Source organism: Catellatospora vulcania, from assembly GCF_009720385.1.
In the GTDB taxonomy this organism is placed as follows: Bacteria; Actinomycetota; Actinomycetes; order Mycobacteriales; family Micromonosporaceae; genus Catellatospora; species Catellatospora vulcania.
Genome location: NZ_WARX01000007.1, coordinates 281163 through 396505, shown reverse-complemented (window position 1 = coordinate 396505; position 115343 = coordinate 281163). Strand labels below are relative to the sequence as shown.

Here is a 115343-nt window from a genome sequence, read left to right as displayed (position 1 = left end):
CGGCGGCGACGTGCCGATCCCCGGACCACCGGACCTCGGCCTCCAGTACATCGACGTGCGGGATCTCGCGGGCTGGCTGCTCGACGCCGCGCACGCGGGTCGCGGCGGGACCTACAACGTGGTGAGCCGCCCCGGTCACACCACGATGGGGGCACTGCTGACGGCCTGTGCCGAGGCAGCGGGTGCCAGCGCCCGGCTGCGCTGGGTGCCGCCCGAGGCCTTCACTGCGGCAGGGGTGCAGCCCTGGTCCGAGCTGCCGATCTGGATTCCGGAGGGCAGTGGCGTGCGCGGCCTGCACGAGACCGACGCGGAGCGCGCGCACGCGGCCGGCCTGCGCTGCCGCCCGATCGAGCAGACCGTCGCCGACACCTGGGCCTGGCTCACCACGACATCCGGCCCGCTGGCCGCCGAGGGCCTCGGCCGGCAACGCGAGTCGGCGCTGCTGCAAGCCGTCGACGAAGCCTGACCGCAGCGGAGCGATCCGCCTGCCGCAGCTCCTCGCGGGCCGGATCGACTGCGCCGTAGCGGCTCAGGCGAGCGCGGCTGCCCAGACGCCCGTGTGCCGGTCCAGGTAGGAGGCGGTGTCCCGCCAGTACGGGCCGTCCTCGGTGAAGATCCGCGCCCAGGGCTGCCGGTTCTCCCGGGCGCCCGTCTCCAGCAGGTCGTACATGGCCCGCGCCCGGCGGCCGAGCAGCGCGGCCAGTTCCGGACCCTCACTCGGGTCCAGTCCGTAGCCACCGGTGAAGGCACGCAGCCGGGCCGCGGACTCGGCCGGGTCGCGGCGCGGACTCATCCCGGCCATGCTCTGCGCCGCGTACGACAGGTCCCACAGCCGGGAGCTGGGGGCCACGTTGTCCCAGTCGATCAGCACCCAACCGCGCTCGGCGCGGACCAGGTTCCACGGCGAGACGTCGTTGTGGCAGATCAGCTCGGTGCGGTCCGGCGGGATCGGCGACTCCCACCGGGTCCCCGGCGCGGGTGCGAAGGAGGCCGCGGCGTCGTGCAGGCCGCGTTGCATCCGGCCGATCTCGGCGAGTTCCGCCAGGGTGTACGTCCCGGTCGCGTCGCCGATCTCGCCGGACACGAATTCCAGCACCTGGCGGCCCTGCTCGTCACGGCCGAGCGCGCGGGGCGCACCGGTGAACCCGGCCTCCTGCAGGTGCCGCAGAAAGGCGTCCACGCCCTCCGTCCACGGCCCGGCGGGCCGCCGCACCGTGTCCCCCACCCGCACCACACCCGCGGTCACATTCCCGACCAGCGCCTCTTCACCCTCCAACACCCCACGATCCTCAGCCCCCCGCACCCGGGTCGCAACTCTTTAAGAGTTGCGGCTTCAGGGCACCGGCGAAGGCGCGACTCTTAAAGAGTTGCGCCGGGGCGGGCGGGGGCGGCGCGGCGGTCAGCGGCGGCGGGTGAGGCGGGCCATGATGCGGCCCGGGGTCATCGGGACGACGGAGATCATGAGGCGGCCGGAGGGGTCCTTGGCCGGGGTGATCGCGTACATGCGCAGGCCGCGGCGCCAGATGAGCGGGCGGGGCAGGCGCAGGCCGGCGGCGCGCAGCGGGGCCGAGCCCTGCTGACCGCGGGCGTGCACGCGCACCCGTACCGACCGGCGCTGCCCGCTGGCGGCGCTGGCGTTGATGACGTCGGCGACCTTGAACTCGGCCTGCACGACGGTGGCGGGGCGGCTCTCGGTTACCTGGACCGCCGCGGTCAGGTCCTCGGCGTGCAGGCCGATCTCCCCGTGCGAGGCCAGGTCCGGCAGCGGGCTGCGGGCGGTGATCGCGAGCACGGTCGTGCCGTCGGCAGCGCGCCGCCACACCGCCTGGGTGGCGTCGAGCTTGGCGGCCCAGCCGGCCGCGTGCGCGGTGACCTCGAAGACCTCGTCCGGCAGCGACGAGCCGGGGGTACGGAAGCCGGGGTAGGCGGCGTACCAGCGGTCGCCCTCCACGACGATCGGGGCGATGCCCTGCTCCACGTCCTGGCGGATCACGGCGAGCAGGTCGTCGACGTCGCCGGCCTGCACGACGGCGATGCGCAGCCGGGTCTCGACCTCCAGCTCCGCGCCGGTCTCGGCGGTGAGGTGCCGGTCGGCGAGCTCGCGTACGCAGTCGTGCACGGCCTGCTGCACGGACGGGTCGACGGTGAGCAGGTCGTCGCGCAGCACGACGGCGACCTCGAGCGCGAACAGCCGGGACAGCACGGCCTCGCGGTCCTTGCCGGGCGGCATCAGCCCGACGGTGAACTCCATGAGGCGGCGCAGGCAGTAGAGCCGGTCCGCGGCGTTGCTGAGGTGGGTGACGTTCTGGGCGTTGAGCCGGCGCACCGCGTAGTAGCAGTCGTAGTCGGCGACGACCGAGACCCGCGAGGCGCGGTGGCAGGCCTCCAGGGTGAACGGGAAGTCGCTGCCGATCGGCATGTCCTCGGGGTAGCGCAGGTGGTGCCGCTCGACGAGGTCGCGGGAGAACAGCTTGATGTTGCCCAGCGACCAGGACAGCGCCGAGTCCGCGAAGGTGATCTCCGCCGCGTTGTGGGCGAAGACCTCCTGGTACACGAAGCGGCTGTTCACGCCGACGGTCTTGCCGAGCACGACCTCGGAGCCGTACCGGTCGGCCGCGTCGACCATGCGCTCCAGGGCCTCGGGGCCCATGTAGTCGTCGGCCCCGATGAAGAAGACGAACCGGCCGGTGGCCACGCCCAGGCCGTTGTTGCAGGGGCTGGCTGGGCCGCCGGAGTTGGGCTGCCGGATGACCTTGACGGACGGGTAACGCTCGGCGAACCGGGCCAGCTCGGCGGGGCTGCCGTCGGTGGAGCCGTCGTCGACCGCGATGATCTCCATGCGGTCGTGGCCGATGGTCTGGTTGACCAGGGAGTTCATGCAGCGGCGCAGGTCGGGCATCGTGTTGTACACCGGCACGATGACGCTGACGTCGACTGCGGTCACTGCTTGGCCTCCGGCGCTCGGTGGTGCGGGGGTCAGCGTGGAGACACCCGGGTGCGGCTTGCTGGCGACTACGGTAACAATAGGCCGGCAGCGCGGGTAGATCAGGAGCGGAGCCCTGGTCCGCGGGCGGAACCGACGAAGGGCGGACCATGGGAGTCGAACGTCGCGAGGGCGGCCGGGGACGTGTCGTCATGCTGGTCGACAACGCGGTCAACGGCGACTCACGGGTCCAGAAGACGGCCCGCTCGGCGGCCGACGCCGGCTGGGACGTGACCCTGCTCGGCCTGTCCCCCGATCACGAGCCCCAGGAGTGGATGATCGGCGGCGCGCGGGTGCGCCTGCTGCCCGGCGGCAACCGCGCCCGGGGCGCGGCGGGCGGCCTGCGGCGCCGCTGGCAGGAGCTGCCCCCCTCGGTGCGCCGGGTGCGCCGTCCTGCCGACTGGGTGATCACCCGGTACTGGATGCAGCGCATGGGCGACCACGCGTGGCGCAAGCTGGAGCCCGGCCTGATCGGGTTCGACAACAAGTACGGGCCGGTCATCGACGAGCTGCGGCCCGACATCATCCACGCCCACGACTTCCGCATGATCGGCGTCGGCGCGCGGGCCGCGGCCCGTGCCCGCCACCACGGCCGCGACGTCAAGCTGGTCTGGGACGCGCACGAGTACCTGCCGGGTGTGCGCCCCTGGCGGGACAACTACCGCTGGCAGCCCGCCCACATCGCGTACGAGCGCGAGTACGCCCCGTACGCCGACGCGGTGATCACGGTCTCCGACGAGCTGGCGCAGATGCTGCAGCGCGACCACCACCTGGCCGAGCTGCCCGCGATCGTGCTCAACGCGCCCGACATGTCGGAGGGCGGCGAGCAGCCCGAGGTGAGCCTGCGCGAGCGCTGCGGCATCGGCCCGGACGTGCCGCTGCTGGTGTACAGCGGCGCGGCGGCTCCGGCGCGCGGGCTGGCGGTCATGGTCGAGGCGCTGCCGCAGCTGCCCGGCGTGCACATGGCCATGGTGATCAACCTGCCGTCCGGCGAGTACGCGACCGGCCTGATCGCCCGTGCCACCGAGCTGGGCGTCGCCGACCGGCTGCACGTCACCGGCTACGTGCCCGCGGCCCAGGTGGCGAACTTCCTGGCCGGGGCGACGGCCGGGGTGATCCCGATCAGGCATTTCGTCAACCACGAGATCTCGCTGATCACGAAGTTCTTCGAGTACTCCCACGCCCGCCTGCCGATCATCGCCAGCGACGTGCGCACCATGGCGGCGACGATCCGCGGCACCGGGCAGGGCGAGGTGTTCCGCGCCGACGACGTGGCCGACTTCGTGCGGGCGGCGCAGCAGGTGCTCGCCGACCCGGAGCGCTACCGCGCCGCGTACGACAAGCCGGGTCTGCTCGACGGCTGGACGTGGGCCGCCCAGGCCGAGGTCCTCGACGGGGTCTACACGAGCCTGCTGCCGGTCGCTCCTCGCTGACCCGACCGCGGCGCGCACTCTCCGTCACCTCGCGGCGGAGGGGTATCCGTGTGGCGGCCACAACCCAGATGTTGTGACCACAACCCAGATGTTGTGGCCGCTGCACAGAGACATCTCTCCGGGCGGGCCGCCGGCGGTGCTGCCGAGCCGGCTCAGGACGGGTCGGCGCCGGTGTACCAGCGGGCGGCCGTGCCGTGCCACAGGTCGTCGAGTTCGTGCGGTGCGCAGCCCGCGAACACGTCGGTGTAGCAGTCGTAGAGGGCGGCGAAGCCGCTGCGCAGCCGCTCGATCGGCAGGTCCGAGCCGAGCATGCAGCGGTGCGGCCCGAAGGCGTCCAGCGCGGCCAGCAGCCACGGGCGCACCCGGTCGGTGGTCCAGTCGCCGAAGACGGTGCCCAGGGCGTCGATCCGGGTGGCCGTGTTCGGGACGGACGCCACGGCCTTGAGCCGCTCGGCGTGCTCGCGTCGACCGACCTCGCTCAGGTCGCCGGGCCAGCCGAAGTGGTCGAGCACGATGCTGACCTGCGGCAGCGCGCGGGCCAGCCGCAGCACCTGGTCGAGCTGGTCGCCGCCGGCCTCGACGGTGAGCGTGAGACCGTGCCCGGCCAGCAGGCCGAGGTGCCGCGTGACCTGCTCGTCGTCGGATCCGGAACCGCCGAGCGCGGCGACCGTCCGGATCCGCACCCCGGCGGCGCGGTCCAGCTCGGCGAAGCTGCGTACGAACGCGGGCCAGCCCGCTGACGCCGGGTCGGCGAGCGTGACCAGCCACAGCTCAAGGTCCTGGCCGTCGGCCTGGCGCTGCGCCCAGGCGGCGGCGTGCAGCGGGTCGGCCGCGCCCGCATCGGACCAGATGACGCCCCGCATGGGGTGGTCCGAGGTCTCGCGGCGGTAGTCGGCCAGCGTGTACACGTCGGGCAGCGAGCTGTAGTCGCCGATCATGTCGCGCACCATGGTGCGGTCGGCGAGCCAGAAGACCGGGTCGTCGCGCTGGTCCCAGAGGTGGACATTGCAGTCCAAAATCTCCCGCACCGGCCGAAGGTATCCGCCCCTAGCTCGCGAGCTGCGCGGACACGCGCGACGTCTCCAGGATTTCGACATGGCACGTGCAATTTTTGCGCTACGCGTTGACAGCATCAGCGTCATGGGTGCAAATTTGTGACTGCTTCGAAACATCGGTGCAATCCAAGCGCCGCAACGGTTCTGCCGCACCGCTCCCCTCCGGGGCCCGCTCACCCGCGCCAGGGGTTTCCGCCGTCCGTCCCCGACGAGGAGACTCTCCATGCCCCTCGCGTCATCGTCCCTGCATCCGCCCCTGACCAGGCTGCTGCGCCTGCTGGCCGTAGTCGTGCTGGCCGCGGCCGCCGGCCTGCTCGCCGTGCCGCAGCGCGCCGACGCGGCGCCGTTCTCGGTGCTGGTCTTCTCCAAGACCGCCGGGTTCCGCCACGACTCGATCCCGACCGGCGTCACCGCCATCCGCAACCTCGGCACCGCCAACGGGTTCACCGTCGACGCCACCGAGGACGCGACCGCGTTCAACGACACCAACCTGGCCAAATACGCCGCGGTGGTGTTCCTGTCGACCACCGGCGACGTGCTCGACGCCACCCAGCAGTCCTCCTTCGAGCGCTACATCCGGGCCGGCGGCGGCTACGCGGGCGTGCACGCGGCCTCCGACACCGAATACGGCTGGGCCTGGTACGGCAGCCTGGTCGGCGCGTACTTCTCCAGCCACCCGGCCGAGCAGACCGCCACGGTCAAGGTCGAGGATCCGGCGCACCCGTCCACGGCGGGCCTGCCGCCGCTGTGGTCGCGGTTCGACGAGTGGTACTCGTTCCAGACGAATCCTCGGACGAATGCGCACGTGCTGGCGAGCCTCGACGAGCGCAGCTACGCCCCCGGCTCCTCGGCGATGGGCGCGGACCACCCGGTCGCCTGGTGCAAGCCGTACGACGGCGGCCGGTCCTGGTACACCGCGCTCGGGCACACCGCGGCGGCGTACAGCGACACGAACTTCCTCAACCACCTGCTCGGCGGCATCCGCACGGCCGCGGGCCAGGTCGCGGGCGACTGCACCGCGACCAGCACGGCGAGCTTCCAGAAGGTCGCCCTGGACAGCAACACCAGCAATCCGATGGAACTCGACGTGGCCGCCGACGGCCGGGTGTTCTACATCGAGCGCGACGGCCGGGTGCAGATCATCAAGCCGAGCACCGGCACCACGGTGACCGCGCTGACCCTGCCGGTCTTCACCGGCAACGAGGACGGCCTGCTCGGCATGCGCCTGGACCCCGGGTTCGCGAGCAACGGCTTCATCTACCTGTACTACTCCCCCACCACCGGCTCGGCCCGCAACCAGCTGTCGCGGTTCACCGTCTCCGGCGACACGATCAACACGTCCACCGAGAAGGTGCTGGTCCAGGTCGCCACGCAGCGCAACACGTGCTGCCACGCGGGCGGCTCGATGACCTTCGACGCGGCCGGCAACCTGTACCTGGCGACCGGTGACAACACCAACCCGTTCGAGTCGAGCGGCTTCGCGCCGCTGGACGAGCAGCCGGGGCGGTCGGACTTCGACTCGCAGAAGAGCGCGGGCAACACCAACGACCTGCGCGGCAAGGTGCTGCGGATCAAGCCGCAGGCCGACGGGACCTTCACCATCCCGAGCGGCAACCTGTTCGCGCCGGGCACCGCGCTGACCCGCCCCGAGATCTACGCGATGGGCTTCCGCAACCCGTTCCGGATCGGCACCGACCCGGCGACCAACACGCTGTACGTCGCCGACTACGGCCCCGACGCGGGCGCGACCGACCCCAACCGCGGGCCCGAGGGCACCGTGGAGTGGAACATCGTCGGGCAGGCCGGCAACTACGGCTGGCCGTACTGCATCGGCGCGAACTACGCGTACAACGACTACACGTTCCCGTCCGGGCCGGCCGGGGCGAAGTACAACTGCTCGGCTCCGGTGAACAACTCGCCGAACAACACCGGTCTGACGAACCTGCCGCCCGCGCAGCCCGCCACGGTCGACTACGACTACGGCGGCAACCCGCTGTTCCCGGAGATCGGCGGCGGCGGCGCGCCGATGGGCGGGCCGGTCTACCGGTACAACGCCGCGTCGACGTCGGACCGCAAGTGGCCGCAGTACTTCGACGGCAAGGCGATCTTCGGCGAGTGGAACCAGAACAAGGTCTACACGATGCAGGTCACCGCGAACGGCAGGTCGCTGGTCGACATCAACCAGCTGTTCGGCTCGATGAGCTTCCTGCGGCCGATGGACCTGGAGTTCGGGCCCGACGGCGCGATGTACCTGATCGAGTGGGGCACCGGGTTCGGCGGCAACAACGCCGACTCGGGCGTCTACCGGATCGACTACATCGCCGGGGACCAGAACCCGATCGCGGTCGCCTCGGGCAACCCGACCTCGGGCGGGGTGCCCCTGACGGTGCAGTTCTCCAGCGCCGGCTCGCGCGACCCGGCCGGGCAGCCGATCACGTACGCATGGACGTTCGGCGACGGCAGCACCTCGACCGCGGCCAACCCGTCGCACACGTACACGACCGCGGGCAACTACAACGCCCAGCTCACGGTACGTGACCCGGGTGGGCGCACCGCGGTGGCCAACGTGCCGATCACGGTGGGCAACACCGCCCCGACGGTCACCCTGACCGCACCGGCCGACGGCGGCTTCTTCGCCTGGGGCGACCAGGTGCGCTTCACGGTGACGGTGACCGACCCCGAGGACGGCACGATCAACTGCTCGCGGGTCAACGTGCAGTACTACCTGGGTCACGACGCGCACGCGCACCCCTTGCAGGGGTACACCGGGTGCACCGGGGTGATCCAGACCTCGATGGGCACCGGCCACGGTGACGACGCGGACATCTTCGCCGTGATCGAGGCCAGCTACACCGACCTGGGCGGGGGCGGCGCCGCGCCGCAGACCGGCCGGGCCACCGTCAAGCTGCAGCCCAAGCACAAGCAGGCCGAGTTCTTCAACAGCACCGGCCGCGCGCCGGGCGCGATCGGCGGCGGGGACCCGGGCGTGCAGCGGGAGACGACCACCGACACCGCGGGCGGCTTCCAGAACATCGGCTTCATTGAGGACGGCGACTACTGGTCGTACACCCCGGTGAACCTTCGCAACATCACCTCGGCGCGCTTCCGGGTGGCCTCGCCCGGCTCCGGCGGCCGCATCGAGGTCCGCACCGGAGCGCCGAACGGCCCGCTGGTCGGCACCGCCACGTTCGGCGGCACCGGCGGCTGGCAGACCTTCGCCGACGTCACGGCGACCCTGTCGGCGAGCACCACCACCGGCCCGCTGTACCTGGTCGCGAAGAACCCGGTCGGCGACACCGGCCAGGGTTCGATCTTCAACGTGAACTGGGTCGACTTCATCGGCCAGGGCGTGGCCGACGGGTCGCAGCTCCAGGTCACCCCGGGCAGCCTGGCCTTCGGCTCGGCGAACCTCGGCACGACCACGGCGGCGCAGACCGTCACGGTCAGCAACCCGGGCACGGCGGCGGCGAGCATCAGCTCGATCACCGTCAGCGGCCAGTACACGCAGACGACCACCTGCGGCAGCTCGCTGGCCGCCGGGGCGTCCTGCACGGTGAGCGTGCGTTTCGCGCCCACCTCGGCCGGGGCGCAGAACGGCACGCTGTCGGTGGCGAACTCGACCACCGCGTCGCCGCTGACGGTCGCGCTGACCGGCACCGGCGTCAGCAGCACCACCAACCTCGCCATCGGCGCGGCGATGTCGGCCAGCACCAGCAACGGCGGCTTCCCCGCCTCGGCCGCCAACGACGACAACACCGGCAGCTACTGGGAGTCCAACAACAACGCGTTCCCGCAGTGGCTGCAGGCCGACCTGGGCAGCGCCAAGCAGGTCAGCTCGGTGACCCTGAAGCTGCCGCCGCCGTCGGCGTGGGGTGCCCGCACCCAGACGCTGTCGATCACCGGCAGCACCGACGGCACGAACTTCAGCACGCTGAAGGCGTCGGCCGGCTACCTGTTCGATCCGGCCACCGGCAACACCGCCACCGCGACGTTCACCGCGGCGTCGGTGCGCTACCTGCGGGTGACCATCACCGCGAACACCGGCTGGCCCGCCGGCCAGGTCTCCGAGCTGCAGATCTTCGGCGGCGGCGGCCAGCCCGGCCCGGCGACGCTGGCCGCGAACCCCACCTCGGTCGCCTTCGGCAACCAGAACGTGGGCACGACCAGCGGCGGCTCGGCGGTGACCATCACCAACACGGGCGGCACCGCGGCGGTCATCTCGTCGGTGTCGGCGTCGAGCCAGTTCGCCGCGAGCGGCTGCGTCGGCACCCTGAACCCCGGGGCGACCTGCGCGGTCACGGTCACCTTCAGCCCCACCTCGGCCGGGGCCAAGACCGGCACGCTGACCGTGGCCAGCAACGCGTCCAACCCGTCCCTGACCGTCAGCCTGACCGGCACCGGCACCACGGTGCAGACCCCGGCCACGCTGGCGGCAAACCCGACCAGCATCGCGTTCCCGAACACGAACGTCGGCAGCACGGTCACCCGTACGACGCAGATCAGCAACACCGGCGGCACCACCGCCTCGATCTCGTCGGTGACGGTCGCCGGCACCGGATTCAGCCTGTCGGCCAACGGCTGCGGGTCGGCCCTGGCGCCGGGGGCGAACTGCACGGTCACCGTCGCCTTCGCACCCACCTCGGCAGGCGGGAAGACCGGCACGCTGACCGTGGCCAGCAGCGCGTCCAACCCGACGCTGTCGGTCGCGCTGACCGGCACGGGCACCACCGCCACCAGCTCCAACCTGGCGCTGGGCAAGCCGGTGACCGCCGGGCACGTGCAGAACTACGTGCCCGGCAACACGGTCGACGGCGACGCCAACTCGTACTGGGAGAGCCCCAACAACGCCTTCCCGCAGTCGATCACGGTGGATCTGGGCGGTAACGCCTCGCTCAGCTCGATCGTGCTGAAGCTGCCCTCGGCGTGGGGCGCACGCACCCAGACGCTGTCCGTGCTCGGCAGCGCCAACGGGTCGACGTTCACCACGATCGTGGGTTCGGCGACATACCAGTTCAACCCGTCGGGCAACACGGTGACGATCACCCTGCCCGCGAACACGACCGCCCGCCACGTCCGGCTGACCTTCACCGCCAACACCGGTTGGCCCGCGGCGCAGCTGTCGGACTTCCAGGTGATCGGGGTGCTGAGCTAGCCCCCGGTCGTGGGGGGGGGGGGGGGGGGGGGGGGGGGGGGGCGCCCCCGCCCCCGCCCCGGGCGGGCCGGGGGCGGTGGGCGGGCCTGCCTGACGCCACCGGCACGACCGTCTATGTACGAGGGGTGGATTCCCTCGCGCCCCGGATGGTTCACGATGTGACGATGCGTATCCTGTGGCGTGCCGCCGTGGGCGGGCTGGCCGGTCTGGTCGGGGCCGTGACGTGGGCCATCAGCTCGGCGGTGTACCAGCCGCTCATGGAGCCCTCCGGGGTGTGGTTCGACGACCCCGGAGGCTGGCAGGCCGAGGTCGACGGGGTGGTGCAGCAGACCGCCTCGAACAACACCTACTGGCCCCGCGAGCTGCGCCAACTGGCCGTCCTGCTGGCAGTCGCCGGGATTCTCGTGCTCTGCCGCACGGCGTCGCGCGCCGTCGCCACGGCGGCCGTCGCCGCGGGCGGCTGGCTCATCGCCGACGTGCTGCTCGACCGGTTCGACGTGCACGGCACCTCCACCGCGGTGGTGCTCGCGGCCGCCGCCACGGGGTACGTCGCCGCCACCGCGTTCATCGCGATCCGCCTGTCCCGTGCGGACTCCGGCGGCCCGGCGGTCCGGCACGTGGTGGCCGGCACCCTGGCGCTGCTGGCCGTGATCTCGCTGCTCGTGATCACCCCGTGGGACGAGCCGGTCACGCCTGCGCTGATCCGGGTCGAAGCCGAGATGACGGCGCTCAAGATCGTGGTGTCGGTGCTGTTCGCCGTGCTCGCGGCCACCACGGTCGGCCGGCCCCCGGCGCGCGCCGGGGTCACCCTGGGCTTCTGCCTGGTCGCCGTCGCGGGCGCGGTGTTCATGGTGGTCGGCGACTACCGGTCCGTCTACGAGTACGGCCTGCCGGTCGCCGCCGTCGCCGCGCTGGTCGCGGTGCCCGCGCCACGCATCCGCAGCGTCGCGGGGCTGGTCGGGATGACGCTGCTCAGCGCTGTCTGCGCCGTCGCCTCGTTCGCGGTGCTGGTCATCGGCGGCATGGTCGTGGGGAGCCTGCTGACCAGGCTGGCCGACAATCCTCCGGTCAACGGCGCGGACACCGACATCTCGACACCGCTGCTGGTCACCCTGCTGGGCATCGCCGTGTCGCTGCTCACGCTCGCTGTGACCGCGCTGCCCGCGGCGCTGCGCGCCGTCCGGGCCGGACCGCCCGGGAGCCCCGCCGCAGCCGGGTGACCTGGCGGATCCCGGGGGCCGCCACGGCCTTACCATCGACGTGGATGCTCGTGCCGGACTCCGCCGCGTCGTACGGCTCCAGCAGCCCACCGCGCCTATACGCTCGGCAGATCGACACGGCGAGGAGACCAAGTGATCCGCTGGACGTACGCGTTCATCGACCGGCCCGCTGACGTGTTCACCGAGGCCGCGTCGTTCTGGTCCCGGGTGACCGGCACTCACCTGACCGCACGCCGCGGCGAGCACGGCGAGTTCGCGACGCTGCTGCCGATCGGCGCGGACGCCTGCGTCAAGCTGCAGGCCGTCGACGAGGGCGGCGGCGCGCACCTGGACCTGAGCGTCGACGACCCGGCCGCGCTGGCCGCGCGCGCGGTCGAGCTGGGCGCGACTCATGTCGCCGACCGGGGCTACCAGGTGCTGCGCTCGCCGGGCGGGATGCTGTTCTGCGCGGTGCCCTGGCACGACGAGTTCCGCCGCCCGATGGCGCACGCCACGCCGGACGGCGCGCTGAGCCGCCTCGACCAGGTCTGCATCGACGTCGGCCCGGCCGCCTACGACGCGGAGACCGCGTTCTGGGGCGAGCTGACCGGCTGGGAGTCCTCGTTCGGCTCGCGGCCCGAGTTCCATGTCGTCGCCCCGCCCGCCGAGCTGCCGGTGCGCATCCTGCTCCAGCGGCTCCAGCAGGAGCGGCCCACCTCGGCCCACCTGGACCTGGCCTGCTCGGATGTGGAGGGCGTGCGGGCCTGGCACGAGAAGTGCGGGGCGAGCCACGTCGCCGACGGCGCGCGCTGGGTCGTCATGCGCGACCCGGCCGGGGGCGTCTACTGCCTGACCGCGCGCGACCCGAAGACGGGCGGCCTGCCCGGAAAGTGATCACCCGGCTGCGCCGCGGAGCACCGGTGCGGTATCTTTGGCGATTCGAGCACAAAAAAGAACGGCACGCTTAAGCGTCCGTTCGGGCTTCAGTATAGACACGAAGGAGCCGGGTTTGTCAAGCGACGTCGCCGACGAGATTCACCGCGAGCAGGAGTACGTCTCCGACCTCTACCACCGGCTCGACGGCCTGCGCGAACAGGCCGAGCGACGGCTGTCGCAGGCGCTGCTGCAGACGGGCGGCACCCAGCAGGAGCGCTCGCAGCGCGAGTCGACGGTCGCCCTCTACACCGAGCAGCGGGCATCGCTGGGCGCGGTCGAGAGCGGGCTCTGCTTCGGCCGCCTCGACCTGGTCGAGGACGGGGCGCGCTACATCGGGCGCATCGGCATCTTCGACGAGTCCGCCGAGTACGAGCCGCTGCTGGTGGACTGGCGGGCGCCCGCGTCCCGGCCGTTCTACCTGGCCACCGCCGCCTCGCCGCAGGGCGTACGCCGCCGCCGGCACATCCGCACCGCCGAGCGCACCGTCACCGCGCTCGACGACGAGGTGCTCGACCTGGCCGACGCCGCCGCGGCCGCACCCCACCACGAGGGGCTGACCAGCGAGGCCGCGCTGTTCGCGGCGATGGACGCGGGCCGCACCGGCCGCATGCGCGACATCGTCGAGACCATCCAGGCCGAGCAGGACCACATCATCCGCGCCACCCTGGGCGGGGTCATGGTCGTGCAGGGCGGCCCCGGCACCGGCAAGACCGCGGTCGCGCTGCACCGCGCGGCCTACCTGCTATACACCTACCGCCAGGAGCTGTCGACCCGGGCGGTGCTGGTGGTCGGCCCGAACAACACGTTCCTGAAGTACATCTCCCAGGTGCTGCCGTCGCTGGCCGAGACCGGCGTGGTGCTGCGCACCGTGGGCGGCCTGTTCCCCGGCGTCACCGCCACCGGCGTGGAGCCCGACGAGACCGCCGAGGTCAAGGGCCGGGCGATGATGGCCGAGGTGCTGGCCGCGGCGGTACGCGACCGGCAGCGGCTGCCCGACGAGACCGTCGAGGTCGAGTTCGAGCGGGAGCCTCTCGTGCTGGACCGGGCCGCCGTCGAGGCCGCCCGGGAGACCGCCCGGCGCAGCGGCAAACCGCACAACCTGGCCCGGCCGCTGTTCGACACCGAGGTCATCCACGCGCTGTCGCAGCAGCTCGCCGACCGGATCGGCACCGACCCGTACGCCGACGACCCGCTCGGCGGCGGGGACGCGCCCGGCGATCCGCAGCTGCTCGACGAGGCCGATCTCGCCGAGCTGCGCCGGGAGCTGCGGGCCGACCCGAACGTGCAGACCGTGCTGGACTGGCTGTGGCCGGTGCTGACCCCGCAGCGGCTGCTCGCCGACCTGTACGCGAGCGAGGCCCGCATCGCCACGGCCGCGTACATGCTCACCGAGACCGAGCAGGCCCTGCTGCGCCGCAGCCGCGACGCCGGGTGGACCCCGGCCGACGCGCCGCTGCTCGACGAGGCCGCCGAGCTGCTGGGCGAGGACGACCGCGACGCCGAGGAGCTGGCCGAACGCCGCAGGCGGCAGCGGCTCGCCTACGCCGAGGGCGCGCTGGAGATCCTGCACGGCTCCCGCTCCATCGACCTCGAAGACGAGATCGACCCGGAGATCCTGACCGCTGCCGACGTGCTCGGTGCGCTGGAGCTGGGCGAACGCCAGGAGGACGAGCGGCGGCTGACCGCCGCGGAGCGGGCCGCCGCCGACCGCCGCTGGGCGTTCGGGCACGTCATCGTCGACGAGGCGCAGGAGCTGTCGCCGATGGCCTGGCGGCTGCTGATGCGCCGCTGCCCGAGCCGGTCCATGACGGTCGTCGGGGACGTCGCGCAGACCGGCGACCCGGCTGGCACCTCCTCCTGGGACCAGGTGCTGCACCCGTACGTGGCCGACCGGTGGCGGCTGACGCAGCTCTCCGTGAACTACCGCACACCCGCGGAGATCATGGACCTGGCCGGGCAGGTGCTCAAGCAGATCGACCCGGGGCTGGAGCCGCCGCGCTCGGTGCGCCACACCGGGCAGGCCCCGCAGCTGGCCGAGGTCGGCCCGGACGAGCTGGCCGCCCGGCTGGCCGCCGAGGTGCGCGCGGAGCTCGCCGCGCTCGGTGACGGCACGCTCGCCGTGCTGGTGCCCGCAGGCCGGATCGACGAGCTGGGCGCCGTGGTCACCACGGCGCTGCCGCAGGCGCGGGTGGGGCAGCAGACCGAGCTGACCGACCGGGTCGTGGTGCTGACCGTGCGCCAGGCCAAGGGCTTGGAATTCGACGCGGTCGTCATCGCCGACCCGGGCGGGATCGTGTCCGAGTCCCCGCGCGGGCACAGCGACCTGTACGTCGCGCTGACCCGCCCCACCCAGCGGCTGACCGTGCTGCACCACGGCGACCTGGACCTCTGACGAAGCACCAGCTCCGGGCCCGCCGCGCGTCGCGACGGGCCCGGAGCTGTGTTCAGGCAGGCCCGGCTCCCGCTCAGCGTGCGCGAATGAGTGAAACGGGTCGATGTGGACGGTCCCCGGGCCGTAGACTGCGCCGATGGGACCGCGCTGCGCCGCCCTCGTCGTCGCCGCCCTGCTGGCGCTGGCGGGATGTGGCACGCCCGCAGACCGGACCCCGGAGCCGCGCCCCGCGCCGCAGACGACCACGGTCCGGCTGGAGCTGGCCATGGACGCGACCGCGCCGCAGCGCACGGCCGTCGAGTCCTGGTTGAAGGCCCGGCCGGAGGTCGCCTCGTACACCTTCGAGAACCGTGAGCAGGCGCTGGCCAGGTTCCGGGAGGCCTACCGCGACTCGAACGAGCTGGTCGGCTCGCTCAGCGCCGCCGACCTGCCCGAATCCTTCGCGGTGACGCTGGCCGCCGGGGCCGACGTCGACGCCTTCGTGACGGCGGCCCAGCCACTGGAAGGCCTGGACCACGTCGCCTACGACACGGACGAGCCGCCCCCGAGCTGAGCGCCGGGTGGCCGATGTACACCGGTGCGGTGTTCTGCCACGCTGCCCGTACCCGCGGCACAGGTCCGCGGCCACCGCGGAGGTCACCATGGCGGACTCGCCGTCAGTCGCAGCCAAGGTCGTGCGGGTGCTCGGCATCCTCGCGCAGATCGTGCTGCTGCCCTACTACCTCGCCAGCGGCCTGCTCGCGCCGCTGTGGGCGGTGATCGTCCTGGTGGTGATCTGGGCCGCGCTGCTGGTGGTGGCGATCCGGCTGTGGCGGACCCGGCCGTTCCTGGTGCCGCTCGTGCCGGTCGTCGCGGTGGCCGTCTGGTTCGCCGCGATCAGCGCCGGTGAGGCCTGGCTCGGCTGGACGGCCTGACGGCGCAGCAGGAAGCTGCAGCGATCGGGTCTTACCCCCGGGCGGGGTGGCTGGCATGATCTCCGCCATGACCGAGGGAACCGACTCCGACCAGTACGGCCACGTCCGGCTCACCGCCTTCGAGCCCGACGGCCAGCTCATCACCGAGGTGCTGCCCGCGAAGGCGCTGGCGGGCGGGCTGGTGGAGCTGCTCGGCAGCCCCGGCCTGGTGACGGGCGCGGCCGCCGGTGACGTGCTGGTGCTGGCTGCGAGCGGCTTCCAGGTGGTGCGCCGCGGGCCGAACGACAGCGTGCAGGTGTACGCCGACCCGCCGCTCGACGAGCACGCCATGGCGTGGCTGGCCAAGGCCTTCGAGTCCGTCGGCGGCTACGTCGAGGCCCCGCCGCAGCGGCAGTTCGCCGTCGCCACCGTGCCCTCGTCGGCGGGCCGGGACAGCGTCGAGGCGATCATGACCGAGGCCGGTGCGCACATCGCCGGCATGGAATGGCAGTTCGGCACCGCGCACTGAAGAGCATCCCGGGCCCTGCAGTTTCGGGGAAACTGCAGGCATCAGGGCCGAGTTTCCTACAGTTTCCCCGAAACTGCAGCACCGGTGATCGTCAACCGAGCTCGGCGAGGTGTTTGAGGGCCGTGGCGGTGTTGTCGGGGTGGGCGTTGAGGAGTGGGAGGCGTACGCCGGGGGTGGGGATGCGGCCCTGGGCGTGTAGGGCGGACTTGACGACCGTCGGGTTGGGCTCGGCGAACAGGGCCTTGGACAGCGGTGCGAGCCGGTGGCCGAGGGCTCGGGCGCGGGTCGCGTCGCCGGCCTGCCACAGGCGGATCAGCTCGGCGAACTGCGCGGTGGCCAGGTGCGCCGAGGACAGGATGCCGCCGTGCGCGCCCAGTGCCAGCAGCGGCGAGATGAACGTGTCGTCGCCGCCGAGCACGGCGAACCGGGGGTCGGCCATCATCGCGACGGTGTCCTCGTTGATGCCGCCCCCGGCGTACTTGACCCCGGCCACGTTGCCGATCGCGGCCAGCCCGCGCAGCGCGCCCGCGGTCAGGTACTGCCCGGTGCGGTACGGGATGTCGTAGACGACGATCGGCACCGGGCTCGCCTCGGCCAGCCGGGCGAAGTGCGCGAGCACGCCCGCCTCGCCGGGGCGCACGAACGGCGGCACGACGGTCAGCGCGGCCACCGCTTCGGGGACGGCGGCCAGCGCGGCGAGGGCCTCGGCGGTGGCCGCGCCGACGATCAGCGGGGCCGACCGCTCGCGGGACACCCGGGCGACGGTCTCGATCACGGACTGCTTCTCGGGCTCGGTGAGCGAGCCGGGCTCGCCGGTGGTGCCGAGCGCGACGAGGCCGGTCGCCCCGTCGTCGAGCACCTGGTGGGCGAGCCGTTCCAGCGCGTCGAGGGCGACCGCGCCGTCCGCGCCGAACGGGGTGATCAGTGGGATGTACAGGCCATGCAGCGTCATGACCTCATGCTGCCGAAACCGTCCCGGAAGGACCAGTTCCGATTCCTGAGGCAACCCGTAAGCTGATCTGATGCTTGACGTGCGCCGCCTGCGGCTGCTTCGCGACCTCGCCCGGCTGGGCACGATCGCGGCGGTCGCCGAGGCCCACACCTACTCCCCGTCCGCGGTGTCGCAGCAGCTGGCCACTTTGCAGCGCGAGGCAGGCGTGCCGCTGATCGAGCGGACCGGGCGCGGCGTCACCCTCACCCCGGCGGGCACCGCACTGGTACGCCACGCCGAGACCGTACTCGCCGCGCTGGAGGCCGCCGCGGCGACGCTGGCCGCGGCCCGCACCGGCCTGCACGGCACGGTGCGCATCGGCGCGTTCCCGACCGCGGTGCGCACACTGCTGCCCGCCGCACTGGTCGCGCTCGCCCGCGACCATCCGGCACTCGACCTGACGGTCACCGAGCTGGACCCGGTCGCCATGCCCGACGCGCTGCGCGAACGCCGCCTCGACGTGGCGCTGCTGCACGACTACGACCTCGCGCCGGTCGTGCCCGACCCGACCGTCGACTCCCAGCCGCTGCTCGACGAGACCGTGTACCTCGCGGTGCCCGAGGCGTTCCCGGTCGGCGACGACCCGGTGCGCGCCGCCCGAGACGCCGACTGGATCGTGGGCACGCCGGGCACGCTGTGCCACACGGTCGCGATCCGGGTCTGCCAGGCCGCCGGGCACCCGCTGCGGGCCCGGCACCACGCCGACGACTTCACAGCCGTGCTCGCACTGGTCGCGGCAGGACAAGGGGTGGCCCTGGTGCCGCAGCTCGGCGCCGTCCAGCCACCGCCCGGGGTGCGGCTGGTCCCACTGGACTCACGCCGTCGCACGAGGATCGCCTACCGGCGCGGCTCCGGCGGCCACCCGGCCGTGGCCGCCTGCATCACCGCCATCCAAACCGCCACCGCCGCGTTCCTCGCGAACGTCAAGTGAAAGGAAGGGCACCTTCACAACGCTATGCGTTGTAGAAGGTGCCCTTCCAAACCGTTCACACGACGACGAGCGTGTGCGGGCCGCGCATGACCTCGATCGAGTAGTACGTCGGGCACAGCCGAGGCGTGCCGCCCTGCTGGACCACCTCGAAGAATCGCAGCTCGCCTCGCCGATGCACGAGATCGAGGTGGTCGAACACGGTCACCACGACGAACTTGCCGTCCACGTCGAAGGCGACGCCCTCGGGCCGCAGCCCGTCGAACAGCTCCTCACCCACCGTGTCCAGGCGGCCGGTCACCGGGTCGAAGGTGAGCAGGCTCAGCGAACTCTGCCGGTCCAGCCGCGGATCGCCCCAGGCGAGATCGCTCATCCGCAGGTTCGAGGTGACCACCAGGCGGCCGTCGCGGCTGACGGCCAGCCCGCCCGGATGCAGGCCCACGCCGGCTTCGCCGATCTTCTCCCCCGTGCCGGTGTCCGCGTCGATCCGCAGGACCGACAGGCGGCCCTCGTTCGGTTCGGCGTCCACGCCGCCGATGCCGCCGCCCCACAGCACGTCCGTGGTGAGGAAATGCCGCCCGTCCGGGGTGAAGCGCCCCGCGAACGGGAACCGGCCGGTCCTGATCGCCGGTCCGAGCGGCTCGATCCACAGCTCCGGCGTGCGGTGCGCGGCGAACAGGCGTACCTCGTCCCGCCAGGGGAAGCAGGCCGCGAACAGCTCGCCGCCCGGATGCCACTCCACGTAGGACGGCACGATCGGCTCACCGTTCTCGCCGCGCGGCACCAGCACCGTCCCGTCGCCGAACCCGTTCGGCCCGACCGGGACCAGCCGCAGCGACGGGTGGGGATCCGGGCCGAGGATCGCGAAGACGTCCCCGCACGCCAGCGCCAGCAGCCCGCCCCGGGGATGCAGCGACACGGCCTGCGGCATGTGCCCGGCCGGGTAGGCGAACAGCAGCTGTGGATGCTTCGCGTCCCTGATGTCGAAGGCGCGGACCGTGCTGCCCGCGTCCAGGTCGGTCAGCAGGTGCGCGTCGGGGCCGCGCTGGCCGAGGGTCTCCACCACGTACGCGTGGGCGCCCTCCGCGTCGACGGCGAGCACGCTCGGCGGCGGTGTCACCGAGTTCGACGCGGCGATCGTGCCGATCGTCGGCAGTGTCCCGTCGAAGGCCAGCGGCAGCTCGATGACGGTGAGCGTGTCCTCCTGCCCGGACTCGCGCGGACCGAGCCGCGCGTGCTGAGGTGCGGACGGGACCGCGTCGGCGTCGCTGACCACCACCAGGCGGCGTCCCTGGAACAGGCCCGCCGCGGGCGGACCCTGCAGCGCCCGGACACCCGCGGACGTACTCATGTGCGGCTCCTTCGGCAACGGCGACCTGCTGCGGGACAGCGTCCGCGCCGACGCTCGCCGCGTCCGGGCGGGTAGCCCGCGCTTTCACGAATCAGGCTATGCCTGGGCGCGGTGACCGACCGCGCGATCCGCGATCCGCGCGACCCGCCCGCCACTGTCTGCTCACCCGTCCCTCGGGTCCCACCTGCCGGCCGAGCCAGGTCGCCGACCGACCCGCCCCCGTACTCGTCTCGGGACGGCTCCACGAACGCCGCGGCGGTCGATAGGCTCACGCGATGTCGAAGCACCTTGGGACTCTCGACGTCTCGCTGGCGCGGGTCCTGTCGCACTGCGGTGGCAACCCGGCCCAGGCGGCGATGCACCTTGCGCGCGCCATCGCGTCGGCCCCGCAGGAACCCGAGCCGTACGAGGCGTTCGCCGAACTGCGGCGGTCCCGGCCTGCGGAGACTGCCGAGTTCCTGACCACTGCCGCGTCCACGGGGGCGTTGGCCGCCAACGCCTACGTCTCGTTCCTCGACGGCGACATGGACACGGCGGTGCTGTGGCTCGGGTCGGTGGTGGGACATGCGCCAGGTCGTGCATGGTCCGCCGCCCCGTGGTTCAGCGACCAGCGGTTCCTGGCGTCGGTGAACGCCGACGCGCTGGCCGAGGCGGCGTTGCGGACCACGGACGGCGGGCACGACCTGGCCGCAAACGGCATGCAGGCGCGGCTGGCGCCGTGGTTCCAGGCGATCGGGCTGGTGTCGGCACGTGATCCGCGGCCCGAGGCGATGGCGCGCATGGCGATCATGCTGCGGGCGTGCGGCCTGACCCGCGAGTCGTTGGCACTCTGCGATCAGGCGGACGCGGTCGAGCCGGTCATGTTCACCGAGGTCGTCCGGGCCGGCACCTGGCGCAGACTCGGCGATCCGCAGCAGGCCGTGGACGCCTTCGAGCGGGCGCTCGCGCTCGAACCGGCCAACTGGTCGCTGTACCTCGACGTCGCCGACCTGCGGGCCGAACTGGGCGACTTCGCCGCAGCTGTCGAGTCCGCAGAGAGGGGCCTGCGGCATGAGCCCGCCGAGGTGATGCTGCTCGCGGGTCGTGCGGCGTACCGGACCAGGCTCACCGGCACGGCCGCCGACCTGACCGAACTGATCGCCCTGGCTCGGCAGATGCCTGACTCGCCGTACCGGAGCCTGCTGATCGATCGGGCGTGTGGACATCCGCACCTGCCCGCCGACCTTGTCGCCACGGCGCGGGAGGTGGCGGGCGAGGCAGCCTAGCCTAGGGTGGGCAGGTGCGATTGGTGGTCATGGCGGACACGCATGTGCCCAAGCGGGCCCGGCAGCTGCCCGCGCCGCTGTGGGATGCGGTCGATGGGGCCGACGTCGTCGTGCACGCCGGTGACTGGGTCGACGTGGCGCTGCTCGACGAGCTGGAGCGGCGGGCCCAGCAGCTGATCGCGGTGTACGGCAACAACGACGGTCCGGCCCTGCGCGCCCGGCTGCCGGAGACGGCCCGCGCCGAGCTGGCCGGGCTGCGGCTCGCCGTGATCCACGAGACCGGGCCCGCGACCGGCCGCGAGCGGCGCTGCGCGGCCCTGTTCCCCGATTGCGACGTGCTGTTCTTCGGCCACTCGCACATCCCCTGGGACAGCACCGCCCCGACCGGGCTGCGGCTGATCAATCCGGGTTCGCCCACCGACCGCCGCCGCCAGCCGTACGCGACGTTCCTCACCGCGGAGGTCGCAGCAGGCCGGCTCACCGGTGTCGAACTGCACCGGCTCGGCCCCTAACCGGCGTTGGACCAGGTCCGGGTGCTCAGCACGAGCCGGTAACCGTCGGGGTCGGCGACGGTGACACCCCAGCGGTCCCAGTACGGCCCTTGCGACATCCGGCTGCCCCCGGCTTCCGTCAGGCGCGCCACCAGCGTGTCGTCGACCGGCCCGGCCAGGTAGAGCACGAGCAGATCCTCGGCGGTGGGCGCGGGCGGGGCCGCCAGGTTCTCCCCCGCGACCAGTTCCAGGTGCCAGGACGCGCCGGGCCAGCCGAGCATCAGCAGGTCGTGTTCACCGGGCCCGTCGGCGGACCCCCGGTAGAGGACGTGCAGGCCGAGCCCGTCGACGTAGAAGCGTTCGGCGGCCGCGAGGTCGCGGCAGGGGCGGGCCAGGCGCAGGTGCGCCCTCGGGTCGATGGTCATCGCGGCTCCCGTGCGGTCGGTGGTGCCGACCAGCCTGCCTGCTCAAGCGCGCTTGAGGTCAAGGGCGACGGTGACCGATCCCGGGTCCGGGGTGCGACGGACCCGGGATCGACCGGCGGGATCAGCGGACCAGGCCGATGCCGGTGACGGTGCGGTCGTACTCGGTGAAGGTCTGGTTGTTGTACGGCCCGTAGATCCACGTGTGCAGCGAGTTCGCGGCAGTGTCGATCTCGATCAGGCGCACCGGGTTGGTGGTGTTCGAGTGGAACGTCTGGAGGAACGTGTAGATCTTGTTGCCGTTGACGCCGGTGTCGACGCGGTTGCCCGCGACGCCGGTGTGGCCGGAGAACACGAACTTCACGTTGGCGTACTGCTTGACCAGGTTGTCGTACAGGTACTGCGGGCTGGTCTCGCCGTAGCCGGCGCTCTGCTCGATGTTGCCGTTGCCGTCGATGTAGTCGTGCGTGACGATCACGACGTTGTGCCGCGGGTTGGCCGCGACGACGCTCTTGGCCCAGTTCACGACACCGGTCCGGGGCCACAACTCCAGGACCATGACCAGCCACTGCACGCCGCCGGCCTGGTAGGTGTTGTACGAGTTGTCGACCTTGCCGGCCTCGTACTGGCCGCGCACCGCGCCGTACTGGCCGGCGGTGAAGTACTGGTTGAACACGGTCGTGTCGCGGACCAGCTCACGGGTGCGGGCGGGGTCGCGGGCCGAGCCGCCGACGCCGGTGGCCTGGGTGTCGTGGTTGCCGATGGCCAGGTTGTACGGGATGCCCGCCGTCTCCAGCGGCCGCATCGCGTCCCGGGCGATCACGTACTGGGAGTGGTCGGGGGTGTCCCAGTTGACCACGTCCCCGGAGTGGCTCACGAATCGCAGGTCGAGCGCGGCGCGGTTGTTCACCAGCCAGTTGGTGCGGTTGCGGAAACGGGTGTCGGAGGCGTTGAGCACCTCCTGCTGGGTGTCGGGCAGGACGGCGAAGGTGAACTTCGGGTCCGTGGTGGCGAACTCCATCCGGGCGTACCCGAGGTGCACGTTGCGGTCGCACGAGGACGAGCTGAAGTCGTTGACGAACTGGATCTTCACGCTGTGCGTGCCCGCCGCGAGGGCCGGGCCGACGCCGTAGGTGCCGTACTGGGTGGCGCTGACGATGGTGGTGCTGCCCGCGACGGTCCCGTCGACGGTCACCTGCACGGTGGGCCAGCCCTCGCAGTTGTCGCCGATCGCGCCGAGCTGCACCCGGCCGGAGCCGGTGATCGTGGTGGTGGCGTAGCTGGAGTTGCCCCACAGCGAGGCGTGGGTGCCCGAGGCGGGCACCGGGGTGCCGGTCGCGGTGCGGATCGCCCCGTTGACCACGGTGAACTGCGAGGGCTCGGCGGCCTGCGCCGAGCCGGTGAAGGCCACCGCGGCCAGCAGTGTCGCCGCGGCCACCCCCAGGCCCACGGTTCTTGCCCTGTTCCGAAGCATCGTCGGTCCTCCCTGCGCGAGACTGCCCTGGACGGACTCCGACGGTAGGAACGTCCGATGTGGCGCACGCGAACACCCCGAGTACGGCCGCGATACGGCGGCTGTACTCCGGGCACGGGTGGATCAGTGCGGGATCGGGCGGCGGGCCCGGGGACGGTCCAGGCCGCCGCGGTACTCCTCGATGGCGAGCGCGACCTCGGCCCGGGTCCGGGTGTGCTCCAGTCGCGGCAGGTAGTGCACGTGCCGGGCCAGCCCGTCGAGGTCGACGGTGAAGTACATCGCCATCAGCGGGTTGACGAACAGTTCCGTGCCCTCGGTGCGGGGCAGGGTGTGCACGTCGCCGAATTCGCCGCGCACCGCCGAGGCGATCTGCGTGTTGACGATGCTGGCGGTATGCGGCGTGACGGCGGCGGCGTGCGCGACCGCGGCGCAGTAGGCGGCGGCCTCCGCGCTGCCCGGCGGGATCGAGAACGCGCCCAGGTACGCCCCCTCCCGCTGCAGCGCGGCCAGGTTCTCCAGCACGTGCGCGTGGCAGATGCCGTGGTGGGAGTCGATGCCGAAGCCGAGGCTGACCACCAGCTTCTGCGGCACGGGCAGTCCCGCGACGGCGGCCAGGCTGGTCATGTCCTCCTCGGGCGTGCCGAGGCCGGCCTCGTCGCCGCGCATGAGGATGTCGGTGCCGCCGTCGGCGAGCACGACCGCGTCGATGCCGAGCCGTTCGATCAGCGCCCGGTACGCGGCGCGCAGCGGGCGCACCCCGGTGCGCTCGAAGGCGTACACGACGGGGTCGTGGCCCTGGGCGGCCAGCCAGCGGGCCAGGGTGCGTTCCGGGAAGTACCGGTCGTTGCCGGCGCTGTCGGGTCGCACCGCGGCCAGGCCGGTGCGCACCCAGGACGCCGGGCTCAGCGCGCCGAGTTCGCTGACCGCGTAGCTGGCCAGGGTGACCCGGGTGCCGGCGTTGCGCAGGGCGAGGGCGAGCGGGAGTCCGGCGTACACGTCGAAGCCGCCGCCTGCGCCCGCGATCAGCACATGTTTCGCGTGGCGCAGGCGCTGGGACAGCGGTGGCTCGAAGACGGCGGGCATGTCCGGCACGGTAGTGCGCGGTGTCGAAGCGGGCACCCGCTTATTCGCATACGCCCGGATGATCTGACACCCGTCTTCTAATATGAAAACGGATCAAACACACTAAGGCGGATCAGGTGGACGCGCTCCGGACAATCGGCTCCAAGGCGTGGGCGATCGTGGGGATCGCCCTGGCCGCCGCTGTCCTCGTGTTCCTGATCATCCTGCTCAAGCCGCTGGTGATCGCCCTGATCGGCGCGTTGATCGTCTCGCTGGCGCTGTCTCCGGCCATCGAGGCGCTGGCGCGGCGGGGCATGCGCCGCGGGCTGTGCGCCACCCTCGGGGTCCTGTTCCTGATCGCGCTCGGCGTCGGCGTGTTCTTCCTGGTGGTCAAGGGGCTGGCCAGCCAGTGGAGCGAGCTCACCCAGGCGCTGGGCAAGGCGGTGCAGCGGCTCCACGAGATCCTCACCTCGCTGGGCGTGGTGGGCTCCAACGCGGAATCGGCCCGGGACGACCTGAACGACCGCACCTCGACGCTGGTGTCCGGGATCCTGCCGGCGCTGGGCAACCTGGCCGGCACCACCGCCAGCATCTTCATCGGCACGTTCGTCTTCCTGTTCACCACGTTCTTCATGCTCAAGGACGGACCGTCCATGGCCCGCGCCGCCGAACCCTGGATGCCGCTGGGCCGACCGTGGATGGACCAGGTCGGGCGGATCATCCGCGGATACGTGGTCGGACTGACACTGCTCGGGGCGTTCAACGCGGCGGTGGTCGGGCTGGGCGCGCTGTTCCTGGGCGTGCCCCTGATCGCCACGCTCGTGATCATCACCCTGCTCGGCAACTACGTGCCCTACCTGGGCGCCTGGGTGGCCGGGGCGTACGCGGTGCTCATCGCGCTCGCGTCGGGCGGCGCGAAGACGGCCGTGATCATGATGATCGTGGTGTTCCTGGCCAACGGCACGCTGCAGACCATGCTCCAGCCGTTCGCGTACGGGGCCGCGCTGCGCATGCGTCCGCTGACGATCCTGCTGGCCACGGTCGTCGGCGGGCTGGTGGCCGGGATCCTCGGCGTCATGCTCGCCGCCCCCGCCGCCGCCATCATCCAGCACACCGTCGAACTGCTGCGGGCCCGCCGCGACGGCGGCGTTCCCGGCGGCGACGCGGGACCCGGCGACCTCCCACCGCTCGCGGTCGACACACCCGGCTAGGGCCTGCCGACCGCGAGCGGTGGGATCAGTAGCTGAGCCCGAATCCGTACGGGAACAGCGGTGTCTTCTCGTCGCCGGAGTTGACGGGTTCCTGGGCGGCGGTCGCGGGCCAGGACATGGGCAGCTTGCCGGTCGGCGCGTACGCGCCGAACAGCACGTCGGCGACGCCGGCCCCCTCGGTGCCGGGCAGCCACGCCGCCACCAGCGCCTGCACCTGCGGCAGCGGTGCGCTGACGTCCACCGGCCGGCCGGAGACCAGCACCACCACCACGGGCACGCCCGCCTTGCGCAGGGTGGCCAGCGTGTCCAGGTCGACCTTGTCGAGCTTGACCCCGTCGGGACGGTCGCCCTCGTACTCGGCGTACGGCGTCTCGCCGACCACGGCGATCGCCACGTCGTAGCCGCGGTCCACTCCGGAGCCGTCGGCGCTGTAGGTCACCGTGCCGCCCGGTTCGACGGCCTCCTTGATGCCCTGCAGGATCGTGGTGCCCTCGGTGATCGGGCCGGAGCTGCCCTGCCAGGTCAGCGTCCAGCCGCCGGACTGGTTGCCGATGTCGTCGGCGCTGCGGCCGGCCACGAACACCTTGCCGGTCTTCGGCTTGAGGGGGAGGATGCCGCCGTTGTTCTTCAGCAGCACCTGCGACTGCCGTACGGCCTGGCGGGCCAGCTCGCGGTGGGCCGCCGACCCGACCTTGTCGAACTGCGAGCGGTCGGCCATCGGGTGCTCGAACATGCCCAGCTCGAACTTCTTGGCCAGGATGCGCCGGTTCGCGTCGTCGATGCGCGCCATCGGCACGGTGCCCGCGTCGACCTCGTCGCGCAGCACCGTGATGAACTCCCGCCAGCGCTCGGGCACCATCACCATGTCGATGCCGGCGTTGATCGCCGCGCTGACCTCGGCCGGGGTGAAGCCGGTCGCGCCGTCGATCTGGTCGATGGCGTTCCAGTCGGAGACCACGAAGCCGGTGAAGCCCAGCTCCTCCTTGAGCACCTCGGTGACCAGGTACCGGTGGGCGTGCAGCTTCTCGCCGTTGAACGAGCTGAAGGAGACCATCACGGAGCCGACGCCGGCCTTCACGGCCGCCTGGAACGGCGGTAGGTGGATCTTGCGCAGCTCCTCCTCCGGGATGCGGGCGTCGCCCTGGTCCTTGCCGTCCAGGGTCGCGCCGTCGCCGACGTAGTGCTTGGCGGTGGCCAGCACGGAGTTGGGCCCGCCCAGTTTCTCCCCCTGCAGCCCGGTCACGATCGTGGTCATCGAGGAGGCGATCTCCGGGTCCTCGCCGAAGGACTCGTAGGTGCGCCCCCAGCGGGCGTCGCGGGCCACGCACAGGCACGGGGCGAAGTCCCAGTCCAGGCCGGTCGCGGCGACCTCTACGGCGACGGTCTCGCCGATCCGGCGCACCAGCTGCGGGTCGCGGGTGGCGCCCAGGCCGATGTTGTGCGGGAAGATCGTGGCCCCGCGCACGTTGTTGTGGCCGTGCACGGCGTCCACGCCGTAGATCATCGGGATGCGCAGGCGGGTGGCCAGGGCCTCGGTCTGGAAGCCGTCGTACATCTGCGCCCAGCCCTGCGGGCTGTTGTCGTCGGGCACCGAGCCGCCGCCGGACAGCAGCGAGCCAAGGGCGTACGTGGTGACGTCGCCCGTGGTCACCTCGCGGCGCTCGGCCTGCGTCATCTGGCCGATCTTCTCGTCGAGGGTCATCCGGCCCAGCAGGTCGTCGACCCGCTCGGCCACCGGCCGCGACGCGTCGAGATAGGGCGCGTCGGGATCGTATGCGCCGTCGTCGGTGTCGCGGGTCAGCCAGTAGACGGCGGCGGCAGCGGCCAGCAGGAGCACGAGGCCCGCGGCGAGCAGGCGGCCGCGGCGGCGGGACGGCGGTGGCAGGGGCGCGGCCGGCGGGGCGGTGACGGTCGTGGTCATGGTGCCTTCCCTGGGGCGTCGCGGCATGGTGTGGACGTGCTGCCGCGAGTGCCCTCATCGCCACGACGGCGTCCGCCAGCCAACACTTCCCGCGTTCGGGTGTCAACGGATTGGTGGAACATAATGCCGCGTTGATGAAACAAAAAATGTAACAGTACGCGGCCGAGGCTCGTCCTCATGGGAGTTACGTCACGGGATGCGCCCGCGGTGGCCTCCGCGGCCGAAAATTCATCGACAGGCTTGTGCGGTGGTCCTACCGTTCGGTCCATGAACTACCGACATCCACCGGCCTACGTCGAGACCCGGTTCGCCGAGATCCGGCAGCTGTTCGACGAGGCCGCACCCGAACTCGGCAACGGAGTCGAGACCGGACGGACGATCACCGGACGGCACGCGAAGTACCTGGCGGCGCGGAGGCACCAGGTCAGCGGCGTGCTCGACCAGCAATTCCGATGGCCCGCCAACCCCTGGGCCGGTGGCCCGCAGGTCGCGCAGTGGTGCCCCGACACCGCCGCGGCCGCTTGCCGGGCCATCCCGGCCGCCGCCATCCGGCTTTGCCCACGCCCCTGACGCGTTATGACCCCAACACCGGGAACACGGGGCACCCGGTGTGACCGCACCACCAGCGAACCGTCTTGCGCGAGCTGTCGGGGCACACCCGCAGCTCGCGCAAGATCGCATTTACCCCCGGGTTCAGAAGGCCCCCGCCTTGACGGAGATCGCCATGCGGTGGCCGGCGTGCTCGGAGACGGTCCAGAGCTCGTCGGTGTTGCTGCGGTAGGTGAAGTCCTCGGTGCCGATGGGCAGCGTGTCGTAGTGCATGACGACGCTGCCGCCCGGTGTCCAGGTGCCCAGGTCGCCGTCGTTGCTCGCGCCGTCGCTGGTGGACAGGAAGTACTTGCCGTTGAGGCTGAGCGCGCCCTGCATCGAGGTCACGTCCACGCGGTAGGCCCAGCTCGCGGTCGCGTCGGTGGTGGAGCCGCTGTCGTGGACCAGCTCACGGTCGGTGTAGTCGACGCCCCAGCGGACCAGGCGGGTGCCCGTGCCGGGGTTGGCGTACTCCCCCACCAGGAAGCTGTCCGGCGTGGTGGTGCGGTCCAGGGAGATGAACGAGAAGCGCAGGCCGCCCGTGCCGACCTGGTCGTAGGCCAGCGACTGCGGGAGCACGTACTTGTAGCCGAAAGCCTGGTAGCTGCCGTCGGACTGGCGACCGCACGCCGTCGACACCGAGCTGGACACCTGCCACAGGTGGTTCAGGTCGAAGATGCGCAGGCCGTTGCTGGTGTCGACGACGTAGAGGTGGTGTCCGTACCAGGCGATGCCGCCCGCGTGGATGTTGACGGGGCGGTAGCTGTGCACGCCGCCGGAGGTGTACGGCTCCACGAGCAGCACGTGCCGGTAGCGCGGGGCGGCCGGGTCGGTGCGGTTGACGAAGCTGACGCGTACGCCCTTCTGCCCGTCGACGCCGGTGGAGTACCAGGAGACGAGCACGGCCTTGCGCTCCTCGTACACCCCGGCGTCGAGCGCGTCGGAGCTGGTGGTGATGCCCTGCGGGATCCATTCGGCGGTGTTGTCGTCGCCGCTCTCGAAGCGGAAGCCGGCGGCGAAGTTGGTGACCAAGCCGGTGCCCTCGCTCCCGGCGATCCGCGTGGCGACGCGGTTGCCGTCGTCGAGGACGGCCTGGACGCTGACGTTGGGCAGGGCGGCGTCCAGCCCGGCGATCGCCGTGGCGTAGGAGCCGGCGCGGCGGCGCAGCTTGAACGCGGTCCGGTCGATCGAGGCGGGGGCTGCCGCGGCCGGGCTCGCGCCGATCAGGGCGCCGGTCGCGCCGACGGCGGGCAGGGCGATCAGTCCGGTCAGGAGGGATCTGCGGGGAATCGACATCGGGCCACCCTAAACGACCGTTCTGCTCCCCGCACGGCCTGAGCCGCGGACAACTCCTGCATCCGCGGGGTGAGGCGTTAAGAAGGGCACCTTCTACATCGCGGAGCGATGTGAAGGTGCCCTTCCTTCAGCTTGTCAGTGGCAGGTGCCGGTGCCGGTGTCGTTGTAGGTTTTGCCGGACTGGGGGACGAACTGCCAGTCGTAGGTGTTGGCGTGCAGGGTGAACTTCAGGACGCCCCAGGTGTCGCTGTTGCGGGCCTGGCTGTTGGGCGCGATGGTGCCGAAGCCGTAGAAGCCCGCGCCGCCCATGCCCGCCACGAACGAGCGCATGCCGCGGGAACTGTCCGCCGCGCCGCTCGGGTTCATCGGCGCGAAGCGCTCGTACTGGTGGTTGTGACCCCAGACGACGACGTCGGCGTTGTAGTCGTACAGCGCCTGGTACAGCGGGCGGGTCGAGGTGGACGGGGCGTGGTTGGCGCCCGAGGTGAACAGCGGGTGGTGCCAGTACGCGATCGTGCACGGCTTGCCGCTGGCGGCCAGGTCGTTGCGCAGCCAGGTCTCCTGGGCCGAGCCCGCCGACATGCTGATGTTCGAGTTCAGCGACACGACGTGCCAGTTGCCCAGGTCGTAGGAGTAGTACCCCTGACCCGACGGACCGGCGACCGAGCCGAAGTAGTTGTAGTAGCCGGTCGCGCCCGAGGTGTTGTAGTCGTGGTTGCCGGGCGCGGGCCGGGTGCGCGCCTTGTGGCGGCCCCAGGTCGGGTTGTAGTAGCTGCTGAACTCCGAGGCGGTGCCGTTGGTGTAGACGTTGTCGCCGGTGGTGAAGACCGTGCCGGAGATGCCGTCCAGCAGCGCCGCGGTCGCGGTGTCGCCCGAGCCGGAGTCCGCGATGTCACCCGCGCCGACCAGCACCGGGTCACCGGACGGCGGCGTCGACGGGCTCGGCGACGGCGTCGTGCCGGTGGTCACCACCAGCTGCGGCGAGTCCGCTCCGGACTCCCGGGTGTCGTAGTACGCGCCGTCGCTGTTGGTCGAGCTGGCGCCGATGCTGAACGAGCCGTTGCCGGTGACGTACGAGGTCACGTCGACCTCGTACCAGCCGTTGGCGACGACGGAGCCGAGGCTGCCCAGCGACACCCCGTCCAGGGCCGGCTTGTTGTTCCAGGTCGTGGAGGTCTCCGACCACGACGTGTTCGACATCGCGCGGAACGTGCCGCCGGCGACGCTGCCGTCGTTGCCGCTGATGTGCCGCAGCCGCAGCTTCGCGCTGGTCACCGTGCCGCTGACACCGCTGACCGTGAAGCGCAGGAACATCTGCCGCTGCGGCGAGCTGTCGACGGTGATCTGCACGGAGGTGCCGTAGTTGGTCGACGCAGTGTCGGCCTGCACGTAGGTGTCGGCCGCCGGGGTGAAGGTGGACGTCGCGGCGCTGGCGGTCTGCGCCGACACCGTCAGCACCGTGGCGACCGTGGCGGCGGTCAGCACGAGCGCCGTGCCCGCCGTCAAGGCCAGGCGGCCCTTGCGGATTCCCATGACTCGAGCCCTTCTGGGGGTGTACGGCTGCGCGATCGGCACAGCCGTGCGAGGAATGTAGGGAGGCCCGGAAACAGGCGGCACACGTTCGGGTGAACAGCATGGGTGAGTCGGATGAGCGTCCACAGCCGACCGGCTGCCGTGACACCGTCTGTTCATCGGAAGCACGCCCCGTGGTGGTGTGCGCGAGGGCCCTGCGTACCGCGGGCGGCTCAGGATGTGCCCGACGCGGGGTGCCCGCGGCGTGCCGCGACAGCGGTGGCCGACGGACGGTCCGGGTCGGCCACCTGCATCGCCGTCGCGGACGCCAGCCGCGGGAGGAGCGTCACCGCGTGTACCTGTCCACCGTCACCAGTCCGGCCGCCACACCCCCGGCGGACAGATCCGGACGACGCCGCTTCGCCAAGGTCGGCGCGAACGTCTTCGCGCTGGGCACGGTCAGCCTGATCACCGACGTCTCGTCCGAGATGGTCACCGCGATCCTGCCGCTGTACCTGTGCTGGGCCTGCAACTGAGCCCGCTCGCGTACGGCATGATCGACGGCGTCTACACCGGAGCGACCGCGCTGCTGAGGCTGGTCGGCGGCTACGTCGCCGACCGCACCCGCCGCCGCAAGAACGTGGCGGTCCTCGGCTACGGCCTGTCCGCCGTGGCGAAACTCGCGCTGCTGGCCGCGGGCCGCTCGGTGCCCGCGATCGGGCTGGTCATCGCCGCCGACCGCACCGGCAAGGGCCTGCGCGCCGCACCGCGCGACGCCATGATCACGCTGTCCACGCCGCCGGAGGCGCTGGGCCGCGCATTCGGCGTGCACCGGGCCATGGACAGTGTCGGGGCGTTCCTCGGGCCGCTGGTCGCGCTCGGTGTGCTGGCGCTGGCCGCGAACTCGTTCGACGCCGTGTTCGTGGTCAGCTTCTGCGTCGCGGCCCTGGGCGTGATGGTGCTGGTGCTGTTCGTCCGGGACCGCCGCGAGGCGGTGCCCGCCACCGCGAAGGTGTCCGTACGCGAAGCCGCGACGCTGCTGCGCGACGCCCCCGTGCGGCGGCTCGTGATCGCCGCCTGCCTGCTCGGCCTGGCCACCATCGGTGACGGCTTCGTGTACCTGCTGCTGCAGCGGCGCGAGGAGCTGAGCACCGTGTGGTTCCCGCTGCTGGCCGCCGGGACCAGCCTCGGCTACCTGCTGCTGGCCGCCCCGCTGGGCGTGCTCGCCGACAAGGTCGGCCGGCTGCCCGTGATGCTCGGCGGCTACGTCGCGCTGACCGCGGCGTACCTGCTGCTGTTCGGCCCGCTGGGCGGAACGCCGCTGCTGGTGGTGACCCTCGGCCTGTACGGCCTGTTCTACGCCGCGACCGACGGGATCCTGATGGCGCTGGCCGGGCCGGTGCTGCCGGACCGGCTGCGCACCACCGGCATCGCGCTGATCCAGACCGGCCAGGCGCTGGCCTACCTGGTCTCCTCGGTCCTGTTCGGCCTCGCCTGGCAGACCTGGGGACCGGCCACCGCGTCCCGCGTCGCGGCCGCCGCAGTCGTCGCCGCCGTGGCCGCGACCCTGCTCCTGCTGCGGCGGCGGCCCGGCAGTCCACGCCCCGCGGCCGCCGCACCGCCCGAACCCGGCGATCCGACCGACACCGACCCGACCGACCCGACCGATCCGACACCGCCTGCACGCTCCGGCGCGACCTCTCCGGCACACCCCGGCACGACGCCCGCGGCACCGGCCGGCACGGACCGGGCCGGACGCAATACGGGGGCCCGGCGATGACCGAACTCACCACGCGCGCCCGGGTCACGCTCGCCGCCGCCACCACGGTGCTGCTGGCCGCCGTCGCCATCGGGTACATACACCTCGCCAAGGACCGGGCCGACGGCCCGGACACCGTTCCGGCCGCGGCGGTCACCCTGGACCCCGGGCCGCGGCTGCTGGTCGTCACCGACCGCCGCGCGGCCACCGTCGCGCGCGGCGAACCGTCCGGTGCCCGGCAGGTGTCCGGCGTGGAGTGTGTACGCGTCTACGCCGCCGCCGGGACCGGAGTGTGCATCCAGCCGGAAACGGCCTGGTCGTACCAGCTGGTGGTGCTGGACCGCGAGCTGCGGCCGACCCGCTCGTTCGCGGTGCCCGGACTGCCCAACCGCGCCCGGGTGTCAGCCAGCGGCCGGATGGTCGCCTGGACCACCTTCGTCGGCGGCGACTCCTACAGCAGCGGCGGCTTCTCCACCCGCACCGGCATCCTGGACACCCGCACCGGCACGCTGGTCAGCACGCTGGAGGAGTTCGCCGTCACCCGGGAAGGGCGCGGCTACCGCAATGTCGACGTCAACTTCTGGGGCGTGACCTTCACCGCCGACGACAACGCGTTCTACGCGACCATGGCCACCGGCGGCAAGCGCTACCTGGTCCTCGGCGACTTCGCCGACCGCACGGTGCGCACGATCACCGACAACGTCGAATGCCCGTCGCTGTCGCCCGACGGCACCCGGATCGCGTTCAAGCAGGCGGTCGGCGGCGACCCGCAGCGCGGCTGGCGGCTGTCCGTGCTGGACCTGGCCACCATGGCGGTGACCAACCTGGCCGAGACGACCAGCGTCGACGACCAGGCGGCGTGGCTCGACGACCGCACGGTCGCATACACCCTGCGCGGCCCCGACGGCACCCCGTCGATCTGGTCCGTCCCCGCCGACGGCACCGGCCAACCGACCCTCCTCCTCAACCAGGCCGAATCCCCCGCCGCCCTCGGCTGATCGGCGCGGCCGGGGTCGGCACCGGGTCAAGATCGCCGTTTCGTGTCGAAATCTGTGGTCGGACCCCAGTTTTCGACACGAAACAGCGATCTTGGCGCGGGCAGCGCCGGCCTTGGCGCGGCGGCACCGGCCTTGGCGCGGGCAGCGGCGGCCTTGGCTCGGCGGCGCCAGCCTTGGCACGGGCAGCGGCCACCTCCGCGGGCGGCGGCGAATCGGCACCGGGCGGGCAGGCGGGTCAGCGCCACCAGGGGCGGCGGCGCTGGTCGGCCAGGGCGTGGGCCGGGGCGACCAGGTCGGCCAGGTGCAGTTCCAGGTGGCGCAGGTGCTCGCCGACCCAGCGGCGGCGCAGGCGGTGCAGGGGGGTGCCGTCGCCACCCGAGCCGAGCACCTCGTCGTCGGGCGGGCTCGGCGGCGCCAGCAGCGGTGGCATCGGCCCCGACGGCTTGCCGACCTGCTCGGCGAGCCCGGCGTAGAACGCGGCGAGCGCGTCGGCGTGCTGCAGCAGCGCGTCGCATTGCGGGTCCGGGGCGGCGTCGCGCGGCGTCAGGTCGTCGAGCGCGTTCGCGGTCTGCCGCAGCCGCACCCCGGAGATGACCAGCCGCCACAGGCCCTGCCGGTCCATCCGCTTCGAACCGGGTTCGGCGAGGTAGCCGCGCAACGCGTCCTCCAGCCGGAACGCCGACGCGGCGGCGCGCACCTCCAGGTCGGGCGGCTGCCGTCGGCGTCCCAGCGCCCACGCCACCGCCTCGGTCAGGTGCACCCCGCCCTCGCGGAACATCTCGGCGACGTCGTCGCGCACCAGGTCACCGGCCCCGCGCGGCCAGACCAGCAACCCGGCGACCAGGCTGACCAGGCAGCCGATCGCGACGTCCTGCAGCCGCACCAGGCCCAGCGTCCAGCCGGTCGGCGCGAGGATGTTGTAGAGCACCAGGATCACCACGGTGAACGCCGCCTGGCTCGCGATGTCCGGCAGCTTGCCCGGCCCGTACGCCACCACGAACACCGCGACCGCCAGCGCACCCCAGCTCGCCCACGGCGACGGCCCCAGCAGCGGCAGCAGTGCCGCGCCGGCCGCGACCCCGGCCGCCGTGCCGACGATCGCCTTGACCGCCTGCGTGCCCGTCGACGCGGCGCTGGTACGCAGCACCGACAGCGCCCCCAGCAGCACCCAGAACCCGCTGCGCACCCCGCTGAGCTGCACGATCACCACCGCCGCGGACAGCGCCAGGGCGCCGCGCAGCGCGTTGACGAACCACACCGAGCGCAGGCTCGCGTTGCGCAGCACGATGCCGGCCACCCCGGCGGGCGTGACCAGGCGGCGCAGCGGCGGCCGGTTCGGCCGGGCCAGGCCGTACCAGCGGCGCACGCTGCTGGCCGCGGTCAGCGGGTCGGCCCCGCGGGTGGCGATGAGCACGTCGGTGGCGAACGCGCGCACGCAGTTGGCGGTGGTCTGGCCGTAGAAGGCGACGACCAGCTCCATCGCGTCCGCGTCGGGCTGCCCCGGGCCGGTCAGCCGGGCCACGCTGTCGACCCGCGCCTGCTCCAGCCCCTTCAGGTCCGGATCGACCGGCGCGCCGAGCAGCACCGCGGCCGCCTCGCGCAGCACCTTCGCCGACGCCTCCAGCGGGGCCCGCTGCGCCAAGGGGGTGTCCCGCAGGTCGCCGCAGCGGTCGATGCCGTCGCTGACCAGGCCCTTGCACCACTCCAGCTGGTTGACCGCCCCGGCCATGGCCTGGTCGGCGATGACCAGCCCGCTCGGCCGGTACGGCGTCGACACGAACAGCGCCATCATCCGGTGCGTGGCGTCGGTGACGGCGGCCCGCAGCTCCGGCAGTGCGGCCCGGCGGGCCCCCGCCTCCAGCAGGTCGGCCAGCCCGACCGCCAGTGTGGCGGTGGCCTGGCGCAGCTCCGCGCCCGCCGAGCGCGGTGCCATCAGCACCACGGCGAGGCCGCCGACCCCGGTCGCGAGCAACCAGCCGGCGACCCGGTCGCCGATGACGCCGGGCGGGGCGGCCGCCGAGGCCGCCAGCATGTAGGGCAGCATCGCCGCGGCCGCGCCGGAGGCGTCATTGGGGCCGATGACGGCGGCGAAGTACGAGGTGAACGCGACCACCGCAGTGGCGATCGCGGCTGCCACGACGGAGTGGCTGACCAGGGTGCCGATCACGATCAGCACCGCGCCCACGGCGGTGAGCATGGTGTGCGCCACGGCCCGGTCCCGGCGGGTGCCGCCGAACGCGGCCAGCACCAGGCTCGCGAAGCCGCCGAACGCCGTGAACGTCGCCACCTGCGGCGACTTGATCACCAGCAGCGCGAACGCGAACAGCGCCGGGACCAGTACCGCCGCCCGGACCGCCCGGACCGCGGCAGTCGGCGACCACAGCGCACGCCACCGGCTCACCCGGCCGCCCCGCGTCCCGCGCGGTGGGCCCGCCGACCGGCCGGCCCGCTGTGCTCGCTCACGCCATCAGCGTCTCCCGGATCGGGCCGCGGCGCGGTCAGTTCCGCACGAGCGGGGCGACCTCCTGCGCGGCGAAGGCCATGAAACCCTCCGGGTCGGGATCGTCGGGCGTCGGTTGCAGCACCACCGTGTCCACGCCGGCCGCGGCCCAGGTGCGGACCGCCTCGGCCACCGCCTCCGCGCCCCCGGCGACGCCGTGGCCGTCCATGGTGTCGTAGCCCCACCGGACCCGCTCGGCCTCCAGCCGCGCCGCCGCGTCCGGGCCGGTCGCCGCGTGCAGGTAGATCACGACCGGGTGGTATCCGGTGCGCCCGCCCCTGGCCCGGCCCTCGTCGATCAGTCCCCGCGCCCGGCGCACCTGCTCGACGGTGGTGCCGCCGGTGAGGATGGTGCCGTCGGCGACCTCGCCGGACAGCCGCAGCGTACGGTCGCCGGTCGCCCCGGCCAGCAGCTCGGGTGGCTGCGGCGGCGGCCAGTCCAGCGCGACGCCGTCGAGCCGGACGTAGCGGCCCTCGGTCGTGACACGCTGCCCGGACAGCAGCGCCTGCAACGCGGTCAGGTACTCGCGCAGCAGCGCCATCGGCGATTCGGCGCGTGCGCCGACCTGGCCCATCCAGTCCTGCACGCCGTGCCCGACGCCGACCCGGGCCCGGCCGGGGAACAGCCGGTGCAGGGTCGCCAGCTCCATCGCGGTGATCGCGACATTGCGCAGCGGCACGGGCAGCAGGCCGACCCCGACGGTGAGCCGCTCGGTCCAGGCCAGCGCCGCCACGGTCGCGGTGATGCCGCTCTCCAGGAAGCAGTCCTCCCACAGCCACAGCTCGTCGAGCCCGGCCTGGTCGGCGGCCCGGGCCACCGACCGCAGCCGCTCCGGCGGCAACTGCGGCACGAACACCGCACCCACTCTGGTCTCAGGTCGCGCATTCGACTCGGTCACGCTGATCATGATGGCGCAGCGGAGGCGGTGAGGGGAATGGGCCTGACGTGACGCTGCGCAGCGGCTGCCAGACGCTGGCTGCCGTTGCCGTTTCCACATGATCAAGCGTGATCGGCCGGTAGCGTTGGCAAAGGGCCGCGGATCACCGGGCCACCCGCCGTCGCGCACAGCCCTCGGGCCGCGCGCCGCGAGCGTACGGCCACCTCGACGACTCAGCACCACGCGGTCCCATCGTGACTACGGGACGGGGGCAGCGCCATGGCCGGATCGACTCTCGAACAGCTGCGGGCCCGGGTGGCCGGACAGGTGATCACGCCCGGGGACGCGGACTACGACACGGCCCGCACCGTGCACAACGCCATGTTCGACCGGCGGCCCCAGGCGGTGGTGCGCTGCACGAGCACCGCCGACGTGCAGGCGGTCGTCGACTTCGCCCGCGAGAACGGCCTGGACCTGGCGGTACGCGGCGGCGGGCACAGCGTGCCCGGGTTCGGCACGGTCGACGACGGGATCGTGGCGGACCTGTCCGGCATGCGCGCCGTCACCGTCGACCCGCACGCCCGCACCGCCCACGCCGGCGGGGGCGCGACCTGGGGCGACTTCAACGCCGCGACGGGCGAGCACGGCCTGGCCGCGACCGGGGGCATCATCTCCACCACCGGCGTCGGCGGGCTGACCCTCGGCGGCGGCATCGGCTACCTCGCCCGCGCCCTGGGGTTCTCCTGCGACAACCTGCTGTCCGCCGAGGTCGTCACGGCCGACGGGCGGGCGGTGCTGGCCAGCGAGAAGGAGCACGACGACCTGTTCTGGGCGCTGCGCGGCGGCGGCGGCAACTTCGGCGCGGTGACCTCGTTCGAGTTCGCGCTGAGCCCGGTCGGCGAGATCTACGGCGGGCCGATGTTCTTCGAGCTGGCACACGTGGCCGACATCCTGAGCTTCTTCCGCGACTTCATCGCCGACGCGCCGGAACAGTACGGCGGCTTCCCCGCGTTCCAGATCGCGCCGCCGCTGCCGTTCATCCCCGCGGACCGCCACGGCGAGCCGTTCATCGCGATGGTGAACTGCTGGACCGGGTCGACGGCCGACGGCGAGCGCATCATCGACCGGATCCGGGCGGTCGCGCCGCCGGTCGCCGAGATGATCGGCCCGATGCCGTACGCGGCGCTGAACACCGCTTTCGACGGGCTGGTCCCGGCGGGGCTGCAGCACTACTGGAAGGCCAGCTTCGTCAAGGAGCTGACCGACGAGGCGATCACCGCCCACGTGGCGCACGGGCCGAAGGTGCCCGCGCTGAACTCGACGGTGCACATCTACCCGATCAACGGGGCGTGCCACCGGGTGGCGCCCGACGCGACCGCGTTCGCGTACCGGGACGCGAACTTCGCCGTGGTCATCGCCGGGATGTGGCCCGATCCGGCGGAGAACGATGCCAACACCGCCTGGGTGCGCGACTACTACGCCGACACGGCCCCGCTGTCCGAGGAGGGCGGGTACATCAACTTCATGGCCGGTGACGACCAGGACCGGATCCGGGCCAACTACCGCGGCAACTACGACCGGCTCGTCGAGGTCAAGCGCGCCTACGACCCGGACAACCTGTTCCACCTCAACCAGAACATCCGCCCGTGAACTGCGGGACTTGACAACATACAACCGATTGGTTGTATGTTTGGGAGGTGACCGAGCGCAGCGAGGACCAGGCGGACGCCTTCTTCCACGCCCTGGCCGACCGCACCCGGCGCGACATCATGCGCCGGGTGCTGGCCGGACAGCACTCGGTCTCCGCGCTCGCCGCGAAGTACGACATGAGCTTCGCCGCGGTGCAGAAACACGTCGCCGTGCTGGAGAAGGCCGGCCTGCTCACCAAGCTGCGCAGCGGACGCGAGCAGCTGGTCAGCGGCGACGTGCAGGCGGTGCGCTCGGTGGCGTCCCTGCTCGCCGAACTGGAGCAGGTCTGGCGCGGCCGCATCGCCCGCATCGACGAACTCATCGCATCCGATCCCGTCCGGGAGGACTGAACCATGCCCGTCATCGACGTACAGCACGACCTCGACAAGCTGACCCTGACCCTGGTCGCCGACTTCGCCGCGCCGGTGGAGCGGATCTGGCAGGTCTACGCCGACCCGCGCCAGCTGGAGAAGGTGTGGGGCCCGCCGACCTACCCCGCGACCGTGGTCGACCACGACCTGCGCCCCGGCGGACGGGTGAACTACTTCATGACCGGCCCCGAGGGCGACAAGCACGCCGGGTACTGGATCGTCACGGCCGTCGACGAGCCGACCAGTTTCGCCTTCGAGGACGGCTTCGCCGACCTGGACTTCACCCCGAACCGGCAACTGCCCGTCTCCCAGAACGTCTACACGTTCACCGCGCACGACGGCGGCACCCGCGCGACCTACGTGGGCGCCTACGAGTCCGCCGAGCAGCTGCAGCAGGTGCTCGACATGGGCGTAGTCGAGGGCGCCTCGCTGGCGATCAACCAGATCGACGCCCTGATCGCCGCCTAGGCAGGCGGCGGCTCCGGCATGACGGACATGTCGGAGCGCGTGGGCCGCTGCGCGGGAGCGTCACCGGCCTCGTCGACCAGCGCCACGCCGCCACCGCCGAGGCGCAGCTCGCGCCGCAGGTCGACCGGCTGCTCGCGTTCGGCCACCACGTGTTCGGCCTCCGGCGACGAGCAGCGCACCCGCAGCTCACCGCGTGCCGTGGCGTCGCCCGCGGTGAGCGCGGTGAGGCGGCCCGCCTCGACGACGGCCGCCAGCGCGGTGACGGTCAGCTGCAACGTCACCGCCGCGGTCAGCGTGGTGACGACGGAGCCGTTGACGGCCACGTCCACTTCGGCCTCGTACTCCCAGGGCATGGTGAAGCTGCGGATGCTCACCTCCCGACGCAGGCCGGGTGTCGCGTGCGTCTCCCGGGCCGCCGCTACCAGGGCCGACCTGGTCTTCCACGCGCCGACGAACACGTCGGAGATCTCGATGTCCAGCAGCTCGGCGACCTTCGTCAGCACCGCGCGCGCCAGCGCCGCCGCGGGCGCCTGCGGCCCGTCGGCGACGACCCCGGCCCCGGCCAGCCGAACGGCGGCGGCCTCGACCTCCCCGGCGGCCTGGCCGGGTCTGCCGGGGATGAACTCCCCGAAGACGATCTCCCGGACGGTCGTCACACGTCCTCCCGGTAGGCGTCGTCGCGGTAGCGGAAGCGGACCGTCCGGACCACGACCTCGATACCCGGCACCGGTGGCGGGCGGTGGCGGCGGGCCCGGCGCAGGGCCAGCACCACCAGCAGGATCAGCAGCAGTGACCCGAGCAGGCCGCCGCCGAGTGCCAGCGCCTTGTTCACCCGCGCACCGCTGTCCGGGAGCAGGTCGCTGGGCGGCTCGCTCGGCGCGGCGACGGCCCCGAGGCAGAGCGGCTCGACCCGCACCCGCACCGGGGTGTCCTGCGCCGTGGTCCCGCTCAGGCTGACGGTCCATACGCCCGCCGACGCCGGTCCGTCCACCAGCGCGGCCGGCCCGATGAGCGGACCTCCGGTCACGGCCCGGTAGCCGCCACCGGTCAGGACCGCGCCACCTGGGCAGCGGGCGGCGCCGGACCCGGAGCGCGGCACCACGCACAAGTTCGCGGCAGAGCCGACCACGCACAATGGCGAGGCTGACCGCAGGTCGAACTCCGTGGGCTCGGCCGCTACCGCGACCACCGGCCCGCTGTGGCACACCACGAGGGCGGTCACCGCGGAGCGGGCCGGCAGATTCGCGGGCGCGGTGAAATCAAGGGCCCAGCCCCGCGCGCCGGCGGGATGGCTGCCGCTGACCCTGGCCGCGCCGAGACGGGCATACCAGACCGCCCAGTAGCCCCCACCGGTGCGCACCGTGCCTTGCGGGCAGACCGCCTCGACGGACGGGTCGAACGGCGTGGACTGGGTGCCCGCGTACACCCCGGCGGTGCTGTCGCCGCCGGTCAGGCAGGTGGCGAAGACCCGCAGGGTGCGCACGGCCTGCCCGGTGTTGACCACGCCGATCGTCCACGCTCGCGGCGCGGCGCCGTCGGTGACCGGGGTGCCCTGGCCGTCGGAGGGGTGGCTCGAAACGATCCTCAGCTGTGGGTCACTGCCCGCGTAGCCGCCGCTGAGCAGCTGCTCCTCCGGCGCGCAGGGCACCGTGTACTGCTGCGGCGCAGCGCCGGGGCCGAACTCGGCGGTCCCGGCGCGCACCGAGATCCGGCCGACCTCGGCGCGGGCCGGTGACGCCACGACCACGGACGCCGCCGCGACCAGCAGCGGCAGCGCAACCCGGAGCAGCGCGGAGGTTCGCATCGCGACCAGGGTCCCATGCGGACGGTCGCCGCGCTGTCCTCCGACCGACAGCACGCCTCACCGCCATTCGCGCAGCGCGGGCAGTGCCGCCGTGGCGGCGAGCAGGCGTAGCAGTGCCGCGACGACCCACACCGCGGACAGGCCCCACCAGGTCGCGGTCAGCCCGCCGAGGTATGCCCCCAGCGGCTGCGCGCCCCACGTCACCATCAGGCCCGCGCTGCTCACCCGGCCGAGCAGTGCACCGGGGACGGTCCGCTGGCGCAGCGAGCCCGCGGCGACGTTCCACAGTGCGGCGCCGAACGACGTGACGAAGGCCAGCGCGGCAACCGTCACCACATCCCGGGCGAACAGGCCCACCGCCAGCATCGCAAGCGGCGTCGCGAACAGAGTGAAGGTCACCGTACGTCGCCCGCCCGCCCAGCCGACGGCGCGTCCGCTGATCAGCGCGCCGGTGATCCCACCGACCGCCATCAGGCCGAGCACCACGCCGTAGCCGATGTCGTCGAGGCCCAGCACCTGCTTCGCGAACAGCACGAACGTCGCCATGGCCAGGAAGTTGGCCAGGTTGGCCACCCCGGACAGCAGCGCCAGGGTACGCAGCAGCCGGTTCCCGGCCAGCCACCGCACGCCCTCGCCGATGCCGGCCAGCAGCGAGGTTTCGCGACGCGTCACGGGGGTCGTGGCGCGGATCCGCCAGACCAGCACCGCGGAGACCGCGAAGGTGAACGCGTCGACCCAGAACGGCAGCCCGACGGCGACCGTGAACAGCAGCGCGCCGAGCGGCGGGCCGACGAATTGCCTGCTGCTGAACAGCGCCGCGTGCTGTCGGCCGTTGGCGGCCTCCAGGCGTGCGGCCGGCACCACTGCCGGCACGAGTTTCTGCAGGCTGATGTGCGCCAACGTCTCGGCAAGCCCGACCGCGAACGCGACGGCGTACACCAGGGTGATGCCGCCCGCCCCCACCGTCGCCGCACCCGCCAGCAGGGCGACCAGCGCGGCCTGGACCACCTGTGCCGCGGTCGCGGTGCGGCGGGCGTCGTACCGGTCGGCGAACGCGCCCATCGGCAGCGCCGCGAGCAGCCACGGCAGGCTGCCCCAGACGGTGATCCCGGCGATCACGCCCGGATCGTGGGTCATGGTGGCCGCCAGCAGCGGCAGCGCGGCGAGGAACGCCCCGTCGCCGAGCATGGAGACCGTCCCGGCGCTGATCAGCAGGTGCCAGTCTCTGCCCAGGCCCGGCTCCGCAGCAGTCATCGTGGTAGCGGGTGTGGAGTTCATGGGCGCATCGTCGGGGCCGTGTCCGGGCACGGGCCACGATTAAGCCACCGCTACATTCTCGTGGTGGCCACGGTGATCAGGATGGGCGGCGCCGAGATGGCCCGCGTCCGTTTCGCCCTGTCACCGGTGTACGAGACGGTCATGGCACTGGACGCGCTGCTGCGGCCCGGGGTGCACGCCGTGCACCTGCCGTGGGTCGACCAGGTGACATGGCGCCCGGCGGACGTGCCGCACCTCCGCCTGCTCATGGACCTGCTGCACGACGACACTGTCAAACCCTCGTTCCTGCTGCCGCCGCCGGATTCCCGGCTGCCGGACCTGGAGCACGAGTTGCGACGGGTCGGCTCCACACCGTCGGCACGGGTCCGGACGGAGATCGCCGGACTGCGCCGCGCCCGGCTCGGACCGCTTCAGGAGATGGCCGCCGACCCCCGCGACGGCCTGCGGGCCGTCGTCGAGGGACTGCGCACCTGCTATGCCGAGCTGATCGCGCCGTACTGGACCCGGGTGCGGCGGATCCTGGAGGCCGACATCACCTACCGGGCGGGTCTGCTCGCGGTCGGCGGCGCGGAGCGGCTGTTCGCCGATCTGCATGACGAGGTGCGCTGGTCCGGCGGAGAGCTGACGGTGCACCACAGCCGCGCACCGTACGCCCCGGAGCCGCTCACCCTGCTCGGGCACGGCATGGTGCTGTGCCCGAGCGTGTTCTGCTGGCCGCGGGTCGCGGTCGGCACCCGGCCCGTCGCCGACGGCACGCTGCGCTACCCGGCCCGCGGGGTGGCTGCACTGTGGCACGAACCAGAACCGGTTCCGGACGCGCTCGCGAACCTGCTCGGCCGCACCCGGGCGGCGCTGCTGGTCGCGCTGGCGCAACCCGCCACCACCGGCGACCTCGCCGCCCGGCTGGACGTCACCGCCGCCGCGGTGTCCCAGCACCTCAACGTGCTACGGGCAGCGCGTCTGGTGACCACGCACCGCGACGGCCGGGTCGTACTGCACCTGCGCACCGAACGCGGCGACCACCTCGCAACGTGACGCCGCAGCTCCCGCCGGCCCGCGCTGCGGCGTGCCCAGCCGCGGAGGCTCGCATCGCGACGCAACGGCGCGAAACGCGTGCTGCCCCTCGCCTGAGCAGCACGAGCGCGGCCGCCGTGCCGGGGCCGCCCGGGGCAGGGCAGTCCGGCACGGCGGCCGCGGTGTGCGGCCCGCGGTCCGCGTCGGCGTCGCGTACCGCGGGCCGGTCAAGGCCCGCCGGGGACGGCGGGGTCAGCCGGCCCAGACCTCGAATTCCGAGAGCTGCCCGGCGGGCCAGCCGGTGTTGCCGGTGAAGTTCAGCCGCACGTACCGGGTGGAGGTCGCCGGGAAGGTGATGGTCACGGTGTTGCCCGAGGACGGGTTGAACGTGTAGCCGGCCGAGTTCACCACCGTGCTGAACGTCGAGCCGTTGGCGCTGCCCTGCACGGACAGGGTCTGCGTGCGGCTGGCCCAGGCCGCGGGCGGCGGCAGCTTGAGCACGACGCGGCTGATCGTGGTCGCCGCGCCGAGGTCGACCTGCAGCCACTGCGGGAACGCGTTGTTGGCGCTCTCCCAGTACGTGTCGGCGTTGCCGTCGACGGTGTTGCCCGGCCCGTAGTTCTGGGTGTAGCTGCTGGCCTGGGTGGGTTTGTTGCGGGCCAGGTTGGACGCCGGAGCGGCGCTGGTCGTCGCGGTGGCGGTGTTGGACGGCGACGAGGTGTTGCCGGCCGCGTCCTGGGCGGTCACGGTGAAGCCGTACGTCGTCGACGGGCTCAGCCCCGTGACGGTGTACGACGTCCCGGTCGCGCCCGCGACCACGTTGCCCGCCTGGCGCACCTGGTATCCGGTGACGCCGACGTTGTCCGTGGACGCCTGCCAGGACAGCGACACGCTGCTGCTGGTCTGCCCGGTGACGGTCAGGTTGCCCGGCGCGCTGGGTGCCTGCGTGTCGCCCTGCGGCGGCTGCGTCGTGCCGTACACCTCCAGCCCCGAGAGCTGGGCTGCGGGCCAGCCGGTGTTGCCGGTGACGTTGATCCGCACATACCGCGCGGTCGCGGCCGTGAACGTGATCGAGACCGTGTTGGCCGCACCGGGGTCGAAGGTGCGCCCGGTCGAGCCCGACAGGGTGCTGAAGGTCGAGCCGTTGGTGCTGCCCTGCACGGACAGCGTCTGCACGCGGCTGCCCCAGCCGGCTGGCAGCTTGAGCACGACCCGGCTGACGGTGGCCGCCGCGCCGAGGTCGACCTGCAGCCACTGCGGGAACGCGTTGTTGACGCTCTCCCAGTAGGTCGCCGGATTGCCGTCGACCGCGTTCTGCGGCACGAAGCTCGCGTTGACGCTGCTGGCCGTGACCGGCTTGTTCAGCGCCAGGTCGCTGTCGACGGGCGGCTGCCCGCCGCCGACGACGGGCTGGGTGGGCCGGACCGCGGTCAGCGCGAGCTGGCCCTTGAGCATGCGGCCGCCGTCGGCGGTGATGCGCAGGTAGTAGTCCGACGAGCAGACCGTGCCGTCCTCGTCGAGGGTGACGATGCCGGAGTTGGTGGGCACCTGCGAGGCGTTCTCGGCGGTCTTGGCGATCTGGTTGCCCTCGTTGTACTCGTCGAACATCGACACGTACAGGCCCTGCGCGCCGACGCGGATCATGTTGTAGAGGTGCCGCCAGTAGAAGTCGCCGTGGAAGCGGTGGTGCGAGGACAGGTCACCGGGCATCACGCAGGGCTGGTAGTCGATGCCCCGGTTGTTGCACTCGGCCTGGTCGGGCACGTTGACGTTGGTGTAGAACCAGTCCAGGCCGTTGACGTCGCCGGTGCGGCCGACCATCCACGGCGAGATCATGTTGAACGCCGTGTACACGTCGAAGAAGCCGGCCCGGGAGTCGTTGATGCCCTGCCGCCAGTAGGTGGGCACACCGCCGATGACGTAGCAGCCCTGGGCCTTGAACCAGTTCAGGACCTCCAGGCAGACCGCGGGCGCGAACGGGCGGCCCGGGTCGTTGAAGCCGAAGCCCCAGATGCACACGACCGGCTTGCCGTTCTGGCGGGCGTACGCCGGGGACGAGGTGTACGCGGACATCTTGGTGGTCCAGTCGGTCTTCAGCTCCGACTGCATGTTCGTCCAGTTGGTGACGTCGTACATGATGTAGAACTTGCGTCCGGTGGCCTCGGCCGCGGTGCGCACCTTGGCTGCCATCGCGTCGCGGGTCGGGCCCTCGCCGCCGAACGGGTTGAACCGCTGCAGCGCCGCGGTGTCGCAGCCGTGCTGCTGCATCCACTGGAAGTGCAGGTTCACCGTGGACTGGTCGTAGGAGGAGAACAGCTTCGCGGGCTGGCCGCTGCCGAGGTTGGCGTAGGCGGTCTGGTACTGGGCGGGGTAGTCGCGCATGTCCGGCCAGGACACGATCGCGTTGTTGCTCGGCGAGGGCGGCTGGCCCCAGTTGTTGCTCCAGTGCCACCAGCCGTTGATCGGGGCTCCGTCGCCGGTGGCCGCGAACCACCCCTGGTAGCCGACCGAGATCTTGCCGACGACGTCGCCGGGCGGGCTGGCCGCAGCGGCGGGACTCGCCGCGGTGAGTCCTCCTGCGACGGCTCCGCCGGTGGCGGCCAGCGCTGACCCGGACGCCACGGAGGTGACGAACCTCCGCCGGGATACTGCCATGACGCACTCCCTTCCTGCACAGCCGGAGGGTGCGTGGCGCGGGGAGCGTGACACCCTCCGTCGCCGGACATCGGATGTGTCCGGCAGCGAACGGCGGTGAGCGGGACCGCATCCCCGGGCGGGGATTGGCAAAACCCTATGCCCGCGCCCCGGGCACGGCAAGATGTCGACGGAAACATTTCCAAAACCGACTCGCAACCTCACCGTTTGTGGCAACGTTGCGTGCAAGTGTTTGCACGCGCCGAGTCATCGGGTCAGTGCGCGTGCCACCTCGTCCGCCGGGTACGGCGTGTCCATCGCGCCGTCGAACAGCTGCCAGTAGAAGTCGTTCATCAGCGCGGCGACCGGCGCGTGCCGGACGATCATGTCGGCCAGCTCCGGCCTGACGCCGTCCGGCCGCCTGCCCGCGGCGCACTCCCGGATGTAGGCGTTGCGCTCGACGGGCCCGCCGACGTCCGGCACGGACACGCCGACCACGTGCTGGACGAGCCAGTTGACCAGCCTCATCCGTACGTACCCGGCGTCGTGGGTGGCGTGGCGGGTCAGGAAAGCCGACTCCTGCGGCGACAGCGCGAACCGGGGCGACACCGCCAGCCCGAAGTCGACGAAGTAGACGCGGCGGCCGTCGGTCAGCAGGTTGCCCAGGTGCGCGTCGAAGTGGTGCAGGTCGCGAGCCAGCAGGAAGTCCACGCCGTCGACCAGGCTCTGCTCCACCATCCGGCAGGCCGCGACGAGTTCGTCACCGCCCGCCGCAGCCGGTCCGGCCAGCCAGTCGCCGAGCCGGTACGGGAGGTGTTCGAGGAACAGGACCAGGCTCGCCGAGGCCGACGCCAGCGCCGCCAGACGGTCACGGACGGCGGGGTCGCCGCCCAGGAACGCCACCGCGGCCTCGACGTCGGCGTGTTCCGCGGCCACGACCGGGGCGCCGGGCAGCACGCGCCAGTGGTACATCAGCGCGAATCCCTGGTTCCGGCCGGCCAGCACCCAGTTGGTCGCGAGGGTGTTCGCGGCCAGCTCGCGCCAGGCCCCGAAGCCGGGCGAGACGATGCCGTACTGGCAGTGCGGGGGCAGGCCGTGCAGGTTCGCGGTCGAGCGCACGTGCTCGGGACGGCGTTCCAGATCGGTCAGCGGGATGCGTTTGAGGAACACCGGCGTCCCGCCGACGTCGAGCCGGGCCGTGACGCCGCCGATACCCGCGCCGACGGCCTCTGCCGCGGCCACCCGGTCGGCGAGTTCGGCGTCGCTGAGCAGCGCCAGTGCGGCCGAGGCCGAGTAGTGGCGCGCCAGCCGCGCGCCGTAGGCCAGGCCGCCGGGCCCGGGTGCCGGTTCCATGGTCGTCCTCCCCGTCGTGTGACGGGAGACTACCGGCGGATGATCATTTCCGCTCGTCGGCGAAGGTCAGGCCGTGCTCGGCGAGCGCCTCACGCAGGATCCGGATCGCCTTGGGCCCGACGCCGTGCAGGTCGAGCAGGTCTTTCTTGGTCAGCTGCGAGATCGCGGCAAGGGTGGTGTGACCCGCCAGGTCCAGGGCCCGGTTCGCCGGTGCGCTGATCTTGGGGATCTCGTCGCCTGCCGCTGCGCTCATGGCCCGATGGTAGATCAGCACCCCGACGGCGTCGGGCACGACGATGATGGAGGGTGTGGAGACCATGGCCGCGTGGGAGGTCGCCGCGCCGGGGCCGATCGCGACCCGGCCACTGCGGGCGGTACGAAGCCCGGTGCCCGAACCCGCCCCCGGCGAGCTGCTGGTACGCGTGCGCGCCTGCGCCGTGTGCCGCACCGACCTGCACGTGGCCGAGGGCGACCTGCCCCCGCACCGCAGCCCGGTGATCCCCGGCCACCAGGTCGTCGGCGAGGTCACCGCGCACGGCGACGCGGTGACCGGCTGGGCGGTCGGCGACCGGGCGGGCATCGCCTGGTTGCGCCACACCGACCAGACGTGCGTGTACTGCCGCCGCGGTCAGGAGAACCTGTGCCCGGCCTCCCGCTACACGGGCTGGGACGCCGACGGCGGCTACGCCGAGTACACGACGGTGCCCGCCGACTACGCCTACCGACTGCCGGACGGGTACGACGACGCGCACCTGGCCCCGCTGCTGTGCGCGGGCATCATCGGCCACCGGGCGCTGCGCCGTGCCGAGCTGCCGCCCGGGGGCACCCTGGGCATCTACGGCTTCGGCTCCTCGGCGCACCTCACCGCGCAGGTGGCGCTGTCCCAGGGCGCGACGGTGTACGTGATGACCCGCTCGCCCGCCGCCCGAGAGCTGGGCCTGAGCCTGGGCGCGGCCTGGGCCGGCGGCGCGGACGAGCCGCCGCCCGCTCCGCTGGACGCGGCGATCCTGTTCGCGCCGGTCGGCGACCTGGTGCCGCCGGCACTGTCCGCCCTGGACCGGGGCGGCACCCTCGCGATCGCGGGCATCCACCTCACCGACATCCCGGTGCTGAACTACGAGCAGCACCTGTTCGAGGAACGGCAGTTGCGCAGCGTGGCCGCGAACACCCGCGACGACGGCCGCGAGTTCCTGGCGCTGGCCGCGGCGCACCCGCTGTCGGTGACGGTGACGCCGTACCCGTTCGACCGGGCCGACGAGGCGCTCGCCGACCTGGCCGCGGACCGGGTCGAGGGGGCGGCGGTGCTCATACCCTGAAGTTCGAAATTTGCTGGCGCATGTAAATTTCTTGCAGATTTACCATCTCATTCCTACGCTGGCGGCTGTGTCAGACGTGATCGCACAAGCCACGGGGCTCGTCAAGACGTACCCGCCGCGGGACAAGCGTTCCGCCCCCTTCACCGCCGTAGACGGCATCGACTTCGCGCTGCACCGGGGCGAGGCCTTCGGGTTCCTCGGCCCGAACGGCGCCGGCAAGTCCTCCACCATGCGGATGATCGCCTGCGTCTCCCCGCCGACCGCGGGCACGCTGCGCGTGCTCGGCATGGACCCGGCCGTCGACGGCCGCCGCATCCGGGCCCGCCTGGGCGTCGTGCCGCAGGACGACGCCCTCGACAGCGAACTGAGCGTGCGCGAGAACCTGCTCATCTACGGCCGCTACTTCGGACTGTCCACCCGGCTCATCGACGAGCGGGCCACCCGGCTGCTCGACTTCGCGCAGCTGTCCGACAAGGCCGGCGAGCGCGTCGAGGCGCTGTCCGGAGGCATGCGCCGCCGCCTCACCATCGCCCGCTCCCTGGTCAACGAGCCTGAGCTGCTGCTGCTCGACGAGCCCACCACCGGACTCGACCCGCAGGCCCGGCACGTGCTGTGGGACCGGCTGTTCCGGCTCAAGCAGCAGGGCGTCACGCTGGTGCTGACCACCCACTACATGGACGAGGCCGAGCAGCTGTGCGACCGGCTCGTCGTCATGGACGGCGGCCGCATCGTCGCGCACGGCTCCCCCGCCGAGCTGATCGCCGCGCACGCCACCCGCGAGGTCCTCGAACTGCGCTTCGGCATCGGCGAGCAGGCCGCCGCGCTGGACAAGCTGCGCCAGGCCGTCTCCGGCGACCGGATCGAGGAACTGCCCGACCGGCTGCTCTGGTACACCGGCGAAGGCGACGCCGCCCTGGCCGCCGCGCACGCCCTCGGCCTGACGCCGGTCACCGCGCTGGTGCGCCGGTCGAGCCTGGAGGACGTGTTCCTCGCGCTCACCGGCCGGACGCTGGTCGACTGATGGCGACGTCCGCCGTGTCGCGGGGCATGGCCCTGCGCTTCTACCGCTACTGCTGGCTGCACTACCGGCGCAACTGGAAGGGCACCATCGTCATCAGCGTGGCCAACCCGCTGCTGTTCCTGATCGCCATCGGCGCCGGGCTGGGCACGCTCGTCGGCTCGGACGTCGCAGCCCTGGGCGGGGTGAGCTACCTGGCGTTCTTCGCCCCCGGCATGCTCGCCGCCGCGTCCATGCAGAACGGCATGATCGAGTCGGCGTTCCCGGTCAGCTACCACCGTATGCCTGGCCGGGCCTACCCGGTCGCGGTGGCGACCCCGCTCGAACCCGTCGACGTGCTCAACGGGCACGCCCTGTTCATGGCCGTGAAGGTCGCCATCGGCGCGGCCGCGTTCTGCGCCGTGATGTTCGCGTTCGGGGTCGCCACCTCGCCGCTGGCCGCGCTGACCCTGCCCGCCGCGGCGCTGACCGGCTTCGCCTTCGCGATGCCGGTGACCGCCTGGGCGGTGACGCTGCCCGACGTGCGCCCGGTGCAGACGCTGTTCAAGTGGGTGGTTATGCCGCTGTACCTGTTCTCCGGCACGTTCTTCGCCACCACCCAGCTGCCCGAGGCCGCGCAGCACCTGGTCGCGCTAACTCCGCTCTGGCACGGCGTCGAGCTGTGCCGCACCCTCACCCTCGGCACCGCCACCTGGGCGGGCAGCCTCACCCACACCGGGTACCTGTCGGCCATGGCGCTGGCCGGCTACCTCCTCGCCCGGCGCAACTTCCGCCGCCACCTGCACCCGTGAAGGGGACCATGATGCCCGCCGCGCACGTGATCGTCCTGCGGCACCTGTGGGTGCTGCGCAAGGGCCGGCCGTGGAACCTCGCCGTCAACGGCGTGTTCGAACCGTTCCTGTACCTGATGTCCATCGGCGTCGGCATCGGACAGCTCATCGACGGCGACGGCGGCGCGGTCGCGTACGCCGCGTTCGTCGCCCCGGCGCTGCTGGCCACCTCCGCCATGAACTCGGCCATCGCGGAGACCACCGGCGCGGTCTGGTGGCGGCTGCGCTTCGAGAAGTTCTACGACGCGATCATCACCACGCCGCTGACCGTGCGCGACATCGCGTACGGCGAGATCGCCGCGTCGGTGCTGCGCAGCACCCTGTCCGCGGCCTGCTTCCTCGTCGTGATCGCCGCGTTCGGGATGGTCCACTCGTGGTGGGCGCTGCTCGCGCTGCCCGCCTGCGTGCTGATCGCGTACGCCTTCTCCGCCGCGGGCATGGCCGCGACCACCGTGATCCGCGAGTTCCACCACCAGCAGTACCTGCAACTGGTCATGCTCCCGATGTTCCTGTTCGCGACCACCTTCTACCCGCTGTCGGTCTACCCCGCCGCCCTCCAGCCCGTGGTCGCCGCCCTCCCCCTCTACCAGAGCATCGAACTCCTCCGCGGCCTCACCACCGGCCGGCTCGGCCCCGGCATGCTCCTCGCCGTCGCCTACCTCCTCACGATGGCCCTGTTCAGCACCTGGCTCGCCACCCGCCGCCTCACCCACCTGCTCATCAAGTAAAGGAAGGGCACCTTCACATCGCTATGCGTTGTAGAAGGTGCCCTTCCTAACCCTTCCGGGAGCGGACCTGCGCCGCTACGACGCCTCGCGTGCCGTCGCGTCCACCGGCACCAGGCCGAGCGCACTGAGCAGCGCGTCGACGGCCTCCTCGGCGAAGACGTGTTTCACGGAGAGCACCTCGCCCACGGTCGTGGCCGAGGCCGCCAGGCCCGCCTCGGCCGCCCACCCGAGCATCTGCGTCAGCAGCTCGTCCTGCAGGTACGGCAACGGCGGCGCGCCGTATGCCGCCGCCGCCGTCTCGTTGAGGTACGCACGCCACCGCGTGCCGCCCGGTGTCATGCCCACCACCTCGGCGAAATCGCTGTCGAGCACGAACGCGGACAGCACCGGCCGGCCCGTCTCGGCGACGAGTGCCCGAAGGGTCGCGGCGGGACGCTCGCCGTCACCGTCGAGCTGCACCTGCCACCAGCCGTCCTGGTACGAGCCATGCCACAGCAACTTGACGCCGAACTTGCGCAGCGTCTCGGACTTCGCCGGCGGCAGCTCGGTCTGCCCCACCACTATTCGTCCTGTGTAGCCCATGCCTCATTCCATCGGTCGTCGAGCCGAACCGTCAGGCATGATCCCGTACTTCCGACCGCCGCGCTGCCCTGCCCCGGCCGACGGCGATGGGCGCCTCCGGTCGGAGGCGCCCATCGCGACCCGGCACCTACAGAGTCAAGAAGGGCGCCTTCTTATACGCGGAGCGATAAGAAGGCGCCCTTCCTTCGTCTTGGTCAGGTGAGGGAGACCTGGTCGAAGGTGGTGGTGTTGAGGGTGCTGCCGTTGTGGGAGGTGACGAACAGGCCCGCGGTCGCCGGACCGGTGACGGTTGCCGTGCCGATGGTGGTCCAGGTGGCGCCGTCGGCGGAGCGGTAGGCGGTGACGAGGGCCCCGGTGCGGACCAGCCGCAGCCAGGTGCGGACGCTTCCTGCGCCGCCGTCGACGTCGGCGGTGAAGCCGTGCTGGAAGTGGATGCCGTGCCCGGGGGTGAGGAACACCGCCGCGTACGGCGACATCGCCGTCGTCGATTCTTTGATCATGACGCCGGATTTGGCCCAGTCGTTGGTGCCGGCCTGGGTGAGGACCCGCGCCGTGATGGTGCCGTCGCCGGGTAGTGCCCGGTACACGTAGTGGAACTGGTCGGTGTCGGCCCAGATGTCGTTGCCCGCGCCGGACACCGTCCAGGTTGAGTTGGTGACGCCGGCCGAGCCGAGCAGGGCCGGCGCGCCGACGTCCGTCTGCGACCATCCGGCGGGCAGGGACGGCGCGGCCGCGGTGACGCTGACGTGCTCGAATACGGCCAGGCCGGCCTGCCCTGCGTCGTGCGAGGTGACGAACAGGCCGAGCTGGGCGGTGGCGGGCAGCGCCGGCAGTTGCACCGAGCCGATGAGCGTCCAGGCGTTGCCGTCGGCTGACTCGTGGCCGGTGACGGTGGTGCCGATACGGGTCAGTTTCAGCCAGCGCGGCGCGGCCGAGGCGCTGCCGGCCAGGTCGGTGGCGAAGTTCGCCTGCAGGTGTACGCCGCGCTCCGGGGTGACCGCGAGCAGCGCGTACGTCGCCCCTGCCGCCGTGCCGTCCTTGATCATGAGACCGGCCTTGGCCCACTCCTCGGTGTCCTGCTGGCCGGCGACCCGCGCGATGAGCGTGCCGTTGCCGGTCAGCGGCTGGTGCACGAAGTGGAACTGGTCCGCCTCGCCCCAGATGTCGCCGCCCGCGCCGGTGACGCTGAAGACGCCGCCGATCTCCGTGGCCCCACCGGCGATCGCGGGCGTGCCCACGTCCTGGTGGACCCACGGGGCGGGCAGCGACGGGTCGGCATCGCCGGACACGGTGACGTGGTCGAACGTCGCCGTGGACAGCACCGCGTTGTCGTGCGAGGTCACGAACAGGCCGATGGTCGCGGTCGCGGACAGCGCCAGCTGCGTGGTCCCGATCGGCGTCCAGGCCTGCCCGTCGACGGACAGGAAGCCCTCGATCGTCGCCCCGGTGCGGGTGAGCTTCAACCAGGCGTTCGGCAGGGTGTACGCGAACTCCCCATCGTCCTCGTCGAAGTCGGCCTGGAAGTGCACGCCGTGGTCGGGCGTCACCGCGAGGGCCGCGTACGACGCACCCTCCGTGGCCGACTCCTTGATCATCACACCGGCCTTGGCCCACTCGTAGGTCTCGCTCTGGCTCGTCAGCCGGGCGACGATGGCGCCGTCCCCGACCAGCGGCTGGTGCACGTAGCGGAACTCGTCGGTGGCGTCCCAGATGTCGTGGCCACCGCCCTTCACCGTGAACACGCCGTCGTCGTAGGACGACAGCCCGGCGATGGTGCGGGTGCCGATGTCGTCGCTATCCCACGGCGCGGGCGGCGGGTTGATCTGCGCGAAGTCCACCGTGTACGCGGCGTCCTGGGCGGGCGTGGTGATCACGTGGGTCTGCGCCCCGCCGTCGGACCAGCCGCCGTACAGGTACTGCAGCCCGCCGACCCACTGCGGCGACACCGCGCCGAGGGTGCGCTCCACCCCGACCACGGCCCGCTCGGTCCGGGTGCCCGTGTACGGGATGCCGTCGACCGTGTACTGCAGCCCCGGCGTGGACGCGCCGAACGTTAGCGTCACCAGGTGCGGCCGGATGTGCGCCGACGACGTGTGCTTCAGCCCGCCCGCGTCGGTGACCGTCAGCTGGATCTCGTACCAGGTGGTGTCGATGTTGTCGACGATGCGCGGGATGGTGAAGTTTCCGCCGGTCACCCCGGTGATCGGCCCGAGGAACGGGTGCACGTGCTCGGCATGGTGGAAGATCACCGACCACGAGTAGGCGCTCGCCGGCAGCGGGCCGGAGTCCGGGTCGGTCGCGGCGCCCGCGTATGTGATCACGTTCCCGGCGTCGTAGCCGGACTCGGCGACCGGAGCGGTGATGACGCCGGTGGGACGCCGGTTGCCGACCTGCACCGGCACCGTGGTCGTGTCCGATTTGTCACCGTCGCTGACGCGCAGGGTCACGTTGTGCACCCCGTTGGCCGTGAACGTCTTCTGCGGGTTCGCGGCAGTCGAGGTGGTGCCGTCGGGAAAGGTCCACAGGTAGCTCAGCGGCGTGCCGTCGGGGTCCGCCGATCCGGTCGAGGAGAACTGCACCGGCAGCGGCGCGAGGCCGTTGTCCGGGGTCGCCGTGGCGCGCGCGACCGGCGTGCGGTTGCCGCCCGACGGCGCGATCCGGTAGAGCGCGCCCGGGTAGATGTTCAGCTGGTACAGCGCCCCGTCGGGGCCGGTCGTCAGCTGCACCGGCGTGCCCGCGTCCAGGTCGAAGTCGTGCACCGCGATGACACTGGTGTAACTCGGATCCATGACCAGGTATTTGACGAACCCGAGCGTGTAGTCGCCGAAGAACACGACATGGTCGTACGCGGCCGGGAACAGCTCGCCGTCGTAAACCTCCACCGCGCTGATCGACCCGGCGCTGGCCGGCGGAGCCGTGTGCGGGTAGGTGTACACCGGCTGGGCGTACCCGCAGCCCGCGCACACGCCCTCGGCGTAGGGCCAGCCGTAGTCGGCCCCGCGCTCGATGAGGTTCAGCTCCTCCTGCTCCGAGCCGCCCACGTCGCCGCCGAGCAGCCGGCCCGCGTTCGGCCCGTCGGGCACCACGTCGAAGCGGAACGTGTTGCGCAGCCCGTACGCCCAGATCGCGGGTTCCGCGCCGGGCATGCCGACAAACGGGTTGTCCGCCGGGATCGTGCCGTTCCTGTTGATCCGCAGCACCTTGCCGTGCAGCGTGCCCAGGTTCGGCGCGTTCGGGTGGTAGACGTTGATCCCCAGCGACCAGTACAGCTTGCCGTCGGGCCCGAACCGCACCTCACCGCCGTGGTGGAAGACGTTGGCCTGCTGGTTGGAGCGCAGCAGGATCACCTCGGAGGCGGGGTCGGCGGTGTGCTCGCCGGTCATCGTGAAGCGGCTGAGCCGGTCGAGGTTGTCGGCGTGGGTGTACGCGACGTAGAACCACTTGTTCGTCGCGAAGTCGGGGTCGAGTTCCAGTCCGAGCAGGCCGCGCTCGTCGGTGCTGGCCGTGGGCAGGCTCAGCACCGGCTCGTCGTGCAGCTCGCCGTGGGCGTACAGCCGGATGGTGCCCTTCTTCTCGGCGATCAGGATGGCGCCGTCGTGCGTGAACCGGAAAGCTGTCGGCTCCTCCAGGTCGGCGGTGAGCACGGTCTTGTCGAACTCGGCCGGCGGCCCGGCGTGCGCGGGCAGCGGCGCGGCCGCGCTGACCGCGGCGAGCACGAGCGCGCTCGCCGCGGCGGCGGCCGCGCGTCGGTAGGTGAACGGCATCGGAAGGGGTCCTTCTGTCGGTCAGCGGGGGGCGGGGATGGCCGGCGGCTGGTCCTGCTCGACCAGGCCGTGTTCGGTCAGCTCCCAGAAGTGGCGCCGGCTCGGGCGCATCAGCTGGAACAGGGCCTTGTAGGCGGCGACGCTCATCAGGCCCCAGTACAGGGGCACGCTGAGCATGGCCCGCACGGCCCGGTGCAGGCCGCGCTCCATGCACCCGTTCATCAGGCAGTACGCCATCATCGCGTTGCCGATGAGCATGGTCAGCACGCCGACGTACAGGGTCACGCCGGGGAAGAACGGCTCCAGGTAGCGCGGCCCGAACACCAGGTAGCTCAGCGTCATCAGCCAGAACACCGGGTTGATCAGCGAGGTGACCGTGGACAGCCCCAGCGTCAGGTGCATGGCCAGGGTGCGCTTGGCGCCCAGCTCGCGCCACAGCCGGATCGGGTGGCGGGTGTGCACCAGCCAGGTCTGCAGGTAGCCCTTGATCCAGCGGCTGCGCTGGCGGACCCAGTTGCCCAGCCGGCTGTTGGCCTCCTCCTCGGTGACCGACACCATCATGCGCACGTCCCAGCCCCGCCGGGCGATGCGGATGCCCAGGTCGGCGTCCTCGGTGACGTTGAACGGGTCCCACCCGCCCAGCTCGGCGAGGGCGTCGGTGCGGAAGTGGTTCGAGGTGCCGCCCAGCGGGATGGCCAGCCGGTGCCGGTCCAGGCCGCGCAGCGACAGGCTGAAGTTCGTCGCGTACTCCGCCGCGAAGCACCGGGTCAGCCAGTTCGTCCAGGGGTTCCAGTACTGCAGCTCGGCCTGCACGCAGACGACCCGGTCGGGCAGCACCCGGAACGCGAGCACCGCCTTGCGCAGCTGGTCCGGGTCGGGCCGGTCCTCGGCGTCGTAGATGACGCAGAACTCGCCGACCGCGCGAGCCAGGCCGACGTTGCAGGCCTTGGGCTTGGTCTTGGGCGTCGAGTGCGGGATCAGCACCGTCTCGAACTGCGCGGGCAGGTCCAGGTTGTCCAGCGCCCCTCGGGTCTGCGCGTCGTCCTCCTCGATGAGCAGCAGGATCTGCAGCTTCGCGGCCGGGTAGTCCAGCTCGGTCAGCCGCCGGACCAGGTGCGGCAGCACCTGCGCCTCGCGGTGCAGCGGCACCAGCACCGTGTACACGGGCAGGTCGACGTCGCGGATGACGGCCAGGTCGGCGGGCTGGAAGCGCACCACCGCCGCGCCGCCGGCCCGGAACACCATGGCCAGCTTGAACGCGATGACGGCGACGTACGCGACCGTCACCGCGACCACGGCGAACTGCCCCCACCACAGCGGCGACGGGCCGAGGCCGGTCGTCAGATGCAGCACCAGCAGGGCCGCGATCCCGCCGAGCAGCACGGACGCGGTCACCACCTGGCCCCGGCTGAGCAGGGTCTGGGCGCTGAGCTCCGGCGGCAGCGGGGCCACCTGGCGTGGGGCGGCCACCCGGCTGGGGACGGCGGTATGGGTCGACACCTCGGTCACGGCTTGTCCTTCCGTCGGTAGATGAGGCGGTGCTCGTGCTCGTAGACCAGCGCGTAGTGCTGTTCCAGCTGCCGGGTGCCGTGCAGCTCACGCCACACCTGGTCCTCCTGGCCGGGCAGCGCGCGCATGTAGATCCACTCGATGTCCGACGCGGCCGGGTCGGCCAGCGCCCGCTCCCAGAGCTGGTAGCTGCCCTCGTAGACGATGGCCTCGGTGGGGATGCGCGAGTCGAAGGTGACCGACTCGTTCTCGAACGACATCATCAGCGTCAGCTCGCCGTGGTGGTTGCCGCGCAGCCAGCCCGAGGCGGACGCGTTGGCGGCCTCCCAGGCGCTGTTGCGGAAGTCCCGGGCCTCGTCGAGCGTGATCACGCCGGGCACCGCCAGCGCGGTGGACAGCACGCCCGCGGCGACCACGCCCTTGGCCACCCGCGCCAGCGCGGGCCGGTTCAGCCGCTCGGCCAGCGCCGGAGCCAGGCTCACCAGGTATCCGGCGAACACCGCAGCGGGCAGCAGCATGATCAGTCCGAACCGGACGTTGTACAGCTCGCCGCCGTACTCCCGCACGTGCAGCGGGCGCTGGCCGGAGTAGAGGGCGTACACGAAGAACGCGCCGAACAGCAGCAGCGGGTAGACCGCGACGTGCTCGGCGCGCAGCCGGTGCCGGACCGCGTACGCGATGACGCCGAGCAGGCCGAGGATGAGGCTGACCAGGCCGATGTTGTGCTCGACGGCCAGCCAGTACGTGGACGCGGACACGTCCAGCGAGCCGACGGCCGCCTCGCCCTCCTTGACCCAAAGCGTCGAGTCGGCGTACTCGCCGCTGCGCCAGTACATCGGGTCGCCGAAGATGGCGGTGTTCCACAGCAGCCAGCCGCCGATGCCGGCGAACGCGATGAAGCCGTAGAAGATCAGCGCCGCCTCGACCCGGATGACGTCGCGGTGCCGGCGGAACTCGGTCGTCAGCACCACGATCAGGGCGGCCAGGCACAGCACCCAGCCCTCGTAGCGGGTGACGGTGGCGAACAGCACCGCCGCCGACGTCGCGACCAGGTCGCGGTAGTGCCCGAACCGGCACCACCGGTGCAGGTGGTAGGTGGTGGCGGCGATGCAGGCGAACAGCAGGCTCTCGGTCATCGCGGTGGACTGCAGGTAGAGCGCGTTGGCGTTGACCGCGAACAGCAGCGCCGTCGCGACCCCGGCGAACCGGCTGTCGGCCAGCGACGTGCCGAGCCGGTACAGGTAACGCGCGGTGACCACGAACGCGATCATCGAGATCAGCGCCCCGGCCAGGCCGGATTCGTACAGCCCGTCATGCCATACCAGGGGCAGCGCCAGCAGGTGCGGCAGCGGCAGCCACACCCCGCCGAGCTGGGCCAGGCCCGCCGTCGGGCTCTCCAGCACCCGGCGCGCGATGAGCAGGTGCGAGTTGGCGTCCTTGTACGCCAGCACCGCGTCCTGCTGCAGGAAGTACAGGTAGGCCCCCACGGACAGCGCGGTGACCGCGAGCGTCACCAGCACCAGCGCCGGGTCGGCCGGCCGCAGCAGGCCGCGCAGCCAGCGCTGCTTGTGCGACTCCCGCACCAGCTGCAGGTATACCCCGGCCAGGCTGAGCAGCGAGCGCAGCACCACCAGCAGGTTCGCCCCGGTCTGCTCGCCGTGCACCCGCGGGTAGTGGCTGACCGGATGCTCGATCACCCGGGACCCGCCCACTCTGATCTTGGCAAGCAGCTCCGGCGAGATCGCCGCCGCCTCGCCGTTCAGCTCGACGCCCTCCAGCAGCCTGCGGTCGATCAGCTTGTACGCGCAGTCCACGTCGCGGCTGCGCAGCCGCAGCACGACTCCGCACAGGCGGGTCCAGATCCAGGCGTTCACCCGCCGCCGCCACGGATCGGCCCGGTGCTTGCGGTAGCCGATCACCGCGTCGGCCCGCTCGCGCTGGGCCACCTCCAGGAAGTCCAGCACGTCGGCGGCCCGGAACTGGCCGTCGGAGTCGGTCAGCAGGATGTGCCGCAGCCGGGTGCGCTCCAGCGCGGCCGCGATGCCGCTGCGCACCGCGGCGCCGTAGCCGCGGTTCTGCTCGTGCCGCACCGGCAGGACCCGGCCGGGGTGCGCGGCGGCCAGCTCGTCGAGCACAGTCCCGGTGTCGTCGGGGCTGCCGTCGTCGACGACCACCACCGCGTGCGGCACGTGCGCCGACTCCAGCGTTTGCAGGAAGTCGGTGACCGTCGCGGCGAGGTTCTCGCCCTCCCGGTAGGCGGGCATGACGACCACCAGGCCGTCCTCGTAGGCGGGCAGTGCCCGCACGGTGCTGCGCAACGCGACCTCGGTCACGCCATCATCTCCTCGCGGTGTGCGGCCGGCGGGAGCGCCGTGGCGCGAGCCGGCCGGAAGATCAGGAACTTGCTGACGGCGTACGAGAAGCACGCGCCGATGAGCACGCCGATCGCCGACGCGGACAGCTGCCCGGTCACCGGCTCGGCCGCCACGAAGACGAGCGAGTTCATGGCGAGCGACAGGTAGGCCATGCCCTGGTACTGCCACCACCGGGCCAGCACCGCCCGGGTCCCGCGGGCCGGCCGGTCGCGCCAGGTGAACAGGGAACTCAGCACGAAGTTCAGCTGCGCCGACAGCCAGAACCCGGTGGCGTTGGCGAAGGCTGCCGCCATCCCGGCCCGCTCCAGCGGCACCAGGACCGCGGTCTGCGCGCCGAAACACACCACGCCGACGGCCGCGAAACGCCACCAATGCCATCGCCGAAACAGCGCCGACACAACCATTCCCTCACCTTTTCGGATGCCCGCCGGATAGCCATTCGGCCATCCCTTGAACTAGTTGTTAACGAATTGCGAACCGTTCACTCGTCGTTCGTTTACATTCCACTCGGTGCATGCCGACCAGCCTCGACGTTGATCGCGACGCCAATGTGGAGGCAGCGTCGAATCACGTTACGAGCGACAGGTGACAGCATTGTTGCGAAGCAGTGTCCACAGCAGAGAATGGCCATTCACGCGCTGTCCGGTTTCCGCCATTGACCAATGGCACAGGAATTCGCTATTCCGCGCGCGGAGTAAGGCGTCCGGCCACTTCGGACCCCTCCGCTTGTGGCCATCCATCGACGGGTCTAACATCCCTGTCGGGAGCAGGGCACGCTACCGCGATATGGGCGAAACGGATGCACCGGGCATGCATCCGAGCCAGGCCGGGTCCACCCGGTTTCGCACCCATCCTCGGAGAGGCACATGCCCACTCGTACCCGACGACGGCTCGCGGTGCTCGCCGCCGCCACCGTCACCGTCCTGACCGCGGGCGTCGTGACCGCGGTCAGCGCCCAGGCGGCCGCAGGCTGCCGCGTCGACTACGCCGTCACCAACCAGTGGGGCGGCGGCTTCGGCGCCAACGTCACCATCACCAACCTCGGCGACCCCGTCAACGGCTGGACCCTGACCTGGGCATTCACCGCCGGTCAGGCCGTCACTCAGCTCTGGAACGGCAGCTTCACCCAGTCCGGCGCGAACGTCTCCGTCACCGACGCCGGCTACAACGCCCCCATCGCCACCAACGCGAGCACTGCCTTCGGCTTCAACGCGTCCTGGAACAACGCGTCGAACCCGGCCCCGGCGAGCTTCGCCCTCAACGGCACCACCTGCACCGGCGCGCCCGCGCCGACCTCGGCCGCACCGTCGCCGTCCACATCGGCGTCCCCGCGGCCGTCGGCCTCGCCGTCGGTGTCACCGTCCGCCCCCGCCTCGCCGAGCCCGTCGCCGTCCGGCCCGCCGCCGTCCGGGGCCAAGCAGATGGAGGACCTCAACCGGGGCCTGGTCAGCGTCCGCTCCGGCAGCGCCAACCTGGTCTCCTGGCGGCTGCTGGGCACCGAGTCCTACAGCACCGGCTTCAACGTGTACCGCGCCGGCACGAAGGTGAACTCCTCGCCGATCACCAACTCGACCAACTACCTGGACAGCGGGGCCGCGGCCGACGCCTCCTACACCGTGCGCGCCGTCGTCGGCGGGGTCGAACAGGCCGCGTCCGAGACGTCACTGCGGTTCAGCGGCGGCAACTACCTCGACGTGCCGATCTCCGCACCGGCGAGCGGCTACTCTGCCAACGACGCCTCCGTCGGCGACCTCGACGGCGACGGCCAGTATGAGATCGTCCTCAAGTGGGACCCCGACAACGCCAAGGACAACTCGCAGGCCGGCGTCACCGGCAACGTCTACGTCGACGCCTACCGGCTCAACGGCACCCGGCTGTGGCGCATCGACCTCGGTCGCAACATCCGCGCCGGAGCCCACTACACCCAGTTCCAGGTGTACGACTACGACGGCGACGGCCGCGCCGAAGTCGCCATGAAGACCGCCGACGCCACCCGCGACGGCGTCGGCGCCGTCATCGGCAATGCGAGCGCCGACCACCGCAACGCCGACGGCTACGTGCTGGCCGGGCCCGAATACCTGACCATGTTCAACGGCCTCAACGGCGCGGCCCTGTCCACGGTCAGCTACGAACCGGCCCGCGGCACGGTCTCGTCCTGGGGCGACAGCTACGGCAACCGCGTCGACCGGTTCCTGGCCGGCACGGCCTACCTCGACGGCGTGCGCCCGTCCCTGATCATGTCGCGCGGGTACTACACCCGCACCGTCATCGTGGCCTGGGACTTCCGCAACGGCTCGCTGACCCGGCGCTGGACGTTCGACTCCAACAGCGCCGGCAGCGCGTACGCCGGGCAGGGCAACCACCAGCTGTCCATCGGCGACGTCGATGCCGACGGCCGCGACGAGATCATCTTCGGCGCGATGACCATCAACGACAACGGCACCCCGCTGTGGAACACCGGCCGCGGCCACGGCGACGCCATGCACGTCGGCGACCTGGTCCCGAGCCGGGCCGGGCTGGAGGTCTTCAAGGTCAGCGAGTCGACCAGCCAGCCCGGCTCGTGGCTCGCCGACGCGCGTACCGGCCAGGTCCTCTGGAGCACCGCCTCCGGCGCGGACAACGGCCGCGGGGTCGCGGGCGACATCTGGGCCGGCAGCCCCGGCGCGGAAGCCTGGTCGGCCAGCGACACCACCCTGCGCAACACGGCCAACGGGGCGTCCCTCGGCCGGGAGCCCAGCTCGATCAACTTCCTGGTCTGGTGGGACGGCGACCCGGTGCGCGAACTGCTCGACGGCACGCACATCGACAAGTACGGCACCAGCGGAGACACCCGGCTGCTCACCGGCAGCGGCGTCGCCTCCAACAACGGCACCAAATCCACCCCCGCCCTGTCGGCCGACCTGTTCGGCGACTGGCGCGAAGAAGTCATCTGGCGCACCAGCGGCAACACCGCCCTGCGCATCTACGCCACCACCAACACCACCGACCGCCGCATCCACACCCTGATGCACGACCCGATGTACCGAGTCGCCATCGCCTGGCAAAACACCGCCTACAACCAGCCCCCACACCCCAGCTTCTTCATCGGCGACGGCATGACCACACCCCCGACCCCCAACATCTACCTCCGCTGACGAAGGAAGGGCACCTTCCCATCGCCATACGTAGAGGAAGGTGCCCTTCCAAACTCCTCGGGCGGGTGACCTGCGCTGTTTCGGCGACGGCCGGCTGTGTGCGCCAGGCGCTCAGCCGGCCTGTCGTACGCGCAGGACCGGTGCCGCGAAGTCGGTGTTGTCGACGACCAGGTCGGCACGCTCCTGCGGGCGGACCTCGGCGACGTAGAGCTGCTCACCCGGGATGTACTTGGTGCGGTAGCGGTGCTCAACCTTGGCCGCGTCGCCCATCCACGCCTGGTCACGGGCGATGCCCCGGCTCAGTACGACGTCGAAGCCGATCTCCAGGTAGATCCGCAGATCCCAGTACGGATCCAGCGCCGGGCGCTGCAGGAATGCCCCGTCGGCCAGCAGGATCGCATCGTCGGGCGCGATGTGGACCGGGCCGTCGACGGCTTCGGTGCCGGGCAGGTTCATGACCGCGTCGCGGTAACGGCGGCTGCCGGCCGGGCCGAGCGGCACCAGCAGCTGATCGCGGATGGCCGCGTTGTCCCACGAATCGCGGTAGTAGCTCTCGGGCGAGTCCGGCGGATACTGCGTACGCAGGTCGACACGGCGTTTGAAGTGGTCGATGCCGACCCGGATCACCGGCCGATCGGTGACGGCCCGGACCGCCTCGGCGAGTTCGTCGGTGAGCGTGGACTTGCCCGCCGCCGAGCTCCCGTCGACGCCCACCCGGACCGGATGCGGCCTGCGTACGGCGACGACATGACGGGCGAGCTCAGCCAGCACTTCGGCACGTCGATCCACGACGGTCCCCCTTAGACGCGCGGATGTCGGCCGCCACGCTACCCGCGTCGCCTCGACACCGGCCCCTCCGTCGATCGCTGTGTCGCCGCTCCACTTTGTCGTCAGCCACAACCCGCCGGCCGAGGTCCGCGACGTCGCCACCGCGTTGTCCGACCTCGACATGGACCGGTTCGTCGCGATCTACCGGACGATCGATCCTGAGGAGTACGGCGTGCCGCTCGACGACGGCGGCGGCCTTGAGTACCTGACGTCGAATCTGGCGGATGTCACCGCGTTCTACCTGCGGGCCGCCGAAGCAGGCTGGGTGACGCCGTTCGTCGTGGACCAGTGATTGACCAAGGCGAGCCCACGCTTGGCCGTGCCCGCTACGCTCCTCGGCTGTGAAGGTCTATCGCGCTGCGGTCATCGGCTGCCTCCTGCTGGCGATGACTTCGTGCACGGCCACCGCGTCGCCGCCGACCCGGGCCGGAACCGCATACACGTGCTGCGACGCAGCGGATGTCGACCGGGAGTACCAGCCGGGTCAAACCCTGACCGTGCAATGGATCGTCGTGCCCGGAGAACCCGGCGTCGGCGGCCCGGTCGAACTGCACGCGCGCTTGACCGGGCCGTACGCGGCCGTCAGCGGCCTGAAATCGCCGTCCGGCAAGGACGCTGCGGGCGGTGCCACGTTCACCGCGGAAACGGTCCGCCCGGCCGGTCAGCCCGGGGAGCAGCCGGTAAGCGTCATCCAGATCCCGGCGACCGCCGCGCCGGGCCTGTACAACCTCGTCACGTCGGTCACCGAGCAGTCCGGTTCCCACAGTGGCGCCAGCGTCATCCGCATGGTCGCGAAGACCTGAACCGCGCCGGCGGCCGGGTTGAAAGCCTGAGCATGCGAGTGCCGAGCTGCGCTCATACGGCGTCGGCCTCTTCCCGCCCCGACAGTGCGTCCGGACCCGCAATGCCCCGGTTCGTCTGCGGCGACGTGCGGAACAGCGGCGTCCACAGTGCGGTCGCGGCGGTGGCCGTACACAGTGCGCCCGCCGCGATCAGGGTCGCCGAGGAACCGTACCCGGCGGCCGCCGCGGTCAGCGCGGCCGCGCCCAGCGGGGTCAGCGCCGAGTGCAGGGTCCAGAAGGCCGAGGTGACCCGGCCGAGCAGCGGAGCGGGGGTCACCTCCTGCCGCAGCGACATCGACACGATGCCCGCCACCGCGGTGCAGCCGAGCACGGCGGTCGCCGCAGCGGCCACCAGCGGCACGCGGCCGGCCAGGCCGACGGCGGCCATGGCGACTCCGCACAGCGCCCATGCGCCCGTCCAGGTGGGCGCGAAGCCGTACCGCCCCCGCAGCCTGGTGACCGCGACCGAACCCAGCAGCGTGCCCACGATGCCGACCGCGAGCACGTAGCCGACGGTGCCGTCGCTCTGGCCGAGGTCGTGCTTCAGGCGATAGATGACCACGTCGGTGAGGCCGAAGGTCAGGCTGCTCAGCACGGTCAGCAGCACCGTCAGCGGCCGCAGCAGCGGGTGCCGGGCGATGAACCGGGCCCCGGCGAGCAGCACGTCCATCGGCCGCTCGCCTTCCGCGGGGCGGGTGGGCCCGCCGGTGGGCCGCAGGCGGAGCAGGACCAGCACCGCCGCGGACACGGCGAAGGTGGCCGCGTCGAACGCGATCGCCGTGGTCGGGCCGAACCGGCCGGACAGCAGACCGGCCAGGGCCGGGCCGACGAGGTACGCCGTGGAGGATGCCGCGAACAGGCGGCTGTTGGCGCGGGTGATCTCCTCGGCGGGCACGAGGCTCGGCACGACGGTCACATGTGCCACCCGGAAGACCATGCCGAAGGCGCTCGCCAGCGGCAGCACCAGGTAGAGCAGCCACGCCTGTGGCCCGGCGAGCCAGGCCAGCGGGATGCTCGCGTACAGCAGGAGTCTGGCCAGGTCGCAGCCGACGAGCAGGCGCCTGCGGTCGAAGCGGTCCACGACGACTCCGGCGAACACGCCGGTGACCAGCGCCGCCGCGCCACCGAGCGCGGTGACCACGCCCATCTGCGCGACCGAGCCGGTGGTGTGCAGGACGAGCAGCGGGATCGCGACGTACGAGAACGAGTCCCCGAGGGCGGACATCGTCTGCGCCACCAGCAGGGGCCACAGGCCGCGCCCGCGTTCGGTGGCCGGGCTCGTCTCCGTCAGCGCCGCCTCCCCCCCGTCGGTTCGCGCCCTGAACGTACCCGGGGGCGTGCGGCCGCGGCACCGGGCAAACGTCCGGGGCTGCCCGGCCGGACGCACCAGCGGCCGCGGACGGCCTGCTCAGCCGGTGGATGCAGTTAAGAAGGGCACCTTCTTATACGCGGAGCGATAAGAAGGTGCCCTTCCTTCGTTCTCAGCCGAGGGCTTGCCACCAGGGGTCGAGGGGTGGCGGGGTGGTGACGTCGACGCGCTCGCCGGGGCGGGGGACGGCGAGGTTGACGTTGTGGGCCTTGGCTTCGGCCCAGAGCCGGTCGACGGGCTCGGTCCACGGGTGCAGGGCCAGGTTGAAGGTGGCCCAGTGGACCGGGATGAGCAGGTCGCCGCGCAGGTCGAGGTGGGCGGCGACAGCCTCCTCGGGGAACATGTGGATGTCGGGCCAGCCCTTGTCGTACGCGCCGATCTGCATCAGGGTCGCGTCGAAAGGACCGTGGCGTTCGCCGATGGCGGCGTAGCCGTCGAAGTAGCCGGAGTCGCCGGTGTAGAAGACCCGGCGCTGCTCGCCGGCGATCACCCAGGAGCTCCACAGGGTGCCGTTGCGGCGCAGGGTGCGGCCGGAGAAGTGGCGGGCCTCGGTGGCGGTGAGGGTCAGGCCGGCGACGTCGGCGCTCTCCTCCCAGTCCAGCTCGATGATCCGGGAGTCCGGCACGCCCCAGCGTTCCAGGTGCGCGCCCACGCCCAGCGGCACCAGGAACGGGGCCTGCTGGCTGCGGGTCAGCGCCTGCACGGTCGGCATGTCCAGGTGGTCGTAGTGGTCGTGCGAGATGACGATCGCGTCGATCCGGGGCAGGTCGGCCAGCGCGACGGGCATCGGGTGCAGCCGCTTCGGGCCGATGCCGGGAGTCGGCGAGCACCGGTCGCTCCACACGGGATCGAGCAGCACCCGGGCGCCCTCTATCTCGACCAGCACGGTGGCGTGGCCGTACCAGGTCAGGTGCAGCCCGTCGGCAGAGGTCGCGGGCACGCCGGTGACCAGGGGCACCGGGGCGCTCGGGCGGCGGCGCTCGCCGCCGGTGAGGAACTCGCGCACGCTGGGACGGCTCTCGCCGCCGACCATGGTGCGGGTGGGCGTGCTGTTCTGGAAGGAGCCGTCGCGGAAGTGCGGCGACTGGCGTACCCGCTCGGCGCGGGCTCCGCTGGGTGTGGCGCCCAGCGCGGCGAGGATGGCCGGCATCTGCGTGTCCTTAGTGGTGGGTGGTCGGTCAGACGGGGAAGGTGACGCCGGTGAGCTGCAGTGACTCCTGCCAGAGGCGGCGCTGGGCGAGCTTGTCGTGCGAGCGGGCGGTGGAGCCGACGCGCTTCGGGAAGCCTTTGATCTCGCCGAGACCGTCTGGTCCGTAGTATTCCCCGCCGCGCACGAGCGGGTCGGTCGCCGCGCGCAGCGTCGGCAGCGCGCCCCGCTCGGCGCTCTGCGTGACCAGCGAGCCGAGCAGCGGGTACAGGAACCGGATCAGCGGCGGGGAGTTGCGGATGAGTTCGGTGCCCGCGCCGCCGGGGTGGGCGGCGACCGCGGCGGTGTGCGCGGCGACGGTCTCCAGGCGGCGCTGCAGCTCGTATGTGAACATCAGGTTGGCCAGCTTCGAGGCCGCGTAGGCGCGGTGGCGGCCGTAGGACTGCTCGGACTGCAGGTCGTCGAAGTCGAGCTGCCCGGTGCGGTGGCCCATGCTGCTGATGGTGACCACGCGGGAGCCGACGACCGGCAGCAGGCGGTCGAGCACCAGTCCGGTGAAGGCGAAGTGGCCCAGATGGTTGGTGCCGAACTGCAGCTCGAAGCCGTCGGCGGTGGTCGAACGCGGCGGCCACATCACGCCCGCGTTGTTGACCAGCAGGTCGATCTCGGGGTGGCGGCCGCGCAGCTCGGCGGCGGCCTCGCGGATCGACGCGAGCGAGGACAGGTCCAGGCGCAGGAACTCGGCGCGGGCGCCCGGGGCCGTCGCGGTGAGCCGGGCGAGCGCGTCGCCGGCCCGGTCGGGGTTGCGGCAGGCCAGCACCACGGTCGCGCCGCGGGCGGCGAGCACCTTGGCGGCCTCGAAGCCGATGCCGGTGTTCGCGCCGGTGATCACGGCTACCCGGCCGGTCTGGTCGGGCACGTCCGCGGCGGTCCAGCGGCCCGCCCTGGTGGCTGTGGCGTTCATGGCGTCTCCTCGGCGTGCATATAATCGGAACGTGCGCCCCACTTACTATACGGAACGTGCGCCCCGGTTAGCCAGTGACCCACGTCTCCCCCGCCGGGACGCACGATGACGAGCACCTCCGGCGCGGCACGGCCACTGCGCGCCGACGCCCGCCGCAACCGTGCCAAGGTGCTGCAGACCGCCTACGAGGTCTTCGCGGCCGAGGGCCTCGGGGTGCCCATCGACGAGATCGCCCGGCGGGCCGGGGTCGGCGCGGGCACCGTCTACCGGCACTTTCCCACCAAGGAGGCGCTGTACCAGGCGATCGTGGTCGACCGGGTGGAGCACCTCGTCGGCACGGCCCGCGAGCTGGCCGAGTCCGCCGACCCGGGGGAGGCGTTCTTCGGCTTCTTCGACCTGATGACGACCGCGGGCGCGACCGACAAAGGCCTGGTCGACGCGCTGGCCGGGGAGGGCTTCGACATCGAGGCCGCGATACCCGAGCACGAGCAGGCGTTCAAGGACGCGATGCGCGAACTGCTGGTCCGCGCGCAGGCCGCCGGCGCGGTCCGCGCCGACGTCACGGTCGCCGACGTCAAGACCCTGATGGTCGGCTGCCAGGCCATGCAGCGCTACGGCGGGGACACCGCGCCGACCCGCGTGCTCGAAGTCGTCCGGGAAGGGCTGCGCCCCGCCCGCTGAAACCCCGGCATGTCGCCCCGGGCGGGCCGTCAAGCGGGCAGGATGGGGCACGTGACGCAGGATGAACCCAGGATCGTCGTGGTGACCGGCGCCAACCGGGGCATCGGCCATGAGGTCGTCCGCCAGCTGTACGCACGCGGCGACACGGCCGTGCTCGGCTCCCGCGACCTGGCCAAGGGGCTCAGCGCCGCCGAGGAGCTCACCGCCGCGACCGGCCCCGGGCAGGTCGTCGCGCTGCGGCTGGACGTCACCGATCCGATCGCGCTGCGGGCCGCCGCCGCCGAACTGGGCGAGCGCTTCGGGCGGGTGGACGTGCTGATCAACAATGCGGCCATCCTGTACGACACGTGGCAGACCCCGACCAGCGCCGACCTGGACGTGGTGCGCTCGGCGCTGGAGACGAACCTGTTCGGCGCGTGGCAGACCGCGCTGGCCCTGCTGCCGCTGCTGAAAGCCGGGCACAGCCCGCGCATCGTCAACGTGTCCAGCGAGAGCGGCTCGCTGACGAGAATGGGCGACGCCACACCTGCGTACTCGGTCTCGAAGGCCGCCCTCAACGCCCTCACCAGGCAGCTGGCCGCAGGGCTCGCGGCCGACGGCATCCTCGTCAACTCCGTCTGCCCCGGCTGGATCGCCACCGACATGGGCGGCTCCGGCGGCGGCCCGATCGCCGACGGCGCGGCCTCCGTATTGTGGGCCGCCGACCTGCCCGACGACGGCCCGACCGGCGGCTTCTTCCGCCACGGCAACCCCCTGCCGTGGTGAGCACCCGCCGCGGCGGGTCGGCGTAGGCTGCGCGGCGGGAATCCGGCACTCACCCCCGCAGCCGAGGGCCGGCCCTGGGCGCCGAGCCGGAAGAAGTGGGGATGCGTGACGGAGCGCGACTACTGGGATCCGCTGCCCACGGCGCGTGCCGCCGTGGGCACGCCATACGACGACGGCCCGTACCGGAAGGTGCTCGTGGCGCCGTTGGACACGACCTTCCGCGGCGTCTGGTCCGAGCGGAACTGGCGCAACGTCCCCGGCCCGTTCTACGGCGCCCAGACGGACACCTGCTTGACGGGCCGCCTGCATGCTGCGGATCTGGTGCTCTACGACGAGGGCGGACAGGAGTTCGTCTACCGGCAGCCCACCGATCAGGCTGCCGTGTACCGGCTGCTCATGGCGGCCGAGGAGGAGACGTTTCTCGGCTATGGGGCCGACGGCGACGACCACTGGACACCTGACGCGGTACGTGCCTGGTGGCGTGACCGCGGCCGTGTCCTGGAGTCCATCCGCCAAGGCCGCGACGAATGGCGGGACGGCACGCACCGGCTGGAACGGGACCAGTTCGCCGGACTCGCCGAATACCGGCGCTACATCGAGCACGGCCTGGAGGACCACCTGCGCCGCTACTCGTTCTGGCTCGACCACCGGAGGGACCGCCGGCCCGGGGAGACGCTGCCCGACCTGTGAACGGAGCCGGGCGGGATAGGTTCGGCTGATGAACCACTACGAGCACGTCGATGTCGGCGGGGTGCGGCTGGCGTACCGGACCTGGGGCGAGCCGGACGCGCCTCCCGTGGTGCTGCTGCACGGGATCGGCGGCGGCGGGCCGGGCGACTGGGACACCGTCGCGGAACATCTCGCCGACCGGTGGCGGGTGTACGCCGTGGACCAGCGCGGCCACGGACGCGCCGACCGCACATCTGCCTACGCGATCGACCTGCTCGTGGCCGATGTCGCCGGGCTGCTGGACGCGCTCGGGCTCAAGCGTGTCGCCCTGCTCGGGCACTCCCTCGGCGGCGTGGTGGCGTACCTGTTCGCGGCCCGGTTCCCGGAGCGGGTCGAGGCGCTGGTCGTGGAGGACGCGGGGCTGATGTACCCGCGCACCCCCGTGCCGCCGCAGCGCCCCGAAGGCGAGCTGTCCTTCGACTGGCACGCCGTGCTCGCGCTGCGCTCGCAGATCGACGAGCCCGATCCGCGCTGGCGCGACGAGGCGCGCGGCATCACCGTGCCGACGCTGCTGGTCTCCGGCGGCCCGGCCAGTTACGTACGCCAGGAGACGATCACCGAGCTGGCGCAGGCCCTGCCGCACGGCGAGCTGACCGTCATCGACGCCGGGCACATGGTGCACCAGGACCGGCCGGCCGAGTTCGTCGCCGCCGTACGGGAGTTTCTCACTTCCCGTACGTGACGTAGTCCTGGTCGTCGTCGGGCGGGTTGCCCAGGCGGCAGATCCGGCTGTACTTGGCCAGGACCAGGCGGCCGTCGCGGGCGTCGGACTCGTCGTCGAAGACGTGCAGCACGTTGTCGTCGTCCTTGACCCGCCAGCCCTGCCCGCCGCCCATGTCGTTGACCTGCAGGTTGCCCCGGTCGTACGAGGAGCAGGCGTCGTCCTCGCCCGGGATGGTGGTGCGCTTGCCGGACGAGTCGCGCCAGTAGTCGAAGATGTAGGCGTTGGCGTCCTCGCGGTCGTTGCCGCGACCGATGAAGCAGTGCCGCTTGTAGCGCTGTGCCAGGGCCAGTCCCTGGTCGCCGATGTTCTCGCCGGGGCCGCCGTGCAGTCGCGCGACGATCTTCGAACCGTCCATGACCTGGTGGATGCCGGCCTCGTACTGCACGGTCAGGTTGTTCGGGTTGTAGGAGACGCAGTCCGACGGCGACGGCCACGACGGCGCGGCGGGCGACGGGCGCGCGGAGGAGCGCGCGGGTGTCGGGGTCGCGGACTCGGCCGGGGCCGCCGTCGGGCTGACCACGCTGGAGAAGGTGGGCGCGGTGACCGGGTCGTCCTTGTCGGAGCCGCAGGCGGTGCCGGCGGCCAGCACGAGAGCGGCGGTCAGCAGAAGGCGAGGGGTACGGCGCATGCCGGCAGCGTAGGCGTGCCCGCCCGCCACCTCAGTCGCCTAACCGTCTCCGCCACCGGTTCGCGCCAATCCGACACCCGTGCCGAAGATCGTCGGACTTGCCTGGCACATGGGCGAAAGGCACTGCAAGATACGCACAGGTGCCAGGCAAGTCGAGCGACCTTGGGGGCCCACGGGCCGGGTCAGCTCAGGTGGGCGATCTGGATGAGGTTGCCGCAGGTGTCGTCGAAGACGGCGGTGGTGACGACGCCCATCTCCAGCGGGGCCTGGGTGAAGACGACGCCGAGCTTGGTCAGCCGCTCGTACTCGGCGTGCACGTCGGGCACGGCGAACGAGGTGTACGGGATGCCGTCGTCGACCAGCGCCGTCTTGAACGGCTTGGCCGCCGGGTGCTGGTCGGGCTCCAGCGACAGCTCGACGCCGTCCGGGTCCTCCGGCGAGACGACCGTGAGCCACCGGTACTCCCCAGCCGGGAACTCGGTCTTCTTCACGAAGCCGAGCACGTCGGTGTAGAAGGCCAGAGCTTTGTCCTGGTCGTCGACCATGATGCTCATGACGTTGATCCTCATGGGTTCTCCTGTGGTTTGTTCCGGATCCAGCGCTCGGCGATCTGCTCGAGCGGGCGGGTGTCGAGGGTGTGGAACTTGTAGCGCCCCTCGCGGCGCGTACGCACCAGGCCGGCGGCCTCGAGCAGCTCCAGGTGCTGCGAGATCGCCTGGCGCGAGGAGGTGAGCTGGTACTTGCCGGTCAGCCGGACGCAGATCTCGAACAGGGTCTGGTCGTCGCGTTCGGCCAGCTCGTCGAGGATGTACCGGCGGGTCGGATCAGCCAGTGCCTTGAAGACGTCGCCCACGTCAGCCACTATAGGCAAGTAACCACTTGCCTATCAAGCCGACGCCCGCCCCGAGGGTGATCTGAGCCGCTCGGCCTCCTCACCGCCCCCCGCCCGTAACGTGAATCTGCTAGCTTCAGAAAGTGCAGATCAAGATCAACAACGGGGAAAGCGCCACATCTGCCGCAGAACACCCGAACACTTCACCCGCCGACCCGCACTGGAAGAGTGCGGTCCGCGCGGGTCTGGCCTACTGGCTCGTCGGGCGGATTCTCGTCGCCGCCGTCGAGTTCGTGGCGCTGGCCGTCAACCGGACGACCGGCCACTGCAACTGGGACACCACCCGCCACGGCGTGCTCGGCGACCTGCTCCACCAGCTCGCCCAGTTCGACTCCTGCAACTACGCGGCGATCGCGATCCAGGGGTATCCGCGCGCGGGCACGGAGACCCTGTTGAATCCCGGCTGGCCTGCCGAGGCGTACACCGCGTGGCCGCCCGTCTTCCCCCTGCTCACCCGTGGATTCGACCTGATCCTGCCCGGATCGGCGGTGCTCGCCACCGTGATCGCGTCCAACGTGGCAGCGCTCGCCCTGATGATCATGCTGGCCCGGCTGATGCAGACCGAGCTCGGCGTCGAACCCGGCAACCGCGCGGTGCTGATGTTCGCCGCGTTCCCGGCCGCGATGTTCCTCGCCGCCGGCTACAGCGAGTCGACCTTCCTGCTGTTCTCCGTCACCTGCCTCTACCTCGCCCGCCGCGAGCGCTGGTGGCTGGCCGGGCTCGCCGGCGCGCTGGCCGGCGCCACCCGGGTGATCGGGCTGGTGCTCGCGCTCGCGCTGCTCTACGAGTACCTGCGGCGGCGCGGGTTCGACTGGCGCAAGGTCCGGCTGGACGTGCTCGCGGTCGCGCTGGTGCCGGCCGGCCTGGCGCTCTACATGATCTTCCTGTGGCGTGCCTACGGCAACCCGCTCGTCTTCATCGAGGTGCAGTCGCTCTGGGGACGGCGGACCGCGCCCCCGTGGAGCGGCGTCCGGTACGCGATCCAGGCGATCGACTTCGAGGCCAACCGCACCCTGGCGATGCGCAACATCATGGACGTCGTCACCGCGATCGGCATGACCGCGCTGCTGGCGCTCGCTCTCGTCGGGCCCTGGAAGCTGCGCCGTGACCAGTTCTTCCTGATCATCTTCGGCGCGCTGCCGTTCCTCTTCGCGCTCTGCCAGCCGCTGCCGTACGGCAACACGCCGCTGCTGTCGCTCAACCGGTTCGCGATAGCGGTCATCCCGGCGTTCATGGTGCTCGCGAAGATGCTGCACCGCCGGTCGGCCCGGGAGGCTTACCTGCTCGCGGCCGTGCCGATCCAGGCCGGGCTGCTCCTGCTCTTCATCAGGGGCAGCTTCGTCGGCTGACCTGCCCGCCGCGGCGGCCCGACCCGCGACCCGGGGTCCGGCCGCCGCGCCTGCCGGCATCCGCCACCCGGGTCGGCTACGGTGCCCGGATGGTGACCTTCGAGCCGGGTGAGCTGGTCTGCGTCCGCCACTTCCAGAACCTGCAGGTCGGTGGGCTGTACCCGATGCGGGCGGTGCGGCACGACGAGCGCGGCCTGCTGCTCTGGTGCAGCCACGGCACCCACGGCTGGCACCTGAACCGCCTCGACGACCGGCACATGTCGCACGTGCCGCTGGCCGAGTGGGTCACCGGACCGAAGCGGCCGATGGCCTTCGCCGCCCGGCACGGCCTGCTGTCCTGGCACCCCACCGGCGCCGACTACTCGGTCCGCTGGTTCTTCGACGCCGACGGGCGCTTCCGCAACTGGTACGCCAACCTGGAGCGGCCCGGCGTCGCCTGGCGCGACCCGGCGCTGGCCGGCCTCGACACAGCCGACTGGGACCTCGACGTCTGGATCGACGCCGACCGCGCCTGGCGCTGGAAGGACGAAGAGGTGTTCGCCGAGCGCCTGACCCAGCCGGAGCACTACTGGGTCGACGACGAGGCCCGGGTGCGGCGGGCCGGGCGGGAGATCATCGACCTGGTCGAAGCGGCCGCGTTCCCGTTCGACGGGACCTGGTGCGACTTCCGGCCCGACCCGGCGTGGGGAGCCGAGACGCCCGACGCGCCGCCACCCGGCTGGGACCGCCCGCGCGGCTGGTGACCGCGCCACAGTGCGCCCACCCCGCGTGCAGTTTCGGGGTGGCCGCACCTGTCGGGTCGGTGATTGCGCCTCCCCGATACTGCGGCGGCCGCTGCCGCGGCGGTGCGGTCAGCGGGCGAAGACGTCGTCGAGGAAGGTGAGGCGGGCGGCGTCCTGGACGGCTTCGCCGCCCTCGTGGCCGTTGAAGGGGTACACCTCGATGCGCTTGGGGCCCGCGTAGCGGTGGTAGGCGGCGTAGACCGTCGAGGGCGGGCAGCTCGCGTCCATGTGCGCGACGCTGAACAGCGCGGGTGCGGTCGCCCGTTCGGCGAACAGCACCCCGTCGCTGTAGGACAGTGTGCGCAACACCTGCTCCTGGTGGTCGCGGTGCACCGCCAGATAGGCGGTGACCTCCCGGTACGGCCCGGCGGTGGCCAGCTCCGCGCCGCGCCGGTGGTCGCACAGGAACGGCACGTCCGGCGCGACGGCGGCCAGGTCCGGCACGAGGGCGCCGACGGCCAGGGCGAGGCCGCCGCCCTGGCTCTCGCCCGTGACCGCGACCCGTGACGCGTCCACCAGCGGGAATGCGCGGGCGGCGGCGACCGCGCGGACCGCGTCGGTGATGACCCGGCGGTAGTAGTGGGTGTCGGGGTCGAGCACGCCGCGGGTCATGAACCCGGGATGCTGCGGGCCGGTGCCCGCCGGGTCGGGGGTGTCGCCGTGCCGCCAGCCGCTGCCCTGGCCGCGTACGTCCATGAACAGGTGGGCGTAGCCGGCGGCGGCGTAGAGCAGGCACTCGTGTGCCAGCCCGCGGCCGCCGCCGTAGCCGGGGAACTCGACCACGCAGGGCAGCGGCTCGGTGGTCCCGGCGGGCAGGGCCAGCCAGGCCTTGACGGGGTGCCCGCCGAACCCGGCGAAGGTGACGTCGTGAACCTCGATCGTGCGCCGCCACGCGGGGGTGAACCGCGCGTCCAGCGCGAACGCGTCCGCCTCGGTGAGCGTGCGCGCCCAGTACTCGTCGAAGTCGTCCGGCGCCCGCAGCGCGCTGCGGTACTCCCCCGGGTTCGGCTCGGTGATCGGCATCGTTATCCCTTGAGGCCCGTGTGGGCCAGTCCCTCGATGAACTGGCGTTGCGCGATCACGAACACCACCAGCACCGGCAGGGCCGTCAGCGACGCCGCGCTCAGCTGGATGTCCCACATCGGGCCGCCGTACGCGTCGACGAACTGGGTCAGCGCCTGCGGCAGGGTGAACATCTCCGAACTGGACAGGAACACGATCGGTTCCAGGTACAGGTTCCAGCTGTGCAGGAAGGTGAAGATGGCGACCGCGCCCAGGGCCGGGCGGGCCAGCGGCAGCGCGATCAGCCGAAAGATCGCGAAGCGGCCGAGGCCGTCGACCTTCGCGGCCTCCTCCAGCTCGCCGGGCAGCGCGAGGAAGAACTGCCGCATGATGAAGGTGGCCAGCACGCTGGGCGCGCCGAAGATCGGCACCAGGATCAGCGGCCAGTGCGTGTCGACCATGCCCCACGCGTCGAACATCTTGAACAGCGGCACGATGGTGACCTCGCTCGGGATGAGCAGGCCGACCAGGATCACCACGAACCAGGCGTTCGCGCCCCGGAACCTGATCCGCGCGAACGCGTACCCGGCCAGCGACGCCACCGCGAGCGTGCCCACGGTGACCAGTGCGGCGATGTACATGCTGTTGAAGTACTGCCGGGCGAACGGCTGCAGCTCGAAGGCCTTGGCGTACGCGTCGAAGCTGACGTCGGCCGGCCACAGCGTCGGCGGGAACGCGAAGACGTCGGCGACCGGCTTGAGCGACGAGGTCACCATCCACCAGGTCGGGAACAGGAACGGCAGCGCCAGCAGGCACAGCACGCCGTACACGGCGGTCTTGGCCCTACGACTCATGGAACACCCACTTCCGGCGCATACGCCACTGCACCAGGGTCAGCAGCAGCACGATCACGAACAGCAGCACGGACAGGGTGGCCCCGTATCCGAAGTGGTGGAACTGGAACGCCTGCTGGTAGAGGTAGTAGACGAGCACCGTGGTGGAGGTCCCCGGGCCGCCCTGGGTGAGCACCGCGATCTGCGCGAACACCTGCAGCGAGCCGACCACCGTGATGATCGACGTGAGCAGGATGGTCGGGCTGATCATCGGCACGGTGATGCTGAGGAACTGCCGGCGGCGGCTGGCGCCGTCGACGGTGGCCGCCTCGTACAGGTTGGCGGGCACGCCCTGCAGCGCGGCCAGGAACAGCACCATGTTCAGGCCGACGTTCTTGACCACCTGCACCACGATCACCGCGATCATGGCGGTGCCCTCGCCACGCAGCCAGTTCGGCCCGTCGACGCCGACGGTCTCCAGCAGCCCGTTGATGCCGCCGTTGTCCTGGAGCAGGAAGTTCCACACGATGGTCCAGGCGACCAGGCTCACCACGACCGGCGAGAAGAACACGGTCCGGAAGAACACCGTGCCGCGCAGCCGCTGGTTGAGCAGCACCGCCAGCAGCAGCGCCAGGCTGAGGTTGAGCACGACCAGCCCGGCGGAGAAGAACCCGGTGGCGACCAGCGCGTCGGCGAGCTTGGGGTCGTCGGCCAGGGCCTGGTAGTTCTCGCCGCCGACGAAGGTGAAGGTGTCGGCGAGCACGTTCCACTCGTGCAGGCTGTACCAGAACACCAGGCCCAGCGGCACGAACACGAACAGCAGCGAGCCGAGCAGCTGAGGGGCGATGAACAGGTAGCCGGCGAGGGTGTCCCGCCGGCTACCCGTCCAGAAGCGAGTGCTCACTTGGCCAAGAGGGGGTTGATGGCCGAGCACACGCCGCCGAGGACCGTCTTGACGTCGGCGTCGGGCTTCCACAGCGGGTCGAGGGCGGCCCGCACTGCCTGGGCGATCTCGGCCTGGCCGGTGTGGCTGGGCTTGACGATGCCGGTGGAGATGCCGTCGATGACGACCTGCTGCAGCTGCTCGGGCTTGAGCAGCGGGTTGGTCTTGGCCAGTGTCTCGGCGGTGAGCAGCGAGGTGCGCGGCGGCGGGAAGTACGCCGCGAGCTTCGCGGAGTTGCCGGGGTTGGTGAAGAAGGCGAGGAAGTCGGCGGCGACGTCGGCGTTCTTGCCCTTCTTCAGCGCGCCGAGCCCGGCCTGGCCGATCACCGAGTACTCGCCCTTCGGGCCGGTCGGCAGCGGGACCAGGTCCCAGCCGAACTTGGCCTCCTTGAGCAGCGACGCCCGGGAGATCTGGGTGATCGTCATGGCGGCCTCACCGGCGAAGAAGTCGGCCGTGGTGCCGGGGCCGGGCAACGCCTTGTCCGTGAAGATCGCCTTGTGCAGGAACGTCATCGCGTCGACCATCGGCTGCTGGTCGAACCCGCAGCCCTTGCCGTCGGCGGTCCACGCCTCCGCGCCCCAGCCGGCCCACACGGTGGACAGGTTGTCCCAGCCCTTGTAGTCGAAGTCGCGTACGACCAGACCGGACTTGCCGCTCTTGGCCGACGACGCCGCCGCGACCGCGACCGCCTTCTCCCAGGTCCACTGGTTGGCGGCGATCAGCTCGGCCGGGGTCTGCTGACCGGCGGCCTTGACCATGTCGGTGTTGACGAACACGCCGAACGGCGAGGTCGAGAACGGGTAGGCGAACAGCTTGCCGTCGGCCTTCCACAGCTTCGTCGCCGACGTGCTGAGGTCGGCGGCGTTGTAGCCCTCGGCCTTGCCCAGCGTGTCGTCCAGCGGCACCAGCGCGCCCGAGTTCACGAAGTCCGGGGCCGAATTCTCCAGCAGCCAGGCCAGGTCCGGGCCGTTGCCGCCCGCGATCTGCGTGGTCAGGGTGGTGGTGTAGCTCTCGAACGGGATGGGGTCGAACTTGATCTCGGTGACCCGGGGGTTCTTCGCCTTGTAGGCGTCGGCGATCTCGTTGAACAGCTTCAGGTGCGCCTCGTTCGAGGACCACACCGTCATCCGCAGCGAAACCGGGCCGGTGCTCGGCTCCTCCTCACCGCCACAGGCGGCCAGGCCGAGAGAAAGCACGCCGGCGGTCGCGGCGGCGAGAAGTGCGCGTATCTTCATCGATAACTCCAACTCAAGGTGGCCGGTCAGTAGCCGGAGACGTCGGGCCAGCGCAGTTCCACGCCGTCCCGGATGAGCTGTGCCTGGAACCCGGACAGGTGCTCCGGGGTGTTGCGCACGCCGCGCGGCGTCTGGCCCTGGTTCAGGCAGTACGCCGCGAGCGCCCCCGCCACCTCGCCCACGTTCCACTCGACCGGGTGCAGCCGGTACGAGCCGTTGGTGATGTGCGTGGTGCCGATGTTCTTGCCCGCGGGCAGGAGGTTCTCCATGCGGCGCGGGATGAGCGCGCCGAGCGGGATCTCGAAGGGACACGAGCCGACGTCGATGTAGTTGTCGCCGCCGGTCGAGGGGTGCAGGTCGATGCGGTACATGCCGACCCCGACCGCGTCGGGGTACTCGACCGCGCCCTTGTCGCCGCGTACGGCCAGCGACAGGTCCTGCTCTACCACCGTGTACTCGGCCCGGATCCGCCGTGACTCCCGGATGTAGGGGGCCATGGCCAGGCCGTCCGCGCCGCCGGTGACGTCGCCGCGCAGCCGCAGGCCGGGAAAGCCCGCCTCGGTCTGCAGCCAGTAGAGGACCGACAGCGACAGCTGCTTCGCGTTGGCGAGGTGCGTGTCGACGTCGGGCACGTCGATGACCGGGCTCTCGAAGTAGTCGATCATCGGCCAGTTGACCAGGCAGATGTCGCTCTCGTAGGCCCCGGGGGTGAACAGCTTGCGGGCCGCGATGCGCCGGAACGTCCACAGGTTGCCGTCACCGGGGTTGACCCGCTGGTCGGCGACGACCGACAGCGGGTCGTCGTCGGGGTTCGGGGTGAAGCTGCGCTCGCTGATGGCCAGGGTGCGCGGGTTCGGCGAGCGGAACGACAGCAGCCGGTCGCCCCAGAAGTCGGGCTGGTACGTGCGCCAGAAGTCGTACTGCGCCGGCTTGTCGATGGTGTTGTCGCCGTCGACGTGGTCTACCGCGAAGCACACCGACACTGCCTGCATGTTCATCGGCTGCGCCGCGTCCGGCGCGCTCGGCTCACCGGTCTCGTGCTGCGACTCGAACCCGGTGACGTACTCGGTGCCGGTCAGCGGCAGCAGCTCGCCGGTCTCGGTCGCGTCGAGGGTGTACGCCGCCTCGATCGTGAGCCGGTCGCCGGTGCGCACGTGCTCGACGGTCACCGCGGTGACCCGGTCGCCGTCGGTGTCGGCGGCCACCGGCCGGTACGGCTGCAGCACCGTCAGCCGGCCCGACGACCGGTACGGGGCCAGCATCGCCTCGATCACCGCGACGGCGACCCGGGGCTCGTGGCACAGCCGGCTGACGTGGCCGCCGCCCGGGTTCAGCTCGCGCCAGGCCCGTGCGGCCGGGATCAGCGGGTAGTGCGCCCGGTAGTAGTCGCGGATGCCCTCACGCAGCGCGCGGTAGCTCGCGGTGACGCCGAACTGCTCCACCCAGCTGTGCTCGTCCGGCGGCACGGCCTGGCTGGTCAGCTGCCCGCCGAGCCAGTCGTACTCCTCGGTGAGCACCACCCGGCGCCCGGCCCGCAGCGCGCCCAGCGCCGCGGCCACCCCGCCGAGGCCGCCCCCGACCACCAGAATCTCGGCCCGCATGTCAGTTACCTCTTTCGCTGAGCGTCTCGCCGGACACGACCTCGCACGGCAGCAGCCGCTGCCGGTCGCCGGGGGTGCCCTCGATCAGGGCGGTCAGGACCTCGACGGCCTGCGCGCCCATGGCCTGGCGCGGGATGCGCAGGCTGGTGAACTCCACCGCGGTCGGCAGCGCGGCCCGGGTCGGTTCCCCGAGCGTGGCCACCGACAGCGCCACCCCGCGCGAGCGGGCCAGCTCGAACAGCGCGACCCCGTCGGCGTGCTCCTCGGCCACCACTGCGGTGACGCCAGCGGCCAGCGCCGCGTCGAGCACCGCGGCGGTGTCCCGCACGGGTTCGCCCTCGGCCGGGGGCGCGAAGTGGCCGCCGTACACCCCGGCCGACGCGACGGCCTCGCGGAAGCCGCGGCCACGGTCGGCCCACGATTCCGGGCCCGCGCCCAGGCCCAGGTAGGCCAGGCGGTCGTGGCCCAGGGCCACGGCGCGACGCACGATCTCGGCGGTCGCGGCGGCGTAGTCCGCGCCGACGTAGGGCACCGGGCCGCCGGCGTCGTCGCGTCGGCCGATGGACACGAACGGGATCTCCTCGGCGAGCAGCCGGGCCAGGTCGGCGCGGTCGATGGTGCGACCGAGCAGGATGCTGCCGTCGGCCAGCCGCAGCCGGTTGTCGCCCTGGAAGAGCCGCCGCCGCCCGTCGACCACCGGCGTGCTGGTCATCAGCAGCAGGTCGCAGCCGAGGACCTCGGCCTGCTGCTCGATGCCGACCAGGAACGGGTGGTAGAAGTCGCTGTTCGCGCTGGGGAACACCGGCTCGTAGGTGAACACGCCGATGATCCGGTTGTGCCGCGCGGCCAGCCGCCGGGCGATCGGGTCGGCCACGTAGCCGGTCTCGGCGATGGCCCGCAGCACCTTCTCGCGGGTCTCGGCCGAGAGCTTGACGTCGGCGTCGGACCGTCCGTTGAGGACGAGCGAGACGGTCGCCTGGCTGACGCCGGTCATGCGGGCGATGTCCTGCTGGGTCACCCGCCTGCGGGCTCCGGTCACGGTGCGTGTCCAATCCTCGGGCTAATGCGCATTAGTTGTTTCGATGAGATGAGATCCTGCGTCCTTCCGAGCGCTTCGTCAAGACCCGAAACGAAATTTGCTCGCGCAGAAGTTCCTGAACTAATTCGTATTAGCCCCTTGACGCCCGCGCGCCGTGCGGCCGAGACTCACCGTTACTTTCGGTTATGTCCATCGATGGGAGGCACCACCGATGCAACCGCTCCTCAACCGCCGGCAACTGCTGGTCGCGGGCGCAGCCGCGGCGGCAGGCGGGCTCACCGGGACGGTCCTGGGCAGCCCGGCCCACGCCGCCCCCGCGGGATTCCCGACCTACCAGTACCTCGGGACCCCGTTCAACAAGGCCAACCTGCGCTACAACCCCACCGGCGAGCTGATCTTCCCGTGCATCCGCGGGGTGTACGACAAGATCGCCTCACCGCTGGGCAGGTACTACCTGTACTACGCCCCGCACGACTCGCCCGGCGGCATCTGCCTGGCCTACGGCAACTCCCTGAGCGGCCAGTTCACCGAGTACGCGAACAACCCGATCATCTCGAACAACTGGGCCCCGCACTACTCGGTCAGCCACGTGTCCAGCTCGCATGTCATCTGGAACGCCGAGAACAGGAAGTTCTACCTGTACTTCCACGGCGAGAACACCACCACCCGGATGGCCTGGTCCACCGACGGCGTCAACTTCACCTACTTCGGGCGGGTGCTGCACACCGGGGTCATCCCCAACTGCACCGAGACGTCGTACGCCCGCGTCTTCGAGCACGCCGTGCCCGGCCTGGGCAACAAGTACGTGATGGTGTTCATGGGCGTCACCTCGGGTACCCGGAAGATCTTCTGGGGTTGGTCGAACGACGGCAAGACCTGGTCCTACGACCCGACGCCGCTGGTCACGCCCGGCCCCGACGGGCAGGTCGACATCGCCGCGCCGCACGTGCTCAAGCGCAACGGCACGACGTACGTCGTCTACCACGGCAACGGCGGCGACATGTACCTCACCGAGGTCGGCAACAGCTTCGACCGCGAGGTCCACCTCGGCGTCTTCCACTACGCCCTGGACGGCGGGCCCGACCGGGGCCGCAGCGCCGCGGCGAGCTTCGGCACCGACGGCGGCGTCGAGTACATGTTCTACGAGGCCGGTCCCCGGCTCGACGCGACCATCGCGGTGGCTCGGGCCGTTTAGGCGGGCAAGATCGCTGTTTCCGGTCGGAAAGCGCAGCCAGACCGCATGTTCCGACCGGAAACAGCGATCTTCACGCCCCCGGCGCGATATTCGCCACTGCCGCCGGGCGGCCGGGGCGGATACGGTCGCTGGCGTGACCCCCGACTCCTGGTTCCTGGCCGCCGACGAGCGCGGCAACCCGGCCACCGGTATCGACCGCCGCCACGCCGACGGACTCGCCTGGAGTCCGGGAAACCTGGCCCGCCCGCTGGTGCACGGGGCGGCGTACTTCCGCGAGCTGGCCGAGGTGCTCGACGGCACGCAGGCCGGCGACGTCGTGATGTTCACCGACTGGCGCGGCGACCCGGACGAGAAGCTCGACGGGCCGCGCACCCAGGTCACCAAGGTGCTCGGCGACGCCGCCAGACGCGGCGTGCAGGTGTACGGGCTGCTGTGGCGCTCACACCCGGACTGGCTGCACTTCAGCTCGCCGCAGAACCGCCAGCTCGCCGAGGAGCTGCAGGCCGCCGGGGCGCACGTGCTGCTCGACATGCGGGTCCGCTTCGGCGGCTCGCACCACCAGAAGCTCTTCGTGGTACGCCACCCCGGCCGCCCCCATCTCGACGTCGCCTACGTCGGCGGCATCGACCTGTGCCGGGGCCGCAACGACGACGCCGAGCACGCCGGCGACCCGCTCGCCCCGCCCATGGCCGAGGTCTACGGGCCGAACCCGCCCTGGCACGACATCCAGCTCGCCCTGCGCGGCCCGGCCGTCGGCGACATCGAGCACGTGTTCCGGGAACGCTGGGAGGACCCCAGCGCGCTGTCCCTCAACCTGGTCGACTGGATCCGCGACAAGCTGTCCCGGCTGCGCACCGAGGTCCCGGCACTGCCCGCGCCGCTGCCCGACCCGCCGGTCTGCGGCACGCACAGCGTGCAGACACTGCGCACGTACCCGCGGCGGCGGCTCGGGCGCTACCCGTTCGCGCCGCGCGGCGAGCGCAGCATCGCCCGCGGTTACCTCAAGGCGCTGGCCCGCGCCGAGAAGATCATCTACGTCGAGGACCAGTACCTGTGGTCGGCCCGAGTCATCCGCCCGTTCGCCGAGGCGCTGCGCAACAACCCCGAGTTGCGGCTGATCTGCGTGGTGCCGCTCGCGCCCGACGCCGCCTCACCCGCCATCTCGCGGGCCGAGTCGTGGGGGCGCAAGCAGGCCATGAAGGTGCTGGGCAAGGCGGGCGGCGACCGGGTCGCGGTGTACGGCCTGGAGAACGCCGCCGGGACGCCGATCTACGTACACGCCAAGTCATGCGTCGTCGACGACGCCTGGGCGACGGTCGGGTCGGACAACTTCAACCTGCGCTCGTGGACCTACGACTCGGAACTGACCTGCGCCGTGGTGGACGAGTCGGCTGACCCGGCGTACGCCCGCGACCTGCGGCTGGAGCTGATGAGCGAGCACCTCGGCGGGGACGCGCTGGATCAGCGGCTGGCCGATCCGCGTACCGCGTTCGACCTGTTCGCCGCCGCGGCGAAGGAACTGGACGACTGGCACGCGTCCGGGCAGGTCGGCCCGCGCCCGCGGACCCGGCTGCGCCGCTACGAGCCGCCGAAGGTACGCGGCCTGCGGCGGCTGCCCGCCCGGCTCGTCTACGAGCTGATCTGCGACCCGGACGGACGCCCCAGCACCATGCGCGTGCGCAACCGCTTCTGACCGCTCACCAGTACGCGGCGCTGCCGTACGCCTCCCGGCGCGGCCTGCGCAGCACACCCGGGCGCACCACCGCCTCGAACACCGCCACCTGGTACGGGCACGAGTCGCTGGGCTCCGCCAGCCATTCCCGCACTGGCACACCCGGCACCACCTCGGCCGTGGCCCACCACTGATCGCGGTGCTCCCGCCAGAACCTGTCGTCGAACCCGATGTCCAGCACCCGCACCCGCCGGACATCGGGCACGGCCTCCTCGACGAAGCCGTCTTCGGCGGCGGCGTCCTGGCGCGCCATGGCCTGCTCCACGTCCTCGTCGTCGCCCGCCTCGTCACCGTCGATGAGCAGCCGCAGCACGAACCTCCGCTCGGCGGCGCGGCTCTGCTGGTCAGCGGCATGAGGCGGCAGTCCCGCGTCGGGATGCACGGTCACGCATTCGACCGCGACCACCGGCTCGTGCCCCAGCACCCGGGCAAGGTAGAGAGTGCTCATCCGGCAGAGTATGCCGAGGCCGCCGGCTCACGGGCCGAGCGGATCTCCATTATCGTCTCTCGCCATGACCGACACCCCGCTGTCCGACGCCCTGGTGGCACACGCCGAAGATCCCAACCCGGAGACCTTCGACCGGTTCGCCACGATCTTCCGCGCCTCCATGGTCGGCGTGATGTCCGACAAGATGATGGCGGCCAGGGGCGCCGCAGTGGTGTCCGGCGGCCGGCTCACCATCGCGAGCACGTCCTTCAACGACGGACGCTCCCGGATTCTGACCTTCGCCGACCCGGAGGTCTTCCTGCGTACCTACGGCCCGCGCTTCGACGCCGGGCTGCGCGGCGAGGACGTGCTGCGGATGGCCGCCGGCGCTCCGGACTGCCACGGCATCCTCGTCAACTGCGCCACCAGGGAGATCGCGCAGGTGATCAGCAAGGAGATGGCGCAGGCGCTGATCGCGCCGCCCGCCGCGGCCCCGCCCCCGCGACCCTGGTGGAAGCGGCGCTGAGCCCGCAGCAGCCGTCGCCCCCGCGGTCGTCGAGGGTTTGCGGGATCATCATGACGTGACCATTGATGATCCAGTGGCGATCGACCTGACCGACGCCGAACGCCACCTGCTCGTCCGCGGCTTCCACGAATGGGGCGGACCCGCCCACGCCACCGACGCGCTTGCGGTGGCCATGGGTTTCGAGGACGTCGAGGACATGTACCAGCAGGTCCGCCGTCTCAGAACGTCCATCCAGGCCGGGCAGCCGCTCAGCCGGCGGGACTGGCGACGGTCGCTGATCGCCACGGAAATCGTCTTCGCCAGCGACATCTTCGGATCAGGCTACGAGTGGTCGACCACCACCGGCCTGACCGACGAGGAGACGATGAAGACCCTGCGGGATCTGCAACACAAACTCACCATGCAGGCGCGGGTGCACAACGCCTGACAGGGTCGCCGAACGCCTCCTCCGCACGGTGATCTCCATACGCCGTTGAGCGGACGTTCTCGGCGGGTTCAACCGGGATGTCTAACGTCCGGGTCGATTACCCGTTCGAGGAGGATTCATGACACGTCTGCCCCGGCTGGCCCTCACCGGCCTCACCGTGCTGACCCTGGCGGTCGCCCTGCCCACCGGCGGTTCGGCCGCCCCGGCCGAGGCGGAGCGGTCCGGTGACTTCGGGCCGGCCGTGCTCACCGGCTTCGCCGCGCTGCCCGCGCTGACCTTCGTGCCCGCCAGCGACCCGTCCGGCTCGCTGCTCGGCACCACCCCGGTCAACGGGGTGACGCCGCCTTTCGCCGACCAGCCCGTGCAGGGCTTCAGCGGCATCGCCCGCAACAGCGACGGCAGCTACGACGTGCTGTCGGACAACGGCTACGGCAACATCAACAACAGCGGCGACTTCGTGCTGCGCATCCAGCGCCTCATCCCCGACTTCGGCACCCGCGCCGTCGACGCCGTCGGCGGCGTCAACCTCACCGACCCGGCCGGGCTCGTGCCGTGGCCGCTGACCCGCCCCGACCGGGTGCTGACCGGCGCCGACTTCGACGTCGAGTCGATCGTCAAGGCCAAGGACGGCAGCTACTGGATCGGCGACGAGTTCGGGCCGTACCTGCTGCACTTCGACCGCGCCGGACGGCTGCTGGCCGCGCCGGTGTCGCTGCCGGGCGTCAACGCGCCGGAGAGCGCCGCCCGGCTGGGCGTGACCGCGAACCTGGGCAGCAGCAAGGGCTTCGAGGGCATGGCCGCCTCGGTCGACGGGAAGTACCTGTACCCGTTGCTGGAAGGCACCGTCAGCGGTGACACGGCGGGCACCCTGCGGATAAACCAGTTCGACCGGGGCGCAGGCGCGTATACGGCCAAGCGCTGGACGTACCGGCTGGAGTCGCCGTCGAATGCGATCGGGGACTTCATCGCGGTCGACAAGCAGCGTTTCCTGGTCATCGAGCGCGACAACAACCAGGGCGACGCGGCCGCGTTCAAGAAGATCTACCTGGCCGATCTGGCCGACCGCGACCGGGACGGCCTGGTAGACAAGACGCTGGTCGCCGACCTGCTGAACATCGCCGACCCGAAGCACCTGGGCGGCGGCGCCGACACGTTCCGGTACCCGTTCCAGACGATCGAGGACGTGCTGATCCTCGACAACCGGACCCTGGCCGTACTGAACGACAACAACTTCCCGTTCTCGTCGGGCCGCACCCCGGGCCGCCCCGACGACAACGAGTTCATCACCATCCGCCTCGACCGCTCCCTGCACGCCGACCACCGCGTGCTCGGCTGACCGCGCTCCGGCCGGGTCCCTCGCCCATGGCCAGGACCCGGCCGGACCTCACTTGACGAAGTGGTAGTCGGGGTGGGCCATCCAGGCCGCCATCGCCGCCGCGTCGAGGTAGGCGTCGCCGTCGAACCGGATACCCCGGCCGGTGCGGTTCAACTGGCCGTACACCTCCGCTGACGGCTCGACCTCGAACTCGATGAACACCCAACCTCTGGTGCGAGCCGCCACACGCTGCGCGATGCCGCCCAGCAGCTGGGCGTCGCCGGCGTCGGTGATGCACGAGTACAGCAGGAATTCGCAGCACATGGCCGTGCCGGCCACCTCCGCGAGAAGCACCAGCGCCTCCGGTTCGATCTCACAGGCCGGTGACTGGATCCAGTAGGTGTAGTTAAGGTGACCGCTGCCAAGCCAAGTGCCCGGCGACCGACGGTGCTCAACCAACCCCGCAGCCGCCAATTCCTCCTTCAGAATCGCCTCGACCTGCATGACCTCGCAAGGACTGAGGAAGGCCAACGTCGTACCCGCCATGATCGGGCAGTAGACAGCATCCGGCCGGGCGTCGGCCACCCGTTATCGCGTCGCGGTCGGTGAACATGTCCCTGCGTCTGGGTAGGCTGCGGCGACGACCGGCACGGGGAGGGCACTCATGGGGACCTGGGGCAGTGGAAACTTCGAGGACGACACCGCCGCCGACCACCTGTCGATGCTGACCGACCGGCTCATCAGCGAGGTCGCCGAGGCGATGTCCGGCGACTCCGTCGAGATCGAACCAGACGAGTACTGGGGTGTCGCGGTGCCGTGCAACCTCGAACTGCTCGCGCTCGTCGCGCAACAGGGCTATGTCGGTGCTGTCCTGCCTGACCCTGAGGTCATCGCAGGTTGGAAGACCCGTTTCCTGTCCGTCTGGGAGCGTGCGATCGACGGGCTGGAGCCGCGGCCCGGGTTCAAGGAGCAGCGGCGAGCCGTGCTGGTGCGGACGTTTGACCAGTTGTCCGAATTGGCCGTAAGCCAGCGGGCCTGATCCGGGCACGGCACGCTCGGTTCCTGCATCGTCAAGGCACTATCGCGTAAAGCCTGTCAGCAGGGTCGACCACCGCGTTGAGCCGCGTCCCGACCCTCAGCACCGGGTGGTCCTTGCACTTGGAGACGGTCGACGCCCGCCCCGGTGGCCGCGACGACGCCGGAGAACTCGTGCGACGGGGTGACCGGGGTGCGCTCGGGCCCGCTGCCGTCTGGGGTGTACGTCCAGGTTTCCGGCCAGGTGAGCTCGTCCGGCGTCATGGAGGCGGCTTTCACGGCCACCAGCACGTCACCGTGCCCGGGTTCGGGCCGCGGCGCCTGCTCGTAGACGAGCTGCTCCGGGCCGCCCCTGGCGTGCGCTCTCACGGCCTGCATCGTGCTCATTGCCCGCCGCTCCTCTCGACCGCCGTCTACCGGCCATTATCTGGCCGATCGCCGCCCGCCCGCCGGGGTTCGGGCTCCTCGCTCCGACCTCGGATGAGCGGCCGGAAGGGTGTCCGCCACTCGCCGCAGCGACATGCCTCTATGCTGGGCCTTCCCCGCGAATCAGCCGTGGAGGAGACCTTGACCGAGCCGGCGCGGAGGGCCTGATCCGGATTGGACACGTCGCCGAAGCGCCACCGGTCGGACCTGGTCAGGCTCATCGCCGCCGAGGCCATCTCCAACATCGGCACCCGGATGACCTTCTTCGCGGTGCCGTGGCTGGTGCTCGTCACCACCGGCGACCCGGTGAAGGTCGGCCTGGTCGCCGGGGTGGAGACGCTGACCTACGTGGTCAGCGGCGTGCTCGCCGCGCCGCTGCAGGATCGGGTCGGGGCCCGGCCCACGTCGTTGTGGTCGGACGTGGGCAGCGTCGCGGTGATGGCTGCGATCGCCGTGGTCGGGCCGCACGGCTTCGGCCTGCTGCTGGCGCTGGTCGCGGTGCTGGGTGTGCTGCGGGCGCAGGGCGACCGGGCCAAGGCGACCATGGTGGTGCCGCTGATGGGCGCGGCGGGCAGCGACTACGCGCGGGTCGCCGCGGTACGCGAGGGCGTGCTGCGCACGTCGACCCTGGCGGGTTCGTCGCTGGCCGGGATCGCGGTGGTGGTGTTCGGGCCGATCGGGGGCATCTGGATCGACGCGGCCACGTACGCGGTCGCGGTCGTGCTGATGATCCCGGTGCGGGCGGCGGTGACGGCGGCGGCCGACGCGACCGCGGCCGTGCCCTACTTCGCCGCGCTGCGGGAGGGGTTCACCTGGTTCCGGCGCAACCGGCTGATGCGCGCCGTCACCGGGATGCTGTTCTTCACCAACCTGTTCAACCAGGCCAGCGCCGTGGTGTTCGTTCCGCTGTGGGTGTACACGACGATGGACGACCCGACCGCGCTGGGCGCGGTCGCCACGGCGTACGCGCTGGGGCTCATCGCGGGCAACGTGCTCGTCGCGTGGGTCGCGCCGATCATGCCGCGCTACCCGATGCTGGTCGCCGGATATCTGATCGGCGGTGTGCCGCGGTTCATCGTGCTCGCGCTGACCGACGACCTGCTCGTGATCGTCGCGGTGACGCTGGTCGGCGGGATCGCCATGTCGTCGCTCAACCCGACGGTCAGCGCGATGATCTACCAGCGGACGCCGAAGGAGATGCTGTCGCGGATGGGCGGCATCATCACCGCGGTGGCGTTCGGCGGCGCACCGCTGGGCGGCCTGCTCGCGGGTTACCTGGTCCAGTACCTCGGTCTGACCAACGCGATCCTGGTCGCCACCGGCCTGTACTTCGCGGTGACGCTGACCCCGGTCGTCGGGCACCGGCTGTGGCGCGAACTCGACGACACCGCGCCTCCGAAGCCCAAGCCCGGCGACGTCAAGCCGCTGCCTGCCCTGTACGGGCTGGCCGGCGCGGCCACCGGGCCACGGATCAGCCTGCGTTACGCCGAGGGCCGCTGGACCGTGCGGGCCCGGCACGGCCTGCGCAGGCTGGTTCCGGAGCAACCTGTGCCGCCCAAGTCCGCGGTCGCGGCGCTGGCGCAGTTGGCGGCCGAACCGGTGCAGAAGGCGGTGCGGGCCGCGATCGACCACGACCGGGCCCTGACCGAACACCGGACCCGCGTGGTACGCGGCCAGGCCGCATACCTGGACCGGCAGCTGTCCGACCTGAACCGGGCCCTGGAACGCGGTTAGGTACACGACGGACCGCTGGACACCGTCGGCGCGCGTCTCCAAGATGTTCACCATGTTTGATGTGACAGCGGAGTCCCCCGTCAACGTCCGGCCGTCACATCTGGTGGAGCTGCCGCTGACCCCGCTGCAGGCCCGGTGGTGGCTGCTCTGCACGAACCACCCCGGCGGCATGTCGCCGCTGGTGGACCTGGTGCACCGGTTCCGCGGCCCGCTGGACGCCGACGCCTGGTCGCGTGCCGTCGACGCGGTCGTGAACCGGCACGAGATCCTGCGCACGCTGTTCGTCGACCGGCCCGACGGCCCGGTCCAGGTCGTCGGGCCCGCGAACGGCATACCGATGGAGTTGCTCGACCTGCGCGACCTTCCGGCCGACCAGCGCGAACAGCGGGCCCGTGAGCTGCTCGACGAGCGCCGCACCCTGGCCCTGGACCTGCAGACCGGCCCGCTGGTGCACACGTCGCTGCTGCGCCTGGCCGACGACGACCACGTGTGGCGGATGACCATCCATCACATCCTCGCCGACGGCGCGTCCCTCGGCGTCATCGACCGCGAACTCGGCCTGCTCTACCCGGCGCTGGTCGCGGGCGTGACTGCCGACCTGCCGGACCTTCCGGTGCAGTACGGCGACTTCGCGTGGTCGCAGTCCGTCGCCGACACGGAGAAGGAGGACGAGGACCGCGAGTACTGGCACGAGCAGCTCGCCGGGCTGGCCCCGCTGGAGCTGGTCGACGCGCTGCCGCGGCCTGCGGCGAAGGGCGCGCCCGCGGCGCAGCTCGCCCGGACCATCGACCCGGAGCTGGTCCGCCAGGTCGAGGAGCTGGGCCGGTCGGCGCGCTGTACCCGGTTCATGGTGCTGCTCGCCGCGCTGCACGTGCTGCTGTGGCGGGCGAGCGGGCGCGACGACTTCGCGATCGGCATCCCGGTCGCCGGGGTCGGGCGCACCCGGCCGGAGCTGGCCCGGCTGGTGGGGCTGTTCAACAACGCGCTGGCGCTGCGCGGCGACCTGTCCGGCGATCCGACGTTCCGGGAGGTCCTGGCCCGCACCAGGGAGACGGTGATCGACGCGCTGGACCACCAGGACCTGCCGTGGGGGCAGGTCGTCGCGGCGCTGGACGAGCCGCCGCATCCGGGCCGGGCGCAGGGTTTCCAGGCGATGTTCCTACATGAGGAGGTCGAGGTCGCGAGCCGGTTGACGCTGCCGGGCCTGGTCGTGGAGGACTTCGGTCTGGGGATCCCGAAGGTGCTGCACGACCTGATGGTGTACGCCCGGCCCGGCCCGCGGGGCCTGTCGACCACGTTCGTCTACGACACGGGCCTGCTGACGGAGCCGACGGTGGCCGGGTTCGCCGACGGGTACGAGCGCCTGCTGCGCGCGGTGGTCGACGACCCCGACCTTCATCTGTCGGAGCTGGTCAAGCAGGTCTGAGCCGCGGTCACACCCGGGCCGCGGCGGCGGCTCGGCGCTGTTCGATGGTCCTGGCCATCTCGTCCAGCGTCGGCGCGTCGAAGATCAGCCGCATCGACAGCCGCACCCCGAACGACGCCCGGACCTGGGCGACGAGCTGCACCGCCGTGAGCGAGGTCCCGCCGATGGCGAAGAAGTCGTCGTCGGGCCGGATCCGCTCGATGCCGAGCAGCGAGGACCAGATCGGCGCGAGCGCGGCGGCCACGTCCGGCTGCTCCGTGTGCCCACTCGCGTCGCCTGCGACCACCGCGCCGGTGGCTATGCCGACTGCCGGCACACCCCCTGTCACCAGTGGGACTGCCTGGACGGCCACGGGCGGGTCGGGCTCGATCCAGTGCCGGGTGCGCTCGTAGGGGTAGCCGGGCAGCGGCACGCGTCGGCCCGTGTCGCCGAGGGTCAACGGCACTCCGTGCGCCCACAGCAGCCCCGCTGCGGTGTACCAGGTCATGACGTCGTCGCCGGGGTCCTTCGCGGCCGGATCCGCTGCGGCGGGCAGGCTGTGCTGCGGCGCGGGACCGCCTTTGGGCGCCTGCATCTGGGCGAGACCGGCCAGCCGGCGCCCGGGGCCGCACTCGAGGAACAGTGTCGCACCACCGGCCAGCGCCGTGGCGACGCCAGGTCCGAACAGGACCGGTTCGCGCAGCAGTCCGGCCCAGTAGCTCGGATCACGGGTCTGGTCGGCGGTGACCGGCAGACCGGTGCGGCAGGACAGGTAGGGGCCGGTCGGCGCGGACGGGCGTGCGGCGGCGACCGCGGCGGCCAGCTCGCCGACCATCGCGTCGGTGACGGCGGGCGGGGACGCGTGGACGGTACGCAGCCGCCGGGTGGCGATCTTGCGGCCGGACGGTTCGGTGAGCCGCTCCAGCAGCTCGGCCGGGCCGGTGACGACGCAGGTCGCAGGGCCGTCGACGGCGACGATCGACGCCTGCGGCGGGAGCAGCGCGGCCAGTTTCTCCGCGTCGGCCGACACCGTGAACGCGGCCTCGGCGGCGGCCTCGCGCAGCAGCCGCCCGTGCAGGGCAACCAGGCGCAGCGCGGCGGGCAGGTCGAACACACCGGCCAGGGTCGCCGCGACGTACTCGCCCGCGCCGTGGCCGAGCATCGTGGCGGGGCGCAATCCCCACGACTGCCAGAGCCGCGCCGTGGCGTAGCCGACGGTGAACGGCGCGAGCACGGGGTCGGCCAGCAGGTCGCGGGCATCGCGACCGGCCGCGGCGGCGCAGCGCTCGACGGCGTCGGCGAAGGCGGGTTCGGCGGCGTACAGGCCGAGCCCGGCGGGAACGGCGGCCTGGTCGCCGAAGAGCAGCACCACGCGCGGCGTCCCGCCGGCGATGGCGGAGAGGCGGCGCTGCGGGGTGCGCAGCGCGGCTGCGGCGTCGGTCGCGTCGGTGGCGACGACCGCGGCGCGGTACGGGTGCTCGGCCCGGCCGACCCGCAGCGTGTGCGCGACGTCGGCGAGGTCCAGGTCACCGGCCACGGCGAGATGGTCGGCGAGCCGTGACGCGGCGGCGTCCCGCGCGGCGGCCGAGCGGGCCGAGACGGTCAGCAGGTGCGGTCTGCCCTGCCCGGCCGGCGTCGACGCGGCTGCTGACGGCCGGCCGGCGGGGTGCGGCGGCCGGCCCGGTTCGCGGGCGGGGGACTGCTGGAGCACGACGTGGGCGTTGGTGCCGCCGATGCCGAACGAGCTGACCGCGGCGCGGCGCGGGGTCGTGCCGGACTCCCAGGTGGCGAGGGTCGCGTTGACGTAGAACGGGCTCTTGTCCAGGTCGAGGGCCGGGTTCGGGGCCGTGTAGCCGAGGCTCGCCGGGATCAGGCTGTGGTCGAGGGCGAGGGCTGTCTTGATGAGACCGACGACGCCCGCGCCCTGGCTGAGGTGGCCGATGTTCGACTTCACCGAGCCCAGGGCACACCACTGCCGGTCGGTGCGGCCGCGGCCGTACACGGAGGTCAGCGCCTCGACCTCGATGGCGTCGCCGAGGGCGCTGCCGGTGGCGGACGCCTCGACGTAGGTCACGGTGCGCGGGTCGACACCTGCGGTGGCCAGCGCGTTGGCGACGGCGGCGGCCTGCCCGGCGACGCCGGAGGCGGTGAACCCGACCTTGGCCGCACCGTCGTTGTTGACGGCGTTGCCGAGCACGACCGCGTACACGTGATCGCCGTCGTCGACCGCGTCGGCGAGCCGCTTGAGCAGCACCACTCCCCCGCCGCTGCCCGCCACGACACCGGTCGCGGCCGCGTCGAACGGGCGGCAGTGCCCGTCGGCGGAGTCGCCGGCGCCCTCGCGGTGCAGGTAGCCCCGGTCGGCGGGCAGCTCGATGCTGACGCCACCGGCCAGCGCCATGTCGCACTCACCGGCACGCAGCGCCTCGGCGGCAGTGTGCACGGCGACCAGCGAGGTGGAGCAGGCCGTGTAGACCCCGACGCTCGGGCCGCGCAGGTTCAGGTGGTACGAGGCGAGGGTGGTGAACGTGTCGGCGTGGTTGCCGTTGCCGATGGTGGTGTGGTCGGTGACCGCCATGATCGCCTGGTTGGCGTGGATGTGCCGCCAGCGGTAGGTCTCCATGCCCCGTCCGCCGTAGACGCCGATGTCGCCGGGAAAGCGGGCCGGGTCCCAGCCCGCGTGCTCCAGCGCGGCGTGGCACAGCTCCAGGAACAGCCGGTGTTGCGGGTCGGCCAGCGCGGCTTCGCGCGGGGTCATGCCGAACAGGCCCGCGTCGAAGTTCTCGACGTCGTCGAGCAGGTAGCCGACCGGTACGAAATCGGGGTCGTCGACCTGCTCCGCCGGGACCCCGGCGCGTTGCAGGTGCTCGCGGCTCAGTTCGGTGCGCGCGCTGCGCCCGGCGACCAGGTTGTCCCAGAACCGGGCGAGGTCGGGTGCGCCGGGCACCCGGCAGGCCATGCCGATCACGGCGATGGGCTCGGGTCCGTCGGTCAGATCGTCGCTCACGGGGACTCTCCTTCGGTCGCGGCGCGGTGCCGGGTCCGCGCCCGCCGGGCCGCGCCCCGGCGCAACGCCTGTTCCACCGCGTCGTCGGCGCTGTCCACGCCCGTCGCGCCGTCCAGGAACGACGCCAGCGTGCGGACGGTCGGGTACCGGAACAGGTCGACGACACGCAGGTCGCGGCCCAGCATCCGGTTGAGCCGCTGCTGCACGGTGACCGCGGCCAGCGAGCCGCCGCCGGAGTCGAAGAAGTTGTCGGTGACCCCGACGGCGTCGCGGCCGAGCACTTCGCACCACACGGCGGCGACGGCCTGCTCGGTCGCGGTCGCCGGGGGGACGCCGACGTGATCCGGCCTTGTCGGCCGCAACCGGGCTCGCGGGGACTCGACGGCAGTCACGCCGCGCGCAGGGGCCAGCTCGCCGCCGGGCAGGTCGCCTTCGGCGACGCCACGGACGATCACCTGCCGGAGCGAGTCCAGCAGCAGGTCCATCCGGGACGTGTCGTAGAGGTCGCTGTTGTGCACGACTTCCAGCCGCATCCGGCCCTCGCGCTCCACGCCGTAGAGCGTCAGGTCGAACGCCGAACCCGGCGCGGGCACCGGCACCGGCTCGCTGACCAGCCCCTTGAGGTCGAGCCGGGGCGCGGCGAAGTTGAACACGTTGAACAGCACCTGGACCAGCGGGCTGCGGACCGTCTGACCGCCCAGCCCGAACGCCTGCACCAGGCGCTCCAGGGGCGCTTCGGGGTGGGCCAGCGCGGCGATCAGCTCGTCGCGGGCGGCGCGCACATGTGCGGCGAAGCTGAGACCCGCGTCCGTGCGCAGCCGCAGCGGGGTGATGTCGACGAAGAAGCCGACCATGGGCTCGAAGTCGGGGTGCCGGCGGTCCACGGCCGGGGTGCCGATCACCAGTTCGTCCTGCCCGGCCCAGCTTGCCAGGACCAGCCCGAACGCCGCGAGCAGCACCGCCGACGGGGTCGCGCCCTGTTCCCGGGCGAAGCGGTGCAGGTCTGCAGTCGTGTCGGGGTCGAGCCAGGTGCCGCTGTACCCGGCGGGGTAGGTCTGCTCGGCGGGCCGGGGCCGGTCGCCGGGCACTTCGAGGACGGTCGGCGCACCGTCCAGGTGGGACGTCCACCAGTCGAGGTCGGTGTCGGCGCGCTGCTCGCGCCGGTCGGCCCGCCAGGCCACGTAGTCGCCGTAGGTGGCGGGCAGCGGCGGCAGGGGCGTGCCCGCGTACGCGGTGGCGAGGTCGTCGTAGAGCATGGCCTGTGACCAGCCGTCGAACACGGCGTGGTGGGCGGTGACCGCCCACACGTGCTCGTCCTCGCCGAGCCGGAACAGCCGGTGCCGCCACAGCGCGTCGGTCGCGAGCCGGAACCGGCCGCCCGCCTCGGCGGCCAGCTGTGCGGCGAGTTCGCGTTCGCGTGCCGCGGGCGGCAGCGTGCTCAGGTCCGTGACCGGCAGCGGCACCGGGCCCGCCGGGTCGAGCACCGCGTACGGCGCCCCGTCGGCGTCCGGGATACGCCAGCGCAGCACCTCGTGCCGTGCTGCGACGGCCGCGAGCGCGGCGGCCAGCGCGGCGGAGTCGAGGGGACCGTGCAGGCGTTCGGCGAGCACGATGTTGTAGGCGGCCGCGGCCTCGGGCGAGTACCGCTCCAGGAACCACAGGCGCTGCTGGGCGGGCGACAGCGCGGGCGGGCGTCCGCGTGCCGGCGGCTGGTCGCCGAGCACGGCCGCGGCCTGCGCGCGGGCCGCGATCTCCCGCAGGGTGCGGCCCTGCAGCACGTCCTCGATCGCCACGTCGCGGCGCAGCCGCGGGCGCAGGGCGGCGACCAGCCGCATCGCGGTGATCGAATGCCCGCCGGTGTCGAAGAAGTCGTCGTCGCGGCCGACCCGGTCCAGCCCGAGCAGCTCGGCCCAGACGGCGGCGACCTCGGTCTCGGTCGGCGTGGCCGGCGCGGCGAACGGTGTCCCGTCCACGGGCGGCACGTCGTCGGCGACGAGCCGGTCGAGGTCGACCTTGCCGCTGGACAGCAGCGGCAGCTCCGGCACGGCGGTGATCCGGGCGGGGACCATCGCGGGCCCGAGCCGGGCGGCGCAGTGCTCGTGCAGGGCCTGCGGGGTCGCGGCGCCGGTCGTGAAAGCGATCAGCCGCGTGCCGCCGGGGCCGTCGACGGCGGCGACGGCCGCGTGCCCGACGCCGGGGTGGCTGCGCAGCACCGCCTCGACCTCGCCGATCTCGACGCGCTGACCGCGGATCTTCACCTGCCGGTCGACCCGCCCGAGGAAGTGCAGCAGCCCGTCCGGTTGCCGGACGACCAGGTCGCCGGTGCGGTAGAGCCGCGCGCCGGGCACGCCGGAGAACGGGTCGGGCACGAACCGCTCCTCGGTGAGGTCCGGCGCACCCAGGTAGCCCCGGGCCAGCCCGGCGCCCCCGGCGAGCAGCTCTCCCGGCACGCCGTCGGCCACCGGGCGCAGGTGCTCGTCGACGACGTACACCCGGTGGTTGGCGGCCGGGCGGCCGATCGGCAGCGGCCGGTCCCAGTCGCCGGTCGCCTCGAACCAGGTGACCAGCACGGTCGTCTCGGTCGGGCCGAACAGGTTGAGGAACCGGCGGCCCCCGGCCGACCAGCGCGCCACCTGCTCCGGACCCGGGGCCTCGCTGCCGGTCAGCACCACCCGCAGGTCCGGCAGGCCGGACGGGTCGAGCACGGGCAGCAGCGCCGGGGGCACGAACGCGGCCGTGACCCGGTGCTCGGCGCAGAAGCGCTGCAGCCGCACCGGGTCGGCCCGGTCGGCGGTCCCGGCGAGCGCCACCGTCCCGCCCGCCGCGAGCGGTGCCAGGAGGTCGATGACGGAGGCGTCGAACCCGATCGACGCGAACCCGAGCGCGACGCTGTCGCTGCTCAGAGTGGCGATGTCGGCAAGGCTGACGACGAACTCGGTCAGCGCCGAGTGCGGGATCATCACGCCCTTCGGCCGTCCCGTCGACCCCGACGTGAACATCACGTAGGCGAGATCGTCGGCCGCCGCGGCACACCTGTCCGGCCCTCGACCGGCTGAGTCCGCTTCGGCCGGGAGCGGCAGCAGGTGCAGGTCCGCGCCGTCGAGCAGGCGTGCGCCGAGCGGGTCGCAGACGACTGTGCGCAGGCCCGCCTCGCGGGCGATGTCGCGCAGCCGGGCCGGCGGCAGCGCGGGGTCGAGCGGCACGTACGCCGCGCCCGACGCCAGCACCCCGAGCAGGCCCGCGACCAGCATCGGCTGCCGGTCGGCGCACACCCCGACCAGCGGCTGCGGGCCGGCCGCGCGCAGGGTGGCCGCCAGCGTCGCCGCTGCCGTGCACAGTTGCCGGTAGGTGAGCACGGTGTCCCACTGCCGGACCGCGACCGCGTCGGGCCGCTCCGCCGCGTGGTCGGCGACGAGGTCGGGATATCTGCGGTCGGGAAAGGCCAGGACCGCGCCGTGTTCGGTCGACATGGTCAGCTCCTCGTCGGTGCGGACGCCGGGTCGCGGATCGCCATCCGCAGCTCGCTGAAGTAGCGCCGCCCGGCCGCGTCCGGCACCCACGCCTGCTCGGGCCCCGGCAGCATCTCGGAGACCGTCAACGGCACGCCGGGGCCGCCGGTGCGCACGGCGGCCCGGACCATCGCCACGAAGGCGGCCACGTACGCCGGGCTGGTGAAGTCGACGTAGACCGGCTTGACCTCGGTGCCGACCCGGACGAACACCTGCTCGGGCAGCCCCAGCCGGTCCCGCCAGCGGCGTACGGCCAGGTAGCGGGCGGCCTCGTCGGCGAGCTGGTCGTCGAGGCCGCAGTCGGCGACCGTGGTGCGCCAGGTCTGGCGGTGCACGACGAGGCGGCCGATGCTCACCCGTGGGGTGTGCGCGCCGTCGGCGGCGACCTTGAACGCGTTGACCGCCCGCGACGACAGGAACGGGCCGAACAGCTCCAGCAGCGGCCAGGCGCGCCCGTCCGGGGCGGAGCCGGTCAGTTCTCCGTCCACGAGCGATACCGTCACCGCCGCCAGCGGCAGCACCTGCGCCGGATCCGGCACGGGAGCCGAACCGTAGGCGAGCCGGACGTCGCCGGGCCCGTCGAGGGTGAACGCGATCCGGGCGGTGAACTCGGGGAAGTCCGTCGGGTAGAGGAGCAGGGTCCGGTCGCCCAGGTCGCGGTGCAGTGCGGCACGCAGCGCGGCCGGGTCGGGGTGGAAGCGGGTGAGGGTGCCGCTGTCACAGGTGAGCCAGGAGACGTGCAGCTCGCCGAGCACCGCGGTGAAGTCGCCGTCGGCCAGCGCCTGCGCGTTCGGCGCGCACAGGTGCAGGTCGGGGCTGTGCAGGCGGGCCGCGGTCCAGCCGGGCGCGGTCGCGCCGAACAGCCGGGCGACCCCGGCGCGGACCTCGGCCGGGTCGAGGGTGATCGGGCCGTCGACCCGGCCGGTCAGCCCGAGCAGCTGCGACCAGCGCGTGGTGAAGTCGGCGAGCACGTCCTCGACCGGCCCCTGCCCGAACAGGACACCGAGCGCCGCGTCGAACAGGTCGCCCAGCGCGACAGGGCCGTCGGCGGCGGCGTCGTCGTACAGCTCGCGCAGCGCGACCGTGAACGCCCCGGCGATCGCGGCGGTCAGCCAGCGGGCGGCTTCCAGCAGCGGCACGAGCGTGTCGGCGAGCATGGTCAGCAGCGGCTCGCCGAACTCGACGTCCAGGTCGCGCAGCGTCTCCTCGTAGGCCAGGCCGCGCCCGGCGTAGGTGGCGCCGGGGCGGTGCAGCACGTCCCCGCCGGTCACCGCGACGAATTCGTCCTGCAGGCCGAGCAGGGCCGACCGGACCGCGGCCGCGTCACCGGCCGCGGCCGCGAGCCGGTCGCGGGCGGTGAGCAGCCGGGTCAGGCCTGCCAGAGCTTCTTCGCGCAGTGCCGGGTCTGCGATCCCGGCCAGGCGTCGGCGCAGTTCGGCTTCGGCGGCGACGGTCAGTGGCAGCTCGACGCCCCAGCGCAGCAAATCCTGCTCGGCCAGCTGGGTCAGCGCCAGCAGGGCGTCCGAGGTGTGGCGCAGCCCGGTGCGCGGATCGGCCAGGGCGAGCGCGGCCACGTCGCGGGCGCTGCGGCTGCCGTCGCACGCGCCCAGCAGGACCGTGTGCGCGGGGGTCAGCCGTCTTGCGGGCACGCCGGCCTGGAGCAGGTCGTCGCCGCGCAGCGCCAGCTGGGGTTGCCGGGTCACGGGCAGCCACGGCCGGAACCTCGGGTCGGCGGCGAGCCGGTCGGCGTACGCGGACAGGACCCGGCGTTCGAGGTCGACCACACGGGCGCGGACCAGGCCCGGGCCGGGCTCGACCCGGGCGGTGGCGTCGCCGTCGGTCAGCGACGCCCAGCAGACCGGGCCGAAGAATCCGATGGTGTCGTTCTTGCCGCAGTAGCGCTGCCAGTAGCGGGTCACCAGGACCTCGCGCGGGCGGTGCCGCGAGTTGCGGTTGGCGTCCGGGCCCGCGCGCAGCAGCCCGTCGAGGGCCTCGACCGCGTTCAGGCTCTGCCAGGTCACGGCCTCGCGGAACAGCGGGTCGGCGGCGATGTCGTGCAGGCGGGCGGTCATCCGCCGGGTCGCGGACGCGAACGCGCCGTCGAACGCGGCCCGGTCGCCGCCGGTGGCGAGCAGCGCGTCGGCTTCCTTCGCGCACTCGGGCGCGGCCAGCAGGTCGAGACCGGTGGCGGGGAACCCGGGCGCCCGCAGCACGGCCGAGCGCCACGCCTGCCAGCCGGTGTCGCCCAGCGGCACGAGGCCGTCCGGCTCAGGCATGGTCGCCTGCCATCGGCTCGATCCAGTGCCGCCGCCGCCGAAACGCGTAGCCGGGCACGGGAACCCGGGGCGGGCCCGCGTGTTCCGGGCCCTGGGTGACGAGCACGTGGGCGTTGGTGCCGCCCAGCCCGAACGAGCTGACCCCGGCCCGCCGCGCACCGGACCAGGTACGCAGCTCGGCCGCGACGGTGAACGGCGAGGCCGCGAGGTCCACGTCGGGGTGCGGGCGGCGGAAGTGCAGGGTCGGCGGGATCATCCCGTCGCGTACCGCGAGCACCGCCTTGATCAGGCCGAGCACGCCGGCGGCGGCGTCGAGGTTGCCGGTGTTGGGCTTCATCGAGCCGAGCACGCAGTGTCCCGCACGCCCGCCCGACGCCCGGAACGCGCGGGTCAGCGCCTCGATCTCGATCGCGTCGCCGACGGCGGTGCCACTGCCGTGGCCCTCGACGAAACCGACGCTGCCCGCGTCCCAGTCGGCGGCGGCCAGGGCCTCGGCGACCACGGCCGCCTGCCCGGCCACGCCCGGCACGCTGAAACCGGCGCGGGCCGCGCCGTCGTTGTTGACCGCCCAGCCGGCCAGCACGCCGTACACGTGATCGCCGTCGGCGACCGCGTCGGGCAGCCGTTTGAGCACCACAGCCCCACCGCCGTTGCCGAAGACCTGACCGGTGGCGTCCGCGTCGTAGGGCCGGCACACCCCGTCGGCGGCCCACGTGCCGCCGGGCCGGTGGCGGTAGCCGAGCTGCCCGGTCGACACGACCGCCGCCCCGCCCGCGAGCGCGACGTCGCACCGGAAGTCGAGCAGGCTCTGCGCCGCCTGGCACACCGCGACCAGCGACGACGAGCAGGCCGTCTGCACGGCCACGGCCGGGCCGGTCAGGCCCAGCGCGTACGCGACCCGGGTGGGCAGGTAGTCGCAGGTCCCCCCGGCCAGCGCGTCGTCCCAGTCGTCGGGCAGCGGCCCGGCCGTTTTCACCGCCGGGTTGCCGAGCAGGTGATGGCGCAGGTATCGGTTCACGCCGCAGCCCGCGAACACGCCGATCGGGGCTGTCTGCCCGCGCGCCGGATCGAGCCCGGCGTCCTCCAGGGCGTGCCAGGCCGACTCCAGGAAGATGCGGTGCTGCGGGTCGAGCAGCGCGGCCTCGGCGTCGGTGTACCCGAACCGTGCCGCGTCGAAGTCCTCCAGCGCGTCCAGCCGCCCGAACGCGGGCACGTACGTGCCGTCCACGGGCAGCCCGGCCGCCACCAGCTCGGCCGGGGTGGACCGGCGAACGGCGTCCACCCCGTCGAGCAGGTTGCGCCACAGGGTCGCGACGTCCGGCGCGCCCGGCACCCGGCAGGCCATGCCCACCACGGCGATCAGGTCGTCCTCGCTCATGACGGCGTCTCCACCCGGTCGGCCGACCCCTGCCGTGCCGCCCGACGGCGGCGCATCCGGTCGGCGAGCTGGGACTGCCCGGCGTCGAGCGCGGTCCAGCTGTCGGCCGTGGACTGCTCGTCCGTGATCGGCGCATCAGCGGCGGACCGGTCGTCCGCCACGGACCGGGCGTCGTGCCCCGGGCGCGCGGCGGGCCGGGCAGCGCGCAGGTGGGCGGCGAGTCCGGCGACGGTCGGGAACTCCAGCAGCCGGATCATCGAGATCCGCTCGCCGAGTACGGCCTGCAACCGCTCCTGCACCAGCGCCAGCAGCAGCGAATGACCGCCCACGTCGAAGAACGAGGTGCGCCGGTCGACGGCGTCGACACCGAGCGCCGCGCACCACGCCGCCGCGATCACCTGTTCCAGCGGATCGGGCTCACCCGCTGCCGCGCTCCGGCGCACCTGGGCGGGGACGGCCGCGACCGGCGGTTCCGGCAGGGCCCGGACGTCGAGCTTGCCCGTGTCGCCCATCGGCAGCGCGTCGACCACGATCACCGCCCGCGGCACCATGTAGTCGGGCAGCAGCTCGGCCAGGGCGGCACGCAGGCTGCCCGGGTCCACTTCGGCGCCGCCGGCCGCGACGGTGTACGCGATGATCTCCTTGGCTTCCGGGCCCGTGCCGTGCCTGCTCGAGCGGGCGACGACGGCGGCCTGGCCGACGCCGGGCAGGGCGGCCAGCCGGGACTCGACCTCGCCCAGCTCGACCCGGTACCCGCGGATCTTGACGAGGCGGTCGGCGCGGCCCAGGAACACCAGCCGCCCGTCGGGCAGCCGCCGCGCGACATCGCCCGTCCAGTACGCGCGGCTGCCGCCGTGCTCCCGGAACCGGCTCGCGGTCAGCTCCGGCCGGCCCCAGTAGCCGAGCGCCACGTGCGCGCAGCGGACCACGACCTCGCCGGTCAGGCAGACCGGCCGCCCGGCCGCGTCCACCAGCACCACGTCGATGCCGTCGAGCGGATGCCCGATCGGCACCACCGCGTGGTCCAGCGGAGCGTCCGGGGCGAGGTGGTGCTGCGCCGCGAAGCTGATCTCCGTGGTGCCGTATCCGTTGACGAACACCGCCCCGGCGGCGAAGTGGCGTCGGCACAGCTCCACGTCGTGGCGGGTGACCTCCTCCCCGCCGAGCAGCACCGCCCGTACGCTGGGCAGCCGCCCGTCCGGGCCGAGCCCGGCCAGCAGGTAGCGGTAGACGGTCGGCGGCGAGTGGTAGATCGTCACGCCGTGCCGGGCGATGGTCTGCGCGAGGTGGCCGAGGCCGTGTTCGCGGATGTCGGACGGCACCGCTGCGGCCCCGCACAGGATCGCGCCGAACAGGTCGGTGACCGCCATGTCGTACCCGAACGAGGTGAGCACGCTGGTCCGGTCAGCCGGGGAGATCGCGAAGTTGCGGATGTGGTTGGCCACCCCGAACAGCACGTTGCGGTGGCTCTGCACCACGGCCTTGGGCGCGCCGGTCGAACCGGACGTGTAGAGCAGGTACGCCGGATCGTCCGGCGCGGCGCGGCCGAGCAGTGCCGCGACCAGCTCGTCGAGTTCGGCGGCGGGCGCGGTCACTTCGATGTGGACCATCGTCAGGTCCGGGCGGCCCGCCTCGGCGGCGACGCGGTGGGCCAGGTCGGCGTGTGCGGCGTCGATCAGCAGCACGTCGGCGTCGCTGTCGGCGAGGATGTGCGCCAGCCGTCCGGCCGGGAAACTCGGCTCGAGCGGCACGTACGCCCGGCCGCCGGCCAGCGCGGCGAGCAGCCCGACGACCGTGGTCGCACCGTGCCGGCACAGCAGCGCCGCGCGGCCCGCGCCACCGCTGTCGCCGACCGCGTCCCGGACCGCCGCCACGGTGGCCGCCACGGCCGACCCGAGCTGCCGGTAGGTCAGCTCCCCGTCGTCGGCGAGCACAGCCGCACGGTCGGGATGGCGCGCGACCTGCGCGGCGAACGCGGTGCAGATCGTGTCCGCCGAGCCCGGCTCCCAGCCGGTCGGCTCCCGTCGCGACCCGCCGTGCAGCGCCGCCCGGTCGACAGACCGCCCGCGCTCGTACGCGGACTCCGGCAACAGGTCCGCCGTGGACTGCCCAGGATCGGCGGCCATCACGGAAAGCAGCGCCGCCAGGTCCACGGCGAAAGCCCCGGCCAGCTCCGCCGGGCAGCCGACGACGACCAGCCCACCGTCGCCGGGCAGCACGGCCAGGTCGGTGAGCTGATCTCCTTCACCCGGCGAAAGCCGCTCCGTGCTGTCGATGGCCGGGGCAGTGACCAGGTCACGGACCGAGCCGTCGACGGTCAGGTCGAAGTGGACGGCGCCGTCGGGCGTGCGCACGGTCTGCGCGGCACGGCCGGTGTAGCGGCGGGCCAGCAGCGCAACGGCTGCGCGGGCGGCCTGGTCAGCGGGGACGTCGCAGGCGCGGGCCAGCTCGTCCAGCACGGCGGAGGGCGCGACGATCGCCATCAGCGGCCGCCCAGGACCGCCGCCGCGATCTCCTCGACCGTGGACACCTGCGCGTCCGGCTCGCACACCGCGTAGTCGTCGTCGCGGTAGCTGCCCGAGCCGTGCACCACGATCTCCCGACCGGCCGGGACGAGTCCCCGGTCGATCGCGTTGAGCACGCCGGTCAGCGCCATGACGATGGACCACTCGCGCAGGTCCGCCGGGTCGGCGGGCAGCTCGCACGGGGTGTTGCGCAGCCACTCCCGCAGCTGCGGGTAGCGGGCGACGCATTCGTGCCGCGAGACGGTGATGCCGTCGCCGCCGTACCGGCTGATCAGGTCGTTCATCGCGGGTGAGGTGACCGGCTGGTGGGTGTAGAAGGTCGGGTCGAGCACCTCGCCGGGGTCGCCGGTCACGGCCGGGAAGTGCGGGTCGGCGTCCTGCGCCCACAGCCCGGTCGCGGCGTCCAGCCGGTATGCGGGCAGCCCGTCCCGGGAGAACGAGCCGTGCCGCAGGTTGAGCACCATGTCCGGGGTGCCCAGGTGCTGCACGAGCAGGAAACCGGGCCGCGGCGAGCCGTCCGCGCGCCCGGAGTCCTCCAGCACGTCCCGGCCGAGGTTGTAGCCGAGCAGGCCGAACGCGCTGGACACGGCATGCGCGTGCCAGCGCGGCGCGGCGGCGACCGCGGGGGCGGCGTCCAGCTCGAACGCGGCCCGTGCCGCGTCGGCGACCAGGTAGTTCGGCAGCGCCAGGGAGAACCACAGCGTGGTGCCGTGCTTGTCGTACGCCTCCTGCGCGTACGCGTCCACGAAGGCCCGGCCGAGTGCCTTGACCCCCTCGGGCTCGTCTCCGCCGAAGCGCAGCAGCGGGTTGGCTGCCCGCAGCGCGGGGTCGGCGGACAGCGCGTCGCGGCGGAACTTGTGGCGCGTCGAGGCCGGCGCCAGCACCACGACCCGCAGCTGCTCCGGGGTGACCAGCTTCGCGGCGATCGCGCGGCTGACCGCGTCGCGCAGCGCGATGCCCTTGTTCGCCGAGGTGGGGGTGAAGATGCAGACCGACTCGCCGGTCCGCCGGATGTGCTGCACGGCGCGGGCGACGATGAGCAGCGACGGGAACGTCTTGGTGGTGTGCGTGCCGGGGTTGCCGGTCAGGTCCATGAACTGCACGCCGTGGCCGCCGTGCGCGCCCAGGTCCCGCCACGTCGCGGTGGCCACGGCGAAGAACTGCCGCACCTCGTCGGACAGCTCCGGCAGGTCGAACCCGGGCGCGAAGGCGGCCGTGCCCGCCGGGCCGCCGGGGCCGGCGCCGAGCCGGGCGACGGCGGCCGCGATGACTCCGTAGTAGTCGACGATGAGATTGCGGGTCACCGGGACGGTCGCTGTCGTGAGCACCGTTGCTCCTTCGTGAGGTCGGCTCGATGGATTCGGTCAGATGAGGGCCGGGCTGGGGCTCGTGGCCCGCAGCCGGCGGCGCAGCACGCGGAACAGGTCCTGCACCGCGTCGTAGTCGGTGGCGTCCCAGCCGTGCGCCAGCTCGGGCAGGTGGGGCTCCAGCGCGGACACCGCCGCGGGCAGGTGCCGGACGCGGCCGCCGCCGAGTTCGATGCCGTCCCGGCGGCCGGCGCGCACGTTCCACTCGATCGCCTCCGCCGGGCTCAGGCCCGGCAGGTTCAGCGCGAGCCCGCCGCCGGTCAGCCGCACCGGGTAGCCGCCGGGCAGGCCGAGCGGACCGGGCAGGCTGGTGTGCACCTCCGCGCCGGAGAGCAGGTCGGTGAGCAGGCGGGCGGCGGCGTGCCCGGCGATCGCGTTGAGCTGCGGCCGGGGCAGCGCCCGGTCGGGTGCGAGCAGGCCCGTCACCCCGGGCACCGGCCGTCCGTCGCGCCAGGCCAGCACGTCGTCGCCGGGGACGTCGGGGGCGTCGAGGTGCGCGTGGTGGCCGAGCACGGCCAGGCGGCGCTGATCGGGCAGCCCGAGGGCGGCCTGCAGGCACGCCGCGAGGGTGGCCACGTTGCCGACGCCGCAGAGCACCGGCAGCCCCATGGCGGCCAGCAACGGGTTGACCGCGTCGGGGAAGCAGCCGTTGATCAGCGCGGTGTGCGGGCTGGCCGCGGTGATCGCGCGGGCCAGCCGCACGGCGACGGTGGCCTGCAGCGGCAGCGTCACCCCGAACCCGGCCTGCCCGATCAGCCGCGTCCACGCCGAGGGCCGGTCGACCTTCTCGTACGGCGACTGGGCGGACGCGCAGCACACCAGGTAGGTCGGCTGGAGCCGGGCCAGGGTCGCGGCCTCGTCGCCCAGCCGCTCCCCGGTGAAGCTGACCGCCGTGCCGGCGACGGCGGCCCGTGCCCGGCAGTGGCGGGCGATGGCCGACACCGCGTCGGGATTGCGGGCGAGCACGGTGACCTCGATCGGGGCCGCGTTGAGCGCGCCGAGCGGCGGCGCGAGCGCGGCCAGCGACTCGCAGATCGAGGTCGCCAGCGAGCCGCTGCCGACGATGGCGATGTGGTGCCGGTTCGTCATGGCTCAGACGGCAGGATCGCTGTGCACCGAGGCGATGCGGTTGGCCTCGTCGACGAAGACGACCTTCGGCTTGCAGTCGCGCGACTCCTCGTCGGACATCATCGCGTACGCGGCGATGATGACGAGGTCGCCGGGGTGGATCAGGTGTGCGGCCGCGCCGTTGACGCAGACCACGCCGCTGCCCCGCGCGCCCTCGATGACGTAGGTCTCGAGCCTGGCCCCGTTGGTGACGTCGAGGACGTGGATGAGCTCACCGGGCAGCAGGTCGGCGGCGTCCATCAGGTCGGGGTCCAGGGTCAGGGAGCCGACGTAGTGCAGCTCCGCCTGGGTGACCGTGGCCCGGTGGACCTTGGACTTGAGCATGGTGCGGTACATATTCCGCGCAGCCTCCGATGACACGAACACGTCCGAGTGGGGGTACGGCGGCGAGGGCCCCGTCCTTCGCGGAAGCCATTGTCACATGGAAATACTCGCACTGATAGGGGCTGTCATACATACGCCAGTGCGCGTTCTATCGGCGGGCCATATCCCTATTGTCCAGGCACTTCGCCCGCAGCAGCTTCTTGTCGATCTTGCCGAGCCCGGTCAGCGGAAGGCGATCCACGATGTCGACTGTCTGCGGCGCCCACAGTGAATTGAGGCGCTCCACACACCATTGCCGCAATTCGTCGATGTCGACCGAGACGCCCGGAAAAAGCTGCACGACGGCGTGCACCGCCTCGCCCAACCGCTCGTCCGGGACCCCGATCACCGCGGCGGCGCTCACCGCAGGGTGGGCGTTGAGCACGTCCTCGACCGTGCGGGAGTACACGTTGGACGACGTCAGCCCGGTCACGATCATGTCCTTGGCCCGGTCGACGAGGTAGAGGTACCCGTCCGCGTCGAAGTAGCCGACGTCCCCGGTGCGCAGCCAGCCGTCCACCAGCGTCTGCGCGGTCAGGTCGGCCTGGCCCCAGTAGCCGGAGGTCATCAGCCGCGCCGACGCCCAGACCTCACCCACCTCGCCAGGGGCGACGAGCCGTCCCGCGTCGTCGCGGATCTCGACGCGGGACGGCGGCAGCGGCCGGCCGCACGAGGCGAGCCGCTGCGGGAACGCCGGATCGTGCTGGGCCGTCGGGTAGGCGGCCAGCAGCGTCGCCTCGCTCATCCCGTACGCGACGAGCAGCACCGGGCCGAACCGCGCCATGGCCTGCGCCAGCCGGGACGGCGCGATGGCGCTGCCCGCGCAGGACAGCATGGTCAGGCTGGTGGTGTCGGCGGCGGCCAGGTCCGGGTGGTCGAGCACCTGGTAGAGCATCGGCGGCGGCAGCGTCGCCACGGTGATCCGCTCCTGCTGCACGGCGGCCAGGAACCGCCCGGCGTCGAAGCCGTCGTGCTGCACCAGCAGCCCGCCGCTGAACAGCGTGATCAGCCCCGCGGCCTGCTGGCTGGAGTGCCAGAACCCGGCCACCGCGAGCTGCCGCAGCCGCGGGGCCCCGGCGTCGAGCTGGCGCTGCGCCGCGGCGAGCACGTTGGCGAAGAAGCCGTGCCGGTGGTGCACCAGCTTCGGCAGGCCCGTCGTGCCGCCGGTCTGGAACAGCGACTGCGGCTCGGCGTCCGTCACCGGCGGCAGCACGTCCCCGGCCGACCCGGTGAGGTCGGGGCCGGCCCCGCCCGCCCCGAAACACAGCACGGGCAGGTGCGGAACCTGTTCGGCCAGCGCCGCGCCGGGCGCGGCATGGGTGCGGGCGTCGTAGACGAACCCGTCGACCTCGGCCAGTGCCAGGTATTGCGCGCTCTGCGAGGGCGGCGCGTTCGGCGCGACCCACACCGACCGGCAGCCCAGCAGGTGCAGCGCCAGCTGCGCGTACACGGCCTCGGGCTGGTTGCCCGCCAGCACCGCGATCGCCGAGCCCGGCCCGACGCCGTGCCCTTGCAGCGCCCCGGCCATGCCCAGCACCCCTGCGCGCAGCTGGGCGTACGTGATCCGCCGGTCGCCGTGCACGATCGCCTCGGCCGCACCGTGACCCGCGAACAGCTCCAGTCCCCGCCGGACGTAGTTGTCCTCAGCGGCCATGGCACGCCACGGTGAGCGTGTCGTGCCCGCGCAGGATCAGCGGCTTGGGCGCGTTGCCGGGCTGCTGCGCCAGGGCCAGGTCAGGGAACCGGTCGAACAGCGCCGGGAACGCGACCTGCCCCTCCAGGCGGCTCAGTGCCGCGCCGAGGCAGTAGTGCGGGCCGAAGCCGAAGCTAAGCGACCCGGGATCGGGCCGGGCAGGGTCGAAGGTGTCCGGGTCGGTGAACCGGGCCGGGTCGCGGTTCGCCGCCCCGATCATCACGAGCACGGCCTGACCGGCCGGGCAGGGCACGCCCTCGATCTCGGCGTCCTCCGGCGCGTACCGGACCAGGATCTGCACCGGCGGCTCGAAGCGCAGCATCTCGTCGACGTACGAGCCGACGTTGTGGGCGCCCAGCTCCGCGCGCAGGTGCGGGCGCTCCAGCAGCATGGTCAGGCCGTTGCCGAGCAGGTGGGTCGTCGTCACGAAGCCGGCGTTGAAGGTCGTGATCAGATTGGCGACGAGCGCGTCGTCACTCAGATCCGTGGCGGCCAGCAGGCTGATCAGGTCGTCGCGGGGCTCGGCGCGGCGCAGCGCCACCAGGTCCGTGAAGTACGCCGACAGCTCCTTGGCCGCCGTGTCGGCGCGCACCATGTTGCGCCAGTTCGCGCCGTCGAGTTCGAGGATCGCCCCGATCGCCAGCACCCGCGGCCGGAACCAGGCCAGATCCTCCTGCGGCACGCCCAGCAGCTCGGCCATCACACTGCTGGGCAGCAGGTAGGCGAACTCGCCCATGAACTCGACCGGGCCGTCCGCGGCGAGCTGGGCCAGCCGGTCGAGCAGGCGCTCGGTCAGCTCCGTCATCGCGTGCTCCAGCGCGGCCACCCGGCGCGCGGTGAACGCCCGCCCGATGATCTGCCGCACGCCGTCGTGGGCCGGCCCGTCGGTGAAGAACATCGAGTCGCGCAGCACCCGCAGCGCGGGATGGCGCCGCCACTGCGGGGTGTGCAGGTCCAGGTAGTCCGCGTCGAGCTGACGGAACCTGGGGTCCTTGAGCACCTGGGCGACCGCCTCGAAGCCGTACACGGCTACGGCGAAGCCCTGCGCGCCCTCGTCCACGGCCTGCACGACACCTTCGCGGTGCAGGCGCGCGTAGAGCGCCGGCGGGTCCACTCGTCCCTGCTCGGAAAGGAGCATGCCCAGGTCCATGGGCACAGTCCTACCACATCGCGAAATCCTGCGGGAGTGGGACTCATCTATGGCCGAACGCCTGGTCGACATTGGACAGTGCAGATGTCAGGGACAGCTGCTGTGCAAAATCTTAAGAGACCTAACCTACAAATATTTCAACTCAATGTCAGTATCTTGCGCGCAGGTATCGACAAGATTACCGTTCGCTCCATTCAGGCCGGACGGTGCCCGCCGCCACGGCCCACCCGGTTCCGCCGGTCTCCGGTGCCTCACCGAGGAGCAGGTCGTGCATCTGTCCACCCGCATACGTCGAACACTCGCCGGGCTCCTCCCGGGAGCGCTGCTCCTGGCCGCCGTCCTGGTGCTGCCCCACACCGCCGCCGCCGACGAGACCACGATCTCGGTCGACACCCTGCGCACCGGCTGGGACCAGAACGAGCCCGGCCTGGCGCCCTCGGCCGTCTCGGCCGCCGACTTCGGCCAGCTGTTCTCGACCGCGGTCGACGGCCAGGTGTACGCCCAGCCGATCGTCGTGGCCGGCACCGTCATCGCCGTCACCGAGAAGAACTGGGTCTACGGCCTCAACGCGGTGACCGGCGCGGTCACCTGGTCGCGCAACGTCGGCCCGTCCTGGCCCGCCTCGGCCATCGGCTGCGGCGACCTGGTGCCCGACATCGGCATCACCAGCACCCCGGTGTACGACCCGGCGACCAACGCCGTGTACTTCATGGCCAAGGTCAACGACGGCCCGGACACCGCGCACCCGCACTTCTACCTGCACTCGGTCAACCCGGCGACCGGCGTCGAGCGGGCCGGCTGGCCGGTCACCATCCAGGGCTCGCCGACCAACGACCCGGCCAACGTGTTCAACCCGCGCACCGCCGCCCAGCGGCCGGGCCTGCTGCTGCTCGACGGCGTGATCTACGCCGGCTTCGCCAGCCACTGCGACTACGGCCCGTACGTCGGCTACGTCGCCGGCGTCAAGACGAGCACCCCCGCCATGTCGACGCTCTGGTCGACCGAGGCCGGCCGGTCCAACGGCATGGCCGGCATCTGGCAGTCCGGCGGCGGCCTGGTCTCCGACGGCCCCGGCCGGATCATCGTGGCCACCGGCAACGGCGTCTCCCCCGCCCCCGGACCCGGGTTCAGCCCGCCCGGCACGCTGGCCGAGTCGGTCATCCGGCTGCAGGTCAACGGCGACGGCTCGCTGGCCGCCCGGGACTTCTTCAGCCCCTTCAACAACACCAGGCTGGACCAGGACGACACCGACTTCGGCTCCGGCGGCCCGATGGCGCTGCCCGCCGGGTTCGGCACCGCGGCCCACCCGCGGCTGCTCGTGCAGACCGGCAAGGACGGCCGCGTCTACCTGCTCGACCGCGACAACCTCGGCGGCAACGCCCAGGGCCCCGGCGGCACGGACGCCTCCGTCGGCGCACCGGCCGGACCGTACAACGGCGTCTGGGGCCACCCCGCGTTCTGGGGCGGCGACGGCGGCTACGTGTACAACGTCGAGAACCAGGGCTTCCTGCGCGCGCTGAAATACGGCGTCAACGGCAGCGGCCTGCCCGTGCTCAGCTCCGCCGGGACCAGCTCGTCGACGTTCGGCTACACCTCGGGCTCGCCGGTCGTCACGTCCACCGGGACCACGTCGGGCACCGCCATCGTCTGGGTCGTCTACAGCGACGGGTCCACCGGCGCCAACGGCCAGCTGCGGGCATACGACGCGCTGCCCGTCAACGGGCGGCTGAACCTGCGCTACTCCGCGCCCATCGGCACCGCCACCAAGTTCGCCACCCCCGCCACCGACAACGGCCGCGTCTACGTCGGCACCCGCGACGGCCGCATCTACGGCTTCGGCAGGCCCACCACCTCGGCCCTGAACAGCCCGCCGACCGACTTCGGCAACGTCGCCGTCGGCAGCACCGCCAACGCGACCGTCACGGTGACCGCCACCCGCACAGTGACCATCTCGGCGATCACGACCGGGGCCCCGTTCGGCGCGACCCCGCCGTCGCTGCCGCGCAGCCTCACCACGGGGCAGACCCTCGCCGTGCCGGTGCGCTTCACCCCGGCCGGAACCGGCGGCGCGACCGGTGCGCTGACATTCACCACGGACAGCGGTGTCGTCTCGTTCGACCTGCACGGCACCGGTACGCAGACCGGCCTGGGCGCGACGCCGTCGGCGCTGTCGTTCGGCACCGTGCCGACCGGCGCGAACAAGACGATCAGCGTGAGCATCGCCAACACCGGCACCTCGGCGGTCACCATCACCGGGTCCACGCCGCCCGCCGCCCCGTTCACCGCCACCGGTTTCCCCGCCAACGGCTCCACGCTGGCCCCGGGCGCGTCGGTCTCGGTGTCGGTCAAGTACACCCCGACGGTCGCTGGCAACCAGACCGGCTCGCTGACGGTGACCAGCAACGCGGGCGCGGTCACCGTGCCGATCTCCGGCACCGCGGTCACCGGCGCACCGCACCTGACCATCACCCCGAACCCGGTCGCGTTCGGCTCGGTGCCGGTCGGCCAGACCGCCACGCACACCTTCGACATCGCCAACACCGGCAACATCACGCTGACCCTCACCAAGGCCGCGCCGCCGGTCGGCGCGTTCAACACCACCACCCCCGTCTCCGAGGGCCAGCAGCTGTCCCCCGGTGACGTCATCCACCAGACGGTCACCTTCACCCCGACCGCCACCGGGGCCCAGTCCGCGATCTACTCGATCACCGGCGACGACGGCCAGGGCGCCATCGCGGTCCAGCTCACCGGCACCGGCGTCACCGGGACCGGCACCGTCAACGTGGCCGCGGGCAAGCCGACCTCGGCATCCTCGGCGCAGGGCGGCTACCCGGCGGGCAACGTCACCGACACCGACCCGGGCTCCTACTGGGAGAGCGCCAACAACGCGTTCCCGCAGTGGGTCCAGGTCGACCTCGGCACGTCGACGAGCGTGGGCAAGGTGACGCTCAAGCTGCCGCCGCCGGCGGCCTGGGCGACCCGGGTGCAGACCCTGTCGGTGCACGGCAGCCTCGACGGTTCGAACTTCTCGACCGTCGTCGCGTCGACGGGCTACACCTTCGACCCGGCCACCGGAAACACGGTCAGCATCGTCTTCCCCGCCGTCAACGCCCGCTACCTGCGGCTCAACATCACCGGCAACACCGGTTGGCCCGCGGGCCAGATCTCCGCCTTCGAGGTGTACGCCACCGGCACCGGCACCGGATCGGCCACGTTCGCGACGAACCCGTCGTCGCTGACGTTCGAGCCGACCCCCGTCAACGCCAACAGCGAATGGCAGACGGTGACCCTGTCCAACACGGGCACCGCCACCGCCACGGTTTCGTCGATCACCGCGACTGGCGACTACACCCTGGTCACAACCTGCGGCGCGACCCTCGCCCCCGGAGCGAACTGCACCGTCACGGTGACGTTCCACCCCACGGCGGCCGGTGTCCGCAACGGCACACTGACCATCGCCGGCAACGCGACCAACAGCCCCCGGACCGTTGCGCTGACCGGCACCGGAACCACGACCGGCACCGCGTCCGTGTCGGCCGCCCCCACTTCGATCACCTTCGCGGCGACCACCGTCGGCGGATCGAGCACCGGCCAGACGATCACGGTGTCGAACAGCGGCACCGCCGCCGCGACCGTCTCCTCGATCACGGTGACCGGTGACTTCACGCAGACCAACAACTGCGGCACCACCCTCGCGGCCGGGGCGTCCTGCCTCGTCACCGCCGTGTTCCGGCCGACCGCGACCGGCGTACGCACCGGTGCCCTGACCGTCACCAGCAGCGCGACCAACAGCCCGGCCACGGTGACGCTGAGCGGCACCGGCAACCCCGCGGCGAACGTCAACCTGGCGCTGAACAAGGCGACCAGCCAGTCGTCCAGCACCCAGAACTACGGCTCGGGCAACGTCACCGACGGCAACGCCAGCAGCTACTGGGAGAGCGCCAACAACGCGTTCCCGCAGTGGGTGCAGGTCGACCTGGGCTCCGCGCAGACGGTCGGCCGGGTCGTGCTCAAACTGCCGCCCGCGACCGCCTGGGCCACCCGCACCCAGACCATCGCCGTCACCGGCAGCACCGACGGCTCCACCTTCAACACCCTGAAGGCCACCGCGACCTACACCTTCGACCCGGCCACCGGAAACACGGTGACCATCACGTTCCCGGCAGCCGCAGCACGGCACCTCCGGCTGACCGTCACTGCCAACAGCGGCTGGCCGGCCGGGCAGATCTCCGAGTTCGAGGCGTACACCTCGTAACGTCTGCCTCCAGAACGCCGGCGTCACGCGATCGCGTGACGCCGGCTTCTTCGTCTCACGCTTCACCAGCGGGAGTTGAACCGCACGTCCCGCCGGGTGGCGTCCGGTGCGGCGAACGCGAGCAGCCGCTCGCCCTCCTCGGTCAGGTCCTGCACGTCCCGGGTCGGGATCTGGAACAGGGGACGCACGACCAGCGTCGCCGCGCCCTTCTTTCTGGTGATCGTCCAGATCGCCTGGACGAACCCGTCCACCAGCACCGTGCCGGGCACGACCCCGGGCACGGCGAACACGTCACGGCGGTCCCGGTCGTCCATGATCCGGCTGGTGTCGTCGTACGCGTCCAGCATCGCGTCGAAGTCCGCGAGGTACCGCGCAGGCGCGGGGGTGTCGGGGTGCGGCAGCGGTGCTTCGGGCAGATCGAGCAGCTCGGCGCCCTGCTCGTCGCGGTAAGCCACCAGCCGGTCGCCGAGCCGGTCGGCGACCTCGCCCAGCCCGCCGAGCCCCGACCACGCCTGCACATCGCGGACCGTCGCCGGGCCGAACGCCGCCAGATACCGCAGGAACAGGTCGTCGACGGTGGCCGCCGGGCCGTCGCCCGCCCCGAGCCAGTGCTCGACCGTGGTCCACGCAGGCTGCCCGACAGCGCCCCAGAGCCCGTGCGGCGGTACCTGCACCAGCGGCAGCCCCGCCCGCGCAGCCGCCCCGAGCGCGGCGGGGTCGGCGTCCGGCCACTGGCCCGCCAGCGCCGCACCCAGCTCCTTGACGGTGTACGGCCGCTGCTCGACCAGGACCCGTGCCGCCGCCGCGACCTGGGCCGGGTCGGCCCCGCGCAGCCGCTCGTGCGACGCGGCGGTCAGGTTCCGGTCCTGCACGACCTGCAGCGGCGGCCGCAGCCGACGGGCGTCCCGGGCGCTGACCAGGTGCGGAGTCGCCTGCATCAGCGCCAGCCGCACGGCGGCCCGGGAGGTGAGCAGCTCCGAGAGGTCCTCGATCCGGAAGTCCCGCAGCCGCGTCCACAGCCCGATGTACGGC

General features: G+C 72.2%; 94 protein-coding genes (2 of these 94 cut by a window edge). 43 read left to right on the top strand and 51 right to left on the bottom strand.

Annotated features, from left to right (window positions below; genetic code table 11):
* Positions 1-466 carry the 3' end of an NAD-dependent epimerase/dehydratase family protein gene (locus tag F6W97_RS29845; RefSeq protein ID WP_155373873.1) on the top strand. 503 nt of this gene lie to the left of the window's left edge, so the window shows 466 of its 969 coding nt (coding positions 504-969); its start codon lies beyond the left edge, outside the window; the stop codon is at positions 464-466.
* A 63-nt stretch (positions 467-529) separates the two neighbouring features.
* Here F6W97_RS29845 and F6W97_RS29840 read toward each other — a convergent pair whose 3' ends face one another.
* Positions 530-1279, bottom strand: coding sequence for a phosphotransferase (locus tag F6W97_RS29840; protein ID WP_155373872.1), 750 nt, complete (start codon positions 1277-1279; stop codon positions 530-532).
* Positions 1280-1399: 120 nt separating this feature from the next.
* Positions 1400-2944 carry a glycosyltransferase family 2 protein gene (locus tag F6W97_RS29835; protein ID WP_155373871.1) on the bottom strand — a complete coding sequence of 515 codons (1545 nt, stop codon included), beginning with the start codon at positions 2942-2944 and terminating at the stop codon, positions 1400-1402.
* A gap of 149 nt (positions 2945-3093) precedes the next feature.
* On the opposite strand from F6W97_RS29835, the gene F6W97_RS29830 reads away from it, so the two are divergent.
* The gene (locus F6W97_RS29830) at positions 3094-4416 is read left to right on the top strand and encodes a glycosyltransferase family 4 protein (protein WP_230687088.1); all 1323 of its coding nucleotides are present in this window, start codon (positions 3094-3096) and stop codon (positions 4414-4416) included.
* A 152-nt stretch (positions 4417-4568) separates the two neighbouring features.
* Here the strand turns inward: F6W97_RS29830 and F6W97_RS29825 are convergent, their stop codons facing one another.
* Positions 4569-5444 (bottom strand): amidohydrolase family protein, encoded by an 876-nt coding sequence (locus F6W97_RS29825; RefSeq protein WP_230687087.1) that lies wholly within the window; start codon positions 5442-5444, stop codon positions 4569-4571.
* A gap of 250 nt (positions 5445-5694) precedes the next feature.
* Here F6W97_RS29825 and F6W97_RS29820 point away from each other — a divergent pair, with 250 nt between their 5' ends.
* The 7 genes from F6W97_RS29820 (at position 5695) to F6W97_RS29790 (ending at position 16572) form a co-directional block, all read left to right on the top strand.
* Complete coding sequence (locus F6W97_RS29820) at positions 5695-10623, top strand: ThuA domain-containing protein (protein WP_155373869.1); 4929 nt, start codon at positions 5695-5697, stop codon at positions 10621-10623.
* Between the two features lie 164 nt (positions 10624-10787).
* Positions 10788-11843 carry a hypothetical protein gene (locus F6W97_RS29815; protein ID WP_155373868.1) on the top strand — a complete coding sequence of 352 codons (1056 nt, stop codon included), beginning with the start codon at positions 10788-10790 and terminating at the stop codon, positions 11841-11843.
* Positions 11844-11975: 132 nt separating this feature from the next.
* Positions 11976-12716 (top strand): VOC family protein, encoded by a 741-nt coding sequence (locus F6W97_RS29810; protein ID WP_155373867.1) that lies wholly within the window; start codon positions 11976-11978, stop codon positions 12714-12716.
* Between the two features lie 115 nt (positions 12717-12831).
* Positions 12832-15150 carry a HelD family protein gene (locus F6W97_RS29805; RefSeq protein ID WP_155373866.1) on the top strand — a complete coding sequence of 773 codons (2319 nt, stop codon included), beginning with the start codon at positions 12832-12834 and terminating at the stop codon, positions 15148-15150.
* A gap of 136 nt (positions 15151-15286) precedes the next feature.
* Positions 15287-15703 carry a permease-like cell division protein FtsX gene (locus F6W97_RS29800; protein ID WP_155373865.1) on the top strand — a complete coding sequence of 139 codons (417 nt, stop codon included), beginning with the start codon at positions 15287-15289 and terminating at the stop codon, positions 15701-15703.
* An 88-nt stretch (positions 15704-15791) separates the two neighbouring features.
* Entirely contained in the window at positions 15792-16064 is a 273-nt protein-coding gene (locus F6W97_RS29795) for a hypothetical protein (protein ID WP_155373864.1), read from the top strand.
* Positions 16065-16131: 67 nt separating this feature from the next.
* Positions 16132-16572, top strand: a complete 441-nt coding sequence (locus tag F6W97_RS29790; protein ID WP_196279388.1) for a DUF4265 domain-containing protein — start codon at positions 16132-16134, stop codon at positions 16570-16572.
* 91 nt (positions 16573-16663) lie between these two features.
* Here the strand turns inward: F6W97_RS29790 and F6W97_RS29785 are convergent, their stop codons facing one another.
* Positions 16664-17524 (bottom strand): dihydrodipicolinate synthase family protein, encoded by an 861-nt coding sequence (locus F6W97_RS29785; RefSeq protein ID WP_155373862.1) that lies wholly within the window; start codon positions 17522-17524, stop codon positions 16664-16666.
* Positions 17525-17594: 70 nt separating this feature from the next.
* On the opposite strand from F6W97_RS29785, the gene F6W97_RS29780 reads away from it, so the two are divergent.
* On the top strand, positions 17595-18494 hold the full coding sequence (locus tag F6W97_RS29780; RefSeq protein WP_155373861.1) for a LysR family transcriptional regulator: 900 nt from the start codon (positions 17595-17597) through the stop codon (positions 18492-18494).
* Positions 18495-18549: 55 nt separating this feature from the next.
* On the opposite strand, the gene F6W97_RS29775 is transcribed toward F6W97_RS29780, so the two are convergent.
* The gene (locus F6W97_RS29775; RefSeq protein WP_155373860.1) at positions 18550-19842 is read right to left on the bottom strand and encodes a lactonase family protein; all 1293 of its coding nucleotides are present in this window, start codon (positions 19840-19842) and stop codon (positions 18550-18552) included.
* Between the two features lie 275 nt (positions 19843-20117).
* Here F6W97_RS29775 and F6W97_RS29770 point away from each other — a divergent pair, with 275 nt between their 5' ends.
* Positions 20118-21107, top strand: coding sequence for a tetratricopeptide repeat protein (locus F6W97_RS29770; RefSeq protein ID WP_230687086.1), 990 nt, complete (start codon positions 20118-20120; stop codon positions 21105-21107).
* A gap of 14 nt (positions 21108-21121) precedes the next feature.
* Positions 21122-21619 (top strand): metallophosphoesterase family protein, encoded by a 498-nt coding sequence (locus tag F6W97_RS29765; protein WP_155373859.1) that lies wholly within the window; start codon positions 21122-21124, stop codon positions 21617-21619.
* Here F6W97_RS29765 and F6W97_RS29760 read toward each other — a convergent pair.
* The 3 genes from F6W97_RS29760 to F6W97_RS29750 form a co-directional block, all read right to left on the bottom strand.
* Positions 21616-22023, bottom strand: coding sequence for a VOC family protein (locus tag F6W97_RS29760; RefSeq protein ID WP_155373858.1), 408 nt, complete (start codon positions 22021-22023; stop codon positions 21616-21618). The two genes, F6W97_RS29765 and F6W97_RS29760, sit on opposite strands and share 4 nt — an antisense overlap.
* Before the next feature lie 121 nt (positions 22024-22144).
* On the bottom strand, positions 22145-23494 hold the full coding sequence (locus F6W97_RS29755; RefSeq protein ID WP_155373857.1) for a carbohydrate-binding domain-containing protein: 1350 nt from the start codon (positions 23492-23494) through the stop codon (positions 22145-22147).
* A 123-nt stretch (positions 23495-23617) separates the two neighbouring features.
* Positions 23618-24577 (bottom strand): DUF1152 domain-containing protein, encoded by a 960-nt coding sequence (locus F6W97_RS29750; RefSeq protein WP_155373856.1) that lies wholly within the window; start codon positions 24575-24577, stop codon positions 23618-23620.
* Positions 24578-24693: 116 nt separating this feature from the next.
* Between F6W97_RS29750 and F6W97_RS29745 the strand changes: the two genes are divergently transcribed.
* On the top strand, positions 24694-25767 hold the full coding sequence (locus F6W97_RS29745) for an AI-2E family transporter (RefSeq protein WP_196279387.1): 1074 nt from the start codon (positions 24694-24696) through the stop codon (positions 25765-25767).
* 25 nt (positions 25768-25792) lie between these two features.
* Here F6W97_RS29745 and F6W97_RS29740 read toward each other — a convergent pair whose 3' ends face one another.
* The gene (locus F6W97_RS29740; RefSeq protein ID WP_155373854.1) at positions 25793-27688 is read right to left on the bottom strand and encodes a glycoside hydrolase family 3 protein; all 1896 of its coding nucleotides are present in this window, start codon (positions 27686-27688) and stop codon (positions 25793-25795) included.
* Between the two features lie 267 nt (positions 27689-27955).
* On the opposite strand from F6W97_RS29740, the gene F6W97_RS29735 reads away from it, so the two are divergent.
* Positions 27956-28258, top strand: coding sequence for a hypothetical protein (locus F6W97_RS29735; protein ID WP_155373853.1), 303 nt, complete (start codon positions 27956-27958; stop codon positions 28256-28258).
* Positions 28259-28381: 123 nt separating this feature from the next.
* Here F6W97_RS29735 and F6W97_RS29730 read toward each other — a convergent pair whose 3' ends face one another.
* On the bottom strand, positions 28382-29572 hold the full coding sequence (locus F6W97_RS29730) for a hypothetical protein (protein WP_155373852.1): 1191 nt from the start codon (positions 29570-29572) through the stop codon (positions 28382-28384).
* 135 nt (positions 29573-29707) lie between these two features.
* On the bottom strand, positions 29708-31105 hold the full coding sequence (locus F6W97_RS29725; protein WP_155373851.1) for a CBM96 family carbohydrate-binding protein: 1398 nt from the start codon (positions 31103-31105) through the stop codon (positions 29708-29710).
* Between the two features lie 332 nt (positions 31106-31437).
* On the opposite strand from F6W97_RS29725, the gene F6W97_RS41015 reads away from it, so the two are divergent.
* From F6W97_RS41015 to F6W97_RS29715, 3 genes are read left to right on the top strand one after another with little or no spacing between them, the layout of a single operon-like run.
* Entirely contained in the window at positions 31438-31620 is a 183-nt protein-coding gene (locus F6W97_RS41015) for a hypothetical protein (RefSeq protein ID WP_230687085.1), read from the top strand.
* Positions 31602-32864: an MFS transporter gene (locus tag F6W97_RS29720; RefSeq protein ID WP_230687084.1), complete on the top strand. Its 1263-nt coding sequence runs from the start codon at positions 31602-31604 to the stop codon at positions 32862-32864. Before F6W97_RS41015 ends, F6W97_RS29720 begins: the two co-directional genes overlap by 19 nt.
* On the top strand, positions 32861-33841 hold the full coding sequence (locus F6W97_RS29715; RefSeq protein ID WP_155373850.1) for a TolB family protein: 981 nt from the start codon (positions 32861-32863) through the stop codon (positions 33839-33841). The genes F6W97_RS29720 and F6W97_RS29715 overlap by 4 nt, the downstream gene beginning before the upstream one ends.
* A 235-nt stretch (positions 33842-34076) precedes the next feature.
* Here F6W97_RS29715 and F6W97_RS29710 read toward each other — a convergent pair whose 3' ends face one another.
* Positions 34077-36242, bottom strand: coding sequence for an FUSC family protein (locus F6W97_RS29710; protein ID WP_155373849.1), 2166 nt, complete (start codon positions 36240-36242; stop codon positions 34077-34079).
* 97 nt (positions 36243-36339) lie between these two features.
* Entirely contained in the window at positions 36340-37239 is a 900-nt protein-coding gene (locus F6W97_RS29705) for an LLM class flavin-dependent oxidoreductase (protein WP_230687083.1), read from the bottom strand.
* A 258-nt stretch (positions 37240-37497) separates the two neighbouring features.
* On the opposite strand from F6W97_RS29705, the gene F6W97_RS29700 reads away from it, so the two are divergent.
* The 3 genes from F6W97_RS29700 to F6W97_RS29690 are packed head-to-tail and all read left to right on the top strand — an operon-like array spanning position 37498 to position 39746.
* Complete coding sequence (locus F6W97_RS29700) at positions 37498-38868, top strand: FAD-binding oxidoreductase (protein ID WP_155373847.1); 1371 nt, start codon at positions 37498-37500, stop codon at positions 38866-38868.
* A 47-nt stretch (positions 38869-38915) separates the two neighbouring features.
* Positions 38916-39257, top strand: a complete 342-nt coding sequence (locus F6W97_RS29695) for an ArsR/SmtB family transcription factor (RefSeq protein ID WP_155373846.1) — start codon at positions 38916-38918, stop codon at positions 39255-39257.
* Between the two features lie 3 nt (positions 39258-39260).
* Entirely contained in the window at positions 39261-39746 is a 486-nt protein-coding gene (locus tag F6W97_RS29690; RefSeq protein WP_155373845.1) for an SRPBCC family protein, read from the top strand.
* On the opposite strand, the gene F6W97_RS29685 is transcribed toward F6W97_RS29690, so the two are convergent.
* The 3 genes from F6W97_RS29685 to F6W97_RS29675 are packed head-to-tail and all read right to left on the bottom strand — an operon-like array spanning position 39743 to position 42828.
* Complete coding sequence (locus F6W97_RS29685) at positions 39743-40402, bottom strand: hypothetical protein (protein WP_155373844.1); 660 nt, start codon at positions 40400-40402, stop codon at positions 39743-39745. The genes F6W97_RS29690 and F6W97_RS29685 overlap by 4 nt on opposite strands.
* Complete coding sequence (locus F6W97_RS29680) at positions 40399-41550, bottom strand: hypothetical protein (protein WP_155373843.1); 1152 nt, start codon at positions 41548-41550, stop codon at positions 40399-40401. The genes F6W97_RS29685 and F6W97_RS29680 overlap by 4 nt, the downstream gene beginning before the upstream one ends.
* 57 nt (positions 41551-41607) lie before the next feature.
* Positions 41608-42828 (bottom strand): MFS transporter, encoded by a 1221-nt coding sequence (locus F6W97_RS29675; RefSeq protein WP_155373842.1) that lies wholly within the window; start codon positions 42826-42828, stop codon positions 41608-41610.
* Between the two features lie 63 nt (positions 42829-42891).
* On the opposite strand from F6W97_RS29675, the gene F6W97_RS29670 reads away from it, so the two are divergent.
* Complete coding sequence (locus F6W97_RS29670; protein WP_155373841.1) at positions 42892-43863, top strand: ArsR/SmtB family transcription factor; 972 nt, start codon at positions 42892-42894, stop codon at positions 43861-43863.
* Positions 43864-44094: 231 nt separating this feature from the next.
* Here F6W97_RS29670 and F6W97_RS29665 read toward each other — a convergent pair whose 3' ends face one another.
* The 3 genes from F6W97_RS29665 to F6W97_RS29655 all read right to left on the bottom strand — a co-directional run bounded on the left by F6W97_RS29665 (position 44095) and on the right by F6W97_RS29655 (position 48082).
* Positions 44095-46497 (bottom strand): discoidin domain-containing protein, encoded by a 2403-nt coding sequence (locus F6W97_RS29665; RefSeq protein ID WP_155373840.1) that lies wholly within the window; start codon positions 46495-46497, stop codon positions 44095-44097.
* 246 nt (positions 46498-46743) lie between these two features.
* Complete coding sequence (locus F6W97_RS29660) at positions 46744-47829, bottom strand: serine/threonine protein phosphatase (RefSeq protein ID WP_155373839.1); 1086 nt, start codon at positions 47827-47829, stop codon at positions 46744-46746.
* A gap of 43 nt (positions 47830-47872) precedes the next feature.
* Positions 47873-48082: a helix-hairpin-helix domain-containing protein gene (locus tag F6W97_RS29655; protein ID WP_155373838.1), complete on the bottom strand. Its 210-nt coding sequence runs from the start codon at positions 48080-48082 to the stop codon at positions 47873-47875.
* Positions 48083-48146: 64 nt separating this feature from the next.
* On the opposite strand from F6W97_RS29655, the gene F6W97_RS29650 reads away from it, so the two are divergent.
* The 4 genes from F6W97_RS29650 to F6W97_RS29635 all read left to right on the top strand — a co-directional run bounded on the left by F6W97_RS29650 (position 48147) and on the right by F6W97_RS29635 (position 51721).
* Positions 48147-49145, top strand: coding sequence for a zinc-dependent alcohol dehydrogenase family protein (locus F6W97_RS29650; protein WP_155373958.1), 999 nt, complete (start codon positions 48147-48149; stop codon positions 49143-49145).
* A 67-nt stretch (positions 49146-49212) separates the two neighbouring features.
* Positions 49213-50166, top strand: a complete 954-nt coding sequence (locus F6W97_RS29645; protein ID WP_407924615.1) for an ABC transporter ATP-binding protein — start codon at positions 49213-49215, stop codon at positions 50164-50166.
* Positions 50166-50954 carry an ABC transporter permease gene (locus tag F6W97_RS29640; protein ID WP_155373837.1) on the top strand — a complete coding sequence of 263 codons (789 nt, stop codon included), beginning with the start codon at positions 50166-50168 and terminating at the stop codon, positions 50952-50954. Before F6W97_RS29645 ends, F6W97_RS29640 begins: the two co-directional genes overlap by 1 nt.
* Positions 50955-50965: 11 nt before the next feature.
* Positions 50966-51721 carry an ABC transporter permease gene (locus tag F6W97_RS29635; protein ID WP_230687082.1) on the top strand — a complete coding sequence of 252 codons (756 nt, stop codon included), beginning with the start codon at positions 50966-50968 and terminating at the stop codon, positions 51719-51721.
* Positions 51722-51796: 75 nt separating this feature from the next.
* Here F6W97_RS29635 and F6W97_RS29630 read toward each other — a convergent pair whose 3' ends face one another.
* From F6W97_RS29630 to F6W97_RS29610, 5 genes are all read right to left on the bottom strand, one after another.
* Positions 51797-52303 (bottom strand): hypothetical protein, encoded by a 507-nt coding sequence (locus tag F6W97_RS29630; protein ID WP_155373836.1) that lies wholly within the window; start codon positions 52301-52303, stop codon positions 51797-51799.
* A gap of 194 nt (positions 52304-52497) precedes the next feature.
* Positions 52498-56067, bottom strand: coding sequence for a PQQ-dependent sugar dehydrogenase (locus F6W97_RS29625; RefSeq protein WP_155373835.1), 3570 nt, complete (start codon positions 56065-56067; stop codon positions 52498-52500).
* A gap of 21 nt (positions 56068-56088) precedes the next feature.
* Entirely contained in the window at positions 56089-57576 is a 1488-nt protein-coding gene (locus tag F6W97_RS29620; protein WP_230687081.1) for a glycosyltransferase family 2 protein, read from the bottom strand.
* Positions 57573-59909 (bottom strand): glycosyltransferase, encoded by a 2337-nt coding sequence (locus F6W97_RS29615; protein ID WP_230687080.1) that lies wholly within the window; start codon positions 59907-59909, stop codon positions 57573-57575. The genes F6W97_RS29620 and F6W97_RS29615 overlap by 4 nt, the downstream gene beginning before the upstream one ends.
* Positions 59906-60349: a GtrA family protein gene (locus tag F6W97_RS29610; RefSeq protein ID WP_196279386.1), complete on the bottom strand. Its 444-nt coding sequence runs from the start codon at positions 60347-60349 to the stop codon at positions 59906-59908. The genes F6W97_RS29615 and F6W97_RS29610 overlap by 4 nt, the downstream gene beginning before the upstream one ends.
* A gap of 468 nt (positions 60350-60817) precedes the next feature.
* Between F6W97_RS29610 and F6W97_RS29605 the strand changes: the two genes are divergently transcribed.
* Complete coding sequence (locus F6W97_RS29605) at positions 60818-63085, top strand: rhamnogalacturonan lyase family protein (RefSeq protein WP_155373833.1); 2268 nt, start codon at positions 60818-60820, stop codon at positions 63083-63085.
* 111 nt (positions 63086-63196) lie between these two features.
* On the opposite strand, the gene F6W97_RS29600 is transcribed toward F6W97_RS29605, so the two are convergent.
* A complete protein-coding gene (locus F6W97_RS29600) occupies positions 63197-63874 on the bottom strand; it encodes a nucleoside/nucleotide kinase family protein (RefSeq protein ID WP_155373832.1) in 678 nt (225 codons plus the stop codon).
* A 79-nt stretch (positions 63875-63953) separates the two neighbouring features.
* Here F6W97_RS29600 and F6W97_RS29595 point away from each other — a divergent pair, with 79 nt between their 5' ends.
* Together F6W97_RS29595 and F6W97_RS29590 are read left to right on the top strand one after the other, a co-directional pair.
* Positions 63954-64205: a DUF1877 family protein gene (locus tag F6W97_RS29595; RefSeq protein WP_196279385.1), complete on the top strand. Its 252-nt coding sequence runs from the start codon at positions 63954-63956 to the stop codon at positions 64203-64205.
* A gap of 49 nt (positions 64206-64254) precedes the next feature.
* On the top strand, positions 64255-64716 hold the full coding sequence (locus F6W97_RS29590) for a hypothetical protein (RefSeq protein ID WP_230687079.1): 462 nt from the start codon (positions 64255-64257) through the stop codon (positions 64714-64716).
* Between the two features lie 52 nt (positions 64717-64768).
* On the opposite strand, the gene F6W97_RS29585 is transcribed toward F6W97_RS29590, so the two are convergent.
* The 3 genes from F6W97_RS29585 to F6W97_RS29575 form a co-directional block, all read right to left on the bottom strand.
* Positions 64769-65992 (bottom strand): MFS transporter, encoded by a 1224-nt coding sequence (locus F6W97_RS29585; RefSeq protein WP_269059716.1) that lies wholly within the window; start codon positions 65990-65992, stop codon positions 64769-64771.
* Between the two features lie 244 nt (positions 65993-66236).
* Complete coding sequence (locus F6W97_RS29580; protein WP_155373829.1) at positions 66237-67274, bottom strand: MBL fold metallo-hydrolase; 1038 nt, start codon at positions 67272-67274, stop codon at positions 66237-66239.
* A 28-nt stretch (positions 67275-67302) separates the two neighbouring features.
* Complete coding sequence (locus F6W97_RS29575) at positions 67303-68235, bottom strand: SDR family NAD(P)-dependent oxidoreductase (protein ID WP_155373828.1); 933 nt, start codon at positions 68233-68235, stop codon at positions 67303-67305.
* A 105-nt stretch (positions 68236-68340) separates the two neighbouring features.
* On the opposite strand from F6W97_RS29575, the gene F6W97_RS29570 reads away from it, so the two are divergent.
* The 4 genes from F6W97_RS29570 (at position 68341) to F6W97_RS29555 (ending at position 71092) form a co-directional block, all read left to right on the top strand.
* Positions 68341-68916: a TetR/AcrR family transcriptional regulator gene (locus F6W97_RS29570; protein ID WP_155373827.1), complete on the top strand. Its 576-nt coding sequence runs from the start codon at positions 68341-68343 to the stop codon at positions 68914-68916.
* A 51-nt stretch (positions 68917-68967) separates the two neighbouring features.
* Positions 68968-69681: an SDR family NAD(P)-dependent oxidoreductase gene (locus F6W97_RS29565; RefSeq protein WP_230687078.1), complete on the top strand. Its 714-nt coding sequence runs from the start codon at positions 68968-68970 to the stop codon at positions 69679-69681.
* A 105-nt stretch (positions 69682-69786) separates the two neighbouring features.
* The gene (locus F6W97_RS29560) at positions 69787-70371 is read left to right on the top strand and encodes a hypothetical protein (RefSeq protein WP_230687077.1); all 585 of its coding nucleotides are present in this window, start codon (positions 69787-69789) and stop codon (positions 70369-70371) included.
* A 28-nt stretch (positions 70372-70399) separates the two neighbouring features.
* Positions 70400-71092, top strand: coding sequence for an alpha/beta fold hydrolase (locus F6W97_RS29555; RefSeq protein ID WP_155373825.1), 693 nt, complete (start codon positions 70400-70402; stop codon positions 71090-71092).
* On the opposite strand, the gene F6W97_RS29550 is transcribed toward F6W97_RS29555, so the two are convergent.
* The 3 genes from F6W97_RS29550 to F6W97_RS29540 form a co-directional block, all read right to left on the bottom strand.
* Positions 71076-71762, bottom strand: a complete 687-nt coding sequence (locus F6W97_RS29550; protein WP_155373824.1) for a hypothetical protein — start codon at positions 71760-71762, stop codon at positions 71076-71078. The two genes, F6W97_RS29555 and F6W97_RS29550, sit on opposite strands and share 17 nt — an antisense overlap.
* Before the next feature lie 182 nt (positions 71763-71944).
* Entirely contained in the window at positions 71945-72331 is a 387-nt protein-coding gene (locus F6W97_RS29545) for a VOC family protein (protein WP_155373823.1), read from the bottom strand.
* Positions 72328-72624 (bottom strand): ArsR/SmtB family transcription factor, encoded by a 297-nt coding sequence (locus F6W97_RS29540; protein ID WP_230687076.1) that lies wholly within the window; start codon positions 72622-72624, stop codon positions 72328-72330. Before F6W97_RS29540 ends, F6W97_RS29545 begins: the two co-directional genes overlap by 4 nt.
* 113 nt (positions 72625-72737) lie before the next feature.
* On the opposite strand from F6W97_RS29540, the gene F6W97_RS29535 reads away from it, so the two are divergent.
* Positions 72738-74003, top strand: coding sequence for a mannosyltransferase family protein (locus tag F6W97_RS29535; protein ID WP_155373822.1), 1266 nt, complete (start codon positions 72738-72740; stop codon positions 74001-74003).
* 89 nt (positions 74004-74092) lie between these two features.
* Positions 74093-74746, top strand: a complete 654-nt coding sequence (locus F6W97_RS29530) for a ribonuclease FAU-1 family protein (RefSeq protein WP_196279384.1) — start codon at positions 74093-74095, stop codon at positions 74744-74746.
* 108 nt (positions 74747-74854) lie between these two features.
* On the opposite strand, the gene F6W97_RS29525 is transcribed toward F6W97_RS29530, so the two are convergent.
* Genes F6W97_RS29525 through F6W97_RS29500 form a run of 6 tightly spaced genes read right to left on the bottom strand, consistent with a single transcriptional unit; the run spans position 74855 to position 81417 of the window.
* On the bottom strand, positions 74855-75808 hold the full coding sequence (locus F6W97_RS29525) for an acetylxylan esterase (RefSeq protein WP_155373821.1): 954 nt from the start codon (positions 75806-75808) through the stop codon (positions 74855-74857).
* Between the two features lie 2 nt (positions 75809-75810).
* Positions 75811-76641, bottom strand: a complete 831-nt coding sequence (locus F6W97_RS29520; RefSeq protein WP_155373820.1) for a carbohydrate ABC transporter permease — start codon at positions 76639-76641, stop codon at positions 75811-75813.
* On the bottom strand, positions 76631-77524 hold the full coding sequence (locus F6W97_RS29515) for a carbohydrate ABC transporter permease (protein WP_196279383.1): 894 nt from the start codon (positions 77522-77524) through the stop codon (positions 76631-76633). The genes F6W97_RS29520 and F6W97_RS29515 overlap by 11 nt, the downstream gene beginning before the upstream one ends.
* Positions 77521-78798, bottom strand: a complete 1278-nt coding sequence (locus F6W97_RS29510) for an ABC transporter substrate-binding protein (RefSeq protein WP_155373818.1) — start codon at positions 78796-78798, stop codon at positions 77521-77523. The genes F6W97_RS29515 and F6W97_RS29510 overlap by 4 nt, the downstream gene beginning before the upstream one ends.
* A gap of 26 nt (positions 78799-78824) precedes the next feature.
* Positions 78825-80399, bottom strand: coding sequence for an FAD-dependent oxidoreductase (locus F6W97_RS29505; RefSeq protein WP_155373817.1), 1575 nt, complete (start codon positions 80397-80399; stop codon positions 78825-78827).
* A gap of 1 nt (position 80400) precedes the next feature.
* Positions 80401-81417, bottom strand: coding sequence for a LacI family DNA-binding transcriptional regulator (locus tag F6W97_RS29500; RefSeq protein WP_230687075.1), 1017 nt, complete (start codon positions 81415-81417; stop codon positions 80401-80403).
* 232 nt (positions 81418-81649) lie between these two features.
* On the opposite strand from F6W97_RS29500, the gene F6W97_RS29495 reads away from it, so the two are divergent.
* Together F6W97_RS29495 and F6W97_RS29490 are read left to right on the top strand one after the other, a co-directional pair.
* Positions 81650-82633 carry a hypothetical protein gene (locus F6W97_RS29495; protein ID WP_155373815.1) on the top strand — a complete coding sequence of 328 codons (984 nt, stop codon included), beginning with the start codon at positions 81650-81652 and terminating at the stop codon, positions 82631-82633.
* Between the two features lie 133 nt (positions 82634-82766).
* Positions 82767-84326, top strand: coding sequence for a phospholipase D family protein (locus tag F6W97_RS29490; RefSeq protein ID WP_155373814.1), 1560 nt, complete (start codon positions 82767-82769; stop codon positions 84324-84326).
* A 4-nt stretch (positions 84327-84330) separates the two neighbouring features.
* On the opposite strand, the gene F6W97_RS29485 is transcribed toward F6W97_RS29490, so the two are convergent.
* Positions 84331-84813: a hypothetical protein gene (locus F6W97_RS29485; RefSeq protein ID WP_155373813.1), complete on the bottom strand. Its 483-nt coding sequence runs from the start codon at positions 84811-84813 to the stop codon at positions 84331-84333.
* Between the two features lie 64 nt (positions 84814-84877).
* Here F6W97_RS29485 and F6W97_RS29480 point away from each other — a divergent pair, with 64 nt between their 5' ends.
* From F6W97_RS29480 to F6W97_RS29470, 3 genes are all read left to right on the top strand, one after another.
* Positions 84878-85318 (top strand): SseB family protein, encoded by a 441-nt coding sequence (locus tag F6W97_RS29480; protein ID WP_155373812.1) that lies wholly within the window; start codon positions 84878-84880, stop codon positions 85316-85318.
* Between the two features lie 55 nt (positions 85319-85373).
* Positions 85374-85745, top strand: a complete 372-nt coding sequence (locus F6W97_RS29475) for a hypothetical protein (protein WP_230687074.1) — start codon at positions 85374-85376, stop codon at positions 85743-85745.
* 118 nt (positions 85746-85863) lie between these two features.
* A complete protein-coding gene (locus F6W97_RS29470; RefSeq protein ID WP_155373811.1) occupies positions 85864-87081 on the top strand; it encodes an esterase-like activity of phytase family protein in 1218 nt (405 codons plus the stop codon).
* 48 nt (positions 87082-87129) lie between these two features.
* Here the strand turns inward: F6W97_RS29470 and F6W97_RS29465 are convergent, their stop codons facing one another.
* The gene (locus F6W97_RS29465; protein WP_155373810.1) at positions 87130-87645 is read right to left on the bottom strand and encodes a hypothetical protein; all 516 of its coding nucleotides are present in this window, start codon (positions 87643-87645) and stop codon (positions 87130-87132) included.
* 79 nt (positions 87646-87724) lie between these two features.
* Here F6W97_RS29465 and F6W97_RS29460 point away from each other — a divergent pair, with 79 nt between their 5' ends.
* A complete protein-coding gene (locus F6W97_RS29460; RefSeq protein ID WP_155373809.1) occupies positions 87725-88099 on the top strand; it encodes a DUF4259 domain-containing protein in 375 nt (124 codons plus the stop codon).
* A 56-nt stretch (positions 88100-88155) separates the two neighbouring features.
* On the opposite strand, the gene F6W97_RS29455 is transcribed toward F6W97_RS29460, so the two are convergent.
* Positions 88156-88482 carry an alcohol dehydrogenase catalytic domain-containing protein gene (locus tag F6W97_RS29455; protein WP_155373808.1) on the bottom strand — a complete coding sequence of 109 codons (327 nt, stop codon included), beginning with the start codon at positions 88480-88482 and terminating at the stop codon, positions 88156-88158.
* A gap of 213 nt (positions 88483-88695) precedes the next feature.
* On the opposite strand from F6W97_RS29455, the gene F6W97_RS29450 reads away from it, so the two are divergent.
* Together F6W97_RS29450 and F6W97_RS29445 are read left to right on the top strand one after the other, a co-directional pair.
* Complete coding sequence (locus tag F6W97_RS29450; protein WP_155373807.1) at positions 88696-90255, top strand: MFS transporter; 1560 nt, start codon at positions 88696-88698, stop codon at positions 90253-90255.
* Positions 90256-90307: 52 nt separating this feature from the next.
* Positions 90308-91681 (top strand): condensation domain-containing protein, encoded by a 1374-nt coding sequence (locus F6W97_RS29445; RefSeq protein ID WP_196279382.1) that lies wholly within the window; start codon positions 90308-90310, stop codon positions 91679-91681.
* 7 nt (positions 91682-91688) lie between these two features.
* On the opposite strand, the gene F6W97_RS29440 is transcribed toward F6W97_RS29445, so the two are convergent.
* The 10 genes from F6W97_RS29440 to F6W97_RS29395 form a co-directional block, all read right to left on the bottom strand.
* Positions 91689-94667, bottom strand: a complete 2979-nt coding sequence (locus tag F6W97_RS29440; RefSeq protein ID WP_155373805.1) for a type I polyketide synthase — start codon at positions 94665-94667, stop codon at positions 91689-91691.
* Entirely contained in the window at positions 94664-98137 is a 3474-nt protein-coding gene (locus tag F6W97_RS29435; RefSeq protein WP_155373804.1) for a non-ribosomal peptide synthetase, read from the bottom strand. The genes F6W97_RS29440 and F6W97_RS29435 overlap by 4 nt, the downstream gene beginning before the upstream one ends.
* Before the next feature lie 2 nt (positions 98138-98139).
* Positions 98140-100452 (bottom strand): lantibiotic dehydratase, encoded by a 2313-nt coding sequence (locus F6W97_RS29430; protein ID WP_155373803.1) that lies wholly within the window; start codon positions 100450-100452, stop codon positions 98140-98142.
* Positions 100445-101830: a beta-ketoacyl [acyl carrier protein] synthase domain-containing protein gene (locus tag F6W97_RS29425; protein WP_155373802.1), complete on the bottom strand. Its 1386-nt coding sequence runs from the start codon at positions 101828-101830 to the stop codon at positions 100445-100447. Before F6W97_RS29425 ends, F6W97_RS29430 begins: the two co-directional genes overlap by 8 nt.
* Entirely contained in the window at positions 101827-104313 is a 2487-nt protein-coding gene (locus F6W97_RS29420; protein ID WP_155373801.1) for a non-ribosomal peptide synthetase, read from the bottom strand. Before F6W97_RS29420 ends, F6W97_RS29425 begins: the two co-directional genes overlap by 4 nt.
* Entirely contained in the window at positions 104313-105683 is a 1371-nt protein-coding gene (locus F6W97_RS29415) for a DUF6002 family protein (protein ID WP_155373800.1), read from the bottom strand. Before F6W97_RS29415 ends, F6W97_RS29420 begins: the two co-directional genes overlap by 1 nt.
* 36 nt (positions 105684-105719) lie before the next feature.
* Positions 105720-106811 (bottom strand): potassium transporter TrkA, encoded by a 1092-nt coding sequence (locus tag F6W97_RS29410; RefSeq protein WP_155373799.1) that lies wholly within the window; start codon positions 106809-106811, stop codon positions 105720-105722.
* Between the two features lie 3 nt (positions 106812-106814).
* Complete coding sequence (gene panD, locus F6W97_RS29405; protein ID WP_155373798.1) at positions 106815-107186, bottom strand: aspartate 1-decarboxylase; 372 nt, start codon at positions 107184-107186, stop codon at positions 106815-106817.
* A gap of 136 nt (positions 107187-107322) precedes the next feature.
* The gene (locus F6W97_RS29400) at positions 107323-108867 is read right to left on the bottom strand and encodes an AMP-binding protein (protein WP_155373797.1); all 1545 of its coding nucleotides are present in this window, start codon (positions 108865-108867) and stop codon (positions 107323-107325) included.
* Positions 108857-110044, bottom strand: a complete 1188-nt coding sequence (locus F6W97_RS29395; RefSeq protein WP_230687073.1) for a cytochrome P450 — start codon at positions 110042-110044, stop codon at positions 108857-108859. The genes F6W97_RS29400 and F6W97_RS29395 overlap by 11 nt, the downstream gene beginning before the upstream one ends.
* A 280-nt stretch (positions 110045-110324) precedes the next feature.
* Between F6W97_RS29395 and F6W97_RS41305 the strand changes: the two genes are divergently transcribed.
* Complete coding sequence (locus tag F6W97_RS41305; protein ID WP_155373795.1) at positions 110325-114311, top strand: choice-of-anchor D domain-containing protein; 3987 nt, start codon at positions 110325-110327, stop codon at positions 114309-114311.
* 62 nt (positions 114312-114373) lie between these two features.
* On the opposite strand, the gene F6W97_RS29385 is transcribed toward F6W97_RS41305, so the two are convergent.
* Positions 114374-115343, bottom strand: the 3' portion of a protein-coding gene (locus F6W97_RS29385; protein WP_155373794.1) for a winged helix DNA-binding domain-containing protein. 125 nt of this gene lie beyond the right edge of the window; 970 of the gene's 1095 nt are visible here — the last part of the coding sequence; the start codon falls outside the window, past its right edge — the gene reads right to left on this strand; the stop codon is at positions 114374-114376.

Bases quoted from the DNA above. Each gene is read 5' to 3' on its own strand.
- F6W97_RS29830 (WP_230687088.1), top strand. From the start codon at position 3,094: ATGGGAGTCGAACGTCGCGAGGGCGGCCGGGGACGTGTCGTCATGCTG.
- F6W97_RS29820 (WP_155373869.1), top strand. From the start codon at position 5,695: ATGCCCCTCGCGTCATCGTCCCTGCATCCGCCCCTGACCAGGCTGCTG.
- F6W97_RS29815 (WP_155373868.1), top strand. From the start codon at position 10,788: ATGCGTATCCTGTGGCGTGCCGCCGTGGGCGGGCTGGCCGGTCTGGTC.
- F6W97_RS29800 (WP_155373865.1), top strand. From the start codon at position 15,287: ATGGGACCGCGCTGCGCCGCCCTCGTCGTCGCCGCCCTGCTGGCGCTG.
- F6W97_RS29795 (WP_155373864.1), top strand. From the start codon at position 15,792: ATGGCGGACTCGCCGTCAGTCGCAGCCAAGGTCGTGCGGGTGCTCGGC.
- F6W97_RS29790 (WP_196279388.1), top strand. From the start codon at position 16,132: ATGACCGAGGGAACCGACTCCGACCAGTACGGCCACGTCCGGCTCACC.
- F6W97_RS29785 (WP_155373862.1), bottom strand. From the start codon at position 17,524: ATGACGCTGCATGGCCTGTACATCCCACTGATCACCCCGTTCGGCGCG.
- F6W97_RS29780 (WP_155373861.1), top strand. From the start codon at position 17,595: ATGCTTGACGTGCGCCGCCTGCGGCTGCTTCGCGACCTCGCCCGGCTG.
- F6W97_RS29775 (WP_155373860.1), bottom strand. From the start codon at position 19,842: ATGAGTACGTCCGCGGGTGTCCGGGCGCTGCAGGGTCCGCCCGCGGCG.
- F6W97_RS29770 (WP_230687086.1), top strand. From the start codon at position 20,118: ATGTCGAAGCACCTTGGGACTCTCGACGTCTCGCTGGCGCGGGTCCTG.
- F6W97_RS29760 (WP_155373858.1), bottom strand. From the start codon at position 22,023: ATGACCATCGACCCGAGGGCGCACCTGCGCCTGGCCCGCCCCTGCCGC.
- F6W97_RS29755 (WP_155373857.1), bottom strand. From the start codon at position 23,494: ATGCTTCGGAACAGGGCAAGAACCGTGGGCCTGGGGGTGGCCGCGGCG.
- F6W97_RS29750 (WP_155373856.1), bottom strand. From the start codon at position 24,577: ATGCCCGCCGTCTTCGAGCCACCGCTGTCCCAGCGCCTGCGCCACGCG.
- F6W97_RS29740 (WP_155373854.1), bottom strand. From the start codon at position 27,688: ATGACCACGACCGTCACCGCCCCGCCGGCCGCGCCCCTGCCACCGCCG.
- F6W97_RS29735 (WP_155373853.1), top strand. From the start codon at position 27,956: ATGAACTACCGACATCCACCGGCCTACGTCGAGACCCGGTTCGCCGAG.
- F6W97_RS29730 (WP_155373852.1), bottom strand. From the start codon at position 29,572: ATGTCGATTCCCCGCAGATCCCTCCTGACCGGACTGATCGCCCTGCCC.
- F6W97_RS29725 (WP_155373851.1), bottom strand. From the start codon at position 31,105: ATGGGAATCCGCAAGGGCCGCCTGGCCTTGACGGCGGGCACGGCGCTC.
- F6W97_RS29715 (WP_155373850.1), top strand. From the start codon at position 32,861: ATGACCGAACTCACCACGCGCGCCCGGGTCACGCTCGCCGCCGCCACC.
- F6W97_RS29700 (WP_155373847.1), top strand. From the start codon at position 37,498: ATGGCCGGATCGACTCTCGAACAGCTGCGGGCCCGGGTGGCCGGACAG.
- F6W97_RS29690 (WP_155373845.1), top strand. From the start codon at position 39,261: ATGCCCGTCATCGACGTACAGCACGACCTCGACAAGCTGACCCTGACC.
- F6W97_RS29680 (WP_155373843.1), bottom strand. From the start codon at position 41,550: ATGCGAACCTCCGCGCTGCTCCGGGTTGCGCTGCCGCTGCTGGTCGCG.
- F6W97_RS29675 (WP_155373842.1), bottom strand. From the start codon at position 42,828: ATGAACTCCACACCCGCTACCACGATGACTGCTGCGGAGCCGGGCCTG.
- F6W97_RS29665 (WP_155373840.1), bottom strand. From the start codon at position 46,497: ATGGCAGTATCCCGGCGGAGGTTCGTCACCTCCGTGGCGTCCGGGTCA.
- F6W97_RS29660 (WP_155373839.1), bottom strand. From the start codon at position 47,829: ATGGAACCGGCACCCGGGCCCGGCGGCCTGGCCTACGGCGCGCGGCTG.
- F6W97_RS29655 (WP_155373838.1), bottom strand. From the start codon at position 48,082: ATGAGCGCAGCGGCAGGCGACGAGATCCCCAAGATCAGCGCACCGGCG.
- F6W97_RS29650 (WP_155373958.1), top strand. From the start codon at position 48,147: ATGGCCGCGTGGGAGGTCGCCGCGCCGGGGCCGATCGCGACCCGGCCA.
- F6W97_RS29640 (WP_155373837.1), top strand. From the start codon at position 50,166: ATGGCGACGTCCGCCGTGTCGCGGGGCATGGCCCTGCGCTTCTACCGC.
- F6W97_RS29635 (WP_230687082.1), top strand. From the start codon at position 50,966: ATGCCCGCCGCGCACGTGATCGTCCTGCGGCACCTGTGGGTGCTGCGC.
- F6W97_RS29630 (WP_155373836.1), bottom strand. From the start codon at position 52,303: ATGGGCTACACAGGACGAATAGTGGTGGGGCAGACCGAGCTGCCGCCG.
- F6W97_RS29625 (WP_155373835.1), bottom strand. From the start codon at position 56,067: ATGCCGTTCACCTACCGACGCGCGGCCGCCGCCGCGGCGAGCGCGCTC.
- F6W97_RS29605 (WP_155373833.1), top strand. From the start codon at position 60,818: ATGCCCACTCGTACCCGACGACGGCTCGCGGTGCTCGCCGCCGCCACC.
- F6W97_RS29580 (WP_155373829.1), bottom strand. From the start codon at position 67,274: ATGCCGGCCATCCTCGCCGCGCTGGGCGCCACACCCAGCGGAGCCCGC.
- F6W97_RS29575 (WP_155373828.1), bottom strand. From the start codon at position 68,235: ATGAACGCCACAGCCACCAGGGCGGGCCGCTGGACCGCCGCGGACGTG.
- F6W97_RS29570 (WP_155373827.1), top strand. From the start codon at position 68,341: ATGACGAGCACCTCCGGCGCGGCACGGCCACTGCGCGCCGACGCCCGC.
- F6W97_RS29555 (WP_155373825.1), top strand. From the start codon at position 70,400: ATGAACCACTACGAGCACGTCGATGTCGGCGGGGTGCGGCTGGCGTAC.
- F6W97_RS29550 (WP_155373824.1), bottom strand. From the start codon at position 71,762: ATGCGCCGTACCCCTCGCCTTCTGCTGACCGCCGCTCTCGTGCTGGCC.
- F6W97_RS29545 (WP_155373823.1), bottom strand. From the start codon at position 72,331: ATGAGGATCAACGTCATGAGCATCATGGTCGACGACCAGGACAAAGCT.
- F6W97_RS29530 (WP_196279384.1), top strand. From the start codon at position 74,093: ATGGTGACCTTCGAGCCGGGTGAGCTGGTCTGCGTCCGCCACTTCCAG.
- F6W97_RS29525 (WP_155373821.1), bottom strand. From the start codon at position 75,808: ATGCCGATCACCGAGCCGAACCCGGGGGAGTACCGCAGCGCGCTGCGG.
- F6W97_RS29520 (WP_155373820.1), bottom strand. From the start codon at position 76,641: ATGAGTCGTAGGGCCAAGACCGCCGTGTACGGCGTGCTGTGCCTGCTG.
- F6W97_RS29510 (WP_155373818.1), bottom strand. From the start codon at position 78,798: ATGAAGATACGCGCACTTCTCGCCGCCGCGACCGCCGGCGTGCTTTCT.
- F6W97_RS29505 (WP_155373817.1), bottom strand. From the start codon at position 80,399: ATGCGGGCCGAGATTCTGGTGGTCGGGGGCGGCCTCGGCGGGGTGGCC.
- F6W97_RS29495 (WP_155373815.1), top strand. From the start codon at position 81,650: ATGCAACCGCTCCTCAACCGCCGGCAACTGCTGGTCGCGGGCGCAGCC.
- F6W97_RS29485 (WP_155373813.1), bottom strand. From the start codon at position 84,813: ATGAGCACTCTCTACCTTGCCCGGGTGCTGGGGCACGAGCCGGTGGTC.
- F6W97_RS29480 (WP_155373812.1), top strand. From the start codon at position 84,878: ATGACCGACACCCCGCTGTCCGACGCCCTGGTGGCACACGCCGAAGAT.
- F6W97_RS29470 (WP_155373811.1), top strand. From the start codon at position 85,864: ATGACACGTCTGCCCCGGCTGGCCCTCACCGGCCTCACCGTGCTGACC.
- F6W97_RS29460 (WP_155373809.1), top strand. From the start codon at position 87,725: ATGGGGACCTGGGGCAGTGGAAACTTCGAGGACGACACCGCCGCCGAC.
- F6W97_RS29455 (WP_155373808.1), bottom strand. From the start codon at position 88,482: ATGAGCACGATGCAGGCCGTGAGAGCGCACGCCAGGGGCGGCCCGGAG.
- F6W97_RS29445 (WP_196279382.1), top strand. From the start codon at position 90,308: ATGTTTGATGTGACAGCGGAGTCCCCCGTCAACGTCCGGCCGTCACAT.
- F6W97_RS29435 (WP_155373804.1), bottom strand. From the start codon at position 98,137: ATGTCGACCGAACACGGCGCGGTCCTGGCCTTTCCCGACCGCAGATAT.
- F6W97_RS29430 (WP_155373803.1), bottom strand. From the start codon at position 100,452: ATGCCTGAGCCGGACGGCCTCGTGCCGCTGGGCGACACCGGCTGGCAG.
- F6W97_RS29425 (WP_155373802.1), bottom strand. From the start codon at position 101,830: ATGAGCGAGGACGACCTGATCGCCGTGGTGGGCATGGCCTGCCGGGTG.
- F6W97_RS29420 (WP_155373801.1), bottom strand. From the start codon at position 104,313: ATGGCGATCGTCGCGCCCTCCGCCGTGCTGGACGAGCTGGCCCGCGCC.
- F6W97_RS29410 (WP_155373799.1), bottom strand. From the start codon at position 106,811: ATGACGAACCGGCACCACATCGCCATCGTCGGCAGCGGCTCGCTGGCG.
- panD (WP_155373798.1), bottom strand. From the start codon at position 107,186: ATGTACCGCACCATGCTCAAGTCCAAGGTCCACCGGGCCACGGTCACC.
- F6W97_RS29400 (WP_155373797.1), bottom strand. From the start codon at position 108,867: ATGGCCGCTGAGGACAACTACGTCCGGCGGGGACTGGAGCTGTTCGCG.
- F6W97_RS29395 (WP_230687073.1), bottom strand. From the start codon at position 110,044: ATGCTCCTTTCCGAGCAGGGACGAGTGGACCCGCCGGCGCTCTACGCG.